At 66.0% G+C, this 113,062-nt stretch carries 110 protein-coding genes; 57 read left to right on the top strand and 53 right to left on the bottom strand.

Annotated features, from left to right (window positions below; all coding sequences use genetic code 11):
* Window positions 1–94: 94 nt before the first annotated feature.
* The 7 genes from HPY83_01920 to HPY83_01890 are packed head-to-tail and all read right to left on the bottom strand — an operon-like array spanning window position 95 to window position 6,913.
* Window positions 95–1,414: a FliI/YscN family ATPase gene (locus tag HPY83_01920; protein ID NPV06704.1), complete on the bottom strand. Its 1,320-nt coding sequence runs from the start codon at window positions 1,412–1,414 to the stop codon at window positions 95–97.
* Window positions 1,395–2,156 carry a hypothetical protein gene (locus tag HPY83_01915; GenBank protein ID NPV06703.1) on the bottom strand — a complete coding sequence of 254 codons (762 nt, stop codon included), beginning with the start codon at window positions 2,154–2,156 and terminating at the stop codon, window positions 1,395–1,397. Before HPY83_01915 ends, HPY83_01920 begins: the two co-directional genes overlap by 20 nt.
* Window positions 2,140–3,138 (bottom strand): flagellar motor switch protein FliG, encoded by a 999-nt coding sequence (gene fliG / locus HPY83_01910; protein NPV06702.1) that lies wholly within the window; start codon window positions 3,136–3,138, stop codon window positions 2,140–2,142. Before fliG ends, HPY83_01915 begins: the two co-directional genes overlap by 17 nt.
* Window positions 3,139–3,157: 19 nt before the next feature.
* On the bottom strand, window positions 3,158–4,798 hold the full coding sequence (fliF, locus tag HPY83_01905; protein NPV06701.1) for a flagellar M-ring protein FliF: 1,641 nt from the start codon (window positions 4,796–4,798) through the stop codon (window positions 3,158–3,160).
* 36 nt (window positions 4,799–4,834) lie between these two features.
* Window positions 4,835–5,146: a flagellar hook-basal body complex protein FliE gene (fliE, locus tag HPY83_01900; protein NPV06700.1), complete on the bottom strand. Its 312-nt coding sequence runs from the start codon at window positions 5,144–5,146 to the stop codon at window positions 4,835–4,837.
* Between the two features lie 26 nt (window positions 5,147–5,172).
* Window positions 5,173–5,637 carry a flagellar basal body rod protein FlgC gene (gene flgC, locus HPY83_01895; protein NPV06699.1) on the bottom strand — a complete coding sequence of 155 codons (465 nt, stop codon included), beginning with the start codon at window positions 5,635–5,637 and terminating at the stop codon, window positions 5,173–5,175.
* Between the two features lie 19 nt (window positions 5,638–5,656).
* Window positions 5,657–6,913 (bottom strand): hypothetical protein, encoded by a 1,257-nt coding sequence (locus HPY83_01890; protein ID NPV06698.1) that lies wholly within the window; start codon window positions 6,911–6,913, stop codon window positions 5,657–5,659.
* Between the two features lie 218 nt (window positions 6,914–7,131).
* On the opposite strand from HPY83_01890, the gene HPY83_01885 reads away from it, so the two are divergent.
* From HPY83_01885 to csrA, 25 genes are all read left to right on the top strand, one after another.
* Window positions 7,132–7,338, top strand: coding sequence for a flagellar FlbD family protein (locus tag HPY83_01885; GenBank protein ID NPV06697.1), 207 nt, complete (start codon window positions 7,132–7,134; stop codon window positions 7,336–7,338).
* Between the two features lie 4 nt (window positions 7,339–7,342).
* Window positions 7,343–8,161 (top strand): flagellar motor protein, encoded by an 819-nt coding sequence (locus tag HPY83_01880; protein ID NPV06696.1) that lies wholly within the window; start codon window positions 7,343–7,345, stop codon window positions 8,159–8,161.
* 8 nt (window positions 8,162–8,169) lie between these two features.
* Window positions 8,170–8,940 carry an OmpA family protein gene (locus tag HPY83_01875; protein ID NPV06695.1) on the top strand — a complete coding sequence of 257 codons (771 nt, stop codon included), beginning with the start codon at window positions 8,170–8,172 and terminating at the stop codon, window positions 8,938–8,940.
* Between the two features lie 28 nt (window positions 8,941–8,968).
* Window positions 8,969–9,550, top strand: a complete 582-nt coding sequence (locus tag HPY83_01870) for a hypothetical protein (protein NPV06694.1) — start codon at window positions 8,969–8,971, stop codon at window positions 9,548–9,550.
* Between the two features lie 35 nt (window positions 9,551–9,585).
* Window positions 9,586–10,587 carry a flagellar motor switch protein FliM gene (fliM, locus tag HPY83_01865; GenBank protein ID NPV06693.1) on the top strand — a complete coding sequence of 334 codons (1,002 nt, stop codon included), beginning with the start codon at window positions 9,586–9,588 and terminating at the stop codon, window positions 10,585–10,587.
* On the top strand, window positions 10,578–11,138 hold the full coding sequence (fliN, locus tag HPY83_01860; GenBank protein ID NPV06692.1) for a flagellar motor switch protein FliN: 561 nt from the start codon (window positions 10,578–10,580) through the stop codon (window positions 11,136–11,138). Before fliM ends, fliN begins: the two co-directional genes overlap by 10 nt.
* 235 nt (window positions 11,139–11,373) lie before the next feature.
* A complete protein-coding gene (locus HPY83_01855) occupies window positions 11,374–11,760 on the top strand; it encodes a flagellar biosynthetic protein FliO (protein NPV06691.1) in 387 nt (128 codons plus the stop codon).
* A gap of 92 nt (window positions 11,761–11,852) precedes the next feature.
* Entirely contained in the window at window positions 11,853–12,560 is a 708-nt protein-coding gene (gene fliP, locus HPY83_01850) for a flagellar type III secretion system pore protein FliP (protein ID NPV06690.1), read from the top strand.
* A 22-nt stretch (window positions 12,561–12,582) separates the two neighbouring features.
* Window positions 12,583–12,840, top strand: a complete 258-nt coding sequence (gene fliQ, locus HPY83_01845; protein ID NPV06689.1) for a flagellar biosynthesis protein FliQ — start codon at window positions 12,583–12,585, stop codon at window positions 12,838–12,840.
* 119 nt (window positions 12,841–12,959) lie between these two features.
* Window positions 12,960–13,730, top strand: coding sequence for a flagellar biosynthetic protein FliR (locus HPY83_01840; protein NPV06688.1), 771 nt, complete (start codon window positions 12,960–12,962; stop codon window positions 13,728–13,730).
* A 6-nt stretch (window positions 13,731–13,736) separates the two neighbouring features.
* Window positions 13,737–14,783: a flagellar biosynthesis protein FlhB gene (gene flhB / locus HPY83_01835; protein ID NPV06687.1), complete on the top strand. Its 1,047-nt coding sequence runs from the start codon at window positions 13,737–13,739 to the stop codon at window positions 14,781–14,783.
* Window positions 14,780–16,876: a flagellar biosynthesis protein FlhA gene (gene flhA / locus HPY83_01830; GenBank protein NPV06686.1), complete on the top strand. Its 2,097-nt coding sequence runs from the start codon at window positions 14,780–14,782 to the stop codon at window positions 16,874–16,876. Before flhB ends, flhA begins: the two co-directional genes overlap by 4 nt.
* Window positions 16,873–18,015 (top strand): hypothetical protein, encoded by a 1,143-nt coding sequence (locus HPY83_01825; GenBank protein ID NPV06685.1) that lies wholly within the window; start codon window positions 16,873–16,875, stop codon window positions 18,013–18,015. Before flhA ends, HPY83_01825 begins: the two co-directional genes overlap by 4 nt.
* Window positions 18,012–18,962, top strand: coding sequence for a MinD/ParA family protein (locus HPY83_01820; GenBank protein ID NPV06684.1), 951 nt, complete (start codon window positions 18,012–18,014; stop codon window positions 18,960–18,962). The genes HPY83_01825 and HPY83_01820 overlap by 4 nt, the downstream gene beginning before the upstream one ends.
* Before the next feature lie 227 nt (window positions 18,963–19,189).
* On the top strand, window positions 19,190–20,050 hold the full coding sequence (locus HPY83_01815) for a FliA/WhiG family RNA polymerase sigma factor (protein ID NPV06683.1): 861 nt from the start codon (window positions 19,190–19,192) through the stop codon (window positions 20,048–20,050).
* Window positions 20,051–20,056: 6 nt separating this feature from the next.
* Window positions 20,057–20,809, top strand: coding sequence for a DUF2802 domain-containing protein (locus HPY83_01810; GenBank protein ID NPV06682.1), 753 nt, complete (start codon window positions 20,057–20,059; stop codon window positions 20,807–20,809).
* Window positions 20,802–21,542, top strand: coding sequence for a hypothetical protein (locus HPY83_01805; GenBank protein NPV06681.1), 741 nt, complete (start codon window positions 20,802–20,804; stop codon window positions 21,540–21,542). The genes HPY83_01810 and HPY83_01805 overlap by 8 nt, the downstream gene beginning before the upstream one ends.
* Window positions 21,517–22,239 (top strand): flagellar hook-basal body protein, encoded by a 723-nt coding sequence (locus HPY83_01800; GenBank protein ID NPV06680.1) that lies wholly within the window; start codon window positions 21,517–21,519, stop codon window positions 22,237–22,239. Before HPY83_01805 ends, HPY83_01800 begins: the two co-directional genes overlap by 26 nt.
* Window positions 22,240–22,249: 10 nt before the next feature.
* Complete coding sequence (locus HPY83_01795; protein ID NPV06679.1) at window positions 22,250–23,005, top strand: flagellar hook-basal body complex protein; 756 nt, start codon at window positions 22,250–22,252, stop codon at window positions 23,003–23,005.
* 76 nt (window positions 23,006–23,081) lie between these two features.
* Window positions 23,082–23,402 carry a flagellar biosynthesis anti-sigma factor FlgM gene (gene flgM, locus HPY83_01790; protein ID NPV06678.1) on the top strand — a complete coding sequence of 107 codons (321 nt, stop codon included), beginning with the start codon at window positions 23,082–23,084 and terminating at the stop codon, window positions 23,400–23,402.
* A 13-nt stretch (window positions 23,403–23,415) separates the two neighbouring features.
* Window positions 23,416–23,781 carry a hypothetical protein gene (locus HPY83_01785; GenBank protein ID NPV06677.1) on the top strand — a complete coding sequence of 122 codons (366 nt, stop codon included), beginning with the start codon at window positions 23,416–23,418 and terminating at the stop codon, window positions 23,779–23,781.
* 9 nt (window positions 23,782–23,790) lie between these two features.
* Window positions 23,791–25,590, top strand: a complete 1,800-nt coding sequence (gene flgK, locus HPY83_01780) for a flagellar hook-associated protein FlgK (protein ID NPV06676.1) — start codon at window positions 23,791–23,793, stop codon at window positions 25,588–25,590.
* Window positions 25,591–25,599: 9 nt separating this feature from the next.
* Window positions 25,600–26,529, top strand: a complete 930-nt coding sequence (flgL, locus tag HPY83_01775; GenBank protein ID NPV06675.1) for a flagellar hook-associated protein FlgL — start codon at window positions 25,600–25,602, stop codon at window positions 26,527–26,529.
* Window positions 26,526–26,975, top strand: a complete 450-nt coding sequence (locus HPY83_01770; GenBank protein ID NPV06674.1) for a flagellar assembly protein FliW — start codon at window positions 26,526–26,528, stop codon at window positions 26,973–26,975. The genes flgL and HPY83_01770 overlap by 4 nt, the downstream gene beginning before the upstream one ends.
* Window positions 26,969–27,214, top strand: a complete 246-nt coding sequence (gene csrA / locus HPY83_01765; GenBank protein ID NPV06673.1) for a carbon storage regulator CsrA — start codon at window positions 26,969–26,971, stop codon at window positions 27,212–27,214. The genes HPY83_01770 and csrA overlap by 7 nt, the downstream gene beginning before the upstream one ends.
* Before the next feature lie 10 nt (window positions 27,215–27,224).
* Here the strand turns inward: csrA and HPY83_01760 are convergent, their stop codons facing one another.
* Window positions 27,225–30,689 carry a GAF domain-containing protein gene (locus HPY83_01760; protein ID NPV06672.1) on the bottom strand — a complete coding sequence of 1,155 codons (3,465 nt, stop codon included), beginning with the start codon at window positions 30,687–30,689 and terminating at the stop codon, window positions 27,225–27,227.
* Window positions 30,690–30,698: 9 nt separating this feature from the next.
* Window positions 30,699–31,391 (bottom strand): response regulator transcription factor, encoded by a 693-nt coding sequence (locus tag HPY83_01755; GenBank protein ID NPV06671.1) that lies wholly within the window; start codon window positions 31,389–31,391, stop codon window positions 30,699–30,701.
* A gap of 187 nt (window positions 31,392–31,578) precedes the next feature.
* Between HPY83_01755 and HPY83_01750 the strand changes: the two genes are divergently transcribed.
* From HPY83_01750 to HPY83_01695, 12 genes are all read left to right on the top strand, one after another.
* Window positions 31,579–32,679 (top strand): HD domain-containing protein, encoded by a 1,101-nt coding sequence (locus tag HPY83_01750; protein ID NPV06670.1) that lies wholly within the window; start codon window positions 31,579–31,581, stop codon window positions 32,677–32,679.
* Window positions 32,655–34,841, top strand: coding sequence for an AAA family ATPase (locus HPY83_01745; GenBank protein NPV06669.1), 2,187 nt, complete (start codon window positions 32,655–32,657; stop codon window positions 34,839–34,841). The genes HPY83_01750 and HPY83_01745 overlap by 25 nt, the downstream gene beginning before the upstream one ends.
* A 120-nt stretch (window positions 34,842–34,961) precedes the next feature.
* Window positions 34,962–35,201, top strand: coding sequence for an AtpZ/AtpI family protein (locus HPY83_01740; GenBank protein NPV06668.1), 240 nt, complete (start codon window positions 34,962–34,964; stop codon window positions 35,199–35,201).
* A 23-nt stretch (window positions 35,202–35,224) separates the two neighbouring features.
* Window positions 35,225–35,950, top strand: coding sequence for a F0F1 ATP synthase subunit A (atpB, locus tag HPY83_01735; protein NPV06667.1), 726 nt, complete (start codon window positions 35,225–35,227; stop codon window positions 35,948–35,950).
* Between the two features lie 50 nt (window positions 35,951–36,000).
* Entirely contained in the window at window positions 36,001–36,231 is a 231-nt protein-coding gene (gene atpE, locus HPY83_01730; GenBank protein NPV06666.1) for an ATP synthase F0 subunit C, read from the top strand.
* Window positions 36,232–36,275: 44 nt separating this feature from the next.
* Window positions 36,276–36,782 carry a F0F1 ATP synthase subunit B gene (atpF, locus tag HPY83_01725; GenBank protein ID NPV06665.1) on the top strand — a complete coding sequence of 169 codons (507 nt, stop codon included), beginning with the start codon at window positions 36,276–36,278 and terminating at the stop codon, window positions 36,780–36,782.
* Window positions 36,748–37,299: an ATP synthase F1 subunit delta gene (gene atpH, locus HPY83_01720; GenBank protein NPV06664.1), complete on the top strand. Its 552-nt coding sequence runs from the start codon at window positions 36,748–36,750 to the stop codon at window positions 37,297–37,299. Before atpF ends, atpH begins: the two co-directional genes overlap by 35 nt.
* 97 nt (window positions 37,300–37,396) lie before the next feature.
* Complete coding sequence (locus HPY83_01715) at window positions 37,397–38,557, top strand: hypothetical protein (GenBank protein ID NPV06663.1); 1,161 nt, start codon at window positions 37,397–37,399, stop codon at window positions 38,555–38,557.
* 87 nt (window positions 38,558–38,644) lie between these two features.
* On the top strand, window positions 38,645–40,108 hold the full coding sequence (locus tag HPY83_01710) for a F0F1 ATP synthase subunit alpha (GenBank protein ID NPV06662.1): 1,464 nt from the start codon (window positions 38,645–38,647) through the stop codon (window positions 40,106–40,108).
* 139 nt (window positions 40,109–40,247) lie between these two features.
* Window positions 40,248–41,642 (top strand): F0F1 ATP synthase subunit beta, encoded by a 1,395-nt coding sequence (gene atpD, locus HPY83_01705; GenBank protein NPV06661.1) that lies wholly within the window; start codon window positions 40,248–40,250, stop codon window positions 41,640–41,642.
* A gap of 1 nt (window position 41,643) precedes the next feature.
* A complete protein-coding gene (locus tag HPY83_01700; protein ID NPV06660.1) occupies window positions 41,644–42,075 on the top strand; it encodes a F0F1 ATP synthase subunit epsilon in 432 nt (143 codons plus the stop codon).
* The gene (locus HPY83_01695) at window positions 42,056–43,084 is read left to right on the top strand and encodes a rod shape-determining protein (GenBank protein ID NPV06659.1); all 1,029 of its coding nucleotides are present in this window, start codon (window positions 42,056–42,058) and stop codon (window positions 43,082–43,084) included. The genes HPY83_01700 and HPY83_01695 overlap by 20 nt, the downstream gene beginning before the upstream one ends.
* 79 nt (window positions 43,085–43,163) lie before the next feature.
* Here the strand turns inward: HPY83_01695 and HPY83_01690 are convergent, their stop codons facing one another.
* Window positions 43,164–43,796, bottom strand: coding sequence for a redox-sensing transcriptional repressor Rex (locus tag HPY83_01690; GenBank protein NPV06658.1), 633 nt, complete (start codon window positions 43,794–43,796; stop codon window positions 43,164–43,166).
* Between the two features lie 145 nt (window positions 43,797–43,941).
* On the opposite strand from HPY83_01690, the gene mnmE reads away from it, so the two are divergent.
* Window positions 43,942–45,315: a tRNA uridine-5-carboxymethylaminomethyl(34) synthesis GTPase MnmE gene (gene mnmE / locus HPY83_01685; protein NPV06657.1), complete on the top strand. Its 1,374-nt coding sequence runs from the start codon at window positions 43,942–43,944 to the stop codon at window positions 45,313–45,315.
* Window positions 45,316–45,390: 75 nt separating this feature from the next.
* Here the strand turns inward: mnmE and HPY83_01680 are convergent, their stop codons facing one another.
* Window positions 45,391–45,663 (bottom strand): TMEM165/GDT1 family protein, encoded by a 273-nt coding sequence (locus HPY83_01680; protein ID NPV06656.1) that lies wholly within the window; start codon window positions 45,661–45,663, stop codon window positions 45,391–45,393.
* 151 nt (window positions 45,664–45,814) lie between these two features.
* On the opposite strand from HPY83_01680, the gene HPY83_01675 reads away from it, so the two are divergent.
* Complete coding sequence (locus HPY83_01675) at window positions 45,815–47,050, top strand: MFS transporter (GenBank protein ID NPV06655.1); 1,236 nt, start codon at window positions 45,815–45,817, stop codon at window positions 47,048–47,050.
* Between the two features lie 31 nt (window positions 47,051–47,081).
* Here the strand turns inward: HPY83_01675 and HPY83_01670 are convergent, their stop codons facing one another.
* From HPY83_01670 to HPY83_01625, 10 genes are all read right to left on the bottom strand, one after another.
* Entirely contained in the window at window positions 47,082–48,497 is a 1,416-nt protein-coding gene (locus HPY83_01670; protein NPV06654.1) for an MATE family efflux transporter, read from the bottom strand.
* A 76-nt stretch (window positions 48,498–48,573) separates the two neighbouring features.
* Window positions 48,574–49,974: an MATE family efflux transporter gene (locus HPY83_01665; GenBank protein NPV06653.1), complete on the bottom strand. Its 1,401-nt coding sequence runs from the start codon at window positions 49,972–49,974 to the stop codon at window positions 48,574–48,576.
* Between the two features lie 68 nt (window positions 49,975–50,042).
* Window positions 50,043–51,185, bottom strand: a complete 1,143-nt coding sequence (rlmN, locus tag HPY83_01660) for a 23S rRNA (adenine(2503)-C(2))-methyltransferase RlmN (protein NPV06652.1) — start codon at window positions 51,183–51,185, stop codon at window positions 50,043–50,045.
* Window positions 51,182–51,997, bottom strand: a complete 816-nt coding sequence (locus tag HPY83_01655; GenBank protein NPV06651.1) for an HAD-IIA family hydrolase — start codon at window positions 51,995–51,997, stop codon at window positions 51,182–51,184. The genes rlmN and HPY83_01655 overlap by 4 nt, the downstream gene beginning before the upstream one ends.
* A 2-nt stretch (window positions 51,998–51,999) precedes the next feature.
* Window positions 52,000–53,073 (bottom strand): methyltransferase, encoded by a 1,074-nt coding sequence (locus HPY83_01650; GenBank protein ID NPV06650.1) that lies wholly within the window; start codon window positions 53,071–53,073, stop codon window positions 52,000–52,002.
* Entirely contained in the window at window positions 53,048–54,421 is a 1,374-nt protein-coding gene (der, locus tag HPY83_01645) for a ribosome biogenesis GTPase Der (protein ID NPV06649.1), read from the bottom strand. Before der ends, HPY83_01650 begins: the two co-directional genes overlap by 26 nt.
* A gap of 234 nt (window positions 54,422–54,655) precedes the next feature.
* A complete protein-coding gene (locus HPY83_01640; GenBank protein ID NPV06648.1) occupies window positions 54,656–55,612 on the bottom strand; it encodes a fumarylacetoacetate hydrolase family protein in 957 nt (318 codons plus the stop codon).
* 36 nt (window positions 55,613–55,648) lie between these two features.
* A complete protein-coding gene (locus HPY83_01635; GenBank protein NPV06647.1) occupies window positions 55,649–56,683 on the bottom strand; it encodes a hypothetical protein in 1,035 nt (344 codons plus the stop codon).
* Window positions 56,684–56,687: 4 nt separating this feature from the next.
* The gene (locus tag HPY83_01630) at window positions 56,688–57,863 is read right to left on the bottom strand and encodes a hypothetical protein (GenBank protein ID NPV06646.1); all 1,176 of its coding nucleotides are present in this window, start codon (window positions 57,861–57,863) and stop codon (window positions 56,688–56,690) included.
* Entirely contained in the window at window positions 57,860–59,545 is a 1,686-nt protein-coding gene (locus tag HPY83_01625; GenBank protein NPV06645.1) for a polysaccharide biosynthesis tyrosine autokinase, read from the bottom strand. Before HPY83_01625 ends, HPY83_01630 begins: the two co-directional genes overlap by 4 nt.
* Window positions 59,546–59,730: 185 nt before the next feature.
* Here HPY83_01625 and HPY83_01620 point away from each other — a divergent pair, with 185 nt between their 5' ends.
* The 3 genes from HPY83_01620 to HPY83_01610 all read left to right on the top strand — a co-directional run bounded on the left by HPY83_01620 (window position 59,731) and on the right by HPY83_01610 (window position 62,484).
* Window positions 59,731–60,747: a zinc-dependent alcohol dehydrogenase family protein gene (locus HPY83_01620; GenBank protein ID NPV06644.1), complete on the top strand. Its 1,017-nt coding sequence runs from the start codon at window positions 59,731–59,733 to the stop codon at window positions 60,745–60,747.
* A gap of 11 nt (window positions 60,748–60,758) precedes the next feature.
* Window positions 60,759–61,856, top strand: a complete 1,098-nt coding sequence (locus tag HPY83_01615) for an NADH:flavin oxidoreductase (GenBank protein NPV06643.1) — start codon at window positions 60,759–60,761, stop codon at window positions 61,854–61,856.
* Window positions 61,857–61,947: 91 nt separating this feature from the next.
* Window positions 61,948–62,484, top strand: a complete 537-nt coding sequence (locus HPY83_01610; GenBank protein NPV06642.1) for a nitroreductase — start codon at window positions 61,948–61,950, stop codon at window positions 62,482–62,484.
* A gap of 45 nt (window positions 62,485–62,529) precedes the next feature.
* Here HPY83_01610 and HPY83_01605 read toward each other — a convergent pair whose 3' ends face one another.
* Window positions 62,530–65,289, bottom strand: coding sequence for a hypothetical protein (locus HPY83_01605; protein NPV06641.1), 2,760 nt, complete (start codon window positions 65,287–65,289; stop codon window positions 62,530–62,532).
* 365 nt (window positions 65,290–65,654) lie between these two features.
* On the opposite strand from HPY83_01605, the gene HPY83_01600 reads away from it, so the two are divergent.
* Entirely contained in the window at window positions 65,655–65,945 is a 291-nt protein-coding gene (locus HPY83_01600; protein NPV06640.1) for a hypothetical protein, read from the top strand.
* A 346-nt stretch (window positions 65,946–66,291) separates the two neighbouring features.
* On the opposite strand, the gene HPY83_01595 is transcribed toward HPY83_01600, so the two are convergent.
* The gene (locus HPY83_01595) at window positions 66,292–66,471 is read right to left on the bottom strand and encodes a hypothetical protein (protein NPV06639.1); all 180 of its coding nucleotides are present in this window, start codon (window positions 66,469–66,471) and stop codon (window positions 66,292–66,294) included.
* Between HPY83_01595 and HPY83_01590 the strand changes: the two genes are divergently transcribed.
* On the top strand, window positions 66,470–66,928 hold the full coding sequence (locus HPY83_01590; protein ID NPV06638.1) for a 50S ribosomal protein L9: 459 nt from the start codon (window positions 66,470–66,472) through the stop codon (window positions 66,926–66,928). The genes HPY83_01595 and HPY83_01590 overlap by 2 nt on opposite strands.
* 5 nt (window positions 66,929–66,933) lie before the next feature.
* Window positions 66,934–67,254, top strand: coding sequence for a hypothetical protein (locus HPY83_01585; GenBank protein NPV06637.1), 321 nt, complete (start codon window positions 66,934–66,936; stop codon window positions 67,252–67,254).
* A gap of 82 nt (window positions 67,255–67,336) precedes the next feature.
* Here HPY83_01585 and trxA read toward each other — a convergent pair whose 3' ends face one another.
* Complete coding sequence (trxA, locus tag HPY83_01580; protein ID NPV06636.1) at window positions 67,337–67,660, bottom strand: thioredoxin; 324 nt, start codon at window positions 67,658–67,660, stop codon at window positions 67,337–67,339.
* 490 nt (window positions 67,661–68,150) lie between these two features.
* Here trxA and nusA point away from each other — a divergent pair, with 490 nt between their 5' ends.
* The 9 genes from nusA to HPY83_01535 all read left to right on the top strand — a co-directional run bounded on the left by nusA (window position 68,151) and on the right by HPY83_01535 (window position 76,816).
* Window positions 68,151–69,359, top strand: a complete 1,209-nt coding sequence (gene nusA / locus HPY83_01575) for a transcription termination/antitermination protein NusA (GenBank protein ID NPV06635.1) — start codon at window positions 68,151–68,153, stop codon at window positions 69,357–69,359.
* 19 nt (window positions 69,360–69,378) lie between these two features.
* Window positions 69,379–69,687 carry a YlxR family protein gene (locus HPY83_01570; GenBank protein NPV06634.1) on the top strand — a complete coding sequence of 103 codons (309 nt, stop codon included), beginning with the start codon at window positions 69,379–69,381 and terminating at the stop codon, window positions 69,685–69,687.
* Between the two features lie 99 nt (window positions 69,688–69,786).
* Window positions 69,787–71,733, top strand: coding sequence for a translation initiation factor IF-2 (infB, locus tag HPY83_01565; protein NPV06633.1), 1,947 nt, complete (start codon window positions 69,787–69,789; stop codon window positions 71,731–71,733).
* A gap of 2 nt (window positions 71,734–71,735) precedes the next feature.
* On the top strand, window positions 71,736–72,116 hold the full coding sequence (gene rbfA, locus HPY83_01560) for a 30S ribosome-binding factor RbfA (GenBank protein ID NPV06632.1): 381 nt from the start codon (window positions 71,736–71,738) through the stop codon (window positions 72,114–72,116).
* A gap of 28 nt (window positions 72,117–72,144) precedes the next feature.
* Window positions 72,145–73,065 (top strand): bifunctional oligoribonuclease/PAP phosphatase NrnA, encoded by a 921-nt coding sequence (locus HPY83_01555; GenBank protein ID NPV06631.1) that lies wholly within the window; start codon window positions 72,145–72,147, stop codon window positions 73,063–73,065.
* Entirely contained in the window at window positions 73,034–73,933 is a 900-nt protein-coding gene (gene truB / locus HPY83_01550; protein ID NPV06630.1) for a tRNA pseudouridine(55) synthase TruB, read from the top strand. The genes HPY83_01555 and truB overlap by 32 nt, the downstream gene beginning before the upstream one ends.
* A gap of 8 nt (window positions 73,934–73,941) precedes the next feature.
* Complete coding sequence (locus tag HPY83_01545) at window positions 73,942–74,886, top strand: bifunctional riboflavin kinase/FAD synthetase (protein NPV06629.1); 945 nt, start codon at window positions 73,942–73,944, stop codon at window positions 74,884–74,886.
* Complete coding sequence (locus tag HPY83_01540; protein ID NPV06628.1) at window positions 74,876–75,271, top strand: archease; 396 nt, start codon at window positions 74,876–74,878, stop codon at window positions 75,269–75,271. The genes HPY83_01545 and HPY83_01540 overlap by 11 nt, the downstream gene beginning before the upstream one ends.
* Before the next feature lie 102 nt (window positions 75,272–75,373).
* Entirely contained in the window at window positions 75,374–76,816 is a 1,443-nt protein-coding gene (locus HPY83_01535) for an RtcB family protein (protein ID NPV06627.1), read from the top strand.
* Between the two features lie 85 nt (window positions 76,817–76,901).
* On the opposite strand, the gene HPY83_01530 is transcribed toward HPY83_01535, so the two are convergent.
* On the bottom strand, window positions 76,902–77,435 hold the full coding sequence (locus tag HPY83_01530) for an SH3 domain-containing protein (GenBank protein ID NPV06626.1): 534 nt from the start codon (window positions 77,433–77,435) through the stop codon (window positions 76,902–76,904).
* A 200-nt stretch (window positions 77,436–77,635) separates the two neighbouring features.
* Between HPY83_01530 and HPY83_01525 the strand changes: the two genes are divergently transcribed.
* Genes HPY83_01525 through HPY83_01515 form a run of 3 tightly spaced genes read left to right on the top strand, consistent with a single transcriptional unit; the run spans window position 77,636 to window position 80,024 of the window.
* Entirely contained in the window at window positions 77,636–78,937 is a 1,302-nt protein-coding gene (locus HPY83_01525) for an NAD(P)/FAD-dependent oxidoreductase (GenBank protein ID NPV06625.1), read from the top strand.
* 1 nt (window position 78,938) lies between these two features.
* Window positions 78,939–79,676, top strand: coding sequence for a hypothetical protein (locus HPY83_01520; GenBank protein ID NPV06624.1), 738 nt, complete (start codon window positions 78,939–78,941; stop codon window positions 79,674–79,676).
* A gap of 21 nt (window positions 79,677–79,697) precedes the next feature.
* Window positions 79,698–80,024 carry a cupin domain-containing protein gene (locus HPY83_01515; protein NPV06623.1) on the top strand — a complete coding sequence of 109 codons (327 nt, stop codon included), beginning with the start codon at window positions 79,698–79,700 and terminating at the stop codon, window positions 80,022–80,024.
* A 95-nt stretch (window positions 80,025–80,119) separates the two neighbouring features.
* Here HPY83_01515 and HPY83_01510 read toward each other — a convergent pair whose 3' ends face one another.
* The 28 genes from HPY83_01510 to HPY83_01375 all read right to left on the bottom strand — a co-directional run.
* Window positions 80,120–80,605 carry a hypothetical protein gene (locus HPY83_01510; GenBank protein ID NPV06622.1) on the bottom strand — a complete coding sequence of 162 codons (486 nt, stop codon included), beginning with the start codon at window positions 80,603–80,605 and terminating at the stop codon, window positions 80,120–80,122.
* Window positions 80,606–80,634: 29 nt separating this feature from the next.
* The gene (locus tag HPY83_01505; GenBank protein NPV06621.1) at window positions 80,635–81,969 is read right to left on the bottom strand and encodes an LCP family protein; all 1,335 of its coding nucleotides are present in this window, start codon (window positions 81,967–81,969) and stop codon (window positions 80,635–80,637) included.
* Window positions 81,970–81,981: 12 nt separating this feature from the next.
* Window positions 81,982–83,652: a LysM peptidoglycan-binding domain-containing protein gene (locus tag HPY83_01500; GenBank protein ID NPV06620.1), complete on the bottom strand. Its 1,671-nt coding sequence runs from the start codon at window positions 83,650–83,652 to the stop codon at window positions 81,982–81,984.
* An 85-nt stretch (window positions 83,653–83,737) separates the two neighbouring features.
* Window positions 83,738–83,962 (bottom strand): hypothetical protein, encoded by a 225-nt coding sequence (locus HPY83_01495; GenBank protein ID NPV06619.1) that lies wholly within the window; start codon window positions 83,960–83,962, stop codon window positions 83,738–83,740.
* A gap of 20 nt (window positions 83,963–83,982) precedes the next feature.
* On the bottom strand, window positions 83,983–85,194 hold the full coding sequence (gene ftsZ / locus HPY83_01490; protein NPV06618.1) for a cell division protein FtsZ: 1,212 nt from the start codon (window positions 85,192–85,194) through the stop codon (window positions 83,983–83,985).
* Between the two features lie 20 nt (window positions 85,195–85,214).
* Window positions 85,215–85,661 carry a hypothetical protein gene (locus HPY83_01485; GenBank protein NPV06617.1) on the bottom strand — a complete coding sequence of 149 codons (447 nt, stop codon included), beginning with the start codon at window positions 85,659–85,661 and terminating at the stop codon, window positions 85,215–85,217.
* Window positions 85,662–85,703: 42 nt separating this feature from the next.
* On the bottom strand, window positions 85,704–87,185 hold the full coding sequence (locus HPY83_01480; GenBank protein ID NPV06616.1) for a hypothetical protein: 1,482 nt from the start codon (window positions 87,183–87,185) through the stop codon (window positions 85,704–85,706).
* Window positions 87,169–93,396, bottom strand: a complete 6,228-nt coding sequence (locus tag HPY83_01475) for a tetratricopeptide repeat protein (GenBank protein NPV06615.1) — start codon at window positions 93,394–93,396, stop codon at window positions 87,169–87,171. The genes HPY83_01480 and HPY83_01475 overlap by 17 nt, the downstream gene beginning before the upstream one ends.
* Before the next feature lie 11 nt (window positions 93,397–93,407).
* Window positions 93,408–93,740 (bottom strand): hypothetical protein, encoded by a 333-nt coding sequence (locus tag HPY83_01470; protein ID NPV06614.1) that lies wholly within the window; start codon window positions 93,738–93,740, stop codon window positions 93,408–93,410.
* Entirely contained in the window at window positions 93,725–94,168 is a 444-nt protein-coding gene (locus tag HPY83_01465) for a response regulator (protein NPV06613.1), read from the bottom strand. Before HPY83_01465 ends, HPY83_01470 begins: the two co-directional genes overlap by 16 nt.
* Window positions 94,169–94,203: 35 nt before the next feature.
* Complete coding sequence (locus HPY83_01460; protein ID NPV06612.1) at window positions 94,204–95,562, bottom strand: sigma-54-dependent Fis family transcriptional regulator; 1,359 nt, start codon at window positions 95,560–95,562, stop codon at window positions 94,204–94,206.
* 2 nt (window positions 95,563–95,564) lie between these two features.
* The gene (locus HPY83_01455) at window positions 95,565–97,919 is read right to left on the bottom strand and encodes a PAS domain S-box protein (protein ID NPV06611.1); all 2,355 of its coding nucleotides are present in this window, start codon (window positions 97,917–97,919) and stop codon (window positions 95,565–95,567) included.
* 8 nt (window positions 97,920–97,927) lie between these two features.
* A complete protein-coding gene (gene rpoN / locus HPY83_01450) occupies window positions 97,928–99,394 on the bottom strand; it encodes an RNA polymerase factor sigma-54 (GenBank protein ID NPV06610.1) in 1,467 nt (488 codons plus the stop codon).
* Between the two features lie 129 nt (window positions 99,395–99,523).
* A complete protein-coding gene (locus HPY83_01445) occupies window positions 99,524–99,754 on the bottom strand; it encodes a hypothetical protein (GenBank protein NPV06609.1) in 231 nt (76 codons plus the stop codon).
* A 16-nt stretch (window positions 99,755–99,770) separates the two neighbouring features.
* Window positions 99,771–100,274, bottom strand: a complete 504-nt coding sequence (locus HPY83_01440) for a class D sortase (GenBank protein ID NPV06608.1) — start codon at window positions 100,272–100,274, stop codon at window positions 99,771–99,773.
* A gap of 284 nt (window positions 100,275–100,558) precedes the next feature.
* Entirely contained in the window at window positions 100,559–102,169 is a 1,611-nt protein-coding gene (murJ, locus tag HPY83_01435) for a murein biosynthesis integral membrane protein MurJ (GenBank protein ID NPV06607.1), read from the bottom strand.
* Entirely contained in the window at window positions 102,166–102,651 is a 486-nt protein-coding gene (locus HPY83_01430) for an adenylyltransferase/cytidyltransferase family protein (GenBank protein NPV06606.1), read from the bottom strand. Before HPY83_01430 ends, murJ begins: the two co-directional genes overlap by 4 nt.
* Window positions 102,648–103,655, bottom strand: coding sequence for a hypothetical protein (locus tag HPY83_01425; protein NPV06605.1), 1,008 nt, complete (start codon window positions 103,653–103,655; stop codon window positions 102,648–102,650). The genes HPY83_01430 and HPY83_01425 overlap by 4 nt, the downstream gene beginning before the upstream one ends.
* A 4-nt stretch (window positions 103,656–103,659) precedes the next feature.
* Window positions 103,660–104,445 carry a WecB/TagA/CpsF family glycosyltransferase gene (locus HPY83_01420; GenBank protein ID NPV06604.1) on the bottom strand — a complete coding sequence of 262 codons (786 nt, stop codon included), beginning with the start codon at window positions 104,443–104,445 and terminating at the stop codon, window positions 103,660–103,662.
* Entirely contained in the window at window positions 104,426–105,523 is a 1,098-nt protein-coding gene (locus HPY83_01415; protein ID NPV06603.1) for a glycosyltransferase family 9 protein, read from the bottom strand. Before HPY83_01415 ends, HPY83_01420 begins: the two co-directional genes overlap by 20 nt.
* Window positions 105,507–106,595 (bottom strand): glycosyltransferase family 4 protein, encoded by a 1,089-nt coding sequence (locus HPY83_01410; GenBank protein ID NPV06602.1) that lies wholly within the window; start codon window positions 106,593–106,595, stop codon window positions 105,507–105,509. Before HPY83_01410 ends, HPY83_01415 begins: the two co-directional genes overlap by 17 nt.
* A gap of 7 nt (window positions 106,596–106,602) precedes the next feature.
* Window positions 106,603–107,121, bottom strand: a complete 519-nt coding sequence (locus tag HPY83_01405) for a hypothetical protein (GenBank protein NPV06601.1) — start codon at window positions 107,119–107,121, stop codon at window positions 106,603–106,605.
* Complete coding sequence (rpiB, locus tag HPY83_01400) at window positions 107,118–107,588, bottom strand: ribose 5-phosphate isomerase B (GenBank protein NPV06600.1); 471 nt, start codon at window positions 107,586–107,588, stop codon at window positions 107,118–107,120. The genes HPY83_01405 and rpiB overlap by 4 nt, the downstream gene beginning before the upstream one ends.
* 10 nt (window positions 107,589–107,598) lie before the next feature.
* Complete coding sequence (locus tag HPY83_01395; protein NPV06599.1) at window positions 107,599–108,237, bottom strand: threonylcarbamoyl-AMP synthase; 639 nt, start codon at window positions 108,235–108,237, stop codon at window positions 107,599–107,601.
* 5 nt (window positions 108,238–108,242) lie between these two features.
* Complete coding sequence (prmC, locus tag HPY83_01390) at window positions 108,243–109,055, bottom strand: peptide chain release factor N(5)-glutamine methyltransferase (GenBank protein ID NPV06598.1); 813 nt, start codon at window positions 109,053–109,055, stop codon at window positions 108,243–108,245.
* A gap of 35 nt (window positions 109,056–109,090) precedes the next feature.
* A complete protein-coding gene (prfA, locus tag HPY83_01385; GenBank protein ID NPV06597.1) occupies window positions 109,091–110,176 on the bottom strand; it encodes a peptide chain release factor 1 in 1,086 nt (361 codons plus the stop codon).
* Between the two features lie 566 nt (window positions 110,177–110,742).
* Window positions 110,743–112,479, bottom strand: coding sequence for a nucleoside kinase (locus HPY83_01380; GenBank protein ID NPV06596.1), 1,737 nt, complete (start codon window positions 112,477–112,479; stop codon window positions 110,743–110,745).
* 118 nt (window positions 112,480–112,597) lie between these two features.
* Window positions 112,598–113,062 (bottom strand): hypothetical protein (locus HPY83_01375; protein ID NPV06595.1); only part of this gene is annotated, 465 nt, incomplete at its 5' end.

The following is a 113,062-nucleotide window of genomic DNA, read 5'->3' as shown; positions in this document are numbered from 1 at the left end:
GGCAGCGCATCGCGAAACCTCTATCCTTTGAGCCTCGACCAGTCTGCTCCTATAGTCCAATGCCCGCTGCAGGCGGAAGCGAAAGGGTGGCATCTCAGTCCTCGAAGATGGAGCGGAGGCGGGACAGCGTCTCGTCGTAAGGAGTGGCTTCCTCCGGCTGCTGCCTCAGGAACGCAGTGATGCGGGGCATGAGCGTCAGGGCCCGGTCTATGTCGGCGTTGCTACCGGGCTGATAGGCCCCGATGTCTACCAAGTCTCGAGCGCGGCTGTACACAGCGATGCACTCGCGGACCTGGGCGGCGGCCCGTCTGTGCTCATCGGAGACGATGCTGTTCATGAGTCGGCTGACGCTGCTAGAGATGTCAATGGGTGGGTAGTGATCCTCGGCCGCCAGATCTCGGGAGAGGACGATGTGGCCATCCAGGACGGAGCGGGCTGTGTCGGTGACGGGCTCGGTGAAGTCATCGCCCTCAACCAGGACTGTGTAGAATCCGGTGATGGTGCCCCGATCGGATGTACCAGCGCGTTCCATCAACTTGGGGAGGGCAGCGAAGACCGAAGGAGTGTAGCCGCGGGTGGCGGGCGGTTCCCCGATGGCCAGTCCCACCTCCCTTTGAGCCATGGCGAAGCGAGTGACCGAGTCCATGAGGAAGGTGACGTGCAGTCCCTGGTCTCGGAAGTACTCGGCCACCGCTGTCGCTACCAGGGCGCCCTTCATCCGGACCAGGGGCGGTTCGTCGGAGGTAGACACCACCACCACCGAACGCCTCATTCCTTCGGGACCCAAGTCGCGGTCGATGAACTCCTGCACCTCGCGCCCGCGTTCACCGATCAGCCCGATAACGCTGATGTCGGAGCGGCTGTTTCGAGCGATCATCCCCAGCAGAGTGCTCTTGCCCACACCGGAGCCGGCGAAGATGCCAATGCGCTGGCCGGCTCCACAAGTGAGCAGCCCATCTATGGCTCGCACGCCGGTGGGCATGATCTGCGTGATCGGGGTCCGGCGCAGCGGATGGGGAGCTTCGTTAGTGATTGGGTAGCGCTCGGAGGCCTGCACCGGTCCCTTGCCGTCGAGTGGTCGGCCCAGACCATCCAGGACGCGGCCCAGCAGCCGAGGCCCAGCGGGGACGGTGAGGAGGCTGCCGCTGGCAATGACGGTGCTACCTGGTTGTATGCCGTGGGTGTCACCGAGGGGCATGAGGAGCGTACGTCCATCGCGAAAGCCCACGATCTCTGCCGGGAGAAGGCCATCGCTGCGGAGGCACAGGTAGCAGAGTTCTCCCAGCAACCCGTTGACGCCCTGAGCCTCGATCGTCAGGCCCACCACCTTGCACACGCTCCCCTGACGCTTGATGGGCTGAGCGCTCTCGATCAGGTCCAGGTAACGAGTCAGGTCAATGCGCGTGTCCGCCATCACTGCTCCCGAGCATTAGGCGCCGGAGCTCATCCAGCTGGGTGGAGATTCGCGCGTCCACTACTCCGAAATCGGTCTCGATCAGGCAGTCTCCGGGCGACAGCGACGGATCGGCCACCAGGCGCCACTGACTGCCACCCGCCTCCAGAGCTGACTGAGGTAGGTGGGGCTCTACCAGGTCGACATCGTCTGGATGCAGACGGATGTGACAGCGCCCACCGCCCCTCGCCTGCTCGATGGCCCGGGCCAGGATCTCCAGCAGGAGTTCGGGTCGGGTGGCGAGCTCGGCACCGATCACCTTGCGGGCAATGCCCAGGGCCAGTTCCACCAATTGCGGCTCCAGCTCAGCCACGATGCGGAGCTGCTCCTCCTGCACCGCCTTCGCCAGCTCCGCGAGGCGTTCGGCGCGGGCGCGGTTGGCCTCGAGTGCTTGGTCCTCGCCCTGACGGCGCCCTTCGTCTAGACCGGCGACTAGGCCCTCCCTGCGTCCTTCCTGCGCGGCCTTCTCCATGATCCGCGCAGCCTCCTCCTGGGCCTGAGTCAGTATGTGGGCGGCCTCGGACCGAGCCTGTGCCACGAGCGCCTCAGCCTGGCGTCTGGCCTCCTCCCGCAGGCAGTCCAGAGCCATCACGTCGCCGGTGGTGCCGCCGTCATCCGGGTCGTCGCCGCCACCGTGCCGGATGATCCGCCAGTCTGGCTGAGCCGGGAGCACTTGCTTGAGTACCCTAGACGATGAGCTCATCCTGGCTCCCGCGTGACACTACGATCTCCTCCGCCTCTTCCAGCCTGCGGATCACATTCACTATGCGCTGCTGTGCCTCCTCCACGTTTCGCAGGCGCACCGGGCCGAGGGCCTCCAAGTCTTCGCGCAGAGTCTCGGCGGCGCGGGAGGACAGGTTGCGGAAGATGGCCCCTCGTACCTCCTCGTTGGAACCTTTCAGGGCCAGTACGAGATCGCGCGATTCCACCTCCTTGAGGACGCGCTGGATGGACCGATCGTCGAGCTGGACGATGTCCTCGAAGACGAACATGTTCCGCCGAACCGACTCGGCCAGCGAAGCGTCGCACTCCTCGAGGTTCTCTAGGATGGCGCGCTCGGTAGCGCGATCGGACTGGTTGAGGACGCGTACCAGGAAGTTGACCCCGCCAATGGTGGAATACTCGCGCGCCAGGAAGGATGCCATCTTGCGCCTGAGGCCGGTCTGAACCTCGGAGACGATGTCGGGCGAGATGCGATCCATCATGGCGATGCGGGTGGCCACCTCGGCCTGGAGCTCCTCGTCCAGGTTGGCCATGACGGCTGCCACCTTCTTGGCGGGCAGGTAGCACAGGATCAGGGCCACTGTCTGAGGGTGTTCGTTGGTGAGCGAGGTGGCCAGCTGGGCCGGATCCACCGAGTCCAGGAACTCGAAGGGGCGCTCCAGGGACTTGCCGGCTATCCGCTCCAGGAACTCGAGGGCCTGCTGCCCGCCGTAGGTACGCGTGAGCAGCTCTCGGGCGTACTCCTCCCCGCCCTCCTTGAGGGCCATGGACCCCCGGCTCAACTGCAGGCACTCCTCTAGCACAGCGTCGCGGACGCCGGAGGGCACCGACTGGGTGTTGAAGATGGCGAGGGTTAGCCGCTCCACTTCGGCCTCGCTGCAGTGCTTCAACACAGCCGAGGCCAGCTGTGAGCCCAAAGCGATCAGCAGCACGGCTGCCTTGTCGGTGCCACGCAGGTCAATGTCGCTTGCCGCCACCGGATCACCGCCTCCTGCGCGGGTCGGATTCGCTCAGCCAGAACTGGATGACCTGGGCGAGCACCTCCGGCTGCCGCTGCGCAAGCGTGATCAGCTGATGCTGCGTGCTGGCGAGGTCGGCCACCGACGGTTCATCCTCTCCGGGCCCGAGAGCTGCTCCGGCTTCGCCCTGAGAGAGGAGCTGCCGGGTGCCAGCCTGCAGCGCCTCTTGCGGTGTCGTAATGGTCTTGGGACGGGCTCCCTTGCGAGGAGGGGCAGCGAAGGCGCGAAGGACCAGGCTTCGCACTAGGAGCAGAGCGATCACCCCTCCTAGCGCCAGAGCACCCCAGCGCGCGGCAGAGAGGTAGAGCAACTCCCTCTCGGTTCTGGCGAGCGCAGCTTCCGCCTGTTCTATGTGCGACCGATCGAAGGCCAGCGTCTCCACCGTCAGGCGGTCGCCGCGGGCCATGTCCACGCCTGCCGCTGCTTCCACCGCCTGACGCACGCTTTCGAGGAGAGCTTCGTCAGAGACATTGTCCAACAGCACCGACACGCTGAGGCGCTCCAGCCGACCCGGCCGGGTGACCGAGTGGGAGACCACTTTGGAGACCTCGTAGTTGTAGGTGACGTCGGAGCGCTCGTAGCCCTGGCTGCTAGCCTGGGTGCCAGCCTGTGCCGAGGCTAGAACCCCGGTGTAGGACGGCACGGAGGGTACATTGGCATCCACGCCGGGCACTCCCCCGGTGGCGGGACCACCATCGCCCTGCACCTCGCGGACTTCGCGGGCGCTACGGACAACGGGCGTGCCTGTTACCGGTGTCTCGTAAGACTCCCGGCTCGTCTGCACCTCAGACCAATCAAACTGGGCGCTCACGCTAACCGCCGCCCGGCCGGGGCCGAGGGTGGTCTCGAGCATGGAGCGGAGCTTAGCCTCGAGCGAGCGCTCAAAGTCGCGCTGCGCCTGGAACTGCTGATCTGTAACTCGTTGCTGGCCCTCGGCCAGCATGTCGCTGAGCACTGTGCCGCTAGTATCAACGATGGTGATGTTGTCGGGCGTAAGGCCCTCAACACTGCTGGATACCAGGTGAGCGATGCCCCGTACCTGTTCCTGCGTGAGGCTCTTGGCCGGATGGAGTCGCAGAAGCACGGAAGCACTGGGCTTGCGCTCCAGGCTGGTGTAGATGCTGGGCTGGGGCATGACGATGTGGACTCGTGCCTCGTGCACAGCCTCGAGGCTGGACACGGTGCGTGCCAGCTCCCCCTCCAGAGCCCGCCGGTAGTTCACTTGCTGGGTGAAATCGGTCATCCCAAGGTTGGTGGTGTCGAAGATCTCGAAACCCACGGTGCCGCCCGAGGGCAGACCAACGCTGGCCATGTCCAGGCGAACGTCGTGCACCTGTGCTGCTGGCACGCGGACGGTGGCCTCGTCACTGGAGATGCGATAGGGGACTCCTTGCTCTCGGAGGCGGGCTACTATGGCAGACGCATCCTCCCGGTGCAGTCCACTGAACGCCACGGCGAATTCGGGCTCCTGCCCCGCCGACAGGGCCAGGACCGCCAGAGCAAGCACGGCCGCGCCTGCACCCATCAACGCGATCAACCTCTGGCGAGGATCCAGGCTAGAATGGATACCGGCCACACGCTGCTGAAGCGTCGCCAAGGACATCTGCTACCTCGGGGTACGTGGTGGGACCGTCGAGGGTCAGACCTGCATCCGCATGATCTCTTGGTAGGCGTCCACGATGCGGTTGCGCACCTGGACGGCGAGCTCGAAAGCTATCTGGGTCTCCTGCATGGCCAGCATGACCTGGTGTACCTCCACGTCCTCACCGGCCGCGAAGGCCTCGGCCAAGCGGTCGCTTTCTTGAGCGAGGGCGTCGAGGCTGTCGAGGGCTCGTTCCAGGACTGCGCCAAAGGACGGGCCCGAGGGCGAGCTCGCGGCGACCTTGGAGCCAGCACCCCCCGCGGAGGGCGCCCGCTCCGGGCCTTCGACAGGTTGTATGCTATGGATCATGGGGCTCATCTCCCGAGAGACAGCGATCAGCGACTGCCGATGGACAGAGCCTTGAGGGCCATGCTCTTCAGTGCGTTCACCACGGTTACGTTGGCCTCGTAGGCTCGGGTGGCTGAGAGCAAGTCCACCATTTCGGCGGCTACGTTGACGTTGGGATAGGTCACGTATCCGTTCTCATCGGCATCGGGATGGCGGGGCTCGTATACGGCTGGACCGGGAGACTGGTCCTCCTCCACGCGCACCACCCTCACTCCCGAGCCGACGACGTGGGGCGTGCCGCCGTCGGCCACCATATGGCTTCGGAGGACGTTACCGAACGCCGCTGGCGATGCTTCCGGTCCCAGTGCCTGCACCACCACGCGTTGCCTCCGGTAAGGTCCGTCAGGTCCAGTGGTCTGGGCGTTAGCGATGTTGTTGGCGATCACATCCATCCGCAGCCGTTCAGCGGTCAGGGCGGAAGCACTGATGCGCATGGTCCTGGCGACGCTCATGGTCACCTTCTCCTACACGTCAGGCGCTAGCGGCTAGAGCGCGGGCCAGTCGGCTGGGCCCCTGGGCGGTGAAGAGGGCATGCCCGGAGAACTCTGGATCTCTGCCCCCGCCGACCTCGTTGGCGATGATCCAGTAAGTGTAGGCAAAGTTGTACGGTTCTCTTTCCCTAGCCATGTACTCGTAGGCTCCGAGAACCATCTGTACTTGAGCTGCCTCATCCACATGTGTGCTCACGTGAGTCCCGCCCTCGGTGCCGACCATGGGCAGCGACCGGCCCAGTTTCGCGCGGATGATCTCGTCGTACTGGCGGAAGCGAAGGAATCCGTCCGGGTCGGATAGAGGGCGGGGGCCGGTGTAGTTGTGCACAGCTAGCCATGTACGGTCGAGAAGCTGCAGCTCCCCGCGCCGGTCCATTTCGTCCAGCATCTCTCGCAGGAACTGGCGATCGTCCATCTCGCCCTGAGGGCTGAGGGCCCCGATGCCGGGCAGACCCCCGGCAGCGATGACCCGGCGCGCTGCGGGCACCCAGAGGTCAAGGTACCGAGCCACGTCGGGGGGCTGGCCGTGCGTCTCCACCATGAGGTTGGGCTCGTTGTATAGCTGGTAGTAGGTCACCCCCAGGGCGCGATAGTGCCTGACCAGCGCCTCCAGGTCACCCTCGATAGGCTTGAGCCCATCGGTGTAGACGCGCATGACGGGCATGATCCCGTTTCGGGTCAGCTGGCGCACTAGGTAGTCGTTATCTCCTATGTTGGTGCCGTCATTCAAGAACACCACCCACTTCATCCCCATCTTGACCGCCTCGGCCACGAACTGGTCCACCACTTCGGGATCAGTGCGGAGCGTGGGGATCCAGTGCACGCCGCGGCCGTTGTCGCCCACGGGACGAGGAAAGCGGTCCAGGCTGAGGGGGCCGGCTATCCCCTTCGCCTCAGGACCCGACGTTCGCGATGCTGCCCCGCCTGCGGCTGAGAGGGGAACGAGGGGCGGTAGATCGCTTTCGGCGACGGGTGGCGTGTAGCCCGCTGCGGCGTTGGCGCAGATGATGCGCTGCAGCTGCTCCTCCACTGCCCATCTGAGTGAGAGTGGAGTGGCCAGCGGCTGCAGGCTCCTCAGGAAGCTCGTCTGATCGACCTTGCGGCGGTAGGCGCTGGTGGCTTGCCTGAGCTCAGCTCCGAAGGCGTGATCGCGCCCGGGCCGGGTGGGCCCCGGCGCAGGTAGATCTGGCTGCTGACGATTGGCAACCGGCGCTACGGCTGCTGGCCGATCTGCCACCAGTCCTCCTGGCATCACCACTTACGCACGCGCCAGTGATACCATCGCCCGGGCATGCCAACAGTAAACGTTCCGTGAATCGTACGTAAGCCACGCGTAAATTGAACGCTGCAGGTGCCTATTCACGGAGCGTTTACGAAAGAATCACGAGCTGTTTACTGATGCTGTCGCGAAGCGGACCCTATAGTGAGCCGATCGCGACGATGAGGAGGGAATCGGTGATCGAGGTCACGCGGCTAGATGGCTCGGTGCTGTATGTCAATGCCGACCACATCCGAGCGGCGGAGGCCAATCCCGACACGGTGATTACCTTCACGGATGGAAAGCGGCTGGTCGTGCTGGAGAGCCCGGCCGAAGTCGCGGCCAAGGTCATCCGGTACCGGTGGCAGGTGAGCCGGTTGAGCGAGTGCGTGGAGAAGGCTTGAGCAGATGGACATCGGCACCATAGGCGGCCTGATCCTGGGCTTTGCGGCCATGATAGTGGCCTTCGTCATGGAGGGTGGAAGCCCCTCCGGCCTGGTGCAGGTCACCGCGGGCATGATCGTGCTCGGCGGCACCTTCGCTGCCACTCTGGTCAGTACCCCTCTGCCGGTGTTCATGCGGCTACCCAGGCTGGTCCTAGCTGCCGCCAGGCCCCAGGCCCTGGACCTCCAGGCGACTATCGCGCTGCTGGTGCAGTTGGCGGACAAGGCGCGCCGAGAAGGTCTTCTCTCGCTGGAGGAAGAGGCCAGAAGGATCGAAGACCGCTTCCTGCAGCGTGGGGTCATGCTGGTAGTAGATGGCGTGGACCCAGAGGTCGTGCGGGACATCCTGGAGGCGGACCTAGCCAGCATGGAGGCGCGCCACAAGATGGGGCATGGCCTTCTGGAGGCTATGGGCGGCTTCTCTCCGACCATGGGCATCATCGGCACCGTCATGGGCCTGGTGAGCGTGCTCGGGCACCTGGACGACCCGGACGGCCTGGGACACAAGATCGCTGTGGCCTTCATAGCCACGCTGTATGGCGTCGCCTTCGCCAACCTGGTGTACCTGCCCCTGGCCAACAAGCTGAAGGCTCAGACGGCCCTCGAAATACAATCGCGGGAGATGATGATAGAGGGCATCCTGGCGGTTCAAGCGGGTGAAAACCCGCGGGTAGTGCGGGAGAAGCTAGAGACCTTCCTCGCTCCCTCCGAGCGCGGTTCCGAGGCGGCTCCTCAGGCGAGAGGTACCGCTGTCGCTGGAGCATCCGCCAGAGCTCAAGCCTAGGGCGAGCCATGGCGCGCAAGCAACACGAGGAAGGCAAGGCCAATCACGAACGCTGGCTGCTGACCTACGCAGACATGATCACGCTTCTGTTGGTGTTCTTCATCGTGCTCTACTCCATGGCCAACACTGACCTCAGGAAGTTCGCCGCGGTGGCCGAGTCCATGCGGCGCGCCTTCGGCCGAGGAGGCGGCGGTGTCATCGTCGGGCTCGGCCAGGGGGGAGTGGGGAGGCCGGCCCCGATCCGGTTCGATACCCTCCCCCAGGAGCAACAGGACTTTCTCAGTGTCGGGGCGGCGCTAGCTGATTTTGCCGATAGCGCCGGCCTGGCCGGCGACCTCGCAGTCAACATGACCTACGAAGGGGTGATTATCAGCCTCTCTGAGGCGATCGTGTTCGAGCCCGGGGGAGCGGTGCTGAACCCGCGCTCTCGGGCAGCCCTGCTGGCCGTCGGCCAGCAGTTGGCCAGATTGGACAATCCTATCCGGGTGGAGGCCCACACCGACAACGTGCCCACCAACCATCCTCTGTACCCCACTAACTGGGAGCTGTCCGTAGCGCGCGCGGTGGCCATCGTACGGTTTCTCATTGACGAGTGCGGAATTGCCCCGGAGCGGCTATGCGCGGCAGGGCATGGGGAATACAAGCCCCTGGTTCCCAACGACAGCCGGGAACATCGGGCCATCAACCGCCGGGCGGAGATCGTGATCCTGTATCCCACCGAGCAGGAAGCTTTCACTCTGGGTCCGCTGCTGAGCGTGGCCACGCCAGTACCCAACTGAGGACCCGACTCCCGGAGGACACCCAAGCATGCCTAAGCTCTTCTCGGCCAAGGTGTTGATCCCCCTGCTGGCGGTACTGGCTGCTGCGGGGATGGTGGCCTACATACTCTTCGCGCCGCCAACCATGTGGAAGCCGGTGTACATCCGGTTCGAGGATACCTCGCCCGACGCTTCGGCTGCACAGGCATCGCCCGCATCGTCCGAGGCGTCAGCGACGAAGGCAGCAGCGGGCATCGTCATACCCTATCGGCCAGGGTCCGGCATCATGTACGACCTGGGCACGAAGATCGTGAACCTGGCGGAGCCGGGAGGACGCCGGTACCTGCAGATCGGGGTAGTGCTGGAGTGTCTGCCGCACGATGCCACCTTCTACCAGCTAACTGGCGAGGCACGGTCTCGGGCGGAGGCGGAGGCGGTCAAGGAACTGGACGCCCTGAAGCCGGTGCTTGAGGACGTGATCATCGGACTGCTCACCAGCCGCACCTACGCCGAGATCTTCACCGTGGAGGGGAAGAACCGGCTCAAGGAAGAGATGATGGCGCAGGTGAACGGGCTGTTGAGCCACGACCAGGTGGCAGGGATCTACTTCACCGAGTTCCTGGTGCAGTGACTCGGCGCGACAGAGGGTACGACGGTAGGAGGCGAATGGACACCGATCGCAGCCTCAGTCAGGCGGAGATTGACGCTCTGCTTTCGGCCATTCCTCAGAAAGGCCAGGGGAGGCAGCACTTCGAGCCGTCCGAGGCAGGCAGGCGTACCAGCCCGTACGACTTTCGGGCTCCTGATCGGTTCTCCAAGGAACACATCCGCACACTGCAGATGATCCACACTGCCTTGGGGCGGCACCTAGGCGGCTCTCTCTCAGCGGCGCTGCGCTCGTCGGTCCACGTGGCGTTCCTCCGCATCGAGCAAAGCACTTTCGGCGACTTCGCCGACACCGTGCCCGAGATGATGGTCACGGCGGTGCTGACCATGGAGCCCCTGCCCGGCCGCTGCCTGCTTCAGTTGGACCTGCGGGTGCTGCTCGCAGCCGTGGATCGGCTTCTGGGTGGCAAAGGTCGGCCGGCCAAGGTGGCGGACGACCGCGAACTGACTGACATCGAGGTCAAGCTCACTCATAGCCTCCTGGAGCATTTCGTCAGCGCGGCGCGCGAGGCTTGGAGCACAGTGGTTGACCTGATGCCGGCCATTGCCGATGTATCGGCGCGCAAGCAGCTGCTTCAGATCGCCCTACCCACCGAGGCGGCAGTGATGGTGATGTTCGAGGTCCGCATCAACGACCTCTCCGGTACCATGAGCCTATGCCTGCCCTACGAGATGCTCAAGCCAGTGGCGCCGAAGCTGACCCCTCAGGCGTGGATCACGGCCGGGAACCGCAACGGCGATGGGCAGGTGCGCGAGTTGCTGGAGTACCAGCTCGAGCGGGTGCCGGTGGAGCTGAGTGCGCTACTGGGGTTCGCCGACCTGCCGCTGCGTGACCTGGCGCAGCTCGAGGTCGGCGACATCGTGATATTGGATTCTGTGGTCAGTGACGAGGTGTCGGTGTTGGTGGAAGGAGAGCCCAAGTTCCGAGCTTGGCCGGGCCTCGTCGCCAACAAGCGAGCGGTGAAGATCGCGCGGCTGCTGGAGGAGGACGGATGGTTGTAGACGACGAGGGCATCCATGGGCACGAGTTGGACCTAGGATCGCCGGAGGCGGTCGGCGAGGAAGTCGACTGGAGCCCCGCCAAAGGAGCCTCCGATCGCCCACCCGGCCGGTCCGCCGCCGCAGGGGAGTCGAGCTCCCAGGGCGAGCCGGATGCCGGCTACGCTGCTAGGGAACTGACAGGAACGCGGCGGCAGCGACCGGCAGGGACCCTGCCTTCGGCCGACGCCCGTACGCTGGTGCAGCGAGCCCGGTTCGTGCCCCTGGCGGAGGAGCCCGAGGAGTCGGCAGGCCCATCGAACATAGACCTGCTTCTCGATGTGAACCTTCGCATCTCGGTGGAGCTGGGGCGAGCGACTCTTACCGTACGTGAGACCCTGAACCTGGCGCCCGGAAACGTGGTGGAGCTGGACAAGCTGGCCGGAGACCCGGTGGACATTCTGGTGAATGGGCGCCTCATCGCCAGAGGTGAGGTGGTAGTGGTAGACGATCAGTTCGGGGTCCGCATTACCGACATCGCGTCGGCGCGGCAGCGAATGGAGGCGATGCGCTAAGATGACCAGCCGCGGCGTGGGCCCAATACACCTTAGGCCCCCCGGGGGGGCGAGTGGGCGGCAACTTGTCTGCGCCTTGGCGGTGGCCACCCTTCTGGCTGTGGCGTCGGGAAGTCCCGGTGCAGCAGCCCAAGGATGGGCCAGGGAGGCCGAGCCTGCCGCGCCGTCCCTTACGGATCACACGAGTCTGATGGAGGGGGATGCGCCAGGACTGGACCTGCCGGCGGGAGCGTTGTTGCTGGACCTGTCGTGGAAGCTGGGCCTGGTGCTGATCCTGGCGTACGGGGCCCTGTGGCTGACTCGCCACGGGTTGAGCGTCAGGCGAGGGCCAGCCTGGCGAGGCTTGCAGGTGATAGAGACGTTGTCCCTAGGCGGGCAGCACCGTCTGCACCTGGTGCGAGTAGGTCGGCGCGTGCTACTGATAGGGGCAACGGCACAGCAACTGAGCACCCTGGCGCAGATCGAGCCAAGTGAGCTGGCGCCCATTGGGGAGGCAGAGAATCGGCTAGATCAACTCCAGGCTCTGCAGTCAACGCCAGGCATCGCGTCTCTCTGGGTCGCGGGTCGGCGGGCGGTTCGGAACCTGTCTGGTTCTCAGGCGGCGTCTCCGGTCGGCGAGTGAGGGGCTGCCGCATGGACGTGCGCGAGAGGGACCGAGGTTGCTGGTTCGGGCGAGGGACGGCGCTGGCGGGCGCTCTGGGGTTGGGCCTGTTGATGACCGCCTGCGGCACCAATGCAGTGGTGGTGCCGGACCCCGCCCAGATACCGGGGCTCACAGCTACCGGCGACCCCCAGGAAGTGGCGATCGGGGTGCAGATTCTGCTCCTGCTCACTGTGCTGAGCCTGGCGCCAGCGCTGCTGGTGCTGATGACCAGCTTCACCCGGATTGTGATTGTGCTTTCCTTCGTGAGGAGCGCCATCGGCACCCAGCAGGTACCGCCCAATCAAGTGTTGATCGGCCTGGCGCTCTTCCTCACGCTCTTCACCATGTCTCCCACCCTGGAGGCGCTGAACCGGGATGCCTTTGAGCCCTTCGTGCGAGGAGAAAAGAGCCAGCAAGTGGCACTGAGAGAAGCGGAAGCCCACCTGCGTCGCTTCATGCTTAGGCAGACTCGGGAGAAAGACATCGCTCTCTTCGTCAACCTTGCCCAAGCGGAGCGCCCTCGGACCCCGGACGACCTATCCCTGACAGTGCTGGTGCCTGCCTTCGCCTTGAGTGAGCTGAAGACGGCGTTCCAGATGGGTATTCTCATCTTCATGCCCTTTCTGGTGATAGACATGGTGGTCTCGAGCACGCTGATGTCCATGGGCATGATGATGATGCCTCCCTCCATCGTGGCCCTCCCGTTCAAGCTGCTCTTGTTCGTAATGGTGGACGGATGGCACCTCACCGTCAGCTCCCTGCTGGCCAGCTTCGGCTGAGAGGCAAACCTTGACCGAGACCATGGCCATGGGGGTGTTGCGGGAGGCCGTCGTCACCACGTTGTTGCTGGCTCTGCCCTTGCTGGCAGTGGGGCTGGTGGTCGGCCTGGCGGTGAGTCTATTCCAGGCAGTCACCCAGATCCACGAGATGACCCTGACCTTTGTGCCCAAACTGCTGGGCATAGCGGCAGTGCTGGTGTTGGCGGGTCCCTGGATGATGCACCGCCTGCTGGCCTTCACCCGATGGCTGTTCGACCTGCTCCCGCAGATGGCGCGCTGACTGGGTGGCCCATGGGCAGTCTCTGCTCCCCTCACGACAGACCTGCCGACCCATCAGTACCGCCGGTGCACCTTAGCCCGGCCCAGCGTGCCACTGGGCCTCTGGCGGTCTGACCGAAGATGTCGGCCGATGTCATGGCGACGACGCAGTCTCTGGCCCTGGTGTTCTGCCGCCTTCTGGCCGCATTCCTGTTGACGCCAGCCTTTTCAGTGAGGACGGTACCGGCCAGGTTCAAGGTCGGCCTGGCCTTCTTCACCAGCCTGGCCCTCTGGTCCGGCGGGTGGGTAGCTCTGAGCGAGCCGCTGCCGGTCCTGCCCCTCGCCGCTGCCGTGCTGCGCGAGTCGGTCGTGGGAGCGGCGATAGGCTTCACCGCCCACCTGTTCGCGGCCATAGGCCAGGTCGCCGGTAGCATCATTGACCTGCAGGTGGGCTTTCGGGCTGCCAACCTGATGAACCCACTGACTTCGATGCCCGGATCGGCCGTGGACCAGCTGTACTTCCTGCTGGCTTCGGTGCTGTTCCTAGGGCTAGACGGCCACCACTTGCTCTTGATGGCGCTGGCAGAGACGTTCGACGCCCTGCCGCTGGACGCCAGTCCGGGCTTGTCCGGGCAGGCGCTGGCGCACCTGGCTGCCGGGGTGAGCTCGGCCGTAGTGGCGGGGGTCCGCATCGCCTTGCCCGTGGTGGCGGTCACGCTGGTGCTGGATGTCATGCTGGCGCTTCTGGCCCGAGCGGTGCCGCAGATTCAAGTCTTCTTTGTAGGGCTGCCGGTGAAGCTCGGCCTCGGGCTGGGGGTGCTGCTGCTGACGGTCCCGGTCGTGGTGATCATCATGAGGGAACTGCTGGGGCAGATCCCGCGCCAGATCGAGCTTCTGGTGCAGGCGCTGTAGGCTCACATGGCAGACAGGACGGAGGCCCCGACCCCGCGCCGGCGACAGGAGGCGCGGGAGCGCGGCGAGATCGCCCGCAGCCAGGAATTGAGCTCCGCGGTGGGCATGACCGCGGCCTTCACCATTCTTCGGTCGGTTGGCCCCGCCACTTGTGGCCAGCTCTCGGAGATGGCGGCGAAGCTGGTGTCGGGCGGTCACGCCGGCTTTGAGAGCCCGGAAGGCTTCCGGGCCTTGCTGCTCTCGGCGGGCGCACCGATAGCCCTGAGCTTGGCGCCACTGATGGGCGTCCTAATGCTCTCCGGGGTGCTGGTGAGCGTTGCCCAGACTGGACTGTATCTCTCGGGGCATAGCCTGAGGCCGAACCTGGCCCGCCTGAACCCTCTGGCGGGGATGAGACGAATCTTCTCGTCGCGCAGTCTGGTGGAGCTGGCCAAGCAACTAGCCAAGATCGCTCTCATTGGCGCGGTCTGCTACCCGATGACGCGCTCCCATATGCCGGGCCTGGTCGGTCTGGCGCGGGTGGACCTGAACCAGGCACTGACCTGGGTGTGGCAACTCACCGTTGACATGGGAGTGCGGGTGGGGCTGGTGATGATCGTGCTGGCGCTGGCCGATTACGTTTACGAGCGACGCCAGCACGAGAAGCGGCTACGCATGACCCGGCAGGAAGTCATCGAGGAGATGAAGCGGTACGAGAACCCGTTCATCCGCGCCCGCATCCGCCAGCAGCAGCGTCGGGTGGCCATGCAGCGTATGATGGCGTCGGTGCCCAAAGCAGATGTAGTGATCACCAACCCCACCCACCTTGCGGTAGCGCTGCAGTACGATCCGAAGCGTATGGGGGCGCCGGTGGTGGTGGCCAAGGGGCAGCGCCTCATTGCGGAGCGGATACGGGAGCTGGCGCTCAGGCACGGGGTGCCCGTGGTGGAACGGCGGCCCTTGGCGCAGGCCCTCTACGGGATGGTGGAGGTGGGCATGGAGGTGCCGTCCGAGCTCTACCAGGCGGTGGCCGAGGTGCTGGCGTTCATCTATAGCTTGAGGGGTAGACGATGAGCGCGGTAGAGGCCGGTCAGTACGGCAGCGGGGCCAGGAGCCTCCTGCGCAACAGCGACATCGCCCTGGCAGTGGCGGTGATCTTCGTGGTTGCCATGATGATCGTCCCCCTGCCCCCGGCGCTCCTCGACTTTCTGTTGGCCACCAACTTGGGCATCGCCATCATGGTGCTGCTGGTCAGCATCTATCTGCAGGAGGCGCTGGACTTCTCCGTGTTCCCGTCCCTGCTCCTGGTGCTCACGCTGTACCGGCTGGGGCTGAACGTCTCCGCCACGCGACTCATCTTGTTGCACGGACATGCCGGTAGCGTCATCCAGGCTTTCGGCAGCTTCGTAGTGGGCGGCAACTACATCGTGGGCATCGTGGTGTTTATCATCCTGATGATCATCCAGTTCGCCGTCATTACCAACGGTGCCGGAAGGGTGGCCGAGGTGGCGGCCCGCTTCACCCTGGATGCAATGCCCGGGAAGCAGATGAGCATTGACGCCGACCTCAATGCCGGCATGCTGACCGAGGAGGAGGCGCGGGCTCGCCGACGCAAGATCGAGCAGGAGGCGGACTTCTATGGAGCTATGGATGGGGCATCCAAGTTCGTCAAGGGCGACGCCATCGCTTCCATCGTCATCGTGTTGGTGAATATCCTGGGCGGGTTCGCCATCGGCATGTTCCAGCTCCAGTTGTCGCTAATGGAGTCGCTGCAGCGGTTCACGCTCCTGGCGGTAGGCGATGGGCTTGTGGCTCAGATACCGGCCCTACTCATTAGCACTGCCGCTGGCATCATAGTGACTAGGGCGGCTTCGGACGAGAACCTGGGGCAGGATATCGCGGCTCAGGTGGCGCGCCACCCTAGAGCGCTCCTCATTTCAGCCGGGGTCCTATTGTCCCTGGGCCTGGTACCCGGCATGCCCACGGCGCCGTTCCTAGTCATGGGCGGGGTTGCTGCGGCAGCCGGCCTGGGCCTGCGGCAGGGCGGAGGTCGGGACGATGACAAGGACTCGAGGCAGGGAGCCTCACCTGCGCCGCCGGCAGGCAGTCTTGCCGCCGAGGCTCAGATTCAGTACGACCGTCTGGAGCTAGAGCTAGGATACGGCCTGATCGGCCTGGTCGACGGCAGCCGAGGCGGCGACCTCCTGGAACGCATCGGGGCGCTGAGGCGACAGGTCGCCCAGGAGATGGGCTTTGTCCTTCCCAAGGTGCGCATCCGCGACAACCTGCGCCTGTCCGCTAACGAGTACGCAGTCAGACTCCATGGAGAGCCGGTCGGCCGGGGAGAACTGATGATGCAGCATTACCTGGCCATGCCCATCGGCGAGGCGGCGGAGCCCATCGAAGGCATCCCCACTACTGAGCCAGCTTTCGGGCTTCCGGCCTTCTGGATAGAGGAGAGCCAACGGGAGCGGGCCGAGCTGACCGGCTACACCGTGGTGGACGCTCCCAGCGTGCTGACCACGCATTTCTCTGAGATCGTGAAGCGTCACGCGGGGGAGTTGATCAGCCGGCAGGATGTCCACGAGCTCTTGGAGACAGCGAAGCAGCAAGACGCCGCCGTGGTGGAGGAGCTTATACCCGGCTGCCTATCCCTGGGTGAGGTGCACGAGGTGATCCGAAGGCTGCTGGCTGAGCAGGTGCCCATCCGCAACATGGTGAGGATTCTAGAAACACTGGCGGATGTGGCCAGGCAGACGAAGGACTTGGACCTCATCACAGAGCACGTGCGCCGAGGTCAGGCGCGCACGATCTGCAACCTGTACCGATCCGAGGATGGCGCTGTGCACGTCGTGACTCTGGCGCCCGAGCTGGAGGAACGGCTGGCTCAGTCGGTGCAATCGGCCGGTGGAGCCCGGAACCTGGTGCTGGAGCCGCCGCTGGTGCAGGCTCTCATTGAGTCCATCGGGCAGCAGGTGGAGCTGATGGCTCAGCGCGGGCTGCGGGGGGTAGTGCTCTGTTCAGTGGCTGTGCGGGCGCCGCTTCGGCGGCTGATGGAACGCGCTCTCCCTGAGGTAGCGGTCATATCCTTCGCTGAGATCGCTCCGGAAGTGGAGGTGCAGTCTGAGGCGGTGGTGCGCATCCGGTTGGAGGAGGGCGTCGGGTGAAGCTGAAACGGTTCGTGAGCAGGGACATCCGAGAGGCGATGGACCTGATGAGGGCGGAACTCGGGCCGGAGGCGGTGATCGTGCATAGCCGGGAGGTCTGCCCCAGGGGGCTGTCGCGCTTCTGGCGCCGTCCTCAGCTGGAGGTGCTGGCCGCGGTGGAGGAGGATCGGCCTCCTCGGCCACCCATCCGCCTGCCCTCGGCCGCTGATTTGGAGCAGGCTTCGCGCCTGAAACGACTGGAGGCCAGGCTGGACGGCCTCGCTTCGTCTGTAGAGGCCCTGGCGGCCCGTTCCCCGGTGCTGAGTGAGTCGACGGCGAGCCCCGAGATCACCAGGCTGATTGGTCAGAACCTCTCAGAGGAGCTGGTCCAGGAGCTGAGTGCGTCCTCGAGCACCAGAGGTAGCGCCACAGTGGCTTCCAGGTTACGGGAGCGGTTGCCTCGGTTCGCCCAGCTGACCCCGCGCGGGAACTCGCCCGATGTGTTCTTCTTCCTAGGTCCCACTGGCGTGGGGAAGACGACAACCGTGGCCAAGGTAGCGGCGGAGTTCGTCGGCAGGCGGGGCTACCGGGTAGGTCTCGTCGCTGCCGACACCTTCCGAGTGGCAGCCATCCCTCAGATCGAGATCTACGCCGATCTAATTGGCGTCCCCCTGCGCGTGGCCTACGACGCGGACGATCTCCGACGGGCGGTCGAGGGGTTTCGGGGGTGCGACGCAGTGCTGGTGGACATGCCGGGGCGCAGCCCTGCCGACGGAACGGGGATAGCTGAGGTAGATGCTCTTACAGGCGCTCTGCGCCAGGCCCGCCGCCTCCTTCTACTCCAAGCTGGCAGCCAGCTTCGCGACCTTCGGCGGGCCGCACGGGCGTTCCGGGCCGAGACATGCGATGGGCTCATACTGACGAAGTTGGACGAGACCGAGGTATTCGGTCCGGCCATATCCATCGCAGTGGAGCTAAGTCTGCCCGTGCACTACCTAACGGTTGGCCAGAACGTGCCCGAGGACATCGAGCCCGCTACCGCAGATCGTCTCCTATCGCTGCTGCTGCGGGGGCCGACGGTGCCGCAGCAGGCGGTCTCGGGGTTCGAGCGTCGGGGGCTACTCGATCTCGCTCGGGCCGACTCGGGATTGAGAGCATGATCGGGCTGCGAGAGCACAGCCGCCAGGCGAGCGGGTTGGTGGGTCTGCGGCCACCGGCTTCGCCGGCATGCCGGCAGACGCGGGCCCTCGCCGTTGCCAGCGGCAAGGGTGGCGTGGGCAAGACAAGTATAGCAGTCAACTTGGGGCTGGCCTTGGCCCGACGGGGGACCCGGGTCCTCCTGTTCGATGGGGACCTGGGACTGGCCAATGCGGATGTGTTGCTCGGCCTGCGGCCGGAAAGGACTCTTCGCGACGTGGTCGTCGGGCGGTGCCGCCTGTCAGAGGTGCTCATCGAGGCCGAAGCGGGGCTGCACCTAGCCCCGGGAGGTAGCGGGCTAGCCGAGCTTCTGCACCTGGATGAGGCGGGCCGACGGGAGCTCCTCCTGGAGTTGGGCGAGCTGGAGCGATCTTACGACTTCGTCCTCATGGACCTGGCAGCAGGCCTGGGTCGAGACGTGGTGCGGCTGCTCGCCCATGCTGGCGAGGTGCTGGTGGTCACCACCCCGGAGCCCACGGCGCTGACCGATGCCTATGCCCTAGTGAAGGTAGCGCACCGCGGCCCGGGCGACAATCGGTTCGGACTAGTGGTCAATCTAGCGAACAACGAACTAGACGGTCGCGAGGCAGCCTGTCGTTTGCAGCGAGTGGCCCGAGCCTTCCTGGACCTGGCCCTTCCCCTGCGCGGCATCCTTCCGAACTGCGCTCAAGTGCCCGAGTCCGTGCGGTCCCAGACGCCGACACTGACAGCCTTCCCGCGCAGCCCGTTCTCTGTGGCGGTGCGGGCCCTGGCCGGAGAGCTGGCTGGGCAGCCGGAGCCGGCGAGTCAGGGCGAGGGAGTGGCCGCCCTGCTCCGGGCCTGGTTTGCCGGTACCGGCCCCTGGCGCCGGAGCCGAGCTGTACCGGGAGCCGCGAGCACGGGAGCGCGCCGGGAGGAAGTTAACCTCTGAGCCCGGTTAGGGGCAGGACCGGGCACGCACGCGCCTCCTTGTAACGCCGACAGCCTCTCTCCTACCCAAAGGGGTTTCCTCGCAGCGCTATCTCGTGTTTTACGGCCGCTTTACGGCCGATTCACGTCAGTTTTACTGACCTTCCGCGACCGTTCCCCTATGGTACAGGCGTAACGACATGTTCGGCGGAGCCCTTACCGGCGGCCGACTGACGGACGAGGTGTGGCATGCCAGGTTCTTCCCGGAACGGGAGTGGCAACTCTGCGAATCGGGGAGGAGGTGCGTCCGAGGTAGAGCGACTGTGGGAGGAGTACGCTCGCACCCGCTCCTCGGAGATCCGCGAGCGCCTCGTGGTCCACTACGCCTGGCTGGTCAAGCACGTCCTCGGCCGGCTGGCGGTGGTCCTTCCTCCCAGCCTTGACTATGGCGACCTGGTGGGGCATGGCACTGTGGCTCTCCTGGAGGCAGTAGATCGCTTCGAACCTGAGCGTGGCAACAAGTTCGAGACCTACGCTTCGGTGAAGGTCAGAGGAGCCATTCTGGATGCGATCCGATCCATGGACCTGGTGTCCAGACCGGTGCGGCGGCGCATGAGGATGGTGTCTGAAGCAGTGACACGGCTCACTCGGGAGCACGGCCGGGCCCCATCCGATGAAGAGGTGGCCGCCAGCCTGGGCATGACAGTGCCGCAGCTACTGAATGTCTACCGTCGGGGAGCGGCCGCCGTAATCTCGCTCGACTCCCTGCCGGCGGTGGATCCGGCCGATGACGACATGGCGTTGCACGAGGCGCTGGCCGACGAGGCCCAAGTTGACCCGGCCGAGGAGGCGGTGCGCGGCGAGCTATCGGACACCGTGGCGGCCGCCATCGAGTCGCTTCCCCACCGGGATCAGACGGTGCTTTCCCTGTACTATCACAATGGCCTTAACATGCGCGAGATCGGGGAAACGCTGGGGATTTCCGAGTCGCGCGTGTGCCAGATCCACGGCAAGGCCATAACCTACCTTCGAGCCTGGCTTAGCCGCCGCGATCCGGAGCTAGCGCAGCAGGCAGCGGCTACTGCTTCCAGGATGCTGGTGGGGGCCTGAAGCGCAATGCTGGGCCAAGGTGATTCCGATCGGGCGAGCGCGGCCTACCTCTCGGCGCGCAGCCAGGGTGAGACATTGCAGGTGCTGCGTGCCCTGGGAGAGGCGGAGAAGAGAGTCGAGGCTCTCCTGGACAGGTTGGAGGCGCAGACCGCCCAGTGCGAACGGCGTCTGGCCCAGGCAGTCGAGCAAGCCGAGCGGGCTGCCGCTGTGGCCCTGGAACTGCGGCAGGACGTGAGCAGCCTCATATCCGCCTTGCAGGGGCTGGCGACAGAAGTGGACGCCCAGATGCGGGACCACACCGCCAAACTGATGGCCGGTCTGGCTTCGGCCCAGGCCTTTGGGAGCCAACTTCCCACTGCTACGGGCGAGGGGCGTGCGGTCGGCCCCGGGGCCATGGAGCAGGGAGACCGGGTCGGCGCGCCCAGCGGTAGCTCTGAGCCTGCGGGACGGGCGAGGGAGCTCCCTAAGCACCAACCGGGGCCGGATCGGACCAGCGCGACGGGCGCGGCGGATCAGCGAGTCCTGTCCATCCGGGATGAGTTCAGGGTCAGCGACAGCAGCCCGGGTGATGGTCGGTACGCTCGCGCGGTGCAGCTAGCTGCGCGCGGGTTGGAGGCAACCGAGATCGCGAGGTCGTGTGGTCTGGGAAAGGAGGAGGTGCGGATGTTGCTTCGCCTGCGGTCTCGGGCCGACGAACGGCAAGCCGAGCCGACGCCCTGCCGCGGAGCGGGCCAGTCGCGGGAGCAGGACGGTGGCTGAAGCTACCGGGGCGAGCCGTGCGAGGCACAGGTCGGGTGTCACCAGTGGCGAGAAGCTCAGGATCAGGCTCGTGAGGCTGGCGCTGGCCGCGCTGCTCGCTCTGGGAGGATTGGGGGTCAGGGCCCCTTCGGCCCTGGCCAATGGTGGCTCCCGCACCATCTACATGTCGTATCTGGCGGGCATGTCCAACTGGGGCCCACGGGATGCCACCGCGACGGCGACGGTAAACGTGGGTGAGGGCACCATCCACCTGGTGGCCACGGGGTTGCCCAGCCTCGTGGACGAGGTATACCAGGTGTGGCTCGTAACCGCCGACCGCGAGACCTGGGCGACGCTGGGGCGCTTCGCCGCCGGCGCCACGGAGCAGATGGTCTACGAGGGCGAGGTAGCTGGCGTCGAGGTGCTGGACTACCGCTACCTGATCCTGACGGTGGAGCCGACCGAGGACCTGGACCCGGCTCCCTCGAATCTCTACTCCATTGGCGGCATCTTCCCGAACGCCGAGGCTCTCCCCGCCGAATGGTCCATGTCCGTGGCCCGGTCGGCTGCGGCGGCCGAGGGGACGGCATTGGCCGCTGCTGCGCCTCCGGAGTACTTGCCTGAGACCGGCGTGGAGTTGTCGTCGTCGTTCGGCGCCGGGCTCGTTGCGCTGGTGACCGGGCTCTGCCTGGCTTGGGCGGTGGGCGTCGGTACAGAAGGAGACGCAGATGCGAGGAGTATACGCCGCCAGTAGCGTCTTCCTGGCGTGCCTGAACTACCAGGCGTTGATCGCCAAGAATCTGGCCAACGCCTCTACCCCTGGGTACAGGGCGGAACGGCTAGAATTGAGGTCCTTCGAGGAGCTCCTCTTGGGCCTCAGCGGCGACTCCGCCGATGCTGTGGGCCTCGGGGTGAGCTCCCGAGCTGCCCCTGTTGACCTCTCCCAGGGGCCCCTGAAGGAGACGGACAGGCCGCTAGACCTGGCCGTGGAGGGGCAGGCCTTCTTCACCGTTCAGACGCCGCAGGGGATTAGGCTCACTCGGGACGGCACTTTCGGCCTCAGCGCGGCCCGGGAACTGGTCACCTCCGAAGGATACCTGGTCTTGGGAACCAATGGCCCCATTGTGCTGCCCGAGGGCGAGGTCACCGTGACCGAAGCGGGGAACGTGTTGGTCGGCGACCGGGCGGTGGCGCAATTGGCCCTGGCGGTGCCCACTGACGAAGCCGCCGTCGAGAAGGTAGGGGGCAACTTGCTAGCCGGCCTCTGGCGTGCAGCCACACCCGAAGAGGGGAGGGTGCTTCAGGGCTACATTGAGGGCTCCAATGTGGATCTGAGCGACGCGGTGGTGCAGATGATGGCCGTGTATCGGACCTATGAGGCCGCCCAGCGCGTGGTGCTGGCACAGTCCCAAGCCATGGACGCGGCCGCGAACGAGTTGGGCAGGGTATAGGAGGCCAGCGTTGGCCATCTCAGCGATGGGCGTGTTTCGCATCGGCGCAGCCAGCATGATGGCTCAGCAGAGGGCCATCGAGGTTATCTCCAACAACCTGGCCAATATCAACACCACCGCGTTCGATCGCAGCCGGGTGGAGTTCAAGGAGGTTCTGGAGCTCCAAGGGAAGGCCAGCGAGGCCACCGGGGTGGGGATCGGCGGAGTGCGCCGGGTGCTGCGCCAGGGAGCCATACGGCCCACTGGAAGGGAGCTGGACCTGGCGATCCAGGGAGAGGGGTTCTTCGCCGTGCAGCTACCGGACGGCCGGGTGGGGTACACTCGGAATGGAAGCTTCCAGATGGACCAGAGGGGGCAACTGGTGACCGACGACGGTTATCCCCTCTTCCCCCCGCTCATCGTGCCTGAGGGCGCGGAGGACCTGGCGTTCCAGCCCGATGGGACGCTGGCGGCCAGGATGCCGGGCTCCGAAGTGTGGCAGCCGGTGGCCCCGATGCAGCTGGCTCGCGTGCCCAACCCCGAGGGGCTGGCACACTATGGCCGGGGGGTGTATGTCGCCACCCCTACCTCGGGGGAGGCTGCTGTCGGGTCTCCCGGACAGGGAGGCTACGGGCGTCTGGTGGTGAGGGCGCTGGAGGACTCCAGCGTGGAACTGAGCGAGGAGATGACCGAGCTCATCATTGCTCAGCGTGTCTACTCCCTGGGAGTGCGGCTGGTGCAGACGGCCGATGACATGCAGCAACTGGCCAATCAGTTGTTAGGCTAAAGTGTTGCGGCGACCTGCCGATATAGCTGGTGAGTGAGGGCCGGCAAGGCACTCGCCAGCCGTACGGAGGTTGACCGTGACTGACAGGATCGGCGCCGACGGCCCAGTCGGCGATCTGGATCAGACCCGCGCGGCGCGGGTTGCACCCCTCGCAAGAGGAGAGGGCGGGCTGGCGCGTGAGGCATCACCCGTCCCCACCGGCGACCGGATAGACATCTCGGCCCAGGCCGTCTGCATTCACCGCGCCCGGCTGGCTGTGGCGGCTGCCCCCGAGACTAGGCCGGCCCTGGTCGAGCGGCTGCAACGCGAGATCGCCGACGGCACTTACAGGGTGGACTCGCGAGCGCTGGCGGCGCGCTTGCTGCCAGTCCTCTTCCCCGATCGTTTCTCCCACTAGAGGCAACCCATCCGTGCCTATGCCGAGCGTTCTAGAAGCTTTGCAGCAGCTCGACCGACTGCTGGAGCAGCAGGCATTGGCTCTGGAAGGTGGGCGGAGCGACGAAGTGGAGTGCCTCAGCCTCGGAATTCGGCAGGCAATGGACATCCTGGATCGGGCCGAGTTGGAGGCCATACGCGGCGAGCTGGGCCGAGACCCGGACTTGCGGGGTGCTCTACAGGGCCTGCTGGCCTCGGCGCGCCTGCACCACCAGGCTCTACAGGGAGCGCAGGCCACCATCGGCACCCGGAGGGCGGCCCTGCGGCGCTGTGGCGTGCACTGGTACGGCGACCGTCCGCCGGCGCGGCACCTGGAAGCCAGTCTTGACCTGAGAGGATAGGGGGATCGCGTGCCGGGCACGTTCACCGGGCTGGAGACAGCGCTTCGCTCGCTGAGGGCGCACCAGCGGGCCATCGAGATCGTAGACCACAACATCGCCAACGTGAACACTGAGGGCTACTCGCGTCAGAAGGCGATCCTGACCACCACCCCTCCCTATACCGTTCCCTCCCTGAATCGCGAGCAGTACGTGGGTCAGATGGGGACGGGGGTGCAGGTGCAGCAGGTGTACCGGTACTCTTCTGGCTTCCTCGATGCCCAGATGCGACAAGAGTTGCCCCGCCTGCACCGGTGGGAAGTGCTGTCGGAGGGGATGCGGCAGATAGAGGTGGTGTTCCAGGAGCCTTCCGATACCGGCATAGCTGCCGCCCTGGGGCGGTTCTGGCAGTCCTGGGCCGAGCTGGCATCCCTTCCGGAGGACCTGGCCGCTCGGACCGCCGTGACGGAAGCCGCGTCCAATCTGGCCTTTGCCCTGCGCGATGCGGACTCGCGCCTGAGGGACCTGCGGTCCGACATGGACCTCCAGGTGCGCCAGACGGTGACCCGGATCAACGATATTGCGGTGGAAATCGCCGCCCTAAACGAACCCATAAGCAGAGTCCTCGCCTTCGGCGACCAGCCGAACGACCTGCGCGACCAGCGGGATCTCCTCCTGGACGAGCTGGCACGGCTGGTCAACATAAACTGCTACGAGAACCAGGATGGCACGGTCACGGTAGACATCGGTGGCCACTCGCTGGTGATGGGCAACAACTTCAGCCAGTTGGTGGCGCGGCCCGACAGTACCAATGGCATGCTGGCCAAGGTGGTGTGGGTGGATAGCGGCACTCCGCTCACTGTAAGCGGAGTGCCCCTCGAAGGGGCGCTGGACCCGAGCCGCGCTAGCCTGGTGGGTGGCAGACTGGGAGGCGCCCTCTATGTTCGCGACGTGGTGGTCCCCGGTCACCTGGATGCTCTGGATGCCATGGCCGAGGGGCTGATCTCTGCCCTCAACCAGCTTCACGCCACTGGTTACGGCATGCCGGATTCTTCGGCCACCCCGCCCGATCGTCCTGGCAGTGCCCTGGGAGCGGCTACGCTCGATCCCTTGGGGCCGGTCACCCAGGTGCTCGTGAACCCGACCGCTTACCCGCCTGAGATAGGGCTGGGGGCGGGCCGCTACTCAGTGGTAGTGCGCGACAACGGGGGGACGCTCGAGTTCCAGGTGCAGGACTGGGCCGGGCGGCCGGTGTCGGTCAAGGACGTCTCCGGTTCAGGAACCACCAGTGACTGGCAGGCCCTGGCATTGGTGATGGGCTCGGTATACGACTCCGGACGGGGCTTCGCCCTTGACTTCGGCGGGCTCTCGGGAGTGGAGGGAGTAGTGGCCGAATTCGAGTACCTGAACTTCCTGTCCGGAGCCCGGGCCAACGAGATAGACGTGTCTGCCTGGGTGCGGGGCGACCCCATGAACGTAGCCGCCGCCTGCTCCGGCGACGCCACTGGCGACGGAGCGTTAGCACTCGCCATCAGCCGCCTGCGGACAACGGCGGTGATCGGCGGCGAGGCAAGTGTGGACGACTACTACGCCGCCGTCATTACCGAACTGGGACTGGCTACGAGACAGGCCGTCGCCATGACTGCCAATGCCCAGAACGTGGTGGAGCACCTCCAGCGGCGCAAGGACGAGGTCTCGGCCGTGGACTTGGACGAGGAGACGGTGAACCTCATACTCTATCAGAGAGCGTACCAGGCTGCGGCCAGAGTCATGACCGCCGTGGATGAGATGCTGGACCGGCTCATCAACGGCACAGGCCGGGTCGGGCTGTAGGGGGTGCTGATGCGGGTTACCCATCGAATGCTGGTTCGGACCGCGCTGCGTGACCTGCAGAACGGGGTACAGGCCCTGGGGAAGTACCAGGAGCAGCTGGCCAGTGGCAAGAGGCTCCACCGGCCGTCGGACGATCCGTTCGCCGTGCAGCGCGCTATCAACATGCGGGGAGAGATCCAGGCCCTCGAGGCATGCAGGCGCAGCATCAGCTTGAGCCAGGATTGGGTGAACGCCACGGATGTGGCCCTGGACAAGCTCACCGACGTTCTGATACGAGCCCGCAATGTGGCCCTGAGGGGCGCAGACGACTCCATCGGCTCCGATGCCCGGCAGGCGGTGGCCATGGAGGCGGCGCAGCTGGTCGGTTCGGCGCTTCAATGCGCCAACAGCAGCACTCAAGGGCGATACCTGTTTGCCGGGTACAAGATAGACCAGCCTCCCTTCGTCGGGCTGGACGCGGCGTCCGAGGCGACGACCGACCCGGATGCGATCATCGCGGTGGAGTACAGAGGCGACGACGGGGCGATCGTGCGCGAGCTGGAGCCGGGCGTCAGCCTCCAGATCAACGTGAACGGGACGCAGCCGTGGCTGGCTCCTGACGACCCAGCGTCTGTATTCGCTCTTCTTCTCCAGTTGCGCGACGCCCTGGCCGCGGACGACGCCGGAGCGGTTCGAGGGCTTTTGGATCGGTTTGAGGCCGCGGTTCAGGCCGTGGGCGGCGCCAGAGCTATGATAGGAGCAAAGAGCCAGCGTCTGGCCGCCGCCCTGGACAAGCTGGAGGCGGTGACCCTGGGCCTTCAGGACCTCCTCTCCCAGACTGAGGATGTCGACATGGCTGAGGCTGTGGTACACTTCGCCCAGCGGGAGGCAGTGCTCAAGGTGGCTCTGCAGGTGAATGCGCGCATCCTCCCGACGTCGTTGCTGGATTACCTTAGGTGATGAGACCAGTAACCACTGACAGCCCGGGTGAGGAACAGGCCTGGCCGGCGGAGATCCTTTTCTCCGAGGGTCTGGTGGGGTGTTCCGAGTGGCGCCGCTTCGTCCTTCTCCGAGACGACCAGGCGGGCCCGGTGCAAATGCTGCAATGCCTCGATGAGCCTGAAGTGGGGTTCTTCGTTGCCGATCCGTCCGCAGTGGTGGAGGACTATCAGGTTGAGATCCCACCCGAAGCCGCTGAGGCCATCGGCTTGCGGGATTGGCGGGATGCCCTTGTGCTGTGCACGCTGGTGATGCAGCAGGATCCGCCTCTGGTGACGGCTAACTTGCTTGGCCCCCTGGTCGTCAACCAAAGAAACGGCCGCGGGGTCCAGATAGTGCTAAGTGGGTCCTCGTACTCCGCTCGTCACGTCGTAGCCGGTGAGCCAAGAGGAAACAGGGCGTGCTGATACTTACCCGGCGTCCCGGCGAGACGGTTGTGATCCAGGGTGACATCAAGGTCCACGTCCTGGCGGTGGAAGGGGAACGGGTCAAGTTGGGGGTGGACGCTCCTCGCCACGTACCCATCGTACGCCAGGAGCTTCTGGAAGAGGTCCGGCAGTCCAATCTGGATGCTGCCGTCCGGCCTGAGGATTCGCGCCAGCTGGCCACTTCGCTCAGCCGGTTGGTGCGGCGGAATGCAGGTTGAGCAGGCCGGGCTAGGGCTTGTCCAGAAGGTCCTCTCCGGAGCTAGCGTCTAGCGGCAGGTACACCGTGAACGCAGAGCCCTCGCCCGGCCTCGTGGTAACCTCGATTCGGCCGCCGTGCCGGCGTACAATCATGTATGCGTGGTAGAGGCCCAACCCCAGCCCCTGGCCGGCCGGTTTGGTGGTGAAGAAGGGCTGGAACAGACGTTCGCGCTGCTCCTCTGCCATCCCCACCCCGTTGTCCATGATCGACACGTAGACGGCCGCCTCGGAGCTGGTGCCGACCTCAATCCTGACCTCGCCATCGCTCCGTTCGGCAGCGAGGATGGCATCACGCGCGTTGAGCAGGATGTTCATCCAGACGACCTTGAGGTGGCCTGCGCTTCCGGTTACCACGGGTAGGTCGTCGGCCACGTCCAGGATGGGCTGGATGCCGGCTTTACGCAGCGGATGGGTGACCAGGTCCAGCGCCTCCTCGATAGTCCGCCGAAGATCCACGTCGGCGAACTCGAACTCTTGCTGACCGGAGAGATCGAGGAGGTTCTGGACTGTGCGGGCTGCCCGACGCGCCGCTCGGAGGATCATCGAGATGGTCTCGGTGGCAGGGTCTTCGGCCGGAGCATCCAGAAGCAGCACCTCGGCGTTGCCGATGATGACGGTGAGGGGATTGTTGACCTCGTGGGCGATGCTGCTGGCCAGCTGACCGATGGACGCCATGCGGCCGGATTCCACCAGGGACGCCTCCAGTCGTCGCTTCTCGGTCACGTCTCGGGCGAACACCACGGCTCTGCTCGTGACCCCTTCGCGATCGCGGATGGGATAGATATCCACCTCCCTCCAGACCGTACGTTCCCCGCGATCGGAGTAGCAGGCCAGCATCGAGACATGTTCGCCGGAGCCAAGGGCTTCCTCGACGGCGCAATGCTCGCAGGGGCTGTCGGTACGATGGTACAGAGAGCGGTAAGAGCTTCCCACCAAGGATTCGGGGTGCGAACCAAGGAAACGAGCCTCCGGCTCGTTAATGACCACTAGGCGGTCCTCCCGATCGACGATGTACATCCCGTCGGTGATGCCGTGGAACACGGCAGAAAGGGTCTCGGTGCTCTGAGACAGCTCCCGATACGCCCGGTTGAGGTCATCGAAGAGACGGGCGCTCTCGATGGCGGTGGCTGCCTGGTCGGCAAACGTCTTGATGAGCCGCAAGTCTCCAGTGGTGAAGGCGTTTGGCAAGGTGCTGTCGGTGCCCAGAACGCCTACTGCTTTGCCGGCGGCCACCATGGGGACTGCGACGACGGAGTGAGCAACCGTAGAACCAGTGGAGGGGAACCCGTGTCGCAAGGTGTCGTCCAGGTGCACTGGCTGCCCCCGCACCAGACAGCCGTCGGCACACCACTGCCAGATGCCCAGGTCAGGGGAGACCTCCTCGTCTTGTCTGGGAGGCGACTGAGCCGCCAGACTGGGCGAGCCGTCCGGCCCCACCAGATAGGCGAAGGCGTGACGGGCGAGGGGGATAGTTGCCACCAGGGTGCTCACCACAGCTTCCAGAACGGTGCGCTGGTCGAGGCTGGCGGCCACGGACCGGCTCACTCGGGCGATGGCTTCGGCCTCCCGGAGGCGTTGAGTGGCCTCTTCGTATAGCCTGGCATTGCTCAGGGCGGTGGCGGCCTGCCCGGCCACGATCTCAAGCAGTCGAACGTCTTCGGCAGTGAATGCACCTTCCCGCGTGGACCCCAGGGAGAGCACTCCTACCGCCCGCTGACTGGTGATGAGGGGGATGCCCAGGTAGGAACGTAGCCAGGAGGGATCTTCGTGACGACAGAAATCGTCGTCGTGCTCGAACCGATGCGTATCCTCTATCAGCAGCGGCCGTCTGGATTCCATGACCAACCGGGGGTACAGCACGCTCATGCGATAGCGATCGCCCGGCTCCGACTGGGGGCGCTCACCCAGGGCGATCACGGCCTCGAGCGAGTCGCCCGCGGGGGAAGCCAGGCGGACCTCGGCGGATGAGGCGAGGGTGAGGCTGCGGGCGCTGCTGAGGATGGTGGTGACGGTGTCGCGTAGGTCGAGGTTGCTGTTGAGTGCCTGACTCAACTCGTACAGTGCCGCGATCTCGTCAGCTTTGCGAGCCTGGCCGTGCAAACGGGCGTTCTCGATGGCGACAGCCCCTTGGCTGGCCAGGCTGACCAGGATGCGCTCGTCACGGCTGGTGAAGGCGTTGGAGCGGGTGCTGACCACGCTTAAGGCGCCGACTAGGGCCTGCCCAATCATCAGAGGCACTACCACCATGGAGCCTCGGGCGGCTGCGCCCGACTCCTCGCCGGACTCCATGGGCGCATAGGGTATGCGAAGCGGTTGGTGCTGCCCGCGCAGACGCTCCGGCAAGTCCACGGAAAACTGGCGAGTGGCGGCTTGAATGAGGTGCGTCGGACCGGCCGTGGCTCTCGGCACAAACGTGTCCCTGGTGTCGTTCGGCACGTGCAGGACAGCCGCCCCGGCAGAAGGCACGTACCTTAAGGCGGTGTGCACTATCATTTCCAGAACCTGATCCAGGCTCAACAACGCGACCATGGTGCGGCCGGTCTCTGAGATGGCCTGCAGCTCGTCCAGGTTGCGGTTGTGCTCCAGGGAAAGACGCATCAGTTCGAGCTCGCCCGCCACACTCGCGGTAAGCAGCGACAGGGCGGGGAGGACAGCCCGTTGTGTCACCGCTGGCTGTGAGCTCAGCAGCGTGAGGGTGCCGTAGGTGTGTCGTGGCGTGCACAGGGGCAAGGCGACCAGGTGGCGCCCGCCGGCAAGCGGACGTTCGACCACGGTGACTGCCTTCGCCGCCAGGTCGCGGGAAGAGGCCGCGGCAGTCGGAAGTGGAGCCTGGCGTGGGGAGCGGACCAGAACGGGTGGAGCAAGCAAGGAGATCTCGACTGCCTCTAGATCGAGCAGGAGGCGGAGACCATCAGCGACCGACTCGGAGTAGCGCACCAGGTTCCCGGCCGGGTCGAGGCTCTGCACCAGGCGGGCAAGACCTTCGACAAGGGCCTGGACGGACGATGTGGCGGCGTCCTGCGTCAGACAACCCTGCCGAGCCGGATCGTCTGTCTCCGGGTCGGCGCGGTCACGAGGCCGGTCAAGGGCGACGTTGATGAGGGAAGCGAGGTCCTCGCCCGCCGAGGGGGTGGCTTCATGGTCGGCCTTCGCCCAGTGCACAGCGGCCTGCTGGCTGTCGCGCACCACGATGAGGCGAGTACTTCCGTCCGCCTGTATGCGGGCGACCAACTCCTCCCAAGGCTCGCGGGAGCTCGCAGGCAAGCCCAGGACGACCAAGTCGGCCTGCTGTTGGGCCAGCGCCTGGCTGATGTGGGCCGGCGTTTCGGCTATCAGCACGTGACACCGGTGGTTGCCCGCCAGGCGGAGCGCTGGGATCAGAGCTTCTTCAGGGATACCAGCTACCAGCAGCCGCGTGGTGGAGTCCGATGCCACGCTTCAGCCCTATGCCCGGAGGCAATAGCCGTGACGAGAGACGGTGACGAGGTAGGTGGGAGACCCGGGCTCGGGCTCGATCTTGGTCCTGAGGTTACGTATGTGCATGCGCACAAGGTCCGGGCTGCCGGTGTCGGACGGATAGTCCCACACCTCCTGTAGGAGACGGTGGGTAGAGAACACTTCGCCCGGGTGGGTCATAAAGTGGTATAGAAGCTCGAACTCGATCGGAGTCAGTAGGGCGGTACGACCCAGCACCTGGACCTCGAAGGTCTTGGTGTTGAGGCAGATATCGCCCACCTTGAGGCAGCCATCGGACCTGGCCTCCTTGGGGGGCTCGCCCATGCGCCGCATTATGGCTTGCATGCGCAGCTCCAGTTCCTGCACGCTGAACGGCTTAGTGATGTAGTCGTCAGCTCCGACCTGAAAGCCCTGAATTCGGTCCTCAGTTCGTCCGCGAGCGGTCAGGAACAGGATAGGGGTACCAGCTAGCAGCGGGTCGTCGCGCATTCGCTGGCAGACCTCGAAGCCGTCCATGCCAGGCATGACGATGTCGAGGATGATGACGTCGGGCTTGATCTGGCGAGCCTGCTGAATGCCCTGCACGCCGCTGAAGGCAAGGAAGACGGTGTGGCTGCGACGCAGAGCGTTCTCGATTGTCTTGGCCACGTCTGCATCGTCGTCGATCACCAGCACTCGCAACGTTCGCCTCCGGCCTGCGCCAAGCGCTCTACAGAGGTGGATGCCACATGGATGGCCTAGTTTAGCACGCATCAAGCCATCCGCAAGTGAGGATCAAGTCACCCGGTTCGCCTGCCGATAGGTTACCGCGTGCACCGCGACGCTTGGCGACGGTACCAGGGGGCAGATTAGGGTGAAAAGAGTACCGGTGAGCGAGCTGCGTCCGGGCCTTCAGCTGGCTCGTGACGTGTCCGACGGCAAGGGCGGGCTGCTCTTGCGGCGCGGCGTCAGCCTCAACTCGTCGTACATTCGCGCTTTGGACGAACGCGGCTTCGCCTGGGTATACGTGGTCGATGAGGTCAGCGACGGCATCGTCGTCGAGGACATGGTGGCGGGATACCTCCGATCGTCCGCCGAGTCGGTCTTGCGATCGCTGGCGGGCCTGCAGAGCGGGATGGCCGGACAGCAGCGTCGGCTGCCGGAGGCGCTGATGGAACAGGAGCTGGGCGACGTGTCGCGAGTGATGGGGCACGTCTTGAGCGCCGGCGTGCTCACTGCTCTGGCCCGCATGGCGTCGGTGGACACGACACTTCTGTTCCATGGCCTCCACACGGCCACGGCGGCTCTGTGGTTGGGGTGGCGCATGAGCCTGAACGAGGGCTCCATGCGGTCGCTGGCGTTGGGGGGTATGCTGCATGACTGCGGCAAGGCGAAGCTGAGTCATCACACCTTCCTGCTTCCGACCCTGAGCCCGGAACAGCAGGCGGACTTGCAGCGCCATCCTCTGCTCGGCCTACAGATGACGCGGGAGCTGGGCGTGGACGATCAGGACGCCATTGCGGCGGTCGCCCAGCACCACGAGAGGCAGGATGGACGCGGCTATCCCCGCGGGCTGCGAGGCACCAACCGGATCGCGAGCGGCTACCAGACCGGACGCATTGCTCTCGCGGCCGAGGTGATCGCGCTGGCAGACGCCTATGCCATGCTCACGACCGAGACACTGGTGACGGCGCCGCTGGCGGCAGGGCAGGTAGCGCGGGCCCTGCATCGGCTCTCGGGCACGGTGCTCAACCGGCAGTTGGTGAGGCACTTACTTGAGGGAAGGCGGCAGGTGCCCATCGGGATAGGCGTGTATGTCGCCTCGGGACGGCACAGCGGATGTCGGGGTACGGTGGTGAGGAACTCCTGCCTGGATCCCGAGCACGTGGTGGTCCGGCTGGTGCAGGACAGCGGCGGAGGGCGGATGCGCCCGGTGGAGCTAGACACGGCCGAGGAGGAGGGTGCGTGCCTACTGGCGGAGCTGAGCTAGCAGCTGAGGTCGGAGCCGGGACAGCTGAGCTCAGACACGTGGCTGTCCTCTTCGCCGATCTGGAGGGCTTCACTCACCTGTGTGAGAGGCTGGACCCAGAGGAAGTAGTCGAGACACTGGACCGAATCTACGACCGACTGGGCGAAGAGGTGGCGCGCTACGGTGGACACATTGACAAGGTGCTGGGAGATGGCCTGATGGTCCTCTTCGGCGCGCCGACGGCTCACGAAGACGACTGCATGCGGGCGGTGATGGCGGGCCTAGCCATGCAACGGGCTGTAGGAGAGCTTCAGCCATGGATCCGCAAGCGCCTGGGCCAGGGTCTGGGGCTGCGTGTAGGGGTGGACGCGGGGCCGGTGGTGTATGGTGCTATCGGCCCGGGTAAGGCGGCCGCCACGGTCATCGGCGATGCCGCCAACGTGGCTGCCAGGCTCCAGCAGGTGGCGGCTCCTGGACAGGTGGTGATCAGCGGCCGAGTGAGGCGGCTTGCCGGCTGGCACATACAGGCCCGTCAGCTGGGCACGGTGCAACTGGAAGGCCGTCGAGCCGCACTGTCGGCGCACTTGGCCCTGGCGCCCTATGTCCCCCTGGCCGGGGATGCGACTAGCCCCGGCGAGACCCTTGTCGGTCGGGCCGCAGAGATGCACATGCTGACGGCGGAGTATGGACGGACGGCGCAGGGACAGACCACCCTGGTGCTGGTGAGTGGCGAAGCGGGAATCGGCAAGACGCGCCTGTTGCGGGAATTTGCCGCTCGTCTAGAGGTTATGGAGGCGAACCTCCAGCCACTGGCGATACAGATACGTAACCGGTGGGAGGTGGGATCGACTTACCGGCCGTGCGAGAGCCTGTTGGGGGCGCTGGGTCTGAGGGTTGGACATCCGGTCCTAGGAGCTACGGCGCTGGACCGGCACCGGATGCAACACGAGGCGCGACCAGGGGCGGGCGCGACGGGAAGCGAGCAGTTACTGGAAGCCTTGGGTGGCTTCTGCCGGCGGATGCCGGTGGTGGTGCTCGTAGACGACTGGGACTGGGCTGAGCCGGGCGATTGCCGCAGGCTGGTGGAGCTGGTCAGAGGAAGCGCCGAATGGCCGGTGATGTTCGTCCTCGCCGGCAGAAGAGTCGAGCTGGAGAAGCTCGCCGAGCTGGCAGCGGTACCTGCCCTCCAGCTGAAGCTACAGCCGCTAGGGACGAGCGACTGCTGGCGGCTTCTTCAGCAGCACCCGGCGGCCAGCGCCCTTCCGCCCGATGCCTGCGAGGCCCTAGTCCGGCGGAGCGGGGGCAACCCGGCCCACCTGATCGAGAGCGTGGAGTCCCTCATCGAGGAGGGGGCGCTGGTAGCTTCCGGAGAGGGATGGGTAGTGCGGGAGGGCCAGGCGCTGCATGCGGTGCCGGAGAGCCTGCGCAATAGCGTGCTATCGCGGCTGGACGCTCTGGAGCCGGCAGCGAAGGAGCTGCTGCGGCTTTGCTCGGTCCTGGGCGACGAGGTCACGGCACCGGTGCTGAGCCAGGTATCCGGCCTGGCGCCGGAGGAAGTGTCCCGGCGGATGGTGCCGTTGCTGGAGGCTGGGCTCCTGGCAGCGGAGGCCACGGAGCGCAAGTACCTCTTTCGCAGCGACCTGGTGCGGAAGGTGGCGTACGACACCATGCTGAGGCGGCAACGACGAGAACTGCATCGCCGGGCGGCTCTCTGCCTGGAGGAGGATCCCGAAACATCCTCTGAGGATCTGGCGCGCCACTGCGTCAAAGCCGGCCTGGCTGACAAGGCCATGCGGTACGGGATCGACGCGGGCGAGGCGTTGCTCCGCCGAGGCGAGCCGGAGAGAGCCGCGGAGCTGCTGAGCGAACTGGAGGGCCTGGTAGGGGATGGCAGCCCAGACGAACGAGTCAGGCTGTTGGAATCGCTTGCTGAGGCGTACATCACGCAGGGGGAGTGCCAAGCTGGCATCGAGCGCCTGCTGGAAGCCCTCGGCCTGGCGCGCGCTCCCTCTGTCCGAGGGCGCCTCATGGGGCAGCTGGGATGGGCGTGCGCCATTCAGGGACAGGCCGACCGGGCCATGCGCCACTACCAGCAGGCCCGCACGCTACTGGATCTCGGCGGCGACAAGTCGGGGCAGGCTATGGTGGCAGCCGGGGTACGCCTCCTGTATGATCGGCCCTGAGTACTCAGAAAGGGCCTCGATTGTGACTCAATGCACTAAGGGTACAGGCGTTGTCAAGCGCCGGTCCATGTGCTATAGTGCGCTTCGTTGTGTCCACTCGACTGGCGGACAGGATGGGCGGTGAAGCTGGACAGGCCTACTTTGCGGGCCCTTGCCGTCGCGGCTCAGCTCGTGACTTCCATTATCGCCTCGATAGCGCTAGCCATGGGTGGCGGCTATCTGCTAGACAGATGGCTGGGCACCCATCCCCTCTTTCTTCTGCTCGGTATAGCGGTAGGAATGGTTGCGGTCTTCTACACGTTGCGCGACGTGAGCCGCCAGTTCGGCCCGCGCGGCGACGATGACCGAAGGGAGAGCTGAGTAGCTCCTGTGGAGGTCGCGGGTTGGAGATAGCGCTCGCTCCGGAGCCGGTGTTCAAGGTAGGTGAACTGATCATCACCAACACCATGATCACCAGTGTGCTGGTGGTGGTGCTCCTCACAGCGGCGGCTGCCGTCTACCGCTCTGTGCTCTCAGTGACTTCGCCGGGCCGATACCAGTCACTGGTGGAGTGGGCGCTGACGTTCGTGCTCAACCTGTGCGAGCAGGCTGCCGGTAGGGCGCTGGGCCGGCGCATCTTCCCTCTCGTCGCTACCTTCTTCATCTTCATTCTGACGGCGAACTGGCTCGGGCTGTTGCCCGGCTCGCACTTCGTCAAGGTGGTGAACTTCGAGGGGCACGAGGTTCCGCTCTTTCGCGCTGCCAATAGTGATCTCAACATGACAGCAGCCATGGCGCTGGTGGCGGTGGGCACCGTGCAGGTACTGGGTGTGGTCTCTCGGGGGTTCGGGGGATACCTGAAGGAGCTCCTCACTCCGGTCTACCTGGCGCCCATCCACCTTATCGGCGAGGTCTCCCGCGTCATCTCGCTCTCCGGCCGACTCTTCGGCAACATATTCGGAGGCGAGGTGCTCATGCTGCTGATGTACACTCTGGTCCCGTACGTGGTACCCGCGGTGTTCTTAGGACTGGAGGTTCTCTTTGGCTTCATACAGGCGCTCATCTTTACCGTCCTGACTGTCGTCTACATAACACTGGCGGCGGCCCCGGAGCACAGGGAAGCGGTCTAAAGTGCGGCCTGGAGCCCGGACAACCTAGACAAACGGGGGAAGCTGAACTCATGGAGCAAGAGGGACTGATCAGGCTGGGAGCGGGGCTTGCCATAGGCCTAGGCGCAATTGGGCCGGGCGTGGGCATTGGCATCGCGGTGGGCAAAGCCATGGAGGCGATCGGGCGGAACCCTGAGGCCGAGGGGGCTGTGCGCACGACCATGATCCTGGGAGCTGGACTGGCGGAGGCCGTGGCCATATATGCTTTCGTGGTCGCTCTCATCCTGGCGTTGGTGATCTAGAGATGAAGTGCTGGCGCGGTGGATAGCGAGGGCGGTAGGGCAAGATGAGCAAACTGGGCATCGACTTGTGGGGTATCCTCTGGCAGCTCGTTGCTTTCGGGATACTCCTCTTCTTCCTTCATCGGCTCATGTATCGGCCCACCCTTCGCATTGTGGACGAAAGGGCAGCACGGGTCCGCGAGGGGATGGAGAACGCAGAGCTGGCTCGGAGGCGGGCCGAACAGGCGCAGCTCGAACTGGATCGCTCCATGGAACAGGCACGCCGCCGCAGTCAGGAGGTGATAGAGGAGGCCACCCGTGCGGGTGAGAAGGTGCGCCAGGAGATGCTGGAGCAGGCCAGGCAAGAGGCAGCACGCCTGGTAGCGCAGGCACGGGAGCAGGCGGAGCTGGAACAGAGGCAAGCTCTCGCTGCCGTGAAGGGCCAAATTGTGGACCTCTCCATTGAGGCTGCTCGCCGAGTGCTTCAGCAGGGCCTCACCGAAGATGTGCAGCGGCGCTTGCTGGAGCAGTTTCTGAGTGAGCAGCAGACGAGCGGTGCGGATGAGGGATAGCGAGCTTACCTCCTCCTACGCCCGCGCCATCTACGAAGCCGCACTCAACCACTGGGTCCGGCACCTCACCCAGTTCAGGGACAACCTGCGGACGGACGAGCCGGCGCGGGCGACCCTCAACGATGAGGGCGTCCCTTTCGAAACGCGTAAGGCCCTTGTCGATCGGATGCTTCCCCCCGACACCGCAGACGAGTTGCGTCAGCTGGTACATACCCTTGTGGGCGAGGGGCACCTCTCCCTCTTGGACGACATAGTGGTTCAGCTCCGGCGCCTGGTTCGTTATGGCCCGGAGGTGAAGGTGGCGACCGTGACCAGCGCTGTCTCACTGGACGAGGAGTTACGATCTCGGATCGAGAAACGACTGATGTCGCGGTACGGTGTCAACGTCGATATCTCCTGGCAGGTAGACCCCGGCTTGATCGGGGGCATCGTTGTGCGCGTAGGGGATGAACTCATTGACTACAGCGTGCTTACGCGGCTGGAGCTTCTCAGACGGGCGCTCAAGGAGCAGCCCTGAGGAGTTCGGCTGCCAGCTGGGCTTACCCATCCTGGAGTGAGCGTGCGCGGCCCGTCATCCTTGGCGGCCGCGCCTCGGTGTTCAAGCTGGAGAGGCTGTGGCTGAGCGCAAGCGTGATCTCAGGCGACGGATGAACACGGTCCTGAACATGGCTGAGTTCACCCGTGCCCTGTACCTGGTCTCGGCAGTAAGGATGCAGCGAGCCAGACAGGCCCTACAGGAGGCCATGCCATACCTGGAGAAGGCCCGCGACTTGAGTCGGCGAATCATGGGGCAGACCGGGTGGGAGGCGCGGCATCCCCTGCTTCAGTCGCGGCCGGTCTATAGAGTGTGCGTCCTTCTCCTCACCTCTGATACCAGGCTGTGTGGGGGATGCAACTCCGGGCCGACACGCATGGCGTTGGCTCTGGAGCAGGACCTGGAAGTTCCGGTGCGCTACTGGGTGGTGGGGCGGCAAGGGGCGCAAGCGCTGCGATCGGCCGGACGGGAGCCGGCGCAGGTGTTTGAAGGGTTACCTCACCGTCTGCGGTTGGAACACGTCACCCCGATAGCCAGGAGACTGATGTCGGCCTTCACCGGGGGTGAGGTGGACGCGGTAGTCGTGGTCCATAATCGGTTCGTGTCGGTTCTGAGCCAATGGCCAGAGGCCACCCCCTTGTTGCCTCTAAGCGGGGAGTTCGTGCGGGCGGCCGCGGAGAACGGCAGGCGAGCGGCGGGGCCCGAAGGCCGTGACCGGTACCGGATGGAGCCGGAGCCAGCGGCCCTGCTGGGAGAGCTTCTCCCTCAGCTGGTGACTGCTGAGCTGTACCACACGCTCCTGCACGCGCGGGTCAGCGAGCATGCTGCCAGGATGCGGGCCATGAAGACAGCCAACAGCGATGCGCTGGAGCTTCACGAGCGACTGCTGAGCCGGTATCGGGCGGTGCGACAGAGCGAGATCACCAGCCAGGCGCGCATCGTGAGCGCAGCTACCGAGGTCTTCCGCCAGCGCCAACTGGCGGCCCAGCCGGAGCTTAAGCTGGTGCCCCGGCGCCTGCGGCAGGCGCGGATCGTTTCCGCCCTGGCGCTGGGCCCTGAGGACCGGACCCTAGTTCGGGAATGGGTGTACCGTCGCTTCGGCCACAACGTGGACTTCGACTGGCAGGAGGATCGGTCGCTGGTCGGGGGAATCAGGATCGAGCTGGACGGAACGGTGATGGATTATACTGTGATGAGTCATCTCGATGCCTTGCGGCGCGAAGTGCTGGAGAAGCTCTAGGGTGCGCCCTCGGCCCGCCGTTCGTTGCGGAGGAGGAATGGCCAAGTGCTGAGAGCCGAGGACATCGTCGCTTCCATCCGTCGTCAGATGGAGGAGTTCCGCCCCCCGATACTAGAAGCCGACGTCGGCGTGGTGACGCAGGTTGGCGACGGGATAGCGCACGCCAGCGGCCTGTCCGGGGCCATGGCGAGCGAGATTGTGCGCTTCGCCAACGGCGTGTACGGCATGGCTCTGAGCCTGGAGCGGGACCAGGTCGGCATCATCATCCTCGGAGATCACACTGGCATCGAGGAAGGAGACGAAGTCCGCGGCACGGGGCGGGTGATTGACGTTCCTGTGGGTGAGGGGCTGCTGGGCCGGGTGGTAGATGCCCTGGGCCAACCGGTGGACGGTCGGGGGCCGATCCGGGCATCGGAGCGGTACCCGGTGGAGCGAGTGGCATACGGGGTGGTGCGCCGAGCTAATGTGGACACTCCGGTTCAGACCGGGCTGAAGGTGGTGGATTCGGTCATCCCGATCGGGCGAGGCCAGCGTGAGCTCATTATCGGGGACCGGCAGACGGGCAAGACCACCATCGCTATTGACACCATCCTGAATCAGAAGGGCAAGGACCTGTTCTGCATCTACGTGGCCATCGGCCAGAAGCAGGCCAATATCGCTCAGGTAGTAGCGACGTTGCAGGACGCGGGAGCCATGGAGCACACCATAGTAGTGGCGGCTCCGGCGGCCGACCCCGCCTCGCTGCAGTATCTCGCTCCGTATTCTGGCTGCGCCATGGGCGAGTACTTCATGGACCGGGGGATGGACGCCCTAGTGGTCTACGATGACCTGCTCAAGCATGCCTGGGCGTACCGAGAGCTATCCCTCCTGCTGCGGCGGCCACCGGGCCGGGAAGCCTTCCCGGGCGACATCTTCTACCTACACTCGCGCCTGCTGGAACGCTCGGCGCGCCTGCACCCAGACTACGGCGGCGGGAGCTTGACCGCACTGCCGATCGTGGAGACGCAGGAAGGTGACATCTCGGCCTACATCCCTACCAACATCATCTCCATCACCGATGGGCAGCTCTACCTGGAGACCGACCTGTTCTACGCCGGCATCCGCCCGGCGGTGAACCCCGGCTTATCGGTGTCGCGAGTGGGTGGCGACGCTCAATCTCCGGTGATGCGCCAGGTGGCCGGGCGCCTGCGGTTGGAGTTGGCCCAGTATCGCGAGTTGTCCGCCTTCGCCCAGTTTGGGTCGGAGCTCGATCCAGCCACCCGCGCTCAGCTGGAGAGGGGCCTGCGCCTGACGGAGCTGCTCAAGCAGCCGCAACATCGGCCCATGCCTCTGGAGGAGGAGGCTCTTGTGCTCTTCGCCGGCATCAGCGGCTGCCTGGACGACGTACCGGTGGAAAGGGTGCGCGATTTCGAGGCCAGCCTGATCGCGTACATGCGGACGGCTCGGCCGGATCTGCTGGACGCACTGGCTTCGGGCCAGAGGCTGTCGCCGGATAGACAGGAGGACCTGCGCCGGGCGATTGAGGAGTTCAAAGCGGCGGGCGTGTACTGAGCGGGCGTACAGGGCCAGGCGAATGGCCGCCTACGTCCCCGCGGTATGTGCGTCAGCCGTGGCCTTGCGACCGGTTGCGTGGGCCATGGCCCCTGCTGGCGAGTGGGGTAGCAGCGGGAAGCGCTCTTGAGGAGGAGCGATGCCCAAGGGCACAGTGGGTAGCATAGTGCAGATCAACGGGCCAGTGGTGGACGTAGCTTTCCCGGAGGATGAGCTGCCGGAGATCTACGATGCTGCCGAGGTGACCGATAACGGCCGCCGAGTCGTGCTCGAGGTTCAGCAGCACGTCGGCCGAGACGTGGTGCGATGCATAGCCATGGACACCACGGATGGTCTGCGACGGGGAATGGCCGCCGTGCAGACGGGAGGTCCGATCACCGTTCCGGTAGGCCCAGAGATTCTGGGACGGTTGTTCAACGTACTGGGCGAGCCCATAGACGAGCGGGGCCCGGTAGAGACCGCCGAACGCTATCCCATTCATCGGGAACCGCCCCCCTTCTCGGAGCAGGCCACGCGCAGCGAATTCTTCGAGACGGGGCTGAAGGTCATTGACCTGATTGCGCCTCTGACCCGTGGGGGCAAGACGGGTGTGTTCGGGGGAGCCGGGGCAGGGAAGACCATCATAATCACCGAGCTCATCCGGTCTATCGCTGTGGAGCACGGGGGCTACTCGGTGTTCACCGGGGTGGGCGAGCGGAGCCGTGAGGGCACCGAGCTCTGGCGTGAGATGGAGCAATCGGGAGTGCTGCCCCGCACCGTCATGGTGTTTGGGCAGATGAATGAATCGCCCGGGGTGCGCCTTCGGGCCGCCCTGACCGGGGTCACCATGGCCGAGTACCTCCGGGACCAGGGCGCTGAGGTGCTGTTGTTCATCGACAACATCTTTCGGTTCGTCATGTCGGGTTCCGAAGTCTCAGCTCTTCTGGGTCGTATGCCGTCGGCAGTTGGGTACCAGCCCACCCTGGGCACCGAGATGGGCGAGCTTCAGGAGCGCATCACCTCCACCCGGCGGGGTGCAATCACCTCGATGCAGGCGGTGTACGTGCCAGCGGACGACTACACTGACCCGGCCCCAGTCACCACGTTTGCTCACCTGGACTCGACGATCTCGCTGGACCGCTCCATTGCCGCGCAGGGCCTGTACCCGGCGGTTGATCCTCTGGCTTCATCGTCGCGCATCCTGGACCCGGCGATAGTGGGGAGTGAGCACTACGAGGTGGCCCGGGAGGTCCAGCGAGTCCTGCAACGCTACAAGGACCTGCAGGATATCATCGCCATCCTGGGGGTAGACGAGCTATCGGAGGAGGACAAACGGGTGGTGGCACGGGCCCGGCGGGTACAGCGCTTCCTGTCGCAGCCGATGTTTGTAGCTGAGAGGTACACCGGGCGGCCGGGCCGGTACGTTCCCATTGCGGAAACGGTGCGGGGATTCCGAGAGGTGCTCGAGGGCAAGCACGACCAGGTGCCAGAGCAGGCGTTCTTCATGCAGGGTGACATCGAGGACGTGCTGAGGGCGGCGGAAGGGGAGCGCTAGCTTGCCAGAAGGGCTCTATCTGGAGATAGTGACGGCAGAGCGGCTAGTCTACTCGGGCCCGGTGACGCTCGTCAGTGCTCCCGGGCAGGACGGGCGGCTAGGGATTCTGCCGGGGCATGCGCCCCTGCTGGCCGCCTTGCGGCCGGGCGAACTCAGGCTGCGGCCGAGAGAGGGAGAGGAGATCAGCCTAGCTATCGGCGGGGGGTTCCTGGAAGTAAGCGACAATCGGGTTGTGATTCTGGCTCGTTCGGCGGAAAGGGCCGCGGAGATAGACGTGGAGCGAGCCCGCCAGGCGCGCGAGAGGGCGCTGCAGCGGCTGCGTGACCGCCACGGCGTCGATGCCGAGAGGGCACGGGCGGCCCTCGCCCGAGCGGAGGCCCGGATCAAGGTGGCTGAGAAACGTCGGACGACGGATGGAGAGCAGGGGAGGTAGACCGCACTTGGCCAAGCGCATCGGCATAGACCTGGGCACAGTGAACGTGATGGTGCATGTATCCGGCAAGGGCATCGTCCTGCACGAACCGTCGGTGGTAGCGATCTCGGTGAAGGAGAACAAGATCGTGGCCATCGGCGAGGAGGCGAGGGAGATGCTGGGCCGCAACCCGGAGAGCATCGAGGTGGCTCGCCCTCTCCAAGATGGGGTCATCGCCGACTACGTGGTCACCGAGGCCATGCTCCGCTACTTTCTCAATCGGGTATGCGGGCGGGTGCGAGTGCGCCGGCCCGTGGTGATGCTTACAGTGCCTGTGGGAGTCACCAGCGTGGAGAGCAGAGCGGTGCGGGACGCGGCCCTACAGGCAGGGGCACGGGAGGCACACCTCATCGCAGAGCCTTTGGCGGCCGCATTGGGCGCGGGCATGCCCATAAGCACTCCCAGTGGCAACATGGTGGTGGACATCGGCGGGGGCACGGCGGAGGCAGCCGTGATCTCGCTCAACGACATCGTGGTCTCGGGATCGGTGCGCGTGGGTGGAAACCTGGTGGATCAGGCAATCCAGGCCTACATTCGGCGCAAGTACAATCTCAACATCGGTGAGCCCACGGCCGAGGAGATCAAGATCAGCATCGGCAGTGCCCTCCCTCCGGACGAGAGCATGTCTATGGAAGTGAAGGGCCGGGATCAGATGACAGGGCTGCCGCGCACCATCAAGGTGAGCTCGTCGGAGGTTACGGAAGCCATGGCGGAGCCGCTGGCGGAGATCGTGGCCATGGTGCGAAGCGTGCTGGAGAGGACGCCCCCCGAGCTGGCTTCGGACATCGTGGATCGAGGCATGGTCATGACCGGCGGGGGCGCGCTGTTGCGCAGCATGGACCAGCTGTTGACGCAGGAGACAGGCGTTCCCTGCTTCGTGGCCGACGATCCCATGGCCTGCGTCGCCGTGGGGGCGGGCCGGGCTCTGGACAACTACGCCATCATGCGGCGGGCGATGGTCTTGCAGTAGGTCTGCGCTGTCCGGATGCCGGCAGAGCCGGTCCCGCCGTCACACCTGACGGCGGGACCGTGCCGTCGTGGGGACGGCGTCAGCGCCTGCTCCCATTCAGGTAGTAGACCATGTGCTGGAGGTGTACCACTGGGTCTATCTGCTGGACCTGGACCCGGCGGGGCACGGTGAGGGAAATGGGAGCGTAGTTGAGGATAGCCTCGATGCCGGCGGCCACCAAGCGGTCCGCCACCGACTGGGCAGCCTGGGAAGGGACGGCCACTATGGCAATGCGGATGTTGCCCTCTTTGACACGCTCAGGAATCTCGTCGGACGAAAGAACGCGGAAGCCGGACATGTCTTGGCCGATCTTGCTGGGATCGCTGTCGAAGACGTGCACGATGTAGAAGCCGCGCTCGTAGAAGCCACCGTAGTGCATCAACGCTTGACCCAGCGCCCCCGCGCCCACCAGCACCATGGGCCACCGGCGGTCCAGCCCCAGAATCCTCTCCAGCTGCGATCTTAGATTGGAGATGTCGTACCCGGTGCCTTGTTTGCCGAATCTTCCGAAGTAGGAAAGGTCCTTGCGGATCTGGGCCGAGCTGAGGCCCAGACGAGCGGCGAGTTCCTGAGAGGAGGTGACCAGGTGTCCCTCCCCTTCCATGTAGCGCAGCGTGCGGAGATACAGAGGCAGGCGGGCTACTACCATGTCAGGGACTTGAGCGTCGGGCATCGGGCCTTTCCTCCCCGAGGTGTAGCGTTGCGAGCACAAGCTGCTGCCGCATGCTAGCATGCTGGCGAAGCCGAGGCAAGCGGCCGCGGAATGACGCTGTAGGGCGGTGGAATGCTCCTTTGACATGGTGCCAGAGGCGGACCGAATGCTGAACGCGAGCACATTCGACGACACGATCGTGGCCGTGGGAACCCCGCCCGGTGCCGGCGGCATCGGCATCGTGCGGTTGAGCGGCCCGGACGCATTGGCCATCCTGCGGTCCCTGTTCCGCCCCTCGAGGACTTCGCCCGACGCCGCCCCGCGGAGGCTCTGCCATGGACACATCGCTGAGCCCGAAGGGGGCGAGGTGGTAGATGAAGTGCTGGCCACATTCATGCCAGCGCCCTACACCTACACTCGCCAGAACGTGGTCGAGATCAATGCCCACGGTGGACCTGTGGTGCTGAGACGCATCGTGGGGCTCTGCCTGCGACAAGGCGCCCGCCCGGCAGGACCGGGCGAATTCACTCTGAGGGCGTTCGTCAACGGGCGCATAGACCTGACCCAGGCCGAAGCGGTGCGCGACGTGGTGTCGGCCCGGACGTTGCTAGCGGCGCGGCAGGCCATCGCCCAGCTCGACGGCGCCCTCGGTGCCCGGGTAGGCCGGTCACGCGACCGTCTGCTCCGCTGCCTGGCAGCGGTCGAGGCATCGATTGACTTCGAAGAGGTGGAGGGGCTGCCAGCGCTGGAGCCGGAGCTCCAGGCCGCCATCAGAGAACTGGAGGAGCTGGCCAAGACGGCGAAGACGGGAATCGTGCGGCGGGAAGGGCTCAGAGTCGCTATCGTTGGTCGTCCGAATGTGGGCAAGTCCTCTCTGCTGAATGCGCTGCTCCGCGCGGACCGCGCCATTGTCACCGATGTGCCGGGCACCACGAGGGACACCGTGGAGGAGGCGGCCGACGTGGGTGGATTGACCGTCGTGTTCGTTGATACGGCCGGCCTAGATGCGAGCGCGACCCAGGACCCAGCCGAACGCCTAGGCCGGGAGCGATCCAGGCGGGCCCTGGCATCGGCTCAAATGGTGCTTCTGGTATTGGACGCCAGCGTCCCGCTGGAGCCGGCCGACCAGGAGATCGCAGCACTGGCCAGCGAGGCACCGGCAGCGGTGGTGGTATGGAACAAGGTGGACCTGGGTGATCTGGGGCAGCCGACGCCTCTGAGCGGCCGTCCTGAGGTGCACGTATCGGCACTGACGGGGCTGGGGCTGGAGACGCTGGAGCAGGTAATTCTGGAGCAGGCCCTGGAGCCTGGATCGGCCCAAGAGGGGCCGGCGCTGAGCTCGGAGCGCCAGCGCCAGGCGGCGATTCGCGCCCTGGAGGCCGCGCGTGCCGCCCTGGCCGGGGTGGAATCAGGCTTTGGGCTGGATGCTGTGGCGGAGGACCTGAGGGCGGCTTGTCGTGCCCTGGGCGAGATCACCGGAGAGACGGTGGAGGAAGATGTGCTGGCGCGCATCTTCGCCACGTTCTGTGTGGGCAAGTGAGAGCCTGAAACCTGGCCGGGCTGGGGTCAGGAAGGCGGCGCAGGTCCGTCAGTCCGTGGTGGCAGCAGTGTGGGGCTAGAACACGTCGAACCAGATCAACAAGCCCATGAGGACGAACAGCCCGGCCGATACCCGCCGCAGCACTTCAGCGGGCACCAATCGGGTGAGGGCTTCGCCGCAGGCCACACCGAGCAGCGTGACCAGGCCCAGAGCCAGGAAAGCGCCCACGAAGACGGGCACGGGAGCCTTGTGCCTAGCGGTCATGTTGATGACGGCCAGCTGGGTCTTGTCTCCCAACTCGGCGACAAGCAGCAGGCCGAACGTGCCCAGGAGCACCTTCCAGTCCATACTGAACTCCGATCCAGTGGGGTGTGCGAGCGCCTCGCCGGAATCGAGACGGCGTGATCCTGATTGCGTAAGCAGACGGCAATTCTAGCCCGGAGCGACAACTGAGGGCAAACGCGGCTCGCCCCGCCCCGGGGAAAGGATTGATGCCGGGATGACGGTCCCCCAAAGGGAAGCGGCCGCTGGGCCTGAGACAGGGCGCCGGGACGAAGCCCGGAGCGAAGCGGCGGCTCGCCAGCGCGACCTCGGTTGGGCACCGGTAGTGGCCTTCATGCTCCTGCACTTCGTGGGAACCGGGGCCTACACCCCCTACCTGCAGCTCTACTTCCAGGAGCGAGGCCTATCGCCCTTGGCCATCGGGACCCTTACCGGCGTCGGGCCGGCGCTAGCGGTGATCATGCCCGTCTTCTGGGGGCTTATCGGGGACCGCTCGCGACGGGCGCGGGGCTTGCTGGCCGCGACTTCGCTCCTGGCGGCAGCATCGTTCATGGGACTCTCGATCGGGCGCAGCTTTGCCGCGTTGCTGGCTCTGTCCGCCCTCTTCAGTGCTTTCTCCCTGGCTAGCGGACCCCTGAGCACCGCTATTGTGTTGGAAGAGGGCGAGCGTCTGGGCTCGGGGTACGGGCCTTTGCGCATGTGGGGCTCGGTGGGGTTCGCGGTCGGCATCCTGAGCGCTGGGCGTCTGGTGTCGGAGCTGGGAACCGGGGCCATCTTCGCCGCCTACGGTGTTCCCACGGTGCTCAGCCTGGTGCCTCTGGTGTGGCTGCGCGAGGCCGGCCTGCGCACTGGCACTCTGACGCTTCGCGCTGCCTGGCAGGTCCTCTCCGATCGTAGGCTGGCGGCCCTTCTCCTGGTAGCTCTGATCTGGCGCATCACCTCGGCGGGCTACTACACCTTCTACACCATTTACATAACGGACATGGGGGCCGGTGCCTCTCTGGTCAGCATCGCCTGGGCGCTGGGGCTGGTGGGGGAGGTAACCGTGCTGCGCCTGTCCGGGCGGCTGGTGGGGCGGATGGGCATCTCGGGGCTGCTAGCCTTGGGGCTGCTCGGCTCGGCGTTGAGGTGGCTCGCCTACGCTGTGGCGCCCGGACCTGGCTGGACGCTGCCCTTCCAGCTGCTGCACGGACTGACATTCGGGGCCACCACCACTGCCGCTGTGTTGGCGGTGGACAACCTCTTCCCCACCGAGTTGCGATCCACGGGCCAGGGAGTGCTGAGCATGGCGATGTGGGGAGTGGGAGGCCTGCTGGGCTCGCTGGCGGTGGGGGCGCTGTTCCAAAGCGTGGGGCCCCGGTGGATGTACGGTGCCAGCGCTGTCGGGGCAGCGCTGACCGGCGCCGCGGTGCTGGTTGCTCTAAGGTTCGCGCCCTCGAAGTCGGGGAGGTAGGCCCGGGTCGGTGCCTTCCCTCAGGGCGCCGCTACACTCTGATGAACCGCCAGCGGCCCGTGCGGTAGCGCAGCACCGTGGCCGTGGCCCGGGCAGCCCCGTCGAGGGTGTTGGCAATGTAGATGCCGGGGAGCCCCCAGCCCAGCACCGGACCGAAGAGGTACGAGAAGGGCAGCCGAAACAGCCAGACGCCCAGGAAGCTGGAAAGCATGGGGAAGCGCGTGTCTCCCGCGCCCCTTAGGCTTCCCGCGGTGACCTGCGCGACGGCCTGGAAGGGCTGGGAGAGGGCCAGGACGATCAACGCGCTCGACCCGATGGCGATGATCTCAGCATCGCTGCTGAACAGGCCCATCACCTGGCGCCCGAATAGTGCCATGAGCCCACCGGCTCCGCTCATCCAGAGGGCGGCCATAGTGGTGGCGTGCCGGGCGGCCCGCTCGCTCAGATCGGGGCGTCCTGCCCCCAGGCACTGGCTCACCATGGCGGTGGCACCGAGGGCAAAGCCCATGCCGGGCTGGAAGGCGAGGGAGATGGCCTGGAAGGTGATGCGCTGAGTGGCGTACACCACCGTGCCCAGGCTCATGGCCACCACGCCGTAGAGCAGGTTGCCTCCGCTGATGAAGAACTGCTCCCCCATGGAGGGCAGGCCGAGGCGGAGCAGGCGCCAGACCATGCCCGGGTTGACGCCCCAGCCGGCCCGCCCCCGAATGGATACGCCCCGATCGCCCCGGACCAGGATGGCGAGCAAGACCGCAGTGCCCACCGCCCGGGCTGCCGTGGCGCCCCAGGCCGCCCCGGCCACTCCCAGAGCGGGGAGCCCCAGGCGGCCGAAGATGAGCACGTAGGAGACGGCCACGTTGATGAAGTTGATCATGCCCGTGACTTTCATGGGCGCACGCGTGTCCCCCGATCCCCGGAGGGCGGCGCTGCACACGAGCATGGTCACCAGGAACACACTGGCACCGGTGACGACGCGAAGGTAGCGGGCGCCCAAAGTCACGACCTCGGCTTCCGCGCCCATGGCCCGGATCAGGCTGTCGGAGAGGAACAACCCGATGGCGGCGAAGAGCAACGAGACCAAGACTCCCAGCGACAGCGATTGCTTGGTGATGTCGGAGGCCTCCTCCGGGCGGCCGGCTCCGATGACTCGGGCAACGAGCACCGTGGTGCCAGTGGTGAGGGCCGCGATGCTGGCCTGGAGGACCAGGAGCAGCTGAGTGGAGGTACCGATGCCGGCTACTGCTTCCGCCCCCAGCCTCCCTGCCATCATCATGTTGGCCGTCCCCAGCGCCGTCTGGAACAGGTTCTCTATGGTGATAGGCCAGGCCAGGGTGTTGACGGCACGAGCCACACCGGATGCCGACTCGGGCACCACCGTTGTGATCTGCCGGCGGGGAGCAGCCGCCGCAGGACGTGCCGGCGCTTGTACCGACGTACGGTCGACCAAAGCTAGGCCTCCGGAATCCCGAGGAGTTCAGTGGCGTCGCTGTCCGGGCGGGCAGACGCAGGCCCAGTTAGCGCCGTCAGACCTCGATGCTTCTCCAGCGCCCCGAGCGGTAGCGGAGGAACTGGGCAATTCCGCGGGCGACGCCGTCCAAGACGTTGGAGATGTAGAGCCCTGACAGCCCCCAGCCCAGCACTGGGCCGAAGAGGTAGCCCAGTGGCAGACGGACGAGCCACACTCCCATAGCGGTGCTGATCATGGGGAAGCGGGTATCGCCCGCTCCCCTGAGGCTCCCCGCCAAGACCTGGGAGACCGCCATGAAGGGCTGAGACAGGGCAATGACCTTGAGTGCGGCGGCGCCCATGTGAATCATCTCGAGGTCGTCGGTGAAGAGGCGCATGATGGGATGGCCAAAGAGGGCCATGACGATGCCCATAGTGCTCATCCAGATGACGGCCATCTTCACGGCGTACCAGGACGAGAGCTCGCTCAGGTCATGTCGTTTGGCGCCCAGACACTGACCCACCATGGCGGTGGAGGCCATGGCGAAGCCCATGCCGGGCATGAAGGAGATGGAGAGAGCCTGGAAGGTGATGCGCTGGGCAGCATACACAGTGGTGCCCAACGAGATGGCGATGACGCCGTATATGAGCATGCCGCCGCTCATCGCCAGCTGCTCGATCATAGAGGGCGTGCCTAGCCGAGTGATGCGCCAGCACGTCCTGGGATGGGGCAGCCAGCCGTCAAGGCCGCGAATGTTGAGGGCACCTTTGCCCCGGACCAGAATCCCCACCAGGATGGCAGTCCCTATGGTACGAGAGACAGCCGCGCCCCAGGCGGCTCCGTCGACGCCCAGAGTGGGCAGCCCCAGCTTGCCGAAGATGAGGACGTACGAGATGGCGATGTTGACCAGGTTGATGAGGCCGGTAACCACCATGGGGGTCCGAGTGTCCCCCGCCCCACGTAGCGCGCCGCTGATGACGAACATGCCCAGCAGCACCACCCCGGAGACCATGGTGATCCGCAGATAGCCCCCACCGAGCCGCACTACCTCCGGCTCGGCACCCAACAGGGCAATGAGCTGGTACGAGTAGTAATACCCGACCACGCCCAGGGCAACTGCCAGTATCAGCCCCAGCACCATGGACTGCTTGGTGATCAGGTTGGCTTCCTCGTCCTGATGGGCCCCGATGGCTCGGGCGATGAGGACGGTAGTGCCGGTGGTAACGGCCCCGAAGGCGGCCTGGAGAACGAAGACGATCTGGGTAGCTGAACCCACACCGGCGATGGCGGCTGCGCCCAGGCTTCCCACCATCATCATGTTGGCGGTGCCGAGTGCAGTCTGAAAGAGGTTCTCGAGGATGACAGGCCAGGCCAGCGAGTTAACCGCGCGCCCGACCCGGTCGGCCGACTCGGGGACGGCCACCCGGCGAGCGGGCCTGACCGGTGTGGCCACAGCAGTTTCTGTCTGTGCGGGCATCTAGGCCGTACCACCCTGTCGGCGCCGACGCCACGGCCGAATGCGCGTGGGCCCTCCGGCGGGCCATGCTACTCCCGTTTGGGCCGTGTTCCAGGACGACGCGGCAGGTTCTCCTTTCTCTTGGCTCTGCCACTGGCTTGCGAGCGAAGCTGGCCGCAGCCGGCCCGGATGCGGACCCCGCGGCTATAGCGAACAGTACAAGGTATTCTAGACCGCCGCAGCACATTGCGAAAGTGCTCGATGGCGTCCGGTGAAGATGGCCGCAGGTCGCACCCCGGCACAGGGTTCAGGGGAATCAGGTTGACGTGGGCGGGAAGCGCCCCGATGAGGGAGACCAACCGACGAGCGTGCTCGACGGAGTCGTTGACTCCGGCCACCATGACGTACTCGAAAGTGATCCGCTGGCGCCGCACTCGGGCGTAGGTCTGACAGGCTGAGATCAGCTGGGGGAGCGGTACGTCCCCAGCCAGCGGCATCAGCCCCCGCCGCGTCTCCTCGTCAGCCCCGTGCAGGGAGATGGCCAGCCTCACCGGATAGGGCTGGCTGGCCAGGCTCACGATGCGGTCGGGGAAGCCGACGGTGGACACAGTGATGCGTTGGGGGCTGATGGAGAGGCCGGAAGGGTCGGCCAGCCGAGCGATGGCCAGCAGCGTAGCGTCGTAGTTGAGCAGGGGCTCGCCCATGCCCATGAACACCACATTGGTGACCCGGAGCGCGCGCGGGGCCAGGAGCCGACCGAAGTGCACCACCTGGTACACGATCTCGCCGGCAGTGAGGTTGCGGCGGAACCCGGCCCGACCCGTGGCGCATATGGTGCAGCGCATCGGGCAGCCCACTTGGGTAGAGACGCACACGGTATGTCCGTGAGGCTCCTCCATCAGCACCGTCTCGATGGTCTCTCCGTCAAGCAGGCGAAGCAAGTCCTTGCGGGTGCGCGAAGCCTGATCCGCCGTGGAGTCCACCAGCTCGGCAGGCCTGAGGGTGTAACGCCGGGCCAGCTCCCGTCGAAGGGCAGCCGGGAGGTTGGTCATGGCTTCGAAGTCGGACACCAGGTGCCGGTAGGCCCAGCTCCACACCTGGCGGACGCGATACTGGGGCGCTCGCAGATCCCTGAGTACCGGTTGCAGTTCTTCCTGGGACAGATCGTAGAAACTGGCCGGATGCCCGGTCTGGCTGTCGCTCGGTCGTGTGCCCTGGTCAGGCAGGATCACCGGGCCTTCCACGCGCGCAAGAGATCGAAGGAATCGGCAAACACGGCGTCAGGCTTGGGTGCGAAACCGGCCAGGTCCTCTTCGGTGCTCACGCCCGAGAGCACGAATACGGTCACCAGCCCGGCGCGGTGGCCTCCCAACACGTCAGTCTCGAGACGGTCTCCCAGGCAGGCGACCTCCTGGGCGGGAAGGCCGAGCTGGGAGCGAGCCCAGTCGAAGATGCCCGGCTGGGGCTTGCCGATGACCAGCGGTTCGACGTCCGTGGCCGCCTGAAGGGCGGCCAGTATGGCGCCGTTGCCCGGGATCTCGCCTGCCGGGGTGGGCAAGGTGCGGTCGGGGTTGGTGCCTATGAACTGAGCGCCCCGGCGAATCGCCAGGGTCGCATCCTGGAGGTGCTGGAAGGTTAGCTTCCGGTTGAGCCCGACGGTCACGTAGCGGGCCTCCCGGTAGTCCTCGGTGATCCGTACCCGGCTTCGCCGCAGGGCCTGGAGCAGGCCGTCGGACCCGATCACGTATACGGGCGAGCCTGGTTCGGCGTTCTCGTCCAGGTAGGCGGCGGTGGCCAAGGCAGAGGTGAGAATCTGCTCCTCGGGCACGGTAATGCCCATGGCGGAGATCTTCCGGGCGTACTGGCCTGGCGTAAGCGCCGAGTTGTTGGTGAGCAGCAGGAAGGGCACGCCCTCCTCCGAGAAGGCGGCCAACAACTCGCGAGCTCCGGGGATGGGCTCGGTGTCGCGGTACAGGACCCCGTCCATGTCTATGATCCAGCCTTTGACGCGCTGCAGCGGGGAGGTGTGAGACGACTGAGGCAAGATCAGCTCCTTCGGATGATGTACAGATAGGGTCGCTGTCCGAGCAGGTCTATCACGAAACAGCGCTCGATACGCAGGCAGGCCAAGTCCCTCAGAGCTCCGTCCGTCACGTCCCGCAACGGGGTAAGGAAGGTGAGGCGGCCGTCCCGGCAGAGGACGCGGGCGGCCTCGGCCAGGATGCCGCGGTACAGGGTGCCGAGGTCCTGCTCCGGCCGCATCCGGATGCCGTGGGGCGGGTTGCAGGCCATGGCGTCCACGGAACCGGCAGAGAGAGGGAGCGACGTGGCATCCCACCGGAGGATGCCCCGTGGCTTGTGCCGGGGGCCGAAGTTGGCACGAGCGGCCATCACGGCCTGGTGGTCCGAATCGCCTGCCAGGATGATGGCGTAGCGCCAGTTCTCAGCCCTCTCTAGGGGGATGCTGCCCGAGCCGCAGACCGGATCCACGAACAGGTCCCGCGCCTGGGGCCTGGTCAGGTGGGCCATGGCGTAGGCGACGGGTCCGGGAAGGGAAGCAGGGAGGCTGACAGCTCGCTCCCGGAGGCCGACCGGTCGCGACGTGAGGGCCAGGCAGAGTCGAGCCTGCTCCCCCTCCAGGTGGAGCCAGAAGCGCAGGGCTGGGGAGGAACCTCGAGCCGGCCGCAGATAGAGATGGGCTGCAAGTCCCTCTCGGGTGACCTGAAGCACATCGGCACGCCTGTAGGCGCGCCGGCCCCGCATGGAGCAGGTGACGCCGAAGGTAAGGGGGCGACGCGTGCTGAGCCCAACCTGCCTCAAGCGGGCTATCGCCGGTCCTAGGTCGGTGCGGGCCACCGCGGCAGCGAGCGCGCGTAGGTCTCGGTAGTAAGGGCCAATGCCGCCAACCTCCCGGACCACGACCCAGGCGTCGGAGATGGAGCGCATGGCGGCCAGGTCGGCGGGAGGGCCGGCGTAGGAGACCCGGATCTCGGTGCTTCTCCGGGCTCTGAGGGAGGAGCCGGGAGCGCGAGCGGGCAGTTCCTCCACTGCTACCACGTCCAGGCCCATGGGCATGGTGAGCAGGTAATCGAGGTCACCGGTTCTCTTTTCGCTCGTCATGCCGGTACTCGATAACTATGGGAGTGCCAGTGAAGGGGTACTGCTCCCGGATGCGGTTCTCGATGAAGCGGGTGAAGCCAAAATGTGCCAGGCGGCGGTCGTTCACGAAGAGCACGAAGGTGGGCGGGTCCACGTCCGCCTGGGTGGCGTAGTAGATACGCAGGCGCCGCCCTCCCTTGGACGGGGGGTTGATGCGGGTAACGGCCTCCCGGATGAGCCGGTTGAGGGCAGCCGTGGGCACGCGCTGGTGCCGTTGCTGGTAGACCTCCACGGCCGTCGCCAGTGCCTGGAAGACACCCTTGCCGGTCAGGGCGGAGGCAAAGTGAACGGGTGCATAGTCGAGGAAGCGAAGCTCGGCCCGAATCTGTCGTAGAGCATCGGCGCGCGCCTGCTCTCCCGCGGGGGCCAGATCCCACTTGTTGACTACTACGACCACGCTCTTGCGGGCCTCCAAGATGTACCCCGCCACGTGAGCATCCTGAGCGGTGACCATCTGGGTGGCGTCCAGCAGCAGCAAGGCCACGTCGGCCCGCTCGACAGCGCGCAGGGCTCGGAGGACGCTGTACTTCTCGATGCCGGGCTCGACCTTGCCTCGGCGGCGTATGCCCGCTGTGTCTATCAGGGTGAGAGTCTGGCCCTGGAAGGAAACCTGGGTGTCGATGGCGTCGCGCGTGGTTCCGGGTATGTCGCTGACGATGACCCGTTCCTCTCCCAGGATGCAGTTCAGGAGCGAGGACTTGCCCACGTTGGGCCGCCCGACGATAGCGATCTGGATCCCTTCCGCCTCGGCCTCCTCGGTGGGAGCCGTGCTTGCCAGCCGGGCCACGATCTCATCCAGCAGATCCCCGGTGCCGGTGCCGTGGATGGCAGAGACGGGAAAGGGGTGACCCAGGCCGAGGGCGTAGAACTCGGCGGCCGATTGCCTCACCGCTGGGCTGTCGGCCTTGTTGGCGGCCAGCAGGACGGGCTTGTCGGTGCGGCGGAGTATCTCGGCTACTGCTTCGTCGGCGGCGGTGAGCCCGGCGGCGGCATCCACCACGAGCACCACCAGGTCGGCCTCTTGGATGGCGATCTCGGCCTGGGCCTTCATGGCCTGGACGTAGGGTACAGAGCCAGCCGCCAGGGGCTGCCACTGGCCTTCAGCGCCCGAGGCGGGGATGACCTCCATGCCGCCGGTGTCAACCAGCACGAACTCGACGCCGGCCCACTCGGCCTCGCCGTACAGACGATCCCGGGTGGTGCCGGGGGTGTCCTCGACGATAGCCTGCCGGCGCCCGACCAGTCGGTTGAACAGGGTGGACTTGCCCACGTTGGGCCGTCCCACTAGAGCCACGATAGGTCTCACCATTGCCTCACCAAACGACGAGTATACCACAGGCGCTGTGGGGGAGCAGTCCGGGGTCTTGTTCGGTGAGCGAGGAAGCGACGCCGGGAAGTGCCAGGTCCAGAGGTGGGTTCTGATGGCGGCGGTCGGCGCCGACAAGCGCTAGGCAATGGCGAGGGGGACCATGCGCGACGCAGGAAGGCTAAGCGCCCACCGGCCGGTGGGCGCTCTTCCGGGGATCCAGCAGTTGTGCTGGTCTCAGCTGATGGTTGCCTCCAGGGTACCGATACCGTCAATGCGGGCGGCGAGTTGATCGCCGCTCTTGAGGAACACTCCTCGGGCGCTTCCGACGCCTGAGGGCGTCCCGGTCATGATGAGGTCGCCCGGCTCGAGGGTCATGATCTTGGAGGCATAGGAGACGATCTCATACACGTCGAACACCATGTTGGCCGTATTGCTCTGTTGCATCACCTCGCCATTGACGGAGAGGGAGATGTCTGCCTGGGTGGGGTCGAAGGTGCCATCGTTGGGGACGATGCAGGGGCCCACCGGGGCGAAGCCATCGTGCCACTTGCCGCACAGCCACTCGTGGAAGGCGGTGCGTTCCTGTTCTACACGATTCGGGTTCAGCCGGAGCCGGCGGTTGCTGATATCCAGCCCTACGGTGTACCCGGCGATGATGTCGCTGGCGTCTTCTGCGTCCACGTCCTTGGCGTAGGCCCCGATGACCACGGTGAGCTCTACCTCCCAGTCTATGTGGTCGGGGGAGTTTGCCGGGAGAGCGATGGCATACCCGGCCGGCCGCACTGTGGTCGTCGGCGGCTTCATGAAGAAGAACGGAAAGGTCTGCTCCTTGCCAATTGGCGTCCCACCGCTCTCCTGGACGTGCTCGGCGTAGTTCCCGGCTAGACAGAGGACCTTATGGGGCATGGGCACCGGCAGATCCAACCATACGTCGTCCAGGGAGATGCGCAGTTCCTCCTCTGACTCACTGGTGTCTGCCAGAAGCTCCAGCTGCTGGAGGATCTGGTAATTGGCCCAGTGAGGAGGCAGGTAGCTCAGCACTTCTCGAGAGGGATCGGGTAGCAGCGGCAGCGACCCGTAGGCTGCCATGTGGTTGAGCAGGTGCATGTTGGATACTGGCACGGCCCAGTCGTCGTAATAGAAACACAGGGCGGGCTCAGTGCCTACTGGCCGGATGCGGCACAGTCTCATGATAACCTCCTTAAGCCGCAATTGGCGGAGCTGGGATCAGGGATTGTACACCCAGTCCACGATGGCCACCTGCCGGCCACCCTCGCCCGGCTGGCAGCGATCGGGAGTGAACTCCACGGTAAGGCGAGGCGATATTATCGTCCCGGTTGCCTGATCTGTCAGGGCCAGGTGGAAGCTCTCCGTCTTCTCATATGGGCCCGGGTAGAGGTAGAACTCATAGTATCCCTCGCCGTGTCCCTCCCCGGCTGCCTCCGAGCTGACTACCCTCTCGAAACCATAGTCGTTCCACAGCTTGAGCGTCTGGCCGGGGACGAGATTGCCGTAAGCGTCATATACGAAGCCCTGCACCGCAGTGCGCTCGCAATTGGGCTCGTAGCGGATGGGCCCGCGAGGCACGTACTGAGGCTTAGGGGTGGGCGTCGGAGAGGGCACAGGAGTGTCGGTGGCCGTCGGGGTGATGGTAGGTGTGTCCGTCGGCGTAGGCGTTATGGTGAAAGTAGGCGTCACGGTGGGAGGCGGCGGGGTGTCCGTCGGCGTAGGTGTTACCGTCGGCGTGGGAGTCCAGGTGGCGAAGGGAGTTGAGGTGGAGGTGGGCCGGCCGCCGGCCAGGCTTATCCCCGGGGGACGAGTGGCGTCGAGCCCTGAGACGCTGCCCGGCCCCTGGGGAGGCTGCCAACCTGAACTCAGCGCCTGGCGGATTCGAGCCTGGTTGCTGAGGACTATGATGACCGCTGAGAGAAGAGTGACGAGAGCCAGCCCCAGCGCGCCGAGGCGAACCCAACGTCGCCTGCCCTCCTCCGGCACTACGGCCGCCTCCCAGCCGTAGCGCTCGTACAACTCGGGCAGGCGGCGCCCCGAGATGGGTGCAGGCAGCCGGACTCCCGGGTCATTGAAGCGCGGGCACTCGACGTGCCTGGGTGAGAGGCAGTAGCTCTCCTGGTCGTCAGGGTGGATGGGCAGCGGGTCCCCAGCACGGTGACAGCGGTGGATAGGCGTGGCGTACACGAAGAAGGAGTTGTGGTCCTGTGGGAGCCCGAGATAGGGGCAGTACCGGGAGTCTCGCTGGGCCATCGCCTCACTTCACCAACTGGAAGTTGACCTCGATCACGACCTGACCGGTGAAGTCGGGTTCGTCCGTGTCTATCCACACCTGCTCGGACGTGGTCTTCGGGGCCACCACGGAGAGGTTGAACTGCCCCCGGCTGAGGCAGAACTCGTAGGTTCCATCCGGATTGATCGGTGGCCATCCCTCCTGCCCCACAACCAAGCGGTTGTCGGGCCACCAGTCGACGGCAACGGCTACCCCTGGGGTGATGTTGTTCCCGTCCTGATCGAAGACTCGGCCGAACACGCGCGCGCACACGTCCACGCCTCCGGGGAGCAGAGTCTTGACCGGCTCCCCCAGCTGGACGAAGTCGTAGGGCGAAGGCGGACGCTGGGTGGGATAGGGCGTGTAGGTGGGATAGGGGGTGTAGGTGGGCGCCTGATAGTCGGTGCCCGCGGCCGAGGTCCCCGGAGGCGCCGGCGTCCGTGCAGCTGCCCCCGGCCCCGGGGTGGCCTGAGCCAGGCCAGCCGTAGGCGAAGACAGAGGGGACTCGAACAGGGGCGACTCGAAGGTGGTGGTGGCGACGCTGCGCGTCGGCACCGCGGTCCAGGTGGGAGTGAAGGCCGGGACCGTGACGGCACTGGGCGGGGCAGGGCTGAGGGCTGCCGAGGTGGGCGTGCTGGTCGGTGGCGCGGCGGGCGATGAAGGCGGCAGGTTGGCCTCGGCTGGCTCCGGAGTGGAAGGCGCAGTTGCCGTCCAGGTGGGGAAAAGCGTGGCGGTAGCGGTGGCTGTGGACGCATCCTCTCCGCCCGCGGCAGCGGCCAGGGCAGTGGGCAGCGGCGGCGAGATCATATGGCGCACGAGGAGTCCGGCCGCGACGACTGCAGCCACGAACAGCAAGACCATGGGCGTGACGTAGGCCATGAATCGCCGAGCTGGAAGCCCCAGGATGCGGAGCGAACGGCGCCGGCGGCGACGGGCGCGGTCCGTCGGAACTGGTAAGGCCGAAGCGTCTGTCAAACGGGGGCAAGAAACGTGCAGAGAGGAGAGGCAGTACTGCTCCTGATCCTGCCTCCGAACGAGCAAGGGCTGCTCCCACCGGTAGCAGCGGTGCCGTCTGGTGGCTTGGTGATAGAAGGAGTTGCGGTCATCCGCCTTGCCCAGGTAGGGGCAGTGGATGTAGTCCATGGCTTCGAAGTCGGTCATCGGCTTTGGGCTGCCTTCTCCCCGGGTTCGTGCATGCGGCCTACCACCGGGATCTCCTCGGGGACTTCTCCGGGAGCGCCGTAGTAGTAGCCGTAGTAGTAGTGGGAGTAGTAGTAACCCAGGTCGGACTGGCGGACCTTGTTGAGTACAGCTCCGATGATGTCCACGGCGCTGCGCCGCAGGGTCTGGTACGCCTTGACCACCAGGTCGCGCCTGGTAGTGCGTGCGGCGGTGACCAGCAGAGCGGCGTCGGCGTGTGTGGCCAGCAGAAGCGCATCAGTCACCGACAACACCGGCGGGCTATCTAGGATGAGCATGTCGCACAGCTCTTTCACTCCGGACAACAACTCCTGAGCCCGTTGGGAGGCAAGCATGTCCAGCGGATTGGGCGGCAGCGGCCCGCTAGTGATGACACGCAGACCGGGAACATCGGTGTCGTGGAGGGCATCGGTCAGGCGCAGGTTTTCGTCCATGATGAGGCTAGTGAAGCCGACCCGGTTGGGCAGGCCGAAGAAGCGATGCAAGCTCGGGCGGCGGAGATCAGCATCGATGAGAATGGCCGTCCGGCCTTCCTGGGCTACGGCGACGGCCAGGTTGGAGGCCACGAGGCTCTTCCCCTCACCTGGCTGAGCGCTGGTGATGAGAAGACTGCCACGGCGCATGTCAGGACGAGCGAAGCGGATGTTGGTTCTGAGGGTGCGGAAAGCCTCGGCCACCGGCGAGCGAGGGTAGTTGCGGGCCACCAGCCGCTCGATAGGGTCGTCTTCGGTGTCCTGACCGCCGATGCGAGCCACGGCACCCAGCACAGTAACCCCCAGAGTGTCTTCCAGCTCCTCCGGGGTGGCCACGGTGTAGTCTAGCGACTCGGGAACTAGAGCTAAGGCCAGCCCTATCACCAGCGAAACGCCCAGGCCCAGCAGAAGGTTGGTCATGAAGGGGCGAGGCACCGGCGCCAGAGGGACTGCAGCCGGGTCCAGCACCGACACGACATAGGGGGATTCGGCTGCGCCGGAACCGTTCAGCTGCAGGAGCCATTGGCGAAGCGAGTTGACGGTCTCCTGAACAGAGAGAAGCTGGGCCGACAAATCGGCCAGGCCCTGGTCGCGACTGGGCGACGGGGGCTGAGAGCGGTACTCGGCCAGACGTACCCTCAGCTCCTCGGCCAAGTCGAGGTAGAAGTTGAGCTCGTCGCGGGCGCTGGCGGCCAGGCCCGCCAGCTCCTGGGAGTAGGCCGGCTGCACCCCCGTGACAGCCCGGGTAGGGCCGCTAGTCTGTGCAATGAGGGTGTGGGCCACTCCGTTAGCCACTCTCTCGGCCTGCTGGGGATACTGCGACGAGGCGCGGATGCGCAGCAAGTGAGTGCCGGGCACGTGCCAGACCACCACGTGACGGAGGAGATCGGCCGGCGTCATGGTCAGTTCCGAACGCAGGATCACCTCGCCAGCGAAGGTCTGGGTGCCCATGTAGGCCACCAGAGTGGGCGCCAAGGCATCGGCCAGCTCAACGGCGACCTGAGGATCGGCGGTAGGATTGGTGCTGACGATAGAGACGGTGGCTTCGGCGGAGTAGGTGGGCGGCTGAGCCAGGGTGTACCAGAGTGCGATGGCGGCGCCCACAAGCAGCGTGAGGGCCAACAGCCAGGCCCTGCGTCTGAGAGCTTGCCAAATGTAGCTCGGGCTCATACTTTCGCGCCCCTGTGGGCAGATATGAGGACATGAGCAATTGTAGAGTCACACCTTAGCCTGGGCAACCGACCGCCGCGCCGTTGCGGCGGGAGTACGTCTGCACTGGACCGGCCAACCGCTGGCCCGGGCCGGTCTGCTATGCTATCCTCGGCGAGCGTCCGGAACGGGCGGGGAGGTTTGCTGTGAGAGCGGTGGTCATTGACGGCTTGGGCGAGATTTCGGTGCGGGAGGTGCCGTTCCCGGCACCCGGCCCCAATGAGGTTACGATCAAGGTAGAGGCCTGTGGCCTCTGTGGAACCGACGCTCACATCTATCATGGTGAGTTCCTGTCCTCGTATCCCATCATTCCTGGGCATGAGTTCGCGGGCACCGTTGCCGAGGTGGGCGACGCGGTGACGGATTGGGAGGCAGGAGCGCGCGTGGCGGTGGATCCCAGCGTCTTCTGCCACGACTGCTTCTTCTGCAAGAGTGACCGCGGCAATCACTGCCTCAGGTGGAACGGGGTCGGGGTCACCCGAGCCGGAGGCCTGGCCGAGTACGTGGCCGTGCCCGGCGCCAACCTCTACCGGATAGATGAGTCGTTGACCTTTGAGCAAGGGGCGTTCATCGAGCCGATCTCGTGCGTGGTCTATGGGCTTCGGCGCCTGAAGCCGCAGGCGGGCGATCAGGCGCTGGTCTTTGGGGCCGGGCCCATCGGTCTGCTGCACACACAACTCCTGGCGCGCGGTGGCACGAGCGCGGTGACGGTGGTGGATCTGGAGGAGGACCGGCTTGAGCAGGCGCTGAAGCTGGGCGCGCGGCACACCGTCCGGGCCGGGCCTGAACAAGATGCTACGCTCAAGCGGCTGGCTCCGCTGGGCTTCGACCTAGTGGTGGATGCAACCGGTGTGCCACAGGTGGTGGAAAGCACCTTCAGGTACGTGATGCCTACCGGGAAGATCATGTTCTTCGGCGTGTGCCCCAAGGAGGCCACCATCCAGGTATCGCCTTTCGACGTGTATCAGCGGGATCTCGAGATCTACGGTAGCTTTGCCCTGCGCTATACCTTCTACTACGCCCGCGACCTGTTGACCAATGGCGCGGTGCAGGTCGAGCCGCTGATATCGCACCGGGTGGGCCTGGAGGATGCCGCCGCCGCTATCGCTGACCCCGGCCGGTTCCCGGGACGAATGAAGATGATGGTTCACCCGGTTGACTAAGGGAGGATGGGATGCCCGAACTGCTTGAGCCGGTGGTCGTGGCCGGCATGAGCCTTCGCAACCGTCTGATGCGTTCGGCCACGGCCGAACGCCTGGCCGAACCCGACGGCACCCCTCTGCCCCAGTTGGCCGACATGATAGCATCCCTGGCGCGGGGAGGCGTTGGTCTGATCGTACTGGGTCATACCTTCGTGCGCCCGGATGGCAAGGCCAGCAGAGGGATGGCGGGGATCTGGCGCGACGATCAGGTGCCGGCCTTCAGCCGCGTCGCTCAGGCGGCGCACGAAGAGGGCAGTCGGGTGGCGGTGCAGATCAATCACGCCGGGCGGCAGGCGAATCCAGAGCTGATCGGCGGCCAGCCCATTGCGCCTAGTACTCTGGCGCCGTCCGAGTGGACGCCCGTCGCCCGAGGCCTGGAGGCCAGCGAAATACCCGAGCTGATCGATGCCTACGCCCAAGCAGCCCGTCGAGTGAAGGAGGCCGGTTTCGATGCCGTCCAGATCCACGGCGCCCATGGCTATCTCATCGGCCAGTTCCTCTCGCCCCACGCCAACCGCCGGAACGACGAATGGGGCGGCAGCCTCCAGATCCGGTCGCGATTCCTGCGTGAGGTGGCGCACGCGGTCCGAGCTCAGGTTGGCGCCGGCTACCCCGTCTTGATCAAGCTAGGGCTGGCGGATTTCATCCCAGGGGGGCTGCTGCTGGAGGAAGGTCTGGCAGTGGTGGAGCAGCTTGCCGAGATGGGCCTGGACCTGGTGGAGATCAGTGGCGGTGCCGGCGCGGGGAACGCGCGGGAGGGGATCCGTCGCCCGGAGGATGAGGCCTACTTCCTGCCTTGGGCACGGGAGGCCAGGCGGCGGACCGACCTTCCACTGGCCCTGGTGGGCGGGTTCCGATCGCTGGCTGTGATGCAAGGGGCGCTGGACGAGGGAGCGGCGGACCTGATCAGCCTGTCTCGGCCTCTCATACGGGAGCCCGACCTGCCCCTCAAGCTGGCTCGGGGGGAGTCAGTCCGGGCGGCATGTGTCTCGTGCAACCTGTGCAGCAAGAACAACCAGGAGCCGACTCGCTGCTGGGCGAACGGAAGCCTGGTGAGTGGCAAGTGGTGAGAAGGGGGGTGCGATACATGGCCAGTCAGGCATCACGTGTCGCCCGTTCAGTACATCACGCCCATTACGGAAGACGACGGAGGAGAGAACCATGTGCCAGCCGGCTTACGAGGTAGTGGAGGAGGTACTGCTGGGGCGACGCAGCGTGCGGTCCTATGCTGCCGAGCCAATACAGGACGCCGTCCTGGCCCGGATTCTGGAGGCAGCGCGGCAGGCGCCCTCGGCAGCAAACCGACAGCCGTGGCGCTTCGTAGTGGTGCGGGACCCGGACCGGAGGCGAGCCCTGGCCGAGGCCTGCAACGGTCAGATGTGGCTGGCGGATGCCGCGGTGTTGGTGGTAGGCGTCGGGCTCCCCTCGGTTAGCCCCAAGTGGTACGCGGTCGATGTCGCCATCGCCATGCAGAACCTGGTCGTGGCCGCGACCAGCTTCGGATACGGGACCTGCTGGATCGGTGCGTTCAATGAGGACAGGGTGAAGGAACTGCTCGGCATCCCGGCCGAGGCCAAGGTGGTTGCCATCACCCCGATTGGCGTCCCCAAGGGCGACCGGCCCGCGGCTAGAGCGAGGAAGGACTTCGCCCAGGTCTTTGGTGAGGAGACCTACGAGCGGGGGCTCGTGTTGAGCTAGGCCCGGGAGCCGCAGGACGCCAGAGCTCGAGGCGGCTCAGGGTCGCTACTGGCCCCTGCTCTCCAGTGGCAGCTTGCCCTGCTCAGCCGCCATCGACGCGGGCTCGAGGCGTGTTCCCGTTACCGGGTCGTAGAGGCCAACCTGGATCTTCAGACCGACCGGGCAGGTGCCGACCCCTCCCAGGAGGAGCCGGTGCCGGTCGTCCACGTACTGGCCCGGCAGCCAGGCGGTGGTTGGCTGCGCGCCTGGCTCCAGGTCCGACTGGGCTCGGATCTCTTCGTCACAGGTGAGGTGGACGAAGGAGCGGTAGCGAGTGCCCGTGGTTCGCTCGGCGCGCCAAGCGAGGCGTACCTCCATCTCGTCATGGCCCGCTAGACACTCCGGACTCAGGTCCGGGCACGGCGTCAGCTCGAAGCCGACCAAGGTGGCCAGGTCGCCAAAGGCGACCGAGGTGGCATTCGGCATCTTCGGGGCCCTGAAGTCCCGTTCGACAGCTACTACCTCGAGTTCGCCCAGCATGACCACGTCCGAGGAGCCCGCGGGCAGCCGCTGGCGGGACTCGGGGTCGAGCAGGCCCGCTACCAGAGTCAACTGCCCGGACGGGGCGTCTGCCGGGAACAGGAGCGGCTGCGGATCCCTGACCAGCACTCCCGAGGGCCAGTGCGTTGGAGGCCACAGCCCATTGGTGATTCTCCTCTCCGCGGCTGCGATCACCCGTCCATCTCGACTGAGAGCCTGCACAAACAGGACCGGTTCGCGCTCGACAGGTCCGATGGCAGTCCACCAGAGGTCGATGGGGAGTTCGCCTCCTTGAGGCACGAAGGTCGGCCAGTCTCCCCGTCCTCTCAGGACAATCGCTTCTGCAAATGGCACGTCGAGTGGTTGGGCTCCCAGATCGGACAGCGGGGGTGGCGGTTCCTCGGAGGGCGTGATCTGGACAGTACCGAGCACGAGGGAGCGATCGCCCGGTCGGGACGACTCGGGCTCCAGCTCGATCCCATCACGGGAGATCGTTAGGGCGAGCGACAGGGCAGTGGCTGGTGTCCCCCAGGGCACTAGAAGCGCCCGGCGCTGACGGGCGTACGTCGGAACGAAGTCCTGGGAGGCCCAGACCCGTCCGAGGTGATCCACCAGGCGAAGGCTTGCCTCGACCCCACCGAGAGGAGCAGTGGGGGCCCAGTCCAGCTCTACCATCACGGTCCCCGAGCCGGCCTGGGCCTGGCGGGACAGGCTGGACCGGGCCAGGACGGGCCCGTCGCGAATTGCCCCGGAGGCTCCTTGCGCCAGCTGCGATCCCGCCTCGGCGTAGGCGAGCAGGAGGGTCTCGCCGTCTAGCCAGCCGGCGTAGGCCTGGGCGGCGGTGCGGTTCAGGTCGGCCGCGATGTCGGATTCCAGAATGCGCCCGAGCGATTCGTGGCTGGGGAACCATAGGATGCGGCTCCCCGCCAGAAGCTCCGCCAGAGACCGGGCGCGGATGTCGGGATCGGCCCAGGGGTCGGTGGGCACCAGCACCGGGTGGCGGAGGCGAGGCGGTAGATAGGCGATGGCGTAGCCGTACTGCCACGGGTGAACGCATAGGATGACGTCGCGGGCCGAGCCCGAGCGCCGGATGATGTCGAAGAGCGGGCGGTAGTCGCTCCCCTGGGTGCGGGGCACCGTCCACAGGGGAAGCAAGTTGAGGGTAGGAAGGAGCGCGGCCGTGGCGGCCAGGGCGCTGCGAGCCGCGCGCCATCGGGTTCCTCCGCGGGCAAGCTGCGTCAGGCCGCCGGCCGCCGCTAGGTACAGGGGCGGCGAGAACGGCAGCAGGATACGCTCGTAAAACCGGGGGGTGAAGGGGAAGAGCAGGTGAAGGAGGTACCCCACCCCCAGGGGCAGCAAGCCGTAGGCGGCCAGCACGGTGGAGGGAGCCGGCTGCCCGCGCGGCCGTCGCCATCCGACGAGGGCCAGCGCCCCGAACGCCAGGGAGGAGGGGATCGCCAGGGCGGTGAGATCCGGGGAGAGGACGTGGCCAGAGGCGAAAGCGGAGAGGTGATCCCAGGCGAAGGCAAGGGGCCCAAGGGCTCGGTACCCTTCTATGGCCTGCTTTTCGGTCACGTACTGCAGAAGGCGGGGGGCCGCGAAGGCCAGCCAGGGCACGAAGAGCAACGGGGGTACTGCCAGCGGAGCCAGGCGCCGCGGCCGAGCTGCTGGCTCCCTCCAGCAGGCCACGACAACGTATGCCGCCTGGCCGAGCCACAGCAGGACGGCGTAGTACTCAGCGTATAGTGCCAGCGTGGCGGACAGCACGTAGGCTGCCAACCATAGCTTCCGTATTTGAGAGGCGTCCTGGATGTGCGCGGCGGAGACATCGCTTTCGACCAAGGCCAGCCACGACAGCAGCCCGAGGGCGGTAACCAGCGAATACATGCGCGCTTCCTGGGCGTAGAAGACCTGAAGCGGCGAAAGGGCTAGCAGGAAAGCCGCCACCAGCCCAACCCTGGGCCCGAACAGCCGGTGACCCAGACGCCAGCCTGCCAGCACCACGACCAGCCCCGCCGTCACCGACAGGGACCTCAGGGCCACAGGGGAGAAGCCGAAGGCAGCAGTCCATCCATGCAGGACCAGGTAGTAGAGCGGTGGGTGGATATCGGCGGCGGTGGCCTCCAGCATGTCCGCCACCGGAAGGCTGGCGAAGTACACGCTCCAGCCCTCGTCCCACCACAGCGGCTGTAAGCCCAGCTCCAGGGAGCGAATCGCGGCAGCGATCACAAGGACCGCTGCCGCGATGGCACGACTCCTGCTGGTCACGCCGATAGCGGCGCGCACCGGCGGCCTCCCGCCTGGTCTGAGCGCCTTACCAGTGCTTGGTCCAGTTTACGATTGCCGACTGGTGCCCGCCTTGCCCCGGGGAGCAGTTCTGGGACTCGAACTGTATCTGGACCTGCTGGCTGTTGGCGGGCGCTCCGGAAGAGCAGTCGCAGACGTACGCATTGACCGAGATGTTGTCAGGATATGGCAACACGGGCGAGATGTCGTAATGCCCAGGGTCCTTGTAGTTCGGTGCTGCCGGGCCACTGGGCCACGATTTTAGGATATTGTCGAAGAGGTTGACGCATACGCATACATCGTTGACTGGGTTGCCAGCCGTGTCGGTGATCACGCTAGCGGAGCGGATTTCGAGGAAGGCGCAGTTGGCGCTTCCTTCATCCCAGATCACCTGGCCGGTGTACTGGAAGGGCATAGGCGTGGGCGTCGGCGGCGGGGCCGGTGTGTTGGTGGGGGGCGGCGGCCCCGGGGTGAAGGTTGCCGTAGGTGGCACGGACGGGGTGTCGGTGGGCTCGGGCGTGGGCGTATCGGTCTCGGTGGGCGGCACAGCGGGAGTAGCCGTGACCGTGTCCGTGGGCGGCACTTCTGGCGCCGGGGTGGCGGTGGCCGTGGACGGCTGGGCGGGGGTGGCGGTGGCGGTGGTAGTAGCGGTGTAGGTTGGCTTGGGTGTCTTGGTGGGTGTCGGCGTTGGAGGAGGCGCCGCGGTACCTACACTGCAACTCGCGAGGATAGCCGCCCCACTCAGAAGCAGAGCCAGTCGGGTTGGGGCAGAAGAGGGACTCATGAGCAGATGCCTCCCCAGGCAGGTGATGACGGGATGGGATTATAGCACGACGGGGCCGGGGGCCAAAGCCGGGTAGGTTACAGGTTACGGGGGACAGGTTGCAGGTGGTAGGCTGTGAGGGGTGGACGTGGGTGGCTGAGTGGGGCAACCGGACTGGGAAGGCGGCGTGGATGCGGCCCGCGCTCCCGGTGTGGACCGGCTTGCGGGGTCTCCGCCTCTCAGGCCTGCATCTGGGCGGCCGGGTCTCGGCGGGTGCTCCGGTGGCTGCCTGCCCCGCCTTGCCAGTTGCGGTATCTGGCCAGGACGAGGGCGCTGGCCAGTCCGGTGGTGGACTTGTCGGGGTGCGGTGGGTTGTGTATGATGGCGCCCAATCCGGTTGGCGAGGCAGCTATACTCATGGAAGTTCTTCTCCTGAAGGATGTGCCCAAGCTGGGCCGCGCAGGCGACGAGGTCCGTGTTGCCGATGGGTATGCCCGCAACTACCTCCTACCGAGGAAGCTGGCGATACCGCTGGACGAGGGCGCTCGCCGGCAGGCTGAGGAGATCCGAGAGGCGCGGCAGCGCCAGTTGGAGCGGGAGCAGCGCGAGGCCCAGGCTCAGGCCGGTCGGCTAGAGGGACTGGTGGTGACGGTTACGGCACGCGCGGGCGATCAGGGCAAGCTGTACGGCTCGGTCACCGCGGCCGACATCGCCGAGAAGCTGATGGAACAGCACCGAGTAGAGGTGGACCGGCGACGCGTCTCTCTTCCGGATCCCATCCGCGAGTTGGGGGAGCGCGAGGTGGAGATCCGTCTGGCTCAGTCGGTGGTGGCTCACGTACGAGTGGTGGTGGAGAGGGAGGACCAGGAGGGCTAGGGCCGATGTCTTCTTACCGACCTGAGGAAGGCAGCATCAGGCGCTTCATCCTTCGTCAGGTGATGCAGAACATCCGGTGTGGGGCATGCGGGGCGCGCTACCGACACGAGGACGTGGCAATCGTAGAGAACAACGACAATGTCTGGATGCTCATGGCGGTGTGTCCCGGGTGTGATACCCAGGCCATGGTCATGGTAGTGGTTCAGGAATCGGTTCAGGAACCGCATGCCCTCCCGTGCCTGAGCGAGGACGACGTGCTAGACTTTCACTCGCTGCTACTGGACTTCACCGGCGACATGCGATCTCTGTTCGACGAATCGGTGTGACGACCTAGCGGGGAGCCGTATCGGCGACGCAGAACGGGGGCACCTGATGGGTGCCCCCGTCGTAGTCTCAGGCTGGCCCCGGCTAGAGGTGCTTCTGCAGTTGGGACAGGATGCCGGACTTAGGCATCGCGCCCACCAAGCGCTCCACTGGCTGGCCATCCTTGAAGAGAACCAGAGTGGGGATGCTCATGACCCGGAAGCGGGTAGCTGTCTGAGGGTTCTCGTCCACATTCAGCTTGACTACCTTGAGCCGGCCTTCCTGCTCCTGGGCGATCTGCTCCACGGTGGGCGCTAGCATCAGGCAGGGACCGCACCAAGGGGCCCAGAAGTCCACCAGGACGGGCTGCTCCGACTTCTCCACGTCTTGGGCGAAACTAGCATCAGTAACGTCAACCGGTTTTGCCATTCCATCTCTCCCACGGACCACGACTTGTCAAGCTCGGATGGAGTATGGCAGAGGATACCAGCCTAGCGGCCTGGTGTCAACGAAGAGCCTGAGTGGCAATGACTCAGGATCGGGGGACGGGCTGCGACGACGGCGGGACAATGGGTGAGCGAGCCTACGGAGGCGCGCTAGGTTGCCATGCCAGTCGCCCGAGGCCGGCTTCGTCTTGTCGCGGCGGCTGGATCCCCATGAGGTCTGCGAGAGACCTGGGCGATTCTACGGTTCAGGCGTCTTCTCTCTGATCGTGAGCTCGTTGCCTTGAGTGGCACGGGCTCGGGTGGCGAAGAGGAGCGAGTGAGCATGGTTGGCGCCAGAGGCGGCGCCGGCGGTCTGGCTTTGCGGCCTAGTGGCCGATATGTTAGAATGTGTTCTGTATAGGATCGCCGGGGAAGTGGGCCTCAACCCACTTCTTCTGTTGTAGGGGTGTTTGCATCGGAGGACAGAGCGGAAGATGAAAAGCGAATTCATGCTAGCGATAAACGAGCTCTGTGCGGAGAGGCAACTGCCGCGCGAGGTAATCATGGACGCCATCGGAGCCGCCCTGGTATCCGCTTACCGGAAAGACCATGGGGGCGAGGTCCGGGCGTGGATTGACCCCGAGACCGGACAGGCTCACCTCTACACGGCCAAGACGGTGGTGAGCGAGGTAGGGAACCCTGACGCGGAGATATCGCTGGAGGAAGCGCGGCGGATCAAGCCCGACGCGGCCATCGGCGACGTGGTGGAGCAGGAAACCACCCCGAAAGACTTTGGCCGGATCGCTGCCCAGACGGCCAAGCAGGTGATCATGCAGCGAATCCGAGAGGCGGAGCGGAACGCGCTGTATGACGAGTTCGCCGATCGCAAGAACGAGATTTCCAGCGCCACGGTGCAGAGCGTGGGCCCACACGGGGTCACGCTGAACCTTGGACGGGCCGAGGCCATCATGCCCCCATCGGAACAGATTCGTGGCGAGCACCTGCGCCCGCACAACCGGGTGCGGGTGTACGTGCTCGGGGTGAAGGATACCAGTCGCGGCCCGGAGATCATCGTGTCCCGGGCGCACAAGGATATGCTTCGCCGCCTGCTGGAGCTAGAGGTGCCTGAGATCCATAGCGGCGCGGTGGAGATCAAGGCCATAGCCCGAGAGGCTGGCAGCCGGTCGAAGGTGGCCGTGGCTGCCACTCAGGCGGGTGTGGACCCGGTGGGTTGCTGCGTGGGCATGCGAGGTATGCGCATCCAGAGCATCGTGAACGAGCTGGGGGGCGAGAAGATAGACGTGATCGAGTGGAGCCCGGACGCCGCTACCTTCATCGCCAACGCTCTGAGCCCAGCTAAGGTGCTGAACGTGATTCTCGAGGAGCGCGAGGACGGTCGAACGGCCACAGTGATCGTGCCGGATCGCCAGCTGTCCCTGGCCATCGGCAAGGAAGGGCAGAACGCCCGACTGGCTGCCCGCCTCACTGGTTGGCGCATTGACATAAAGCCGGCCTCGGCTGCTGCGGTGGAAGCCTTCCGCTCCATCGGACTGGAGGAGGAGCCGGAGAGCGAGGAGGACCTTCTGCGTGCGGCGGAGGCGCTGCTGCGGGGAGTTCCTGGGCCAAGGGAGTCAAAGAGCCCGGAGCCTCGTGCAGGGGCCGGCACGGAGGGCGAGGAAGAGTCACCGGCCGATGAGGCTTGAGAGACCAGGTGAGTAGGCCATGCCGCGCCAGCGGAGAGTGCCACAGCGAACGTGCGTAGTCTGCCGGGCCGTGCTGCCCAAGAGAGCCCTTATGCGGATTGTGCGAACTCCGGAAGGGGCTGTTACCCTGGATCCCAGGGGAAAGCTTTCGGGCCGAGGGGCGTACTTGTGTGTCCGTCAGGAGTGCTTCGGTAGCAGACGGGCGCGTCAGGCAGTGTCTCGCGCGCTGCAGGTTAGCTTGGGGGAGGCCGACTGGGAGCGGCTGACGGACCAGTTGGCGACGCTTGCTTCCGAGAGATCCTCGGCTCTGAGCAGGGAAGACGGGTAGTGTGTTGCCGTTCCAGTGGAGTGGCGTCGGAGGACGTGTATGAGGAAACCCGAGGTACTCAGGAGAGCCAAGACTGCCGCGAAGGCGGCCCGGCCGGATATGAGCCGCGGGCTGGTTGCGTCGCCGCGTGCTCCGCACGTGAGCGACGCCATTAGCGGCGCTGAACCAGAGGAAGAGGAAAGGGCCAAGGCACGGCCGCGTCGCCGGCCGCGCAGCCGCCGGCCGGAGCCGGGAGGGGAACAGCGGTCCGGGCCGGTGGAAGTCGTCAGCCCCCAGGTCGTAATCCCCGACAGCCTCACGGTGCGGGAGCTGGCCAATCTGCTCAAGGCCAGCCCCATAGACGTCATAAAGGTGCTGATGGCCAATGGCGTCCTCGCCAACATCAACCAGCCCATAGACTTCGATACCGCCGCCGTGGTGGCGGCAGAGATGGGCTTCGAGGCGAGGGAGGAGGAGCCGGAGGAAGAGCCCGTCGAGGAGGGAGTAGAAGCTCCTGTCCGGCCCAAGAGCACCAAGTTCGACTTCTGCGCCGGTGAAGACGAGGCGAACCTGCGGCCGAGGCCGCCCATCGTGACCGTACTCGGGCATGTAGACCACGGCAAGACCACTCTGCTCGATGCCATCCGTCAGACTAACGTGGTCGCCTCCGAAGCTGGTGGTATCACTCAGCGGATCGGCGCCTATCAAGTGGAGCATGGCGGAAGCAAGATCACGTTCATAGACACACCCGGCCACGAGGCTTTCACCGCCATGCGCGCTCGAGGAGCGCAGGCGACGGACCTGGCCGTGCTTGTGGTAGCGGCGGACGATGGAGTCATGCCTCAGACCCGGGAGGCCATCGATCACGCCCGAGCGGCCCAGGTGCCCATTGTGGTGGCGCTAAACAAAGTGGATCTGCCGGGAGCCAACCCGGACCGGGTGAAGCAGCAACTGGCAGAGATCGGCCTGGCTCCCGACGAGTGGGGGGGCGACACCCTTCTGGTGGAGGTCTCTGCCCTGCGAGGAGAGGGGATAGACGAGCTCCTGGAGGCCATCACCCTACAGGCCGAGGCGCTCAACTGCCGCGCCAATCCCGATGCACCTGCGTCCGGCACTGTCATTGAGTCCACGGTTGATCGGTCGCGAGGGCCACTCGCCACCTTGTTGGTCCAGAATGGAACGCTTCACCGCGGCGATGTCGTGGTGGTGGGGACCATCTGGGGCCGGGTACGGGCCATGTTCGACGAGAACGGCAACCAGATAAGAGTCGCTCCTCCGGCCACACCGGTGCAAGTCATGGGCCTCAGCGACGTGCCACCAGCGGGGAGCATATTCCAGACGGTAGGATCGGACCGAGAGGCGAAGGAGCTGGTGGCCGAGCGAGAAGAAGCGGCCGAGTCCGCCCGGAGGGAGCGCCGGCCCGTCAGCCTCGAGGACCTCCTGGACCGGTTGCAGGCGGGTGAGACCGAGGAACTGAACCTCATCGTGAAGACGGATGCCCAGGGCAGTATCGAGCCGGTGGTGTCCTCGCTGGAACGACTGGAGCGCGATGGCCGTAGGGTGCGGGTCTTGCACGCTTCGACTGGAAGCGTGGGCGAGTCGGATGTGAACCTGGCCATCGCCAGCGACGCCATCATCATTGGCTTCAACGTGGCGGTGGACGGGACAGCTAGAAGGGTAGCTGAGGGCGAAGGGGTGGAGATCCGTACCTACGACATCATCTACCACCTCATCGAGGACGTCGAGAGGCTTCTAGCCGGCATGGCGGAGCCCACCTACGAAGCAGTGACAATAGGGCAAGCCGAAGTGCGCCAGGTGTTCCAGGTGCGCAGTGGCACCATCGCCGGGTGCTACGTGACCTCGGGCCGACTGACGCGCAACGCCCAGGTCAGGGTCATCCGAGGTGGGGAGGCCATCTGGGAGGGCGGTGTGGCCTCGCTGCGCCGCTTCACCGAGGACGTCCGCGAAGTGCGGGAAGGCTTCGAATGCGGCGTGGGCCTGGATGGCTTCAGCGACTTGCGGGAGGGCGACGTGCTGGAGGCATTCGTAATGAGGCAGGCTCAGTAAGAGTGTCCGAGCCCAGCGTCAGACAGCGTCGAGTGGCGGACCTAGTCGCGCGCGAGCTGAGCGTGATACTGCAGCAGCGGGCCCGGGATCCCCGGCTGCACGCCGTCGTCATCACGGGGGTGCGCGTCTCCGGCGACCTGCGGCAGGCCACTGTCTTCGTTTCGAGCGTCACGCCCGAGGATCGGGGCATGCTCGTAGAAGCGCTCGTAGGCTCGGAGCCCTTTCTCCGGCGCGAGCTGGCGGAGCGAGTCCACCTCAGATACGTGCCCACCCTGAGCTTCCATCTAGACGAGACGTTCGATCGAGCTAGCCGTATCGAGTCTCTCCTCGATCAGGTGGCCCGCGACAGCGAGGAATCAGGGGATGTGGCGCAGGCTGACTGAGGTACTTCGCAGAGCCGAGCATGTTCTGGTGGCGACGCACGTATCGCCCGATGCGGACGCAATCGGCTCTTTGCTGGCCCTCGGCATCATCCTCCGCCGTCTGAACGTGCCTCGCACGCTGCTGTCGGAGGACGGCCTTCCCTATGAGGCCGACTCCCTCCCCGGAGCATCGGAGGTGGTGGCTGCGCCGCCACCCAGTTTCGATGTGGCAGTTCTGGTGGATTGCCCCGAACTGGAGCGCATTGGGGGCGCGGCCGAGCGGCTGTCGGGGGTCACTCTGGTGAACGTGGACCATCACCCTACGAACTCCCACTTCGGCCACATCAATCTAGTGGACACCGACTCTCTATCCACCACCCAGATCCTCCACCGGCTGGTGGGTGTCCTGGGTCTGGATCTCACCGCAGATCTGGCTGCCTGTCTGCTGGCTGGGCTGGTGGCTGATACCCAGGGGTTTCGCATTCCTGCCAGCGATCGGCGGGCGCTGCGGACGGCGGAGGCGTTGATGGCTGCCGGGGCTAGTCTGTGGGAGGCTAACCACTCCATCTTCGGGAGCCGCCCGCGGGGGCATGTTGTGCTCTGGGGTCAGGTGCTGTCCGGCGCGGTGATGGAAGGCGAGCTAGTATGGTCCACCATTCCCCTCAGCGTCCGCCATGCCTCCGAGGTACCGGAGGGCGAGGATGCTGGCATAGTGAACTTCCTGCTTGCCACTCGAGGGACTCGCGCCGCTGCCGTCTTCAGCGAGCGTTCCGACGGATCGGTGGATGTGAGCCTGCGCAGCCAGCCTGGGATAGACGTGGCCGAAGTGGCGGCGGCCTTTGGTGGTGGTGGGCACCGCCAGGCAGCCGGCTGCACTGTCTCGGGCGGGCTGGCTGAGGTGAGTGGCCAAGTGTTGGCAAGGCTAAGGCGGGCGGTGAATGAGTCAGCTGTGCGGAGTAGCGTTAGTTGACAAGCCGGTCGGTCCCACCTCACACGATGTCGTGGCCGCCATTCGCCGGGCGAGCGGGCAGAGGAGGGTAGGACACGCCGGCACGCTCGATCCACTGGCCAGCGGCCTTCTGATTGTGTGCTTGGGGCCCGCGACGCGCGTGGCCCAGTACCTGACCCAGCACGATAAGGTGTACCAGGTGGAGGCACGCCTAGGGGTGGAGACTGACACCTATGACGCCGAGGGCGAGGTGGTGGCGGAGTGGACCGAGCCCCTACCGACCGATGAGGCGGTGGACGACGCGATCGCGTCTCTCTGCGGCGAGGTGCTTCAGGTGCCTCCGGTGTTCTCGGCCGTGAAGGTCGGTGGCACGCCCCTGTACCGCCTGGCGCGACAGGGCAAGCCCGTGCAAGCCCGGCCGCGGCGGGTCATGGTACACTCGATCCGCTGGAGCCGGCCGGAACCGCAGCGGCTAGTGCTGCGGGTGCACTGCTCCGCCGGCACCTATGTGCGCTCCCTGGTTCAGGATCTGGGGAGACGGCTCGGCTGCGGCGCCCACGTGGCCGCCCTCCGCCGTTTGGCTTCGGGCCCATTCTCGGTGAGCCAGGCGCTTCCCCTAGCGGAGGCCGTGTCTCGGTTGGAGAGGGGCGAGCACGGGTGGATGCTAGACGTGGGGGAGGCCTTGCCGGAGCAGCCGCGACTATTGCTGGACGGTGATGCTGCCCAGCGATTGGCCCGGGGGCAGGCGATTGAGGGGCCGCCTCCCAGCAGTGAGGACCTCCACCTGGCCATCGGCCCCGATGGCCGTGCGTTTGCCGTGGCTGAGTGGGACTGGGAGCGGCAGAGCTGGATTCCGCGAAAGGTTCTCATTCAGGAGTGCGACCCTTGACGGAAGCAGTGGTGCGCTGGTGCGGTGAGCCGGTTCGAGTGGCCGACGCCACCGTGCTCACCATAGGCGTCTTCGATGGGCTGCATGTGGGCCACCAGGCGCTCATTGGGGAGACGGTGGCCTCGGCGCGTGGTCAAGGCCTGCTGGCCGCGTGCCTGACTTTCTTCCCTTCGCCCGATGTGGTGCTGCGCGGGCAAGAGCCTCGGTATCTACTGCCACTGACGGAGAGAGTGGAGCTCATGTCCGCTCTGGGCCTGGATCTGATCATCGTGACCAAGTTTGGCCCGGAGATGGCTGCCATGGGCGCGGCGGAGTTCATGCAGCGCTTGGGCTATTCCTTTCGCCCCCGCCAGGTGTGGGTAGGAGAGGATTTTGCCCTGGGTCGGCAGCGAGAGGGCAACCTAGAAGCTCTGGCGACGATTGGCCGCGAATTGGGCTATGAGCTGTGTGTGGTACCGCGGTGCCGGGTGGGCGACGAGGTGGTGAGCAGCACTCTGGTGCGCCGCTATCTGGCAGAGGGTCGGGTGGCCAGGGTGGCTGAACTCCTTGGGCGGGCCTACACCGTCTCGGGCCCAGTAGTGCCCGGAGCGGGCCGGGGCAGAAGCCTGGGGTACCCAACCGCCAACGTGGCCGTGGACCAGCACAAGCTGCTTCCGGCAGATGGCGTCTACTGCGCCCGTCTGGAGTGGAATGGGCGGTCGGCGCCGGCTGTCGTCAACATCGGTGTGCGTCCCACCTTCGAGGGGAGTGCCAGAACGGTGGAGGCGCATGCACTCGACTTCGGCGGGGACCTGTACGGTGAGCGGCTGACGGTGGCCTTCTTGGAGCGGCTTCGAGGAGAGACGCGGTTCCCGGGGGCGCACGAGCTTGTGGCGCAGCTGGCGCGAGACGTGGAGGAGGCACGACGCGTGCTGGAGGTGGGCGCTGCTGCGGAGGCCAGGCGTGGGGTATAAAGAGGTAAGGCACACTGCCGACGTGGCTATCCGCGCCTGGGGCGATAGCCTGGAGGAGCTCTTCACCTCCGCTGCACGGGGGATGTTCTCTCTCATAGGCGAGGCTGACTCCGACCGGTCGGTACACATTATCAAGCTGTCGGCCGACGATCTAGAGACGTTGTTGGTTGACTGGCTCACCGAGCTCATCTACCTCAGCGACGCGCACCAGGAGGCGTACCATCAGTTCGACGTCCGCCTCACTCCATCGTGGGAGCTCGAGGCTGTCATCCGCGGTGGGCCCATCGGCAGGCGGACGGGGGCAGTGAAGGCGGCGACCTATCACGGCCTGCGAATCGAGGCCAAACAGGGAGCTTATTCGGCGACGATAGTGTTCGACACCTGAACTGGGCCGGGCGTCCCACGGCAACAGAGGCTGGCGGCGCGGGACGGGGCGCCCGGTGCTGGGACAGAGGATGCCCCGGAGGTGACGTGAATGCCTTTCGATATCAGTAGTCTGGTCAAGTTGGATGAGTACGTCTACGAGATACCGGCGTCCTATCGCGCCGATATGCGCGTGCCGGCACGCCTGTATGCCGATGAGATGATCCTGCAGGCGGCCTTGGAGGACCGTTCTCTGGAGCAACTGGCCAACGTGGCCTGGCTGCCGGGGATTGTGAGCTATGCTCTGGCGATGCCAGACATCCACGAAGGGTATGGCTTCCCCATCGGAGGAGTAGCAGCTACTCGGGTGGACCAGGGGGTGGTATCGCCCGGCGGCGTAGGTTACGACATCAACTGCGGGGTGCGGCTGCTGGCCAGTAACCTGGATGCGGAGGAGGTCCGTCCCTATCTGGCACGGCTCATGGACGCGGCGGCTCAGAGCATTCCGGCGGGCGTCGGTCGCGGTGGCGACGTTCGGCTACAGCGGGCACGGCTGGATGATGCCCTCGAGGGTGGAGCTCAGTGGGCCATAGGGGCCGGCTTCGGGCGGCGAGAGGACGCCGAGCACTGCGAGGAGGGCGGCACCATCGCGCGGGCTCGGGCTGATGCCGTGAGTGCCCGGGCCAAGGACCGCGGCCGGGACCAGCTCGGCACTCTGGGCTCCGGCAACCACTTCGTGGAGCTGGACGAGGTGGCCGAGGTATACGACGCTCAGGCGGCCGATGCGTTCGGGTTGAGGCCGGGTCAGTTGGTGGCCCAGATCCACTCGGGGTCGCGTGGGCTAGGCCACCAGGTGTGCACTGACTACGTCCGTAGCTTCCAGTCGGCTGCGAAACGGTACGGCTACTCATTGCCGGACCGGGAGTTGGTCTGTGCGCCCATAGCCTCAAAGGACGGGCAGGACTACCTGGCCGCCATGTCGGCGGCAGCCAACTTCGCCTGGGCTAACCGACAGGTCATGACCGATGCCCTCAGGCGGGCGTTCGAGGAAGCCCTGCTGGGGAAGCTGCCCCGGGCGGAGCTAGTCGTGATCTACGATGTAGCGCACAATGTGGCCAAGATCGAGACCCATCGGGTGAACGGACGGCCCCTGGAAGTGTGCGTGCACCGCAAAGGAGCCACAAGAGCCTTCCCTCCCGGGCACGATGCCGTGCCCGTCGCGTACCGGTCTGTGGGTCAGCCCGTGTTGGTGCCCGGCGACATGGGAACGGCCTCGTACGTGCTTCGGGGTACCCAGGCGGCGATGGAGCGAAGCTTCGGCTCCAGTTGCCATGGGGCGGGGCGCGTCCTTAGCCGCAGGGCGGCGCGCGGGCAGGTGGACGCACGCCAGCTGGTGGCGACGCTGGAGGGCCGCGGGATGGAGGTGCGAGCCGGAAGCATGAAGGGCCTGGCCGAGGAGGCTCCCGAGGCATACAAGGACATCCACCGAGTGGTGGAGGTAGTGCACGGTGCAGGGCTGGCCACCAAGGTGGCCCGGCTCCACCCGATCGGGGTGATCAAAGGGTAGCGAATGGGTTGCAGGGAGCAGGCTACACAGGATGGGGAGGCATCGGCCGACCCCGGACCGCTAACCTACTCCCTGCCAGCAGCTCTCAGCGGATCCGGACTAGCCAGTCTCCGGCAACCCAGCCTTCGGTGTTGGCGTCGTCCAGGATGTGGTACCACTGGTAGCCGTCCATCTCCGATGGGCCACCGAGTATCTGGACCTCGGTCCCTTCGGGCATGACCCTAAGGGTGGGCGAGTCGAGACCGGGCCCGGAGCGCATGCGCAATCCCCGGCCGGCCGTGTCGCTTACTACGGCCACGGCTCCCTCCACCAACTCATCCGAGGGCGTCGGGGTGGCGGTGGGCTCTGCCGGAGTGGGTGTCTCCACCGGATTAGAAGTGGGCTCGGGCGTGGGGGTGTTCACGACGGGCACCGGCGTGTCGGTGGCGACGCTGGTCCTGACGGCGGCGACCAGGGCGGTGGGTCCAGTGGTGGGAAAGTGAGTGGCCGTCGCCTCGGGCGGCGTGCCCCCGGACCGTCCGCGGACCAGGATGATCCCCATGACGATGACTACCAGCAGCACGACAATGGGGACCGCGGCGATGGCGAGGGCCTGCACGTTGCGCCTGTCGGCCCGCAATGTGCGGCGACTCCTGGAAGGTCCCTGGTCCTGATCCAGTTCCGGGAACTCCTGTGGGGACATAAGATTGACCTCTCAAAGGGATGATGAGTGAGGCTAGAGCGGCTCGCGCGACTAATGATACCACAGGTGAGTTGCGATTTCGACACCGGGGCGCCGTCTTCATCGATGGGCCAGACTTCCAGTTTGAGGCGAGCGGTATGGAGATAGGAGTGGTGGGTGGCGGGCTCACCGGCATGACGGCAGCTCAGGACCTTGCCAGGGCCGGAGCGCGGGTGACCCTCTACGAGCGGGACGAGACGCTGGGCGGATTGGCCGGGTCGTTCATGGTGAACGGCACCCGGCTGGAGAAGTTCTACCATCACATATTCACCAGTGACGTCGCCGTCCGCGACCTGATCGCAGACCTAGGGCTGGCAGATCGGCTGGAATGGAAACCTACCACCACGTCCTACTACGCCGATCGAATCTACCGTCTCGCCGCTCCCATGGACGTGCTTCGATTTCGGCCTCTTCCTCTCTTGGACCGCATTCGGTTTGGCATGCTGGTGTTCCAGGCCCGGGCGGTGCGGGATTGGCACGAGCTAGAGAACCTGACGGCGCGCGAGTGGCTCATTGGCCTGTCGGGACGCCGTGTGTACGAACAAGCGTGGGCGCCCTTGTTGCGGGGGAAGTTCGGCGCTCGAGCCGACGAGGTGTCGGCGGTGTGGATCTGGAACAAGGTCAAGCTCCGCGGGGGATCGCGGGGGAAGTCGGGCCGGGAGATGCTTGGCTACCTTCGGGGCGGCTTCGGTCTGATGGTGGAAGCGTTGGAGCGAAGGCTGGATGATCTGGGCGTGAAGATCGCCAAGGACTCGCCGGTGAGCGAGATCCGGCCTGGGAGGGGCTCGAGATTGCTGGTGCGTACCCCGGCAGGGGAGGAAGCGTTCGGCGAGGTCCTGGTAACGACAGCACCGGCGCTGCTGGCCGACATGGCTCCCTCCCTGCCCGGCCACTACCGCGAGCGGCTGCGCTCGATCGAGTACATGGCCAACGTGTGCTGCGTCCTGCGATTGAGCCACTCCCTCAGTGACGTGTACTGGCTCAACATAAGTGACAACAGCCTGCCGTTCGTGGGCCTGGTGGAGCACACCAACATTCAGCCACCGTCCGAGTATGGTGGCTCGCATCTTGTGTACCTGACTCGCTACTGCGGGCCAGACGACGAATACTACCACATGCAGCGAGAGGAGCTGGTAGAGGCCTACCTGCCCCACCTGAAGCGGCTCTTCCCCAACTTCCGGCCCGGCTGGGTTCAGGAGTCCTACGTCTGGCGTGAGCGCTACGCTCAACCGGTCATCTCCCGCCATTACAGCCGGGTGCGCCCCGACTACACCACCCCGCAACCGGGCTTATGGCTGGCGTCCATGGCTCAGATATACCCCGAGGACCGAGGGATGAACTACGCGGTCCAGTATGGCCATTCGATAGCCGAGAGGATTCTTGCCGGCAGAGGAGGATAACATGTCCGTCGCCGTCGCCCTGAAGGTCTCCGAAAGCAAACGGCTCATCGCCCGCGGCGTAGTGGCCAGTCCGGTGTTCCGTGAGGCGTATGACCGGGGGCGCATCCTGATCATCAAGGGTACTACCAACGCTTACATCGTGGAGGAGCTAACGGGTGAACCCATCGACAAGCTCAACTTCGCCCGTGGCCTGACGCTTCCCCACGGCCAGCGGCGCCGAGCGGTGCAAGGGCGAGACCTGAGCGACGTGCTCGTGGAGAGGGGCGAAGTGCGCTGGGGCGTGGACATCGCCGAAGCGGTAGAGACGCTGGGTCGAGGGGACCTGATCCTGAAGGGGGCCAATGCCCTGAACTATCGAGAGCGGCTGGCGGGTGTGCTCATTGGCGACCCGCGCTCGGGCACGGTGGGGCTGGCTCTCCGTCGTGCCGTCGGGTCTCATGTGCGCCTGATGATCCCAGTGGGACTGGAGAAGTGCATCTCGAGCAGCATAATGGACGCGGTGCACTACGTTCAGCGCCCCGAGCACCGGGGTGAGGGAATGATGCCGGTGTGGGGCTCCATCTTCACCGAGATCGAGGCTCTGGAGGTGCTGGCAGGCGTGCGGGCCACGCACATTGGCTCGGGGGGAGTTGCTGGTGCCGAAGGAGCCATCTGGCTAGCCTACGAGGGTGACGAGGAGCAGATGAAGCGGGCGGAGGCGGCCCTGGCCGCCGTGTACGGCGAGCCCAATCTGGCCTGAGGGCAGGATCAGGGGGTAAGGATGGGGGCTTTGCATGACCGGGACGATCTGCCTTGGGTCGAGGCCTCGCCAGGCATATCCCGACGGGTCCTGGCCGGAGAGCGGCTGATGCTGGTGGAGATCCGCATAGACGCCGACCGCACGGTGGCCGCGCACGCGCACCCGCACGAGCAGATTGGCTATGTCCTCGAGGGCCGGGTGCGCTTCCGGACTGGGGGAAGCGAGAAGATCCTCGGCCCAGGAGGGACGTACTCGGTGCCGGGCGGAGAGGAGCACTCGGCCGAGGCCCTGGGCGCCGCCGCCAGGCTCGTGGAGGTATTCACTCCTCCACGGGAGGATTTTCGCTAGGCGGGGCAGCGCCTGGATGTGACACTGGGCGAACTGAGGGGCGAACGGGGCGGTTGTCGACGCCCCCTGGTTCTATGCTTCAGCGAACCGCCCGGTCAGCGCCGATGGCGCAGCGCCCGCGCCGTGACTGCCACTCCCACCAGTGCAAAACCCGCCAGCGGCTGGAGGAAACCACCGAAACCGGTGTCGGGTAGCTCGCTCGTCGGTATGGGGGTCGGGGTGTCGGTGGCCCGCAGTACCCTCGTTGGCGTGGGAGAGACCGCCTGCGCCATCTGGACAGGGGTGGCGGTCGGCGTCGGAACCGCGGTAACCGTAGCGGCTCCCTCGTCGCCCCCGCTCGGGGTAAGGCTGATTGTGGCTGCGATGGGCTCCGCCGTGGCCGTGGCATCCGCCAGAGATTCGGCCTCCTGTGCCGACACCTGCACCAGGGAGGGTGCTGGAGTGGTGTCCGCGGGTGCGGCGATGAGCATGTAGCCACCTCCGGCGAGCAGGGCCAGCCCGGCTATGGTGACGGCGCTGGCTACGATGACGAGGAGGAGGCGACGGATCGCTCCCGGTGCCGGTTTCGCAGACTGGGCCATTGAATCCTCCGGATGGAGTGTGATCTTACTTAGCCACTGGGGCTGGATGCCCAGAGCAGGACGTCGGCCACGAGCCCCTCGGGAAGACCAGGAGGCTTGGGCTGGGTCAGCACGTGCAGGTCATCCAGGCCCAGCGCCCTCGCCAAGGCCACGCCGGCCGAGCCGTCGCCGTAGTCAATCACCACGGTGTGGCCGGTAGCGTTCTCGGCTACGCCTCCTTGCCATATGCTGAAACCCGACTGGGTGAGTGCCTCGGCCGCGCTGGCGAAGTTGGCGTCCTGACTGCTGTTGCTGAAGAGCCTTATCTGCAATCCCTGTGCCAGCCCTTGACCGTCGGCCTCGTCGCTCAGGCCCAGGTGGCTCACCAGGCGTTCTATCGCCGGGTCGTTGGGCAGCAAGACATCCGCACCCGCGGTAGTGATCCAGGGATAGGTGTAGTTCTCATCGAGGACGGCGAGCCGCACTGCTTCACGGTCTATGTGATGGAAGGCGGACCACAGGCTGAGCATGTCGCTCACGGACAGGTTGGTGTGAACGCAATCGCGTGCCAGCAGCAGGAATCCGGGAGCCTTGGGGATGAAGTCTGGTCGAGTGACTCGAGCCTGTAGCGACTCTATCACCTGTTGCTGCCGGCGCATGCGGTCGAAGTCGCTGCTCCCATGCCGGGTGCGCACGTACTGCAGAACCCGCTCCCCGTCGAGGACCTGTGGGCCCGCGGGGAAATGCACGGTCATGTACCCGTTGTTCTCGGTAGGGTAGAGGGGGTCCCAGATCTCATAGGGGACGTCCACTTCCAGCCCGCCGAGGACATCGACGATCTGCCGCACGGCGCGAAAGTTGACCACCACATAGCGGTCGAGCGATACGCCCAGGAACTGAGCCACCGTGGCCGCTGCCGTCTCGGGGCCGCTGCCCGGGCGGGACATTTCGGCCACTCGATAGGCGACGTTGATGCGCTCCGGCCCAAACCCGGGGATGTATACCCACAAGTCTCGGGGGATGGAGAGCACAGTCACCGTGCCATCGGCCCGATTGGCCGAGACCAGCATGATGGCGTCAGTGCGAGGCGGGCCCTCGCTCCAGGTCTCCCGCTCGTCCACGCCCAGGAGTAGTATGTTGGTGCGCCGTTCGCGAGTAGGGGGGGCCGGCAGCGGCGTCGGCAGTGGCCTTGGAGCCGCTGTGGGCGCGGCCAGGCGAGGGCTGAGCCCGAGCGAGTCCGCGGGCACTGCCGCCGAGTGGGGCGGCAACAGGCGCCCGGACGTACGGGCTGCCGGCGGTGGGTCGACCGAGGGCGAGCAGTCGCCCAGGAGCAGGCTGAAAAGCAACACCAGAAGAAGGACCAGGCGCGATCGACGACGAGTCATCCTGCAGAGAGCCTACCGGGGCATGCTGGCGAGGGCGAGGTACGCCGGGCGTGGGTAGCCGTCAGAACGGATGAGACTGAAGCCCGCCTTCTCGTCGTCCGGGCCCGCCACGGTGGCGAAGTTCAAGTTCCAGATGAACATGACTCCAACGTAGTCCCTCTCTCGGGCGAGTTGGAAGGCGCGAAGAAGATACCGCGCTTGCTGCTCCTCGGAGTTGTCCGCGGCGTACTCGTAACCCTCGGGCGGGTGCTTCTGCGAGGACCAGCCGAACTCGGTGAACCACATCTGTTTGTGGCTGTCCCCATTGAGTGCCATTACGTCTCGAAGCTGCTCGAACCGGCGGTAGTAGAAGCTCCAATGCCCCTTGAACTCAGTAGTGTCGGTGCTGTTGAGCGATGGGGAGTCGTCCGGGGGGTTGTTGTAGCCGCTGGGATGGGCGCCCAGGACGTCGAAATAGGGTGCGGCGCCGGCGGCATACATCTGGCCGAGGTAATGTACGTCATCGAAGGCGAGATAGCCGTCGTTCACCCCAGTAGGGGTCAGGCCGCCGCTCACCACCAGGGCCGCGGGGTCGGCCTGCTTGATGCGCTCATAGGCGACGCGGAGCAGTTCGACATACTGGCCGGCAGACAACCGGCCCTTACCGCCCCACTCGTACCACAGGTTCTGCTCGTTCCAGATCTCGTAGGCAGCTACTCTGCCCCGATAGCGAGAGGCGAGGGCGGCCACGAAGTCACCGTAATCACCCGGATTGGCGGGAGGGCCGTCAACGTTGAGATCGCTGTCGGCCGGCCGGGCCCATGCCGGCGCCTTGACCACGCTCAGTAGCACGTTCAGCCCTCGGGCGGACGCCGCCTCCACTATCGGATCGAGGTGGTCCCAGCGGATGGAGCCCTTCTGTGGTTCCGCCAGTTTCCATTCCACCTGCTGCTTGATCCAGCCGAAGCCTAGGCCTTCCACCGCGTTGAGTACGGCCGGGATGTCCTGATGGATAAGGTGAACGCAGACGCCCGGGGTGGCGTGGGCCTCCCGGGGCGTGGGCCCGGTTGCAGGCTCTGGTGACACCGGCGTGGCCATCGGATCTCCATTGCCGTCGGGATTGGGCAAGATCAGGCGCTGGCCCGGGTAGATGAGCGAGGGATTGGAGATGCCGTTGGCTGCGCTCAGGCGATCCACCGACAGGCCGTACTGCAGGGCGATCCAGAGGAGCGTCTCTCCCGGGCGCACCACGTGCTCGCGCAGCCCCTCTTGACCGGGGGAGTCGGTGCCCGGGGCTAGGGGGCCGTGGCCGTCGGGGATGGTCAAGATCTGCCCTGGCTGTATTAGGTCGGCGTTGGCGATGCCGTTGGCGGCAGCGAGCTGGTACAGGTCCACCCCGTAGAGGAGGGCGATGCCAAAGAGCGATTCCCCGTAGGTCACGACGTGAGTGCGTTCGCCCCCAGGCGGCGCCGGTGAGGGCTGGCTGTCGTCGGAAGCAGGGGTCTGCGGGATCACGAGCACCTGGCCAGCCTGTATGAGGTGGGCGTTGGCCAGCCCGTTCACTCTTAGAAGTTCCTCGATGGGAACGTCATAGAGGAGTGCTATGCTGCTCAACGTCTCTCCCCAGGAGACGACATGGACGCGTTCCTGGGGTTGCTGGGCAGCCGCCGATGATGGAATCAGCGCCAGCACTAGGCTGGCCATGAACGCGGCTCCGATGAGAATGAGGCGCAGGCGGGTCTCGGTGCGGGTTCTGGCCGCGCGTGGGCCTCTGTGGTGCCACCCTCGTCTAGCGAGAGATGGCCGCTTTGACCACCTTTCCCCGGTCATCGAGCACGATCCTCACTCTCTGGATGGTGTCACCTATGGTGCCGGTGAAGTCGAACACGTGTTGCCGCGACGCTCCAGGGGTCTTGGCCTGTCGTTCGGTGTGAGCAGTGGAGACCGCCTGCAGGGTGGGAAAGTGACGGGCTAGGTAGGCTTTGGCGGCCTTCTCTAGTTCGCAGTCAGCCATAAGCATGCCTCCAGGCGGCGCTAGAGCAGGCCGCGAGCACGGCGCAGAAAAGTGGGGATCTCAAGGTTGAGACCCTGAGCGGCGAGTGCCGGCTCCAGGTGACGCTCGGTGCGGTGGGGCTCGTCGTGGCCGTTGTCGCGCACCCGGGCTAGCTTCTCTTCGAACTCCCTCGGGACTGGGATTCCGCTCCGCTGGGGCTGAGGCCGATCGGCCCATGCCTGACGGGCCGGCATCGGCGTGGCAGCGGGCCGGCGCTGAGGTTGAGCAGCGGCTCCCACTCCGGTGGCGATGAGCGTTATCTGAAGCTTGTCGCCCATGCTGTTGTCTATGGCGGCGCCGAAGATGACCTCAGCATCCTCGCTGGCCTGCTCGGTGATGTACTCCACCGCCTGGCCGGCCTCGTGCAGGGTCATGTCCGGTCCGCCAACCACGTTCACCAAGATTCCCCTGGCTCCTCCGATGGAGTCGGTGGCGATGAGGGGGTTGGAGACTGCCGACTGGGCCGCCTCCAGGGCTCGCTCGGGCCCCTTGGCCTGGGCGATGGACATGAGGCTGGTGCCACCCTGGGCCATGATGCGCCTGACGTCGGCGAAGTCCACGTTGATGAGCCCGGGCCGAGTGATGACCTCGGAGATGCCTTGGATGCCCTGCCGCAAGACATCGTCGGCAATGCGGAAGGCGATATCCAGCGTCACTTTCTCGGAGGTGAAGGCCAGGAGCTTGTCGTTGGGGACCACGATGAGGGTGTCCACGTGCTTTTCCAGCTCGGCAACCGCCTCTTCTGCCACCTTGCGGCGCCGGAAGCCCTCGAAGGAGAAAGGCTTGGTCACCACGGCCACGGTCAGCGCTCCCAGGGAGCGGGCCACGTCGCCCACGATGGGGGCGGCGCCACTCCCGGTGCCGCCCCCCATGCCGGCGGCTAGGAATACCAGGGCTGAGCCATCCAGCGCTCGGGCGATCTCATCGGCGGACAGCTTGGCCGCCGCTGCGCCGCTGGCAGGATCCCCTCCCGCGCCTAGGCCACGGGTGCGTGGGCCACCCAGGCAGATCTTGCGGCCGGCGTCGGACCTGGCCAGGGCTTGGGCGTCGGTGTTGAGCACCAGGTAGTCAACATCGGGAATGTCGACGCTGATCATGCGGTCCACCGCGTTACAGCCAGCGCCGCCCACGCCCACGACTGTGATGCGCAGTGGCTTTGTTTGTGTCGCCTGAGTCACGTTGGAAGCCTCCACGTCTGTCTCCTCCGGAAGGTTCAGTCGGCCTGCAGTTGCTCCGGGATGCGGAAGCGAAGATCCTCCAGCAGAGCGCTCAAGTCCTCTTCCAGGCGCTGGTAGATCGACATTGAATACTCGATGGCGGCCGCCGCCATCTCTCGCGCCCGTCGCTCACCGTCCTGCACTATCTCCTCCGCCTGGACGCGCGCCAGAGCGACAGCCTCGCTCTCGGCGGCCGCCTGCTCGAGCTGCTGGCGCCCCAGCTTTCTCAAGTCCTCCGCCTCCGCCTCGGCCTGGGCCAGGATCCTCTCTCGCGCGTTCTTGATGCGCTGGGCTTCGGCTAGCTCCGCGGGCAGCGCCGAGCGAATCCTGTCGATGAGGTCGAGGCACAGGCTCTGATCCACGACAGCCTTGCTGGTTAGGGGGATGTAGTAAGCGTCGGAGATGACGTTTTCCAGCTCGTCGAGCAGCTCCGTGAGTTGCATGTCGCTCGCTCCAAACTGCCGCGGGGCCCGCAGGCTCCCCGGCTAGTGAGATACCACGGTCTTGGTCACCCGACCCTCTCGCACGGTGAACCGGACCACCTGCGTCCCGCCACTGGACAGGGGTCGGCTCAGACTCACCACCTGGTGCGAGTCGGACGTGGGTCGGCTGTGGGTGCTAGGGGCCATGATCCTGCAAGTTTCCTGCCTAAAACCCAGAGAACGGGGGTGGGCAGCGAGATGGTATTGGGCCAGGCTCTCTATCTCCTTCAGCAGGCTGCCCTCAGGAATGGGCGCCCCTGACCTATCGACGGTGTGGGCGCACACCACATCGAGTGGCCCGTCCAGGTGACGGTACGCTTCTGCGCAGGCCAGATGCGACTGCGATTGTGGGGACCCGACGGCCAGCCGGAGCGTAGGATGGCCCAGCAGAACGAAAGTGAGGAGGGTCTTCTGGTCCTCGGCGTCCAGGAAGCCCTGGGTGTCCATCATGGTGCGGGCGAAAGCGAGCTTGGCCAACAGAAGGGCCTCACCCAAGGGAACACCGGCCACGACCAACTGCAAGAAGTCTTTGACCAGCAGGTCCGCTCCCGATACGGGGGAGGCCAGCGCCCCGTAGGACATGGCGGTGGACCCCAAGAGGGCGCCGGCACCCAGGCGGAGGAAGCGCATGGCGATGCTGGTCGGGGTCAGGGCGGCCCCGTAGCAGGCTTCGGCGGCCACTACCGAGTCCCGAGCTTCGTCAGCAGAGATGTCTATCTGCCGGAGGGCAGGAGGGAAGTCATCGAAGTCGGCGGGCAGCACCGGATCGAGCTGACCGTGCCAGGTGGTGCCCTCGGCTGTCCCGTGTAGATTGAAGTAGCGGAGGGTAGCGTGTTGTCGGCGCACATAGGGGTAGTCATGCAGCTCCCAAGGGGGAGACATCCTGAGAGGCCCGGCCCCCGGGATTTCGGACAGCACTGCTTGGGAGGCCTCCCTCCAGATGCTGGCAGTGTAGCCGACTGCTACCGGAGTGCCCTGTCGGGGCTGGATGGGTTGTGCGCTCGCCGCTCGGGCTAGGAGGTGGAGGAAAGCATTCGCTCCACCGGCCGGGTGCGGCAGGCGTGCCACCACCCGTGAGGGCACCAGGGGGTCGCCGCCCGAGGAGGCGTAGGGGGCATCCGACAGGATTTCGCCGTCCGGATCGTCGGCGGGATTGGTCAGACGAAAGAAAGGTAGCACCTCATCCCCGCCGATCAACCACACGATGGCGGGAGCTCCCCCTAGGTTTCGCTCCAGCTGGTCGACGAGCTGGCGAATGAGCTGCGGGTCGCGCGGGGTGACGGGGCTAAGGCCGTAAGGGGCGAGGGAGCGGGCGTCGTCAACGTACAAGAGGTGAGCCGACAAGGGACGAAGGCTCTGGGCCAGCTGCACCAGAGCCTCATCTACCGCCTGCCACCCGGCGACACCGAATCGGCGAGAGAGCAGGAGGCGTGAGGCCACTAGAATCACGGGCGCGGCGCTACGGCCATCACCGTGCGACCGCACGCGCTTCCCCCGCCACCAGATTCAGGGCGCTTACCGCTGCCAGCTGCTTGTAAGCCTCGGCGTTGGTGGGCTCCAGGCGGAGTACGTGCCGGAACATTTCTATGGCCTCGCCGTACTCCTTGCGCCTCTTGTACATGCGGCCGGCGCAGAAGTAGTACTCGGGCTCCTCGGGGTCGAGCTCTATGGCCCGGATGTATTGCGCCAGAGCCCGGTCGTACTCCTGGGAGTACTCGTAGGTCTGCCCCAGCTGCTTGCGAGCTTCGGCGTCCTTGGGTCTAAGGTGGATGACCTGACGGAAGTGCTCAGCGGCACGCTCGTAGTAGCCGATCTGACGACATAGCTCTCCCATGGCGTGGTGGATGTCGGCGTTGTTGCTGTCCAGTACCAGGGCCTGCTGCAGAGCCTGGATGGCCTCGTCGTGCCGGTTCAGTGCAGCATAGGCTTGGGCCATCACGACGTAGGTCTCCGGGTCAGTTCCGTCCAGCGAGGCCGCCACTTCGGCTTCCTCCAGGGCCTGGCTGGCGTCACCAGATAGGTACAAGAGGGTGGCCAGCTCCTGGTGGTGCCGATGGCTGGTGGGTTCGATTTCGATAGCGCGTCGGAAATGCTGCACAGCCTCTTGCCGGTGCCCCTCGTGGAACCGAAGGCGCCCCAGCGCCGCATGGACCGCCGGCAGGTCGGGCTGAAGCTCGAGGGCATGGAGCAGATGACGGCCGGCGTCCTTGAGGCGCCCTAGACTGGACAGCGCATTGCCCAGGCCAACATGGTGACAAGGGTTGTCGGGCTCGATCTGGGTTGCTCTCTCATATGCTTGCACTGCCCGCGCGGCCTCGCCGGCCCTCTCGTAAGCAGAAGCGAGCTCGGCGACCCAGGTGGCGTTGTCTCGGGCCAGCTCCGTGGCACGCTCTAGTGCCCTGGCAGCGGACTGGTAGCGGCGCATGCCCCCATAGGCAAGACCGGCGTTGCGGAGGTACAGCGGGTTCTCAGGGTCCAACCGAGCGGCCTTCTGATAGGCCTCAAGGGCTGACTGATAGCGCTTGAGGCGGAGATGGAGGTCACCGAGATGGTTCCACCAGGCAGGATGGCGGTCGTCGGCCTGCACCGCCCTGCGCATGAGTTCGACCGCTTCAGCCAGCCTTCCTGCCTCTTCCAGGAGGCGAGCTGCTCTCACCAGGGTGAGGGGATCGCCGCCCGCCAAGTCGGCAGCCCTCTGGAGAGCGGCCGCTGCGCGCTCACTTTCGTTCAGGTGGACGAGGAGGCGGCCAATGCCCAGCACGGTCTCGGCATCGCCCGGATTGGCCCGGTCGGCGAGGACCAACTCCCGCAGGCTCTCCTTCGGCTTGCCCGCTTGCAGGAGCAAGCGAGCGAGCCGCCGGTGGAGGGACGCGTCCTCGGGAGCATGGAGGAGTGCGCTCCGGCATAGCTCCAGTGCCTCTCTCTCCTGATTGAGGAGAGTAAGTAAGCCCGCCACCGCAGACTGGTACCGACTCTCCAGAGCCGGACTGGGTCGGAACTTGGTGAGCAATTGATGCAGGGAATCCAGGAAGCGCCGCTCGGGCGCCCGAACCGGCAGGTCGCACTCAGCTCTCGCCTCGGCCTCGTCGTGCCAAGAGATGGCGCACTCCGCCATCTCCAGCAAGGTCTCCAGGTGGTCGGCGGACCGGTCCAGCGTTTGCTGATACAGCCGCAGTGCGGCCTCCTGGTCCCCGCGAGCGGCCAGCACTCTGGCTTGTTCTAGGATGAGGTCGCGGTGTTGCCCTGCCTCGGCGCTGGAGAGCACGTCGGCGGCCTCGGCCAGCCGGCGGGAGCGACGAAGCAAGCGTGCCAACCGCACGCGACACTCCACGCACTCAGGATCCAGGTTGAGGGCCCGCTGGGCGTAGTCGGTCGCGCGGGCTAGGTCGCCGGCGGCCTCGAGGGCCTCGGCTGCCAGGGAGAGAACGCCGCGATCGGTGGGATCCAAGCTGGCTGCGTGCTCGAGGGCGGCGGATGCCCGGGAGGCATCGCCCAAGAGCAGGGCCAGGCGCCCAAGCTCCCTGAAGGGCTCGGCGTTGCCTGGGGTCAGTTCGACGGCGCGGTTGTACCAGCTCAGAGCGTCTTGGTAGCGGCCGGCATCGGAGAGCAGCGCAGCAAGTGTGGTTACGGCGACCGGTTCATCGGGGGCGCAGTCAACTGCCCTCTGGGCCTCCTGCAGCGCTTGCGAGGTAGCTCCGTATCGCGCCAATAGCCGAGCGCGGTGGGCGCGTATGCGGGCGTTGTCCGGTTCCAGAGACACGGCTTTGGTGGCCTCGTCCAGAGCTGCTTGGAGTTCCTCTTCCTGTGCGTGAAGTCGGGACATCTGGTAGTGGGCCTCGGCGCTGTCCGGATCGCGCTCCATGAGTTCGGAGAGGAGCTGTCGGGCCTCGGGCCGGCGCCCCAAGTTCAGGTTGGCGTCTGCTAACGCCATCCGCGCTTCCCGCGAGTCGGGCACAAGCCGGAGGACACGCTCGAACAGCGGGAGGGCTTCCGCGTGCTCGCCCGAATCAGCCAGAGCCTGCCCCAGAGGCAGGAGCACGTCGGGATCCTCTGGCGCCAAGTGGATGGCCTGGCGCAGAGCGGCGATCGCCGGAGTGTGCATGCCGCGACGTTGCAGTAGCTCCGCCAGTGCCAGCCGCAGCCGGACAGAACGCGGGTGCCTTTCTGCTGCAGCTGCGAGTTGATCGACCGCTTCCTGGATCCAGCCTTTGGCAGCGAAGGCCCGGGCCAGACCCTCCCTGAGTCCGTCGGCTTCCGGAGCCAATCCGATCCCCTTCTCGAAGGTGGCAATGGCGGCGTCCACCTCCCCGCTGGCCAGCTGGGCGCGACCGAGCGCATCCAGGCTGGCCGCCGAAGGCCCCGAGAGGCGGATGGCATCCTGGAAGTGTTTCTGGGCCTCTTGCGGTCGCTGTGCCTCTAGCCAGGCCCGGCCGAGCTCAAGGTGTATCTGAGCGTCTTCAGGAGCCTGAGCCATGGCCGCCTGAAGCGCCTCCAGGGCCGCGCGCCAGTCGCCGAGGCGACGGCACACACGGCCGAGCGACAGCAGTGATGCGGCGGAGCGCTCGTCGAGGCTGGTGGCCCGCTCCAGCGAAGCCCGGGCCTCGGAGAGCCGGCCCAGCTTCTCCAGCACCTCGCCCAGAGCCAGGTGCACGGGTCCCTTCTCCGGGGCCAGCGACGCCGCTCTGGTCAGCTGTTCGCACGCTTCTTCCTCGTGGCCGTATTGGGCTAAGGCCCGCGCCAGGCGCACGCGGGTGTCAAGGCTTTCGGGCTCGAGGCTGAGCCCATGCCGAATCTCGCGGACTGCCCCCTCGAGATCGCCTCGAGCGGCGAAGAGGGCCGCAAGTTCCTCGTGGATCTCGGGGTCATTGGGTCGGAGGCCGATGGCTGCAGCCAGCTCCTCTTCTGCCGCCTGGAGGTTGCCGGCGCGTCGGTAGGCGGCACCAAGGTTGGCACGGTACTGGTCCCCTCCGGGTAGTGCCACTGCCTTGCGCAGCACCTCCGCGGCGCTGAGAGGCCTCTGGAGGTCCATGAGCAGCCTGGCCTTGAGCGCCAGGAACTCCGGGTCGTGTGGTGCCAGCCTCACCGCCTCTTCCGCCTCGCGTACGGCCTGATTGGTGCGTCCTAGCGCGGCCGCGCACTCCGCCAAACGGGCATGGTAATGGGGACTAGAGGGGGCGGCATCCACGGCGTTGCGGTAAGCGGCCATGGCCTGTTCCAGCGCACCGCGATGGCGCAGGGCCTCTCCCAGGTTTGCGTGCACTTCGGGCTCGACTGCAGCGCGGGAGGAAGCGGTGCGCAGATGCTGCACCGCCTCCTCATAGCGCCCCAGGGCGAGGCACAGTCGCCCAGCGCAGGCATCGTAGGTGGGGTTGCCCCCGGAGCAGAGAGCAGCGGAGCGGTAGGCTTCCAGGGCAGGTTCGAGTTCACCTCGCGACTCAAGGATCTGCCCCAGCTCGAAGTGCGCCTCCGCCAGCGATGCATCCCGTTCGATGGCAGCGCCAAGGGCGGCGACAGCCTCATCAGCGTAACCCATCCGGGCACAGGCCCGACCCAAGTGGTAGTGCGATCGGGCATCGTGAGGGAACCGCTGACAAGCGGAGCGGAACTCCTCCAGGGCCTGCTCAGAGTCCCCGGCGCTTTCCAGTGTCCGGGCGAGCTCGATGCTGGCCTCCACGCTAGCGGGGTTAGCGGCGATAGCACGCTTGAGCGTCTTCACGGCCTCGTCGTAGCGGCCGGCCCGCCGGAGGGCTGATCCGGCAGCCACCAGGCCACTCCAATCACGGCTAACCTGAGCCATAATGCCCTGCCATTCTGCCTGAGCCCGGTCGGCCTGGCCCGCCCGGTCCAGGGCCTCAGCATATTGCAGCCGCACCAGGGCGTCGGAGGGCTCAAGGTCCGCCAGCCGCTCGAGATGCTGGAGGGCGGCGCTGTAATCGCCCTGACGTAGCAGTAAGGAGGCGAGGGCCTTGCGCGCCTCGGGGTGATCGGGATCCAGAGACAGTGCCCGCTCCAGGCTTAGCCGCGCCAGCGCCCCATCTCTCAGGGTGCCTCGGCAGTGACCGAGCTCCAGGTGTGCATCGGCGTCGCTGGGAGACAGCTCCACTGCTCGGCGCAAGGCAGTCTCCGCTTCCGCCGCCCTGCCGGCGGCCAGCAGGGCGGCACCGGCCGCGGCGTGGGCCTTGGGCAGGTCCGGAGCTGCTCGTACCACCCCGGTGGCCACGTCAACCGCCTCGTCCAGCCACCCGAGGCCGAGGTACGCGTATGCCCGCTCCACCATGAGCCGCGGTGTCCGACCAGTCTCCGGCGCCACTCCGTCCAGGACCTCTATGGCTTCGTCGTGGCGCCCACCGCGGTTCAGCGCTCGTGCCGCCGCGGCGGCGTAGAGGGCCACTGAGGGGCCAGCCTCGAGGGCGGCTCGGTAGCGCTCGGCCGCCTCGTCCCAAGATCGCTGCGCCTCGGCGGTCTGGCCCAGCCGGAAGAGCAGGTTGGCCCGGATGGTCTCGGCGTTGCTCAGAGCGGCCTGAATGCCGGCCTCGGCGCCACCGGCGTCGGTGGCGCTCAGCGCCTGAGACAGGCCAGCCCCGGGGCGCTCGAACAGTCTGGCGACTGCAGCCGTGCCAGCCAGGATGTGCAGGGCCTCCGGGATGTCGCGTTGCGGCAGGCTGCACAGGGCCTGCAGCGCAGGCTCGAGGACCTCCGCATCCACCAATGGCTCCAGATGAGCTACGAAGGTAGCCAAGGTAGGGGCATGCCGCACGCCGGCCACGGCCGCGGCCACACAGCCATGCCGAGCTCCTGGGTCGTTCTGCCACGCAATGCACCGGGCCAGGACAGCCGCTCCTTGAGGGCCCTCGGCCATGAGGGCCTGCATCCAGTCGAGGTGCGAATCGGCCAGGGAGTACAGCATCGCCAGCACGTCCGGTCGGCCGGAGGCCAGGAGGTGGGGCACCGCAGCCCGGGGCTGGAGACCGCGACCGGCGCAGGCCAGCGCCAGGGCATAGTCGTGCCACAGCTCATGGAGGGCGAAGGCATCGGAGCGGCCGGAGGCTATGGCGTGTAGGGTGGGTGCCTCGGTGTGCCAGCACTTCAAGGGGCCACCACTCTCCAGTTGTCGGCCCAGCCAGGTGAGGTGACTCTCGGCCACTCCGCCTACCGCAGCCGCCTCGACCACCAGGGCACCCCGGCACAGCCAATCGGGGCTGCCCTCCTGGCGTGTCACGCGCACCGCAGCACCCAGGAACTGCTCCTGGCGGAGGGCACTCCACAGCTTGGGGTCGCGCATGGCGGCGTTGGTCAGATCCTCGGCCAGTGCCTGGGGAAGGGCCGAGGCCATGGCCTGAACCAGCTGAGCGTCCTCCGCGGGTTCGACCACCAACTGCCGGCTGTCTGGCCACAGACGGGTCAGCTCCCTCATGAGGTCGGAAGGGGCGAAGACGACCAGGCGCCGCGCCCCATCCGCAGGCTCAGTCTCGCCATCGGGCGCGCTGAGGAGCCGCAGGCACCGCAGCTCTGGAGTGCGCGAGAGCCAATGGGGGATGGAAGGTGCCTCTCCCGTGGCTCCGCATAGGAGCAGAGGAGACGTCTCGTCCCACAGTGCCAACAGGTCGGCATCGCTGGCGACGATGGTAGTTGCCTTGGTTCGCGGGTCCCTCAGGTTGAGGGGCAGGGCCCCGGGGACCGCACTTACGTCGGCCATGAATCCTCCCGTCAGATTGACGTTAGTCCGGTAATCCAGACGCCGAAGCAGCAGAGGGCCAGCCCGAGCAGGCAGAGGAAGGCGCCCATTCCGAAGGCGGTGCGCACCAGTGAGGCCACCGACTCTATCAGGCGCGAGGTGGCGTCTATCACAGGCGCCACACTGTGCTCAGTGACGCCTCGTCGCCCAACCCTGGCTGACTGGGCCACCAACTCCTTCATGCCCTCTCTGTACTCCCTGGTGGTGATTAGCCGGAGACCAGCGATGAGGCAGATTACACCCAGGAGGAAGAGGGTTACGCCCATGGCGAACTGGAGCGTGGTAGCGTCTATCGCGAATGGCATTGGGTGACCGAGGCGGGGCATTCCAGCGCACGCACGAGCTGGCTGAGGTCGAAGGGCTTGGCTAGCAGGAGGCCAACTCCGGCCCGGCGGGCGTCGGCCTCGGCCGCTGCGAGGGTGTGTCTGGATGCGCTGACCAAGACGATGGAGACCCGGGGCAAGTACTGTTTGGCCAGGCGGGCCAACTGCACGCCGTCCCCATCGCCGAGGTGATAGTCGGTAACGATGGCATCGTAGGTCTGGCTAGCGAGGAGTGGCTGCGCTTGCTCGGCGCTGCCGGCCACGTCGACAAGGCAAGCGGGCCAGTGCTCCTCCAGGCCGCAACGTAGGAAGTGCAGGATACTGGGCTGGTCGTCAACCAGGAGAATGCGCTGTGGGGCCATGAGTGCAGCCAACCCTCGGGCGATGATGTGGGTGCCAGGCGGCGTCACCCGAGGGCTACTGCAATTCGTATGCCAGGCAGAGGTCAGTACTGGGTGGTCATCCGGCGACAGAGCTCGTCTTCGGTGATGCCCAGGGCCCGGGCCGCTGCGGCGCGATCGCCGCCACAGCGCTCCATGGCTTCCGCAATGAGCCGCCGCTCCACGTCCCACAGCGAGCCAGCTAGAGGCTCGCTCTTGCCTGAGCTGCTGCGGTCTCTCCTAGTTGCAGCGAGGCTGAGCCTGGTTACCTCCGGCGGTAGATGCTCCAGGCCTATCTCATCGCCCTCAGCCAGGATCACGGCTCGCTCTATCACGTTGCGAAGCTCGCGGATGTTGCCAGGCCAGGAGTGCGCCTCCAGGCAGGCGAGCGCCTCCGGCGTGAGCCCCTGCACGAAGCGGCCTGTCTGTCGGTTGAAGTAGTCAATGTAGGCGGCGGCGATATCGGGGATGTCTTCCACGCGCTCGCGGAGGGGCGGCAGGACGATGGTGAACACGGCCAGCCGATAGTACAGATCCTCTCGAAAGGTCCGCTGTTCGATCATAGCCTTGAGGTCCCGATTGGAGGCAGCGATGATGCGGACATCGACGTTGATGTCGCTTGTCGCGCCCAGGCGCCGGACCGTCCTGTCCTCGAGAACTCGCAGAAGCTTGACTTGCATGTCGGGCTTCATGGCGCTGATCTCATCGAGGAACAAGGTGCCCCCGTGGGCCTGTTCGATGAGGCCCTTGCGCGCGGTGGCATTGGTGAACGCGCCCCTGACGCTACCGAAAAGCTCGCTCTCCAAGAGATTCTCCGGGATGGCGGCGCAGTTGATGGGCACGAAGGGCTTACCGGCCCGTGGGCTTCGTGCGTGGATAAGGTTGGCTATGCGCTCCTTTCCGGTCCCGTTCTCGCCACAGATGAGAACGCTGGTCGACGTAGGGGCTACCCGCTCGACCATGTCCAGAATGCGGATCATGGGCCGGGTCTTGCCCGTGACGAAGGGATGGGCGGAGTCGGAGGGACTGGATCGCAATCGCTCCACCTCTCTCTGCAACTGGGTGTTGCGGAGCAGGTGGGCAATGGTGCGCTTCAAGGTGGGCAGATCCGGGGGCTTGGAGATGAAGTCGCAGGCGCGCAGCTTCATCGCCTGAACCGCTTCCTGCACGCTACCGTGGGCGGTGAGGAATATCACCGGCAGGTCGGGGTCGTGAGCCATGATCTCCGGGAGCAGCTCCATGCCGGAGCGATCCGGGAGGCGCAGGTCCAGAATCACCAGATCCACTGGCAGCTGGTTCAGGCGGTCAAGGGCTTCGCCGGCGGTCCCGGCTTCATGCACGTCGTGACCCTCGTCCAGGAGAGCCTGAGACAGGAAGAAGCGGGTGGCTGGCTCGTCCTCCACTATCAGTATGCTACCAGGCATGACTATCCTCGCTCTGTGACGGCGGGCAAGACTACGGTGAAGGTTGTGCCCTGGTTCGGGCTGGTGTCCACCTCTATGCAACCGCCGTGCTCGTCAATGATCCTCTTGGCCACGGATAGGCCTAGCCCGGTGCCCTCCAGCTTCTCACTCACGAACGGCTGGAACAGCTTGGCTCGGATGTTGGGCGGGATGCCGGGGCCATTGTCGCTAATGCTTATACGCACCTGGGAAGTGGGCTGGCCGTTGGACTGCGACAGTGCAGCCTGGACCGATATGCGCACTCGTCCTCCCTCGGGCGCAGCCTCTATGCCGTTCTTCACCAGATTCCCCAGCGCTCTCTCCAGCTGCACCGGATCTCCGTTGATCTGGGGGAGCGAGGCCGGCATGCTGGCGGTAACTTGGACCTTACTGGCCTGGCTGAGAGGGGCATGGGCGCGGATGACCCGGTCCAGGATGTCACTCACGCGGCAGGAGTGCCTCTCGACCTTGCCGGGTCGGATGAGCATCAGTATGTCGTCTACGACCTCCATGACGCGCTCTGTCTCGGCTCGGATGAACTCCATGGAGCGCCGGCGCGGGTCGTCCTGGGGGAACTTCTCGGCCAGATACTGAACCCCGACGTGCACGCCGGTGACGCGGTTGCGTATGTCATGGGCCAGCACGCCTGACACCTGGCCCAGGGTACTGAGCATGGCCAGACGCTGGTATTCGGCGCTGGAGCCACTCTGCTCCGCTGGCTGGCTCAGCACCAGGACCACGCCCGACACTTGGCCGTCCTCCTCCATCGGCGCGGCAGTAACGGAGTACGCCAGATCGCGCCCGTCCTCGCGCCCGACGGTGACAGGTTCGGGTTCGCGGCTCTCGCCCTCGGCTACGGCGTTCACTAGCTGGCTGAGGCGGAAACCATGGCAGGGTACGACCCGATCAATGTGCCGCCCCTCCGGCGCCTCCTGCAGGCCCAAGCTAGCGATGAAAGCGCGGTTGGCGGAAGTCACGTATCCGGCGGCATTCACGGTCACCACCGCATCCGGTATGCTGTCGAGGACGCGCTCGGCGAACTCCGAGAGCCGCCTGATCTCCCGCTGCATGAGTCTCTGCTCCGTCACATCTCGGACTACACAGAGGCGAACCGGTCCGGCATCGGTTTCTACCATTCGGCTGCGAATGCTGACGGTGGCCACAGTCCCGTCGCGGTGGACCAGGGGCACGTCAGGCAGCGCGCCGCCAGCCTCGTCCTCCAGGAACGCTTGGCGCAGCAGGCGCCGGTGTCGCGACGGGACCAACTGCTGAAACCGCATGCCCACGAGCTCGCCGGGCCCGTACCCGGTGAGGGCGTATGCCCGAGGGTTGGCATCCAGGATTCCCAGCTGCCCCGCGTCGAGCACGAACATGGCGTCCTCGGACTGCTCGATGAGGGCAGCATGTATTCCTTGGGCCTGGCTGCCCGGTCCTCGCTCCTCTCGGACCCTCCGCCGTAGGGCCAGATTGGAAGCACCGAGAATGAGGGAGGTTCCGCCCGTGGCCGCCAGGGCCACTACCAACCCCACGACGGTGTCGCTCGGGCCGGCGCGCTCCACACCCGCGGGTGACATGCCCAACCAGCGCCGACGCAGGCTCTCGAGCAGGCCGTTGGCGGTGACCTGGCCTATCCAGCGGCTTACGATGCCGGGGGCTGCCCGATCGCCCGGGCGCCAAGCCAGCACGTAGTCTATGGTGGCGATCGGATCGCCGACGATAGCTAACTGGCTTCCTAGGCCGAGCTGACGGACGCTCGCTGCGCCCACAAGCTCGTCGACGGCACAGGCCACGACACCACCGTCCAGAGCCCGGGTCAGGCAATCGGCCACTGACGTGGTGCCAACGGGCTCTGCCCCTAGCCGGAGCAGGGCGTGGGTTAGCCCCTCAGGGCCGGACCAGGCTACCCTCTGGCCCTGAAGGGCCTGGGGAGGCAGCGGGGGTGCCGGGGCAAGCAGCGAAGCCGGGTGGCTGAGCAAGGGGCCCGAAGTGCCCAGGCCGGAAGCCGGGCTGCCGCGCGTGATGGCGAGGAGGGCGAGATCAGCGGCACCAGCGTTTACGGCGGCCACGGCATCTCTCTCCGAGACTGCTGTGGGGAGCCAGGAACGCTCTCCCAGAGGCGCCTGACGGAAGAGGTCGTCCAGGAGACCAGCGGGCTTACCCTCAGCCTGGTAGAATAGAGGCACAGCCTGTAGCCCGACAGCGACGGTGAGCGGATTGTGCCCCCAGTTGGGGTCGCCGACGGGGGCGACCATGACGCTATTGCCCTGGGCCAGGTAGCCTAAGCCCAGCAGCGCCAGCACGAGCAGGACAGTGCCAGAAGCGAGTAAGCCCCTCGCCATGGAGCGGTTCAGAACGCCTGGGCGTGCTCCGGCGGCACCCAGAGAGGCCGCCAGGCTCGCGTCCTGAGCGCGGACCGTACCCTCGCCGGAGGAATGCCGACGGCGTCCCGGTATTTCGCCACCGTGCGCCGGGCGATGTCGTAGCCACGCTGCTGCAGCAGGTCGGCTATCCTCTGATCGCTGAGAGGCTCGCTCTCCTGGAGCACTATCTCCTCGATGACGCACTTCACCGCCAGGGAACCGTCAAACATATCCGACAGGGGGATGATACGGCCGTTGGGGAGCATGATACTCTTGTTGGCCACCGCCCTGCCTACCGTGGACTCGTGTACCCCGACTATATCCGCCAGTTCCGAGCGCGTCAATGGCTTCAGGTACCGATAGCCCTTCTCCAGGAAGTCCTCCTGAAGGTCTACCAAGACGAGGGCGATGCGCTCCAGCGTCTGCCATCGCTGACGGACGCAGTTGATGAACAGCCTGGCCTGGGCCAGGTGTTCTCGCAGGTGCTCGGCTTCGCCAAAGGTGGCCCGGCAATTCCCGGCCCGAAGGTCGCGAGCCATCTGCTGGTACAGTCCATTCACCCGAAGTCTGTACTTGCGGCTATCGGGTATCTCGATCTCGTAGGTTCCATCGGAGGGCCTGCGACGGACGATGATATCAGGCCGCACGGCTGTCGAGTCGTGGCGCGGTCCCGGACCGCTCCAGTTGGCATTGGCGGGGAAGGGATTCAGGTTGCGGCCGATGAACTCGATAGCCTCCGAGATCTCTGACTCGCTGTACTTAAGCTGCCGGGCGATGGCGTCCAGGCTGAGACGTGAAAGGGAATCCCAGCACTCAGAGATCATTCGGCGAGCTTTGGCGGCATGCCCGTTCGGGTTCTCCAGCTGGGCCAGCTGGATCAGTAGGCACTCCTGGACGGACCGGGCGCCCACCCCGGGCGGGTCGAGTGACTGGATCTTGGCCAGGACTCGCTCCACCAGGTCGGTGTCGCAGCCGAGGTGATGGGCAGTTTCCTCCAGGGAGAGGGTAAAGTACCCGCGCTCGTCCAGCGAGTCTATGATGAAAGTGGCTACCTCTTCCTCGCCGGGCTCCAACAGGGGCGCCACCTGGAGCTGCAGATGGTCCGCCAAAGTGGTCTCGGCGGCGACCAGGGCGAGGGGGTCGAAATCCTCCTCTTCCCCGATGGGGACATTGCGCGTCTGCCAGCGCGAGTCCTCATTCCACCACCCCTCGTCATCGCGCCGGATGGTGGCATTACGGCCGTGAGCAGTGCAGAGAGGGCAGGTCCCGTTGGCGAGGGGAGAGCCACAGCGAGGGCAGACGATGGGAGATGGCATCTCCAGGGCGGGGTTCTCTGCCAGCGCCTCGCTCACCGCCTGCTCCAACTCAGCCGCCGACATCTGTAGCAGGGTGTTGGCGATGATCGCCTGGGGCGTGATGGAGGGCTGAACATCCACCGTCGTCTGAAAGTACATTGACGCCTCCGGACTTACTGCACGCTGCACTCGCGCTACGCAATGACATAATCGGGTCGCGCGAGACAGTATTGCAGGATCCGTGCCAACGTCAACCGCTTCGGCGACGGAGGACGGCGGTACTTGCAGCTAGGTCAGGGTAAGGGCCAGAACCGCCAGCAGGGCAAACATGGCAGCCGCGGTCAGGCCGATCCTCTTCAGGTCGGTAATGACGTAGTGATACTCCTGACGCAGATCGGCGGAGGACGGCTGGCTCGTCCCGCCTGAGTCCGGCGGGCTATGAGATGGGGCCGGACCCGCGGGGCGCCGGGAACGAGGCGCGGGTGGACGTCGCTGCCGGTGAGTCTTCCTTCTGGCCAATGGAACTCCTCGGTGCTCACTGAGCCAGCTCCGCCACGATCACGATCCGATGGCTATCCACTAGGTAGGGGTAGCAGCTGATCAGCGTGGCGACCGGCTCTTGGGTGGGCTCCAGGACCGATAGGTCCGTGGGCTCGACGATGAGCTTGCGTTTCACCACGTAGGTGAACGGCTCACCATCAGAGTATATCGTGATCCGGTCGCCTTCGGCCAGCCGGTCCAGGTGGCGAAAGACTTCTCCGTAGATGTCGTTGTGGCCCGAGAGTACCATGTTTCCGGGCTGGCCCGGCCCGGCGGTTCCCAGACGGTGGCCGACTCCCATCTTCAGCTGCTCGGGGCCGTCGCCGGCAACGACGGGGGCATCCACCCCGAGCTTGTCAATGACTATCCGAGAGGGTCGGCCCGGTCCCGGTGTCGGGAGGACCATGCCAGGGACGGGCTTGATGAGAGAGCGGAGATGAGCGGGGACTTCAGCTGAGCTGGGGGCGGCATGCCCGCCGGGCAGCACGCCGGACCCCATTGACGCCAGCGCGTTCGCGGCGTTCTCGGCTGCGGACAGGGGCTGGGGCTCAGCGAGTGCCCGCCACTCCGCCACGGCTCGAATGCCCCACCACGCCAGCCCGGCGATGGCGGTCAGCTCCACCAGTAGGAGGACCAGATTGCCCAACCTGCCCGCGGTGATGCGCCGGCTCCGCCTGTTCAGGGGCCTGGCCTGGAGCGGCCGAAAGGGCGTCGTGGGCGACGTGTGCCGGATCGGGGACGACCCGGTCGAGCCAGCGACGCCTCCTGCCCATCGGCGCGCGGTCATCGGCCGACCTCGGTCTGTCCGGTGCCCCAGATACGGCGCAGTCGGCCCTGGATGAGGGCAGCGAGCGCGGTGTACTCCGGGCTTCTACCGGCACGCAGGGTGGCGACATAGACTGCCACCCCGGCTAGCCCGGGCACCAGGACGGAGGTGATCTCGCCCGCTAGAGACAGGGGAACCAAGTGCTCCGTCGCTCGCAAAGCGGCAGCCATGGCCAGCGCCGCCAGCGCTGATCCCAGGCCAGCCTGTGCTGCAGCCCTTCCCAGGCCATGGCCCCGAAGAGGAGCGATCCTGTGGTGTGTCAACCAAGCCATAAGCCCGGCGTGGGTGACCCACTGGCAGGAGTTGGCCAGCACCAGGCCGAGCATCCCCATGTCTCGCATAGTGGCGAGAGCGACTGCAAGATAGATGCCGACTGCGGCCACCCCCACCGCGGCCGGTCGCCAGGTGTCGCCCCTGGCATAGAAGGCCAGTATGAAGACCTGGTCCACTGCCGCCGCCGGCAGCCCCAGCAGATAGAGGCCCAGGGCCCCGTGGACGGCGGCGGCGTCGCGGGGAGTGAAGCTGCCGTGCTCGAACAGCAGCCGGATGACAGGGAGCCCCAGGGCCGCCAGCGCGGCCGTGGCAGGCAACATAAGGATCACCACGAGCCGCAGGGCGAAGGAAAGAGTGGCGGCGAACGGCGCCCGGCCGTCGGCTAGAGCTGCCAGGCGAGAGAGCTCGGGCAGGCTGGCGACCGACACGGCCATGGCGACCAGCCCCAGGGGGAACTGGATGAGCGTAGTAGCATTGGCCATCCAGGCCACCGACTGATCGCCGGTGCGCGAAGCCAGATTGGTGTCAATCACTACCTGAGCCTGGCCCACCAGCAAGCTTCCCAGCACCGGCAGTGCCAGGATCGCGATTCGCTTCAGGGCCGGGTGATAGAGGCAGCGGGTGGGCCGGATGCCGGCCCGCCATACGCCAGCCAACTGCAGAGCCAGTTGCGCGGCCGCCCCGACCAGGACTCCTAGCGCCAAGGCCCGGACGTGATACTGTCGGGCCAGCAGAGCTCCACAGCCGATCAGCGACAGGTTGAACAGAGCGGCCATGAAAGAGGGGAAGAGGAATCGCTTGAGCGAGTAGAGGGCAGCAGAAAGCAGCCCAGCCAGGCTGGTGAGCAGGACGGCTGGCAGGACGAGGCGAAGCATCGCGATGATCAGGCTCTGCAGTTCCGGCCCGTATCCAGTGCCCATGATCTGCGTGACTGCCGGGGCGGCGAGCTCCAGCGCCACCACGCAGATGCCCACCATCACGGTGAGGGCCGCGGATAGCGAAGTGAGGACTCGTCGAAACTCAAGGCGGTCTCGCTCGGCGTACTCGCTGAGCACGGGCACCAGGGCCGACGCGACGATACCCCCTACCATCAGCTCGTACAGGAGGTTATAGGTCCGGCTGGCCACGCGGAAGGCGCTGACCGGACCCTCGGCCCCGAACAGGTTGGCGATGAAGGTCTCGCGGGCGAGGCCCAGCAAGCGGCTGGAAACGTTGCCCACCGAGAGGAGGGCAGCCGCCCCGGCGATGCCCCTGCGATCCACTGGGGGGAGGGCGGGGGCGGGCTCGGCGCTCATCCGCGGCAGTGTTCCAGAATCCGTTGGAGCAGGCTGCTAGTGGAGCGACCGGGGACAAGCGGCACGAAGCGGATCTCCGCGCCGATGGCGCGAGCGGTGCCTGCCTCAGGCAGAGACGCCAGGTTGTAGTCGCTGCCCTTGACGTAGATGTGCGGACGAATGCGCTCCAGCAGGGCATCGGCGGTGGGGTCGGAGAAGATGACTACACAGTCCACCCACCTGAGGTGGGTGAGCAAGGCGGCCCGGTCCTGCGCCGGCACTAGGGGCCGGCCCCGGCCCTTGAGTGCGGCTGTGGTGGCGTCGTCGTTCACGCCCACGAAGAGAGCCTCGCCCATGGAGCGAGCAGCCTCGAGGTAGAGCACATGACCCAGATGGAGCAAGTCGAAGTGCCCGTTGGTGAGCACAATTGTCTGGCCCGAGGCGCGGAGCGACCGGGCCAGGTCGGCTGCCTCGCCCAAGCTGAGCAGTGGAGCAGGGTTCATAGCCATCGGTTGGCAGCCTCCTCGAGTTCCTCGTAGGAGGGCGTGGCATTGCCCAGGCGCTGGATCACGATACCAGAGCCCAACTGGGCCACCGTGGCAGCGAGGCGAGGGGGCCATCCGGCTACCACTCCGAGCGTCATGATCGCTATGACGGTGTCGCCGGCGCCGACCACGTCGTACACATCGCTGCGGTTGGGCGCCGGGAGATGGTAGTACCCGCCCCTGGCATCGCGTAGGGACATGCCGTCGCCGCCGCGGGTGATGGCGACCACGTCCGCTTCGATGCGGTCCATTATCCTGGCAGTGGCGTCGCGAAATCCGGCCTCGTCGGTGAGGGACTGCCCCAGAGCCCGCGAGGCCTCGTCCCGATTGCACTTCACCAGAGTGACACCCCGGTATCGCCACAGGTTGTCCTGCGCGTCCACGCAGAGGGGCAGGCCGCTCTCGCTGCGGGCGCGCAGGCAGGCGGCCAGGACGGCCTCGCCGACAGTACCACCCTGGTAGTCGGAGATCAGTATGGCCTCCACCTCCGTGGACCGGGCCGTCACCTCCTCGGCCAGCCGATCCAGGACGGGAGCAGGGATGGGGCGGGATTCCAGGTAGTCCACCCTTGCCATCTGTTGCGGGTAGAGTAGGGAGGCGCGGGCGAGGATGCGCTGCTTGACAGTGGTGCGGCGGCCCTGTACTCGCAGCACGCTGCTGGCTTCGACTCCGGCGCTCTCTAGAAGACCTAGCAGCTCACTGCCGGCGTCATCGTCGCCGATGACCGCCACCTGCACCGCCTGGCTCTGCAGGGCACGTATATTGAGGGCGGGGTTGGCGGCGGATCCTGGCAGGGAGAAGGACTCTTCGTGTACCAGCACGGGAACTGGGGCCTCGCGAGAGAGCCGGCTGGCACAACCAATGACGTAACGGTCCAGCACCACGTCTCCGACGACCAGAATGCGGTGCCCGGCCGCCTCGCGCAGCCGGGGCAAGACCTCGTCTCGCGTAGCCAGCCCCACTATCTCACCCTCCACCCCGGTGCCGGCATGTTAGCTGAGTGCGTGCGGCCTCGGCAAGGACCCGGAGGAGAAAGACCGGTAGGGCCAGCATCCTTCGCCAACGCCAGGGCTGGCGATAGAGACGGTAGAGCCATTCCAGTCCCCAGCGCCGCATCCAAACCGGTGCCCGAGGCACCACTCCAGCGATGAAGTCGAAGGCACCCCCCACCCCCATTGCCAGACGCGCTGGCAGTCGGTCCAGGTTGCGGGCAATCCACTTCTCCTCGGCGGGGACGCCGTAGGCTACCAGGAGAAGGTCGGGGCGCGCCTCCGCCAATCGAGCCAGAATGGCGTCCTGCTCCTCGAGCGCTGGCGAACCGGAGTAGCAGCCCGCCACACGCAGCGCGGGAAGGCGTGAGCGGAGGACTGTGGCACAGAGCTCCGCCACGCCCGGGGCGGCTCCCAGGAAGTAGACGCTCCACCCACGCTCAGCAGCCAGTTGGCATAGGCGCGGTACTAGATCCACTCCGGTGACTCGCCCTGGCAACGGCCGGCCCAGTAGGCGTCCGGCCAGGAGAAGGCCCACACCATCCGGAACCACCAGTTCGGCGGAGTCTATAGCGCTCGCCAGATCGGCGTCCCGCAGGGCTTGAAGCAGCATCTCGGGGTTCAGGGTAACGATCTGTCTGGCCCCAGCTCCGCCGAAGATGGCTGCTGCCCGCTCCAGGACGTCTCGGTAGGTCACTGCGTCTACCCTGACCCCGAGGACGCGAAGGCTGCCCGGCGGTGCGTCAACGGTGAACGATAGCATCGGCCCGCTCCAATACGTCCTGGACCTGGATGGAACGGAGGCAGTCTCGGGTGGGGCAACCATGTCGGCGGCCCACGGAGTGTCCCACATAGAGGCACGGACCGCGCCAAGGGCAGACCCCCTGCAACACGGACACCGGAGCAGCTCCGGGCATAGGGGGACGCCAGGGACCCCATGCCCGCGCGTCGGTGGGGCCGAAGAGCGCCAGAACAGGGGCCCCGGCAGCGGTGGCCAGATGCATTACCCCGCTGTCACCGCCCAGGAACAGCGCACTTCGGCTCAGAATGGCGGCCAGAGTGGGGATGTCGGTGCGCCGGGAGAGATCAAGCGAGGGCTCGCTCATGAGCGCTCGTACCGACTCGACATCGTCTCGGGGCCCGCCGACCAGCACAACTGCTAGGCCGAGGTGGCTGGACAGCTCGTCCGCGACCGCAGCGAAACGCTCGGGAAACCATCGGCGTGCCGGGCTGTAGTCGCCCGATCCGGGGTGAATGGTCACGTAGCGGTAGCCCTTGATTGGCGCCAAGAGCGCGTCCGCCCGCTCGCTTGCGTCCTGGGGGAGCTGCAACTGGAGCGAATGGTCGCTGCAGGAAGCGCCCACGGCCGCGGCCAACTGGAGCCCGTACTCAACTTCGTGTAACGCTGCAAAGCCCCGATCCTCGACCCGGACATCGAGGAACCGCCCGCGGCCGTTGTCCAGGCCGACGCTCCGAGCTCCGGCGACGGCTGCCACCAGAACGCGCCACTTGAGCGCCCCCACTGTGCTCGAGAGGTGATGCATGAGCAGAAGACAGTCGTAGTCCGCCCGGCTAAGGCCCCGGGCCAGCGCTGCTACGCGTTGCCACGTGCGCGGGCGAACCCAGGCGGCGGGAGAGTCGAGGAGATGGCGATCTGCTTCGATGATGTGAGCCACGCCGGGCAGGTTGCCCAACACCACAGCTCCGGCCGGGGAGGTGAGCACGTCCACCCGAGCCTGAGGGTAGGTCTCGCGCAGTGCCCGGAGGGCTGGCGTGGCGGTCAGTGCGTCGCCCAGATCGGCGAGCTTCACCACCAGGATGCGCTCAGGAGGGGCGCTCATTGAGGTCCTCCATGGTGCGGAGTGCCTGGCCTGCTGCGGCCCTCCAGGTGAACTGGCGGGCGCGGGCACGACCCCGCTGGCGCAGGTCCTGCACCAACTCCGGCTCCTGGCACACTCTTCGCATAGCAGAAGCGATGTCCTCCGGGGAGAGGGGATCCACGAGAAGGCCAGCGTCGCCGACTACCTCCGGAAGGGAGGAGGTGGCAGAGGCTATGACCGGAGTACCACAGGCCATGGCCTCGAGCACAGGAATGCCAAAGCCCTCGTAGAGCGAGGGCAGCATGAGCGCTGTGGCTCCGCTCATGAGCGCGGGAAGGTCTTCCTCTGCCACTGGCCCCAGCAGGCGCACGCGGGGGGCCGCCGACCGGGCGCGTCGCAGGATAGGCTCGCTCATCCAGCCTGGTCTGCCAGCCAGGACGAGGGTAGGCGCCTGGCCCACCTGGGCGTGAGCTGCCAGCAGGCGGAGGAGGTTTTTGCGGGGGTGGAGGGTGCCCACGAAGAGCAGGTACTGCGATGGCAGGCGGTGGCGAGCGGTGACCCGGGCAACCTTTTGTGCGGGCTGGGGAAAGAAAGCCTCCGAGACACCGGGGTAGACCACCGTGACACGCTGCGATGGCACACCCAAGAGGCTCTGCAGGTCGGCTCGGGTAGCGCAGGAGTCCGCCAGGATGGCGGAGGCGACGCGCACGTTCCACATGGTGCTGAGGCGCAGGTAGAGCCGCTGGCGCCCAGGGTGGCAGTGGGGAAAGCGGAGGAAACCCAGGTCGTGTATGGTCACGGTGGCGAGCGGTGGTCGCACAAGAGGAAGGACATGCGCTGGCACGAAAAGGACGTCGGGAGCATGCCGGGCCATCTCGACGGAGAGCCGGATGTGAGTCCAAAGCCGGGGAAAGGGCAGGTCACGCCACTCAACGTGGGGACGCACGGACCAGAAAGGGCGCGGCGTCCCGTTAGCATAAAGCCGGAAACGATGCCTCTCGCAGTCGATCAGGTGCCGGATCATCTCGACGGAGTAACGTCCCACGCCGGCCAGGGACAGATCGGCGCGGGAGGCGTCTAGGCCAAGGAGCATGGTCGCCTCAGCGGTCGGAGATCCCGTGCCAGATAGCCTGAATGAACCCGAGGAACCCGGTGAGGGCAAGCAAAGCGGGCCAGAGCATTCGAAGTTGAGCGATCGGGTCCAGAGACAGAAGGCCCAGCCCATAGAGGAGGCCGGTGGTGCCGCTGAGAAGGGTCCCTAGCGCAGGAACCAGCAGGGGCCAGGGAGCATCGGGAGAAGCCACCAGATAGGCAAGGCCGGCGGCCCCGGATACTACGAGGAACAGCGGCCAGAGCTGTGGTAGCTTCTCCCAACCGTAGGCCCCTGCGGTGAAGCCATACAGAACGAGGCCATTGCCCGACGCCAGCAGGCCAAGGAACAGCTGCCACGCCCCGCCTCCACATAGGTAACCGAGCACGAAGCAACCACCGGCCGCGGCGATGAGGAGGGGCCAGAGCTTATCGCCCTCGAACCAGGGCAGTGACAGGCCCTCGGCGGAGAGCCAGAGCCCCAATAGCATCACCACGGAGGCCGGAGCGATAGCGCTTTCCGATCTCATGGCCGGCTGCCGCCTGGCGACCGGGTTCCGGTCTCGTAGGCGGCGATCTGCTCGATCCGGCGCCTGTGGTTCGGCCCCTGCGAGAACTCGGTTTCCAGGAATACCCGAGCCACGTCTCGTGCCAGGCCCGTGCCCACGACCCGCTGGCCGAGGCACAGGACGTTGGCGTCGTTGTGCTCGCGGCTCATGCGGGCGGAGTAGCACTCGTGGCAGAGTGCAGCCCGGATGCCGGTCACCTTGTTTGCGGCTATACTCATCCCCAGCCCCGTGCCGCACACCAGTATGGCCCGATGGTAACGACCGTCGGCCACCCCCTCGGCGGCCGCGCGCGCGAAGTCGGGGTAGTCCACAGAACAGCTACCATCGGCCCCCAGGTCCACGGCCTCGTGACCGAGGGAAGCCACATAGTCTACCAGGTCAGCCTTGAGGGCTGCCCCGGCGTGGTCCGAAGCCAACGCTACTCTCACTGAACAAGCCTCATGGATGGTCGGACTGGTGGAGGGAATCCAGTGCCCGGCGAATCGCTTCGGGGGCGATGGCTCCCTCCCTGATGACCTCGATTTCCTTCCCTACCACCCGTACTACCGTGGAGGGAAGCCCCCCTCCTAGGCTGCCGCCGTCGAGGATGTAGGGCACTGACGTGCCTAGAGCGCGAAAGGCGTCCTCAACGGAGGCCGCCGGCGGCTCGCCAGACCGGTTGGCGCTGGTGACGGCCAGCACTCCCCCGGACCGCTCGATGACGCTCTCGGCCAGGGGGCAGGCCGGCCAGCGCACTCCCACGGTCCCCGTGCCCGCCGTAACCTCCTGCGGGAGCCCGGGCACAGCGGGTACCACCAAAGTCAGAGCTCCGGGCCAGAAAGTGCGGGCCAACTTGTCGACCTCGAACGTCCATTCGGTTGCCAATGCCCTGGCGGCCTCGATGTCGGACACAAGCAGCGGAATGGGGCGACCCTCGGGGCGGCCCTTGACTCGGTACAGCCGGGCTACTGGATCCGGTGCCACCTGAGCGGCAACACCGTAGACGGTATCGGTCGGAATGATGCACAACTCGCCTCGTGCGAGCGCCTGCACGACCAGCTGCAGGCTGTCCTCTGAAGGCGGCAGCACGACTGCCACGGCGTTCAACCTGGCACCCTCAGCCGCAAGACTCGCTCCCGTCCCCACTGGTCCGGGATCACGGCCACGTCGGTGCCGGGCAACAGCGCGTGCGCTGCCTGTGTGGCCGCCCGTCCCTGGTCGCTGCCGATCTCCAGCAAAGCCAAGCCGTTCGGCTGGAGATGGTCGGCTAGCTGAGCCAGAAGCCGCCGCACGACGCTCAGCCCATCAGAGCCCCCGTCCAGGGCTTGGCGGGGCTCGTGACGGACCACATCGGCAGAGGCGCCGGTCAGGTCTTCGCTGGAGACGTACGGGAGATTGGCCACAACCACAGCAAATCGGGAGCTGATGGCGCTCAGCAGGTCGCAGTTCACCAGTGACACTCGGCTCTCTAGACCTAGGGCTTGCACGTTGCGTGCCGCGACCCGTAGGGCCGCCAACGAGATGTCGGTTCCCACTGCCCTGAGCTCCGGCAGGGCATGAGCCAGAGCTAGGGCTACCGCGCCCGATCCGGTGCCGACGTCTGCCAACCAGGGCTGCGGTGCCCCCTGTAGGGCAGCCATCGCTTCCCCGACCAGCAGCTCTGTCTCAGGGCGAGGCACCAGCACGTCGGGCGTCACCTCGAGCTGGATGCCGTGGAAGAAAGCTCGGCCGGTAAGGTACTCCAGCGGCACTCCCCGGAGGCGGCGCTCGACGAGTAGCAGGTAGCGCTCAGCCTCGGCCTGTTGAGGGCACTCTTCGGGGCGAGCGTAGAGCCAGGCACGGGGATGGCCGACGGCGTGGGCCAGTAGAACCTCCGCCTCCAGGCGGGCCTGGCTCTCTGGCTGAGCTCGCGCCAAGCGGCGGGCGCCGCTCCGGAGGAGCTCTGCTATGCTCAGGCCGCAGCCGACTGCCCGGACGCGATCTCTTTGAGGCGCTGCTCCTCCTCCCGCTCCAACAGAGCGTCCACGAACTCGTCCAGGTCTCCGTCGAGGAAGTAGGTGAGTCGGTGGCTGGTCATTCCCAACCGGTGGTCGGTGACCCGGCTCTGAGGGAAGTTGTAGGTCCTGATCTTCTCGCTGCGCTCGGCGGTTCCTACCTGAGCCCGTCGCTCGGCGTCGACGGCGCTGGACCGCTTCTCTTCCTCCGCGGCATAGAGCCGAGAGCGGAGGACAGCGAGGGCTCTGGCTCGGTTCTGGGCTTGTGAGCGTTCGCTCTGGCAAGCCACCACCATGCCCGTCGGCTTGTGGATCAGGCGTACCGCGGTAGCGTTCTTCTGCATGTGCTGCCCACCCGGACCCGAGGAGCGGTACACTTCCATCTCGATGTCGTCGGGGTCCAGGTCGAGCTCGATCTCTTCTAGCTCGGGAAGCACCGCCACAGTGGCGGTGGATGTGTGTATGCGGCCGCTAGACTCAGTGCGGGGGATGCGCTGAACTCGGTGGACACCGCTCTCGTACTTGAGGCGCGAGTAGGCACCCTTGCCGCGGATGGTGAGGACGATCTCCCGGTAGCCACCGATACCGATCTCGTTAGCGCTGACGATTTCGCTCTCCCAGCCCCGCTCTTCAGCGTAGCGCATATACATGCGAGCCAGATCAGCTGCGAACAGGGCCGCCTCATCGCCCCCGGTACCAGCGCGGATCTCTAGGATCACGTCCTTCTCGTCCAACGGATTGGGCGGGAGGAGCATCACCTGGAGCTGCCGCTCCAGCCGTTTGCGAGTCGCCTCGAGGTCCTCGACTTCAGCCTCTGCCAAAGCTCGCATCTCAGGATCCTCGTCCTCAAGCATCTGCTCTGCCTGGGCCAGCTGAGCTTCCACTTCAAGGAGCCGCCGGTAGCTGCCCACGATTGGCTCGAGTTCGGCTCGCTCCTGGGCCAGCTCCCTAACCGCCGTCGGGTCGGTGGCGACTGTAGGGTCTGCCAAGCGTGCCTCTATCTGATTGAAGCGGCGCTCGATCGCCGCCAGCTTGTCTAACATGCTATGCCGATCCAATGCTCAAGTTGAGGCTCATCTACTCAATATAGCGTCCCGCAGAGGCACCGGCAAAACGTGGGGCTCAGTTGGGAATGAGAGTGGGCAGGCGGCAGTCGCACGGGGTGGAGCCGGGCAGCGATTCCCTCATGGGCTCCCAGGGCAGGCCCTTCGCCCGGCTCGAGGGCAAGGCGGTGCGGTTGTGCTGCCCCTTGAGGAGCAAGCGTCCCCGGGCGCAGCGGGCAGGCGGAGGCATAGCGCGCGTGGGCGTGCGCACTGCTCGGAGGGAAGGTGCACCTAGGCGCGATCAACATGTGGGGCACGCGCGCGTGGGCGTGCGCACTCCTCCAGGGAGAGCGCAGCGGCAACGCAGCCGGGGCTTGCTCTCGCAGTCTGAGCGCATCGAAGGACCTGAGCGGGGGCGGCCATCTCGCGGCCCGCCTCCCAGGCACCGAGGTGTCACGGCAAGACGCCCCAAGAAAGGCTCTGCTGCTCGGCCTCGCGGGCATGCGCTCGAGGCGAGGGGGCAGGCGAGGAGGTGAGCTGGGTTCGACGCCGCTAACAGGCTGCTCTCAGAGATCTCGGAGGGTGTCCGATCCTGCCAGATGGACGTGCTCCATAATAGAGCCACCGATGAACTCGCGCAGTAGCGAGTTGTCGGGCACGGCGCTGGCCTCGGCGGGGAGGAAGAGGGCCAGCATGTCCAGCAGCCGGCGCACCTCCAAGGCAGCCGGCGAATCGTGGTCGTAAGGCAGAAGCAGGGGCTCGGCCAGAGGCTTGAGCACGGCTATTTCGTACGGCAGGGCAGAGTTGAAGAAGACGTCGGCCTGCTCCTGGTAGGGGAAGATGAAGCGCCTCTCCCCTCGGCGAACGGACTGCCAGCGCAATACGGTGGACTCGGCGGTATGGCCCCGGGTCCTGGCATCCCGAACTAGCCTTCGCAGCAGCCGGGCGTCCGAGGTAGGCACGTAGTGGTGGTGGTCTAGGTTCAGCTGAGTAAGGCAGGACACGTACACCCGGTAGAGGGCCTCTCGGGGTGCTTGGGGCAAGAGTCCGGGGTTCAGGCCGTGCAGACCCTCGACGATAAGCACCGTTCCCTTGGGCAAGGCTACCTCGCGGCCGGGGACTCGAATGCCCGTCACGAAGTCGTACCGGGGCATTCGGACTCGCTCTCCGGCCAGGAGCTTCAGCATGTCCCGCTGGAACAGGTCGTGGTCCACCGCATCGAAGGCCTCGAAGTCGAACGTTCCGTCTTCGCTCAGAGGGGTGGCGCTGCGCTCGACGAAGTAGTCGTCCATGGCGACGGCGAAGGATTGGATACCGCTTGCGGCCAGCTGGATCCCTAGTCGCTTAGCCCAGGTCGTCTTGCCCGAGGAGGTAGGGCCAGCGACAAACACAATGCGCACGTCTTCGAGCGACGAGATGGTCTCGGCGATAGTGGCAATGCGCCGCTCATGGAGGGCCTCGGCCACCAAGACCAGCTCCCGGAAGCGACGGCGCTCGATGGCCAGGTTGAGCGAGCCGGCATCCTCTGCGCCGATGGCCCGGAGCCAGCGGGAGGCTACACGGAACTGAGCCGTCAGCTTGGGGAAGTGCGTGTCCTCCGGGAAGCGCTCCGGGTCTTCCATTAGGGGAAACAGCAGAAGGAAGCCGTCGTCCTCTTTCTGCAAGCGGAATCGGCTCAGGTATCCGGTTCGAGGGACGAGCGTGCCCAGGAACGCCCCATAGGCACCATCCACTTCGTGAACTTCCACCGTGGCGGCATGGTAAGTTCGGAGAAGCCCCGCAGTATCGGCGTAGCCCAGGCGGTCGAAAAGGGCGATGGCCTCGGCGAGCGGTACGGCTCTCGACACAATGGGAAGATCGGCCCGGACGAGCCTACGGGTCTCCTCTTCCAGGGCGCGCAGTTCGGCGGCCGTCAGGGGCTCTCGTCCCCTCACGGTGCAGTAGAACCCGTTGGCGGTGACGGAGTGGTCCACGTTGAGGCGGGTGCCCGGAAACAGGTGTTCAGCGGCAGCTACCAGGGTCAGCGTGAGCGAGCGCTTGTACACTCGCATTCCGTAGGGCGTAGTCAGGTCAAGAGGAGTCACGTGGGCGTCGCTTGAGGGGACGAAGCTCAGGCTGCGGAGCTGGTCGCCAAGCAGGACGGCGGTGAAGGTTCGCTCGGCGGCCTCTGTCTGCGCCTGCCAGGCTAGGACGTACTCCTCCAGAGTAGCATCCTTCGGGCCCGCCATGACGCTGCCGTCCGGGAACGTGAGCCGGATGTCGTCGCGGGGCAGAGATGGCCGGACCAGGCTGGTAGCAGTCATGTCGATGGGCACGAACCGGCTAGACGCGACAGAGGAACGGAATGGATGAGTGCAGCCCGAACCTACGTCCCCCGACCGTTGCTGTCATGCTCCCTGCCCTTGCCCCCGAGGCGGCGGCTCATCCAGCGGCTACAGCGGCGAGCTCACGCCTCTCGGCGCCGGCGTAGTCCAGGAGCCTCTCCAACTGCTCTCGTTCCAGCTTGGCGACCCCAATGACGCTGTCCGCGGCGCCGTAGTACACGTACATACCAGACTCGCAGTCGGCCTGGCCACAGCTGAAGACCACGTTGGGTACGTCTCCGTACAGCTCCCAACCCTCAACCGGTTCGAGAATGGGGTCATCCTGGTGCGCCAATACCCGGCTGGGGTCCTCAAGATCCAGCACCGCAATACCCAGCCTGTAAACCCGGCGCTCATCCACCCCGTGGTAGATCAGCACCCACCCCTGCTCGGTGTAGATGGGGGCGCCGGCGGCGCCTATCCGCCAGGCGTCCCACTTGACGGGGCGGGTACGGATGATGATCTGATGGTCCTCCCAGTGCAGGAGGTCGTCGGAGTAGGCCAGCCATATGTGAGGAGGCCG

Source organism: Anaerolineae bacterium (genome assembly GCA_013178015.1).
Taxonomy (GTDB): domain Bacteria; phylum Chloroflexota; class Anaerolineae; order DRVO01; family DRVO01; genus Ch71.
The sequence above is the reverse complement of the archived record's forward strand: the minus strand, read 5'-3'. Positions and strand labels throughout refer to the sequence as shown.

Bases quoted from the DNA above. Each gene is read 5' to 3' on its own strand.
- fliE (NPV06700.1), bottom strand. From the start codon at position 5,146: ATGATCCATAGCATACAACCTGTCGAAGGCCCGGAGCGGGCGCCCTCC.
- HPY83_01525 (NPV06625.1), top strand. From the start codon at position 77,636: ATGGAGATAGGAGTGGTGGGTGGCGGGCTCACCGGCATGACGGCAGCT.
- HPY83_01710 (NPV06662.1), top strand. From the start codon at position 38,645: ATGGAGGAGTTCCGCCCCCCGATACTAGAAGCCGACGTCGGCGTGGTG.
- HPY83_01800 (NPV06680.1), top strand. From the start codon at position 21,517: ATGCGAGGAGTATACGCCGCCAGTAGCGTCTTCCTGGCGTGCCTGAAC.
- HPY83_01615 (NPV06643.1), top strand. From the start codon at position 60,759: ATGCCCGAACTGCTTGAGCCGGTGGTCGTGGCCGGCATGAGCCTTCGC.
- HPY83_01460 (NPV06612.1), bottom strand. From the start codon at position 95,562: ATGCCTGGTAGCATACTGATAGTGGAGGACGAGCCAGCCACCCGCTTC.
- HPY83_01635 (NPV06647.1), bottom strand. From the start codon at position 56,683: ATGGCCCAGCGAGACTCCCGGTACTGCCCCTATCTCGGGCTCCCACAG.
- HPY83_01440 (NPV06608.1), bottom strand. From the start codon at position 100,274: ATGGGGTCCGGCGTGCTGCCCGGCGGGCATGCCGCCCCCAGCTCAGCT.
- HPY83_01420 (NPV06604.1), bottom strand. From the start codon at position 104,445: ATGCTATCGTTCACCGTTGACGCACCGCCGGGCAGCCTTCGCGTCCTC.
- HPY83_01520 (NPV06624.1), top strand. From the start codon at position 78,939: ATGTCCGTCGCCGTCGCCCTGAAGGTCTCCGAAAGCAAACGGCTCATC.
- HPY83_01570 (NPV06634.1), top strand. From the start codon at position 69,379: ATGCCGCGCCAGCGGAGAGTGCCACAGCGAACGTGCGTAGTCTGCCGG.
- HPY83_01515 (NPV06623.1), top strand. From the start codon at position 79,698: ATGGGGGCTTTGCATGACCGGGACGATCTGCCTTGGGTCGAGGCCTCG.
- HPY83_01415 (NPV06603.1), bottom strand. From the start codon at position 105,523: ATGAGCGCCCCTCCTGAGCGCATCCTGGTGGTGAAGCTCGCCGATCTG.
- HPY83_01690 (NPV06658.1), bottom strand. From the start codon at position 43,796: ATGCCCGACGCTCAAGTCCCTGACATGGTAGTAGCCCGCCTGCCTCTG.
- HPY83_01610 (NPV06642.1), top strand. From the start codon at position 61,948: ATGTGCCAGCCGGCTTACGAGGTAGTGGAGGAGGTACTGCTGGGGCGA.
- fliM (NPV06693.1), top strand. From the start codon at position 9,586: ATGGACACCGATCGCAGCCTCAGTCAGGCGGAGATTGACGCTCTGCTT.
- HPY83_01455 (NPV06611.1), bottom strand. From the start codon at position 97,919: ATGGCGAGGGGCTTACTCGCTTCTGGCACTGTCCTGCTCGTGCTGGCG.
- flhB (NPV06687.1), top strand. From the start codon at position 13,737: ATGGCAGACAGGACGGAGGCCCCGACCCCGCGCCGGCGACAGGAGGCG.
- HPY83_01875 (NPV06695.1), top strand. From the start codon at position 8,170: ATGGCGCGCAAGCAACACGAGGAAGGCAAGGCCAATCACGAACGCTGG.
- fliF (NPV06701.1), bottom strand. From the start codon at position 4,798: ATGTCCTTGGCGACGCTTCAGCAGCGTGTGGCCGGTATCCATTCTAGC.
- HPY83_01880 (NPV06696.1), top strand. From the start codon at position 7,343: ATGGACATCGGCACCATAGGCGGCCTGATCCTGGGCTTTGCGGCCATG.
- fliN (NPV06692.1), top strand. From the start codon at position 10,578: ATGGTTGTAGACGACGAGGGCATCCATGGGCACGAGTTGGACCTAGGA.
- HPY83_01820 (NPV06684.1), top strand. From the start codon at position 18,012: ATGATCGGGCTGCGAGAGCACAGCCGCCAGGCGAGCGGGTTGGTGGGT.
- HPY83_01640 (NPV06648.1), bottom strand. From the start codon at position 55,612: ATGAGACTGTGCCGCATCCGGCCAGTAGGCACTGAGCCCGCCCTGTGT.
- trxA (NPV06636.1), bottom strand. From the start codon at position 67,660: ATGGCAAAACCGGTTGACGTTACTGATGCTAGTTTCGCCCAAGACGTG.
- atpF (NPV06665.1), top strand. From the start codon at position 36,276: ATGAGCAAACTGGGCATCGACTTGTGGGGTATCCTCTGGCAGCTCGTT.
- truB (NPV06630.1), top strand. From the start codon at position 73,034: ATGAGTCAGCTGTGCGGAGTAGCGTTAGTTGACAAGCCGGTCGGTCCC.
- HPY83_01815 (NPV06683.1), top strand. From the start codon at position 19,190: ATGCCAGGTTCTTCCCGGAACGGGAGTGGCAACTCTGCGAATCGGGGA.
- HPY83_01840 (NPV06688.1), top strand. From the start codon at position 12,960: ATGTCGGCCGATGTCATGGCGACGACGCAGTCTCTGGCCCTGGTGTTC.
- infB (NPV06633.1), top strand. From the start codon at position 69,787: ATGAGCCGCGGGCTGGTTGCGTCGCCGCGTGCTCCGCACGTGAGCGAC.
- HPY83_01505 (NPV06621.1), bottom strand. From the start codon at position 81,969: ATGACTCGTCGTCGATCGCGCCTGGTCCTTCTTCTGGTGTTGCTTTTC.
- atpD (NPV06661.1), top strand. From the start codon at position 40,248: ATGCCCAAGGGCACAGTGGGTAGCATAGTGCAGATCAACGGGCCAGTG.
- fliP (NPV06690.1), top strand. From the start codon at position 11,853: ATGACCGCCTGCGGCACCAATGCAGTGGTGGTGCCGGACCCCGCCCAG.
- flhA (NPV06686.1), top strand. From the start codon at position 14,780: ATGAGCGCGGTAGAGGCCGGTCAGTACGGCAGCGGGGCCAGGAGCCTC.
- fliQ (NPV06689.1), top strand. From the start codon at position 12,583: ATGGCCATGGGGGTGTTGCGGGAGGCCGTCGTCACCACGTTGTTGCTG.
- HPY83_01920 (NPV06704.1), bottom strand. From the start codon at position 1,414: ATGGCGGACACGCGCATTGACCTGACTCGTTACCTGGACCTGATCGAG.
- HPY83_01665 (NPV06653.1), bottom strand. From the start codon at position 49,974: ATGCCCGCACAGACAGAAACTGCTGTGGCCACACCGGTCAGGCCCGCT.
- murJ (NPV06607.1), bottom strand. From the start codon at position 102,169: ATGAGCGCCGAGCCCGCCCCCGCCCTCCCCCCAGTGGATCGCAGGGGC.
- HPY83_01410 (NPV06602.1), bottom strand. From the start codon at position 106,595: ATGCTCCTTGGCCTAGACGCCTCCCGCGCCGATCTGTCCCTGGCCGGC.
- atpE (NPV06666.1), top strand. From the start codon at position 36,001: ATGGAGCAAGAGGGACTGATCAGGCTGGGAGCGGGGCTTGCCATAGGC.
- rpoN (NPV06610.1), bottom strand. From the start codon at position 99,394: ATGTACTTTCAGACGACGGTGGATGTTCAGCCCTCCATCACGCCCCAG.
- HPY83_01585 (NPV06637.1), top strand. From the start codon at position 66,934: ATGTCTTCTTACCGACCTGAGGAAGGCAGCATCAGGCGCTTCATCCTT.
- HPY83_01915 (NPV06703.1), bottom strand. From the start codon at position 2,156: ATGAGCTCATCGTCTAGGGTACTCAAGCAAGTGCTCCCGGCTCAGCCA.
- mnmE (NPV06657.1), top strand. From the start codon at position 43,942: ATGCTGAACGCGAGCACATTCGACGACACGATCGTGGCCGTGGGAACC.
- HPY83_01595 (NPV06639.1), bottom strand. From the start codon at position 66,471: ATGAGTATAGCTGCCTCGCCAACCGGATTGGGCGCCATCATACACAAC.
- der (NPV06649.1), bottom strand. From the start codon at position 54,421: ATGGTGAGACCTATCGTGGCTCTAGTGGGACGGCCCAACGTGGGCAAG.
- flgL (NPV06675.1), top strand. From the start codon at position 25,600: ATGCGGGTTACCCATCGAATGCTGGTTCGGACCGCGCTGCGTGACCTG.
- HPY83_01430 (NPV06606.1), bottom strand. From the start codon at position 102,651: ATGAACCCTGCTCCACTGCTCAGCTTGGGCGAGGCAGCCGACCTGGCC.
- prfA (NPV06597.1), bottom strand. From the start codon at position 110,176: ATGTTAGACAAGCTGGCGGCGATCGAGCGCCGCTTCAATCAGATAGAG.
- flgC (NPV06699.1), bottom strand. From the start codon at position 5,637: ATGAGCGTCGCCAGGACCATGCGCATCAGTGCTTCCGCCCTGACCGCT.
- HPY83_01470 (NPV06614.1), bottom strand. From the start codon at position 93,740: ATGCCATTCGCGATAGACGCTACCACGCTCCAGTTCGCCATGGGCGTA.
- HPY83_01495 (NPV06619.1), bottom strand. From the start codon at position 83,962: ATGGCTGACTGCGAACTAGAGAAGGCCGCCAAAGCCTACCTAGCCCGT.
- HPY83_01510 (NPV06622.1), bottom strand. From the start codon at position 80,605: ATGGCCCAGTCTGCGAAACCGGCACCGGGAGCGATCCGTCGCCTCCTC.
- HPY83_01485 (NPV06617.1), bottom strand. From the start codon at position 85,661: ATGCAACTCACGGAGCTGCTCGACGAGCTGGAAAACGTCATCTCCGAC.
- HPY83_01380 (NPV06596.1), bottom strand. From the start codon at position 112,479: ATGACTGCTACCAGCCTGGTCCGGCCATCTCTGCCCCGCGACGACATC.
- HPY83_01475 (NPV06615.1), bottom strand. From the start codon at position 93,396: ATGGCCGACGTAAGTGCGGTCCCCGGGGCCCTGCCCCTCAACCTGAGG.
- HPY83_01695 (NPV06659.1), top strand. From the start codon at position 42,056: ATGGAGAGCAGGGGAGGTAGACCGCACTTGGCCAAGCGCATCGGCATA.
- HPY83_01630 (NPV06646.1), bottom strand. From the start codon at position 57,863: ATGACCGACTTCGAAGCCATGGACTACATCCACTGCCCCTACCTGGGC.
- HPY83_01810 (NPV06682.1), top strand. From the start codon at position 20,057: ATGCTGGGCCAAGGTGATTCCGATCGGGCGAGCGCGGCCTACCTCTCG.
- HPY83_01590 (NPV06638.1), top strand. From the start codon at position 66,470: ATGGAAGTTCTTCTCCTGAAGGATGTGCCCAAGCTGGGCCGCGCAGGC.
- HPY83_01500 (NPV06620.1), bottom strand. From the start codon at position 83,652: ATGGCCAGCCTAGTGCTGGCGCTGATTCCATCATCGGCGGCTGCCCAG.
- HPY83_01625 (NPV06645.1), bottom strand. From the start codon at position 59,545: ATGAGCCCGAGCTACATTTGGCAAGCTCTCAGACGCAGGGCCTGGCTG.
- HPY83_01405 (NPV06601.1), bottom strand. From the start codon at position 107,121: ATGAGATCGGAAAGCGCTATCGCTCCGGCCTCCGTGGTGATGCTATTG.
- HPY83_01870 (NPV06694.1), top strand. From the start codon at position 8,969: ATGCCTAAGCTCTTCTCGGCCAAGGTGTTGATCCCCCTGCTGGCGGTA.
- nusA (NPV06635.1), top strand. From the start codon at position 68,151: ATGAAAAGCGAATTCATGCTAGCGATAAACGAGCTCTGTGCGGAGAGG.
- HPY83_01680 (NPV06656.1), bottom strand. From the start codon at position 45,663: ATGGACTGGAAGGTGCTCCTGGGCACGTTCGGCCTGCTGCTTGTCGCC.
- HPY83_01650 (NPV06650.1), bottom strand. From the start codon at position 53,073: ATGACGAGCGAAAAGAGAACCGGTGACCTCGATTACCTGCTCACCATG.
- HPY83_01675 (NPV06655.1), top strand. From the start codon at position 45,815: ATGACGGTCCCCCAAAGGGAAGCGGCCGCTGGGCCTGAGACAGGGCGC.